Raw genomic sequence first — 92,911 nt, 5'->3', positions numbered from 1 at the left:
ACCCACCACACCCCGCACCCTTCATCACGTGATGCGTTGACCGTATGAATCCGCCCGCCTCATAATGGAGATTCGGCACGAATCGGGGCGTCAGCCCGCCGCCAGAGCCGCGTCGGTCTCGGCCGCCGTCGGCGCGGTGGCCGGTCCCTCCCTGGTCACCGCGATCGCCGCGGCGGCGGTCGCCCGGCGGGCGGCGGAGAGCGGGTCGGCGCCGCGGGTGAGGGCGGCGGCGAGCACACCGCCGAACGCGTCGCCGGCTCCCGTCGTGTCGACGGCGGTCACCGGGAACGCGGGCACGTGCGTCGGCGCGGGATCGCCGGTCGCCACCCAGCAGCCGGAGGCGCCGTCGCGGACCACGGCGACGCCGCCCTCGCGCAGCATCCCGCGCAGGGCGCCGGCGGCGGGCGCGGGGTGGGCGTGCGAGCGCAGGATGCGCGCCTCCCGGGAGCTGGCGCTGAGCACGTCGGTGCGGCGCAGCACGGTCTCGAGCAGCTCGCGGTCGAGCGTCCCGACCAGCGGCGACGGGTCGAAGACCACCCGCGTGTCCGGGCCGAGCGCCTCCACCCAGCCGGCCACCGCGGGTCCGGCGGCGGCGTGCGCGAGGCTGTAGCCGGAGACGTACACGACGTCGGCCGGCCGTGGCTGCACGGCGTCAAGGTCGGCGCGGCTCAGCATCCCCTCGGCTCCCGCCGCCGTGACGAAGGTGCGCTCGGCGCCCGCGTCGACCAGGACGACCGAGTACCCGTTGTCGGCGGACTCCAGCGGAGGGTTCGCGACCGAGATACCCTCCCGCCACAGCGCCTCGGCGACCACCTCGCCGAACGGGCCGGTGCCGGAGCGGCCGGCGAAGATCACCTCGACGCCGTCGCGGGCTGCGGCGGCCATGACATTGAAGCCGCCGCCCGCCGCCATCCCGGCGGACGAGGCGAGCACGTCGCCGCCGCGCTCGGGCAGCGCGTCCACGCGCATCAGCAGGTCGACCACCACGGTCCCGGTGAAGATCAGCCGTCCCTCAGCCACGTCGCCTCCTCAGCTCCAGCAGTCCGTCGACCAGGGGCTCCAGGTCGAGCGCGTTCACGCGGCGCACCGTGTCGAGGGCGGTGCGCGGCCAGTCGGCGGCGCCCGTCGCGCCGAGGACGGCGCCCGCCATCGAGGCGATCGTGTCCGTGTCGCCGCCGAGGGAGGCCGCGCGGCAGAGCGTCTCCCACGCAGCGTCCCGGTCCGGTTGCGCCGGATCGCCGGCCGCGACCGCCACGCCGACGAGGGCGAGCGCGGCCACCACCGACTCCTGCGCGGCGACCGACGTGCCGATCACCTCCGCGAGCGCGTCGTCCTGGGCGTCCACGTCGAGCTCCAGCAGGTACGGGACGGCCCACTCCAGCCGGGCCGCGATGTCGCCGCCCGCGACCCAGTGGCCGCGGTGGGCGCCCTCGCGCGCGGCGGCGACCGCCACATCCAGAGCCTCGGGCGTCTCCGCTCCGTCGATCCCCGCGCTGACCGCCGCGCCGACCGCGGCTGCGCCGGCGATGCCGAGACCGGTGTTGTGCGTGAGCGCGCTCACGGAGGCGACGGCGTCGACGAAGAGCCCGAGCGGCTCGACGGGCACGGCGATGCCGACCGGAGCGATGCGCATCGCCGCGCCGTTGGTCGCCCCGAACCGGCCGGCCTCCTCCGGCGGCATGCCGTCCTGCAGCCGCTGGAGCGCGGCGCGCGTGCTCGGGCCGAGCAGGTCGAGCGAGCCGCGCGCCTCCATCCCGCGCTCCCAGGCGAGCAGTTCCCCGGCGAGCACGCCCGGGCGCACCGTCCCTCCTCCGTCGATCAGCAGCCGCGCCAGGAGCACGGCCTGCTCGGTGTCGTCCGTCACGGAGCCCGCCGGCATCCCCGCGGCGATCTGCTGGCGCGGACCGGCGGCGACGAGCCCCGAGATGCGGCCGTGGTCGGCAAGGATGCGCTCGCGCGACAGCGACTGGGTCGGCATCCCGAGGGCGTCGCCGAGCGCAAGGCCCTGCAGTGCGGCCAGGGCCCTGGCGCGTGCGGAGTCCCTCACAGCGGCGCCAGCAGCGCCCCGCGCAGGCGATCGCTCAGGCCGGGCGGCACCTGCACGGCCGCGCCCAGGGCCTGGATGGCGCGACTGTAGTAGTTGCGCGCGGCCGCCGCGAGCGTGATGTCGACGATCTCGCGGTCGGTGAAGCCGAGGTCGCGCAGCCGTTCCGCGTCCGCGTCCGTCATGGCGTAGGAGGCGCGGCTGATCTTCTCGGCGTAGTCCATCATGGCGACCTCCGCCTCGCTCAGGCCGGCGTTCCGGTAGTCGCGGGCGATGCGCTCCAGCTCGTCCTCGTCGATCAGGGAGAGGGTCTTGCGGCCGTGCGCGAGCCGGCAGTGGGCGGAGTGGAGCGCCTGCGCGGCCGCGAGCGTGACGAGCTCGTACCGGCGCTTGCCGAGCTGGGCGACGATCGAGCGGATCAGCGCCTCGAAGGCCCGGACCGCCTCCGGATTCATGCTCATCACCCGCGTGTAGTCGGCGACGTAGCCCAGCTCGTCCAGGTCCTCCTGGTAGAGGGCGGCGACCTCGCCGGTCGCCTCGGACGGTTCCGGCGTGCGGATGATGCTCACGGCTGCCTCCTCGCGTAGGTCTCCCCATTCTCACGCGCGTTCGCGGCCGGATGCTAGTGCGGCCGAACGATTGACAGGGGCCTGTCAATTAGGCAGGGTGATCGCATGACCAGCGCCCCTGTCCTGCACCGCCTCGTCCTGTCCGCGTCGTCGCTCCCCGCAGCCCTCGATCTCTACGCCGGCGTGCTCGGGCTCGCCGTGGAGCGGACCGCCGACGGGTTCGCCTGGCTGCGCACGGCCGACGGGGTCGAGCTGATGGTGCACGAGCGTCCGGCCGTCGCCTCCGACGCGGCCGTTGCGGTGACCTTCGCCCTCCCGGAGCTCGACGCCGCGATCGGCCGCTGGGTGGCCGCAGGGGGCACGGTGGTGGATGCGCCCGCCGCTCAGCCCTGGGGCGAACGCATGGCGGTGGTGCGGGACACAGACGCGCATATCGTCTGCCTGGTGGAGCAGCCGTGAACGAGGCCGGCCGGCGGCTGACCGAGCTGGTCGACGAGGTGTTCCGGCTCGCGGACGCGTTCGCCCGGGCGGGCGACGAGCTCGTGGCCGCGGAGGGATTGACCTCGGCGCGCTGGCTGACGCTCGGGGCGGTCGCGCACGGTCCGCTGAGCGTCGCGGCGATCGCGCGTCGCCGAGGGCTGCGCCGTCAGTCCGCCGCCGAAGGGGTCGCCGCGCTGGAGCGGGCGGGGCTCGTGGAGCGCATCCCGGACCCGGCGGACGCTCGCGCCCCGCTCGTGCGGCTGACCGGTGCCGGCCGCGCCGCGCTGGAGCGCATCCGACCCCTGCGCGCGGAGTGGGCCGAGCGCACCGCCGCGGTCGCCGCTCCGTCCGAGCTCGCGGCCGCCGCGACCCTCGCGCGCCGCCTCCGCGCACGCCTCAGCGAGCCCCCCGAGCGGTCGAGTGGTGACTAATCGCGGGTATCCGTGTCGAGTGGTGACAGGTTGTCACCACTCGGCTCGGGTCAGTGCGCGAAGGCGGGTTCGGAGGGGGAGTCGGCGGGCTTGCGGATGAAGAGCGAGCCGGCGACGCCGAACAGCGAGATGATCGCGCCGGCCAGGAACGCGGTCCGGATCCCGCCCGCCTGCGCCGCGTCGGCGCCCGCGCCGCCCGCGGCCAGCGCGGTCGACTGCAGCGTGAGCACGGCGATCAGCAGGGCCGTCCCCGCCGCGCCGCCCACCTGCTGAATGGTGCCCAGGATCGCGCTGCCGTGCGAGTACAGGTGCGGCGGGAGCGCCCCGAGCCCGGCGGTGAACAGCGGCGTGAACATCATCGCGAGCCCCAGGCTCAGGACGACGTGGGCCGCGACGACCATGGCGATCGGCGTGTGCTCGGTCACCATCGTCAGCGCCCACAGCACCAGGCTGACCAGGATCGACCCCGGCACCACCAGCACCCGCGGGTCGAAGCGGTCGTAGATGCGCCCGACGAAGGGCGCGGCGAGGCCCATGATCAGGCCGCCCGGCAGCAGGATGAGCCCGGTCGCCAGCGTATCGAGGTGCAGCACGTGCTGCAGGTACAGCGGGAGCACGATGATCACGCCGAACATCGACGCCGTCGTGATCGCCATCAGGACGATCGCCACGGTGAAGATCGGGAAGCGGAACGTCCGCAGGTCGAGCAGCGCCCTGTCCTTGCGCTGCAGCAGCAGCTGGCGCGCGACGAACGCCGCGAGCCCGAGCACGCCGACGGCGAGCGAGCCCCAGAGCATGAACGGGCTCGCGGCCGCGCCGCCGGACTCGCCCGACAGCGTGAGCCCGTAGACCAGCCCGCCGAAGCCGAGGGCCGACAGGATGACCGAGAGCACGTCGATCCGCACCTTCTCGGTCTCGGTGACGTTCTCGACGAAGCGCATGCCGATGAACAGCATGATCAGCGCGATCGGCAGCACGATCAGGAAGATCCACCGCCAGGCCAGGAAGTTGAGGATGAGGCCCGAGATGGTCGGGCCGATCGCGGGCGCGACCGAGATCACGATGGAGACGTTGCCCATCGTGCGTCCCCGCAGGGCCGGCGGCACCAGCGTCATCAGCGTCGTCATCAGCAGCGGCAGCATGATCGCCGTGCCGGAGGCCTGCACCACGCGTGCGGCGACCAGCACGAGGAAGCCGGGCGCGAGGGCCGCCGAGAGCGTGCCGAGCGAGAACAGCGACATCGCGGCGATGAACATCTGCCGTGTCGTGAACCGCTGCAGCAGGATGCCCGTGATCGGGATGACGACCGCCATCGTCAGCATGAACGCGGTGGAGAGCCACTGCGCGGCGAGGGCGTCGATGTGGAGGTCGTCCATCAGCTTCGGGATGGCGACCGTCATGATCGTCTCGTTGAGGATCACGACGAACGTGGCGGCGAGCAGCAGCCAGATCACACGCTGGTCGCGCGGCGCGATACGCGGCGCGGCCGCAGCCGGCGCGGGGAGGGCGCCGGCGTCGACCGAAGGCACTGGTGAGGTCTTCTCAGTCACTGGTCAACCGTAGCGAGGACGACCGACATCGCGGGTGTCCGGGAGGGGAACGATTCCGCCGTTTCGCTCTCCGCAGAACGCGGGAATAAACCGGCCGCGATCAGCGCCCCAGCGCCGCCACCGTCCGCACCGCCTCGCCGACCGCGGGGACGACCGCGAGCAGGGCCTGCGCATCCACGTCGCCGTCCCAGGAGAACCGCACGGCGGTGCGCGCGAGGTCCTCGTCGTAGCCGAGCGCGAGCAGCACGTGAGAGGCCTCCTCGCTGCCCGCCGCGCAGGCCGAACCGCTGGACGACACGACGCCGCGGCGCTCCAGCTCCAGCAGCACCGCCTCCCCGTTGGTTCCCGGGAAGACGAAGGACGCCGTGCCCGGCAGGCGCGATGTCGGGTGTCCGGTCAGCTCCGCACCGGGCGCCTCGGCCAGCACGGCCGCGACGAACGCGTCCCGCGCCGCTGCCGCCGCCTCCGCCCGCTCCTCGCGTCCGTCCGCGGCGAGCCGCGCGGCCGTCGCGAGGGCCACCGCGCCGGCGACGTTCTCGGTGCCCGAGCGCCGGCCGCGCTCCTGGCCGCCGCCGTGGATGACCGGCTCGACCGGGATGCGCCCGCGCACGTACAGCGCGCCGACGCCCTTGGGCGCTCCGATCTTGTGGCCGGACACGCTCAGCGCATCAACGCCGAGGGCGCCGACGTCGAGCGGCAGCCAGCCGGCCGCCTGCACCGCATCCGTATGAAGAGGAACGCCCTTCTCGTGGGCGAGCGCCGCCAGTTCGGCGATCGGCTGCACCGTGCCGACCTCGTTGTTCGCGAGCATCACCGACGCGAGCGTCGTGTCCGGCCGAAGGGCCGCGGCGAAGTCCGACGGCGCGACCAGCCCGTCGCGCCCGACCGGCACGAAGGTGGCTTCGAACCCGTGCAGCCGCACCAGGTGATCGACCGACTCCAGCACCGCCTCGTGCTCGATCCTGGTCGTGACCAGGTGGCGGCCGCGCGGGTTCGCCAGGGCGATGCCCTTGATCGCGAGATTGTCGGCCTCCGTCCCGCCCGAGGTGAAGGTGACCTCCGATGCGCGGCAGCCCAGCCAGGCGGCGACGCCCGCGCGCGCGTCGGCGAGCCCGCGGGCGGCCGACTCGCCGACCGCGTGGTGGCTCGACGGGTTGCCGAAGTCGCCCGTCAGGTACGGCCACATCGCCTCCAGCACCTCCCGGCGGACCGGGGAGGTGGCGGCGGCGTCGAGGTAGATCACTCGACCACCACGTCCAGTCCCAGGTCGAGCGAGCGGACGCTGTGCGTCAGAGAGCCCGAGGAGATCACATCCACGCCGGTCTCGGCGATGGCGCGCACCGTCGCGAGGCTGACGTTGCCGCTCGCCTCGACCAGCGCGCGACCGCCGACGAGGGCGACGCCCTCGCGCAGTTGGTCGACGGTGAAGTTGTCGAGCATGATCGTGTCGACGCCGGCCGCGAGCACCGGCTCGATCTGGTCGATCCTGTCCACCTCGACCTCCAGGTGCGTGGTGTGGCCCAGCTGCTCGCGCACGCGGAGCAGAGCATCGGTGACCGAGAGCCCGCTCTGCGCGGTCAGGACCGCGAGGTGGTTGTCCTTCGCCATCACGGCGTCCGAGAGCGAGTACCGGTGGTTGTGGCCGCCGCCGGCCCGGACCGCGTGGCGCTCGAACGCCCGCAGCCCCGGGGTGGTCTTGCGGGTGTCGACGATGCGGGCCGAGGTGTGCGCCACCTCGGCGACGAACGCGGCGGTCTGGGTCGCGATCCCGGACATGCGCTGGGCGAAGTTGAGGGCGACGCGCTCGGCCTGCAGCACCGAGCGGGCCGGTCCCGTGACGGTCGCCAGCACCTCGCCGGACTCGAACGCCGTGCCGTCGGCGACGTGCAGCGTGACCTCGATCGCCGGGTCGGTCAGGGTCATCGCCGCGGCGAACACCTCGCCGCCCGCGAACGTGCCGGGCTCGCGCGCGACCAGCCGGGCGGTCGCGGTCGCGGTCGCCGGAATCAGCAGCTCGCTGGTCACGTCGCCCCACGGCGCGTCCTCGACCAGGGCGGCCTGGACGACGGTCTGGATGATGTGGCGGGTCAGCATGCTGCGGGCACCTCGATGCGGGTCGACGACGGAAGTGGGACGGGACGGGGGAGCAGCACGGTGTGCGCCGGGGCGCCCTCGGCGGGGAGCGGCGCATCCGAACGGAAGTGCGCGCCGCGGGACTCCGCGCGGGCAAGCGCCGCGCGCACCACGAGCCGCGCGAGCGTCAGCAGGTCGGCGTCCTCTCCCGGTTCGGGATCGCGCACGGCGGCGAGCTCCTCGGCCGCGGCGGCGAGGCGGGCGCCGTCGCGGTGCAGCCCGGCGGCCTCCCACATCAGCGCGCCGAGCCGGGCCCGACTGAACGGGAGGGACGGCGTGACCGAGGTCGCGGGATCCGCGTCCACCCCGACCGCCGCCTCCATCACCCACGCCGGCGGCGCAGGCCAGGGTTCGTCGACGACCCCGGCGGCCCGGTGTGCGAACACGAGCCCCTCCAGCAGCGAGTTCGAGGCGAGGCGGTTCGCCCCGTGCGCTCCGGTGCAGGCGACCTCGCCGACCGCGAACAGCCCGGGGACGGTGGTCCGGCCCTCGGTGTCGGTGGCGACGCCGCCCATGGCGTAGTGCGCGGCGGGCGTGACGGGCGCGGGATGACGCCCCCAGTCGTACCCGGCCGCGCGGCAGGCCGCGTCGATCGTCGGGAAGCGGCGGGCCAGCAGGTCGGACCCGAGCGCCGTGGCATCCAGCAGCACGGGTTCCCCACCCTGCGCCGCCATCTCGATCGCGATGCCGCGCGCCACGACGTCCCGGGGCGCGAGCTCGGCGTCCGGGTGGAGGTCGAGCATGAACCGCTCGCCCGCGCGGTTGCGCAGCACCGCCCCCTCGCCGCGGACCGCCTCCGAGATCAGGAACGCCGTCCCGCCGTGATCGCCGGCGAGGGCCGTCGGGTGGAACTGGGTGAACTCGAGATCGGCCAGCGCCGCGCCCGCCCCCCAGGCCGCGGCGACGCCGTCGCCGGTCGCCACGGCCGGGTTCGTCGTGTGGGCGTACAGGCGGCCCCAGCCTCCCGTGGCCAGCACGACGGCGTCGGCCTCGACCGTCGCCGTTCCGTCGGCCGTGCGCAGCACCACCCCGGCGGCACGCCCCTCGCGGACGACGACATCGCGCAGGAAGGCGCCCTCGAGCACGGGGATGCGGGCCTCCTGCAGCGCCGCCACCAGCGTGCGCTCCAGTTCGGCGCCGGTCGCATCGCCCCCGGCGTGCAGCACGCGCGAGGTGGAGTGCGCCGCCTCCCGGCCGCGGGCGAGCACGTCGCCGTCGCGGTCGAAGGCGGCGCCGCGGGCGATGAGCTCGCGAACGCGCTCCGGGCCGTCCGCGCAGAGCACCTCGACGGCCTCCCGCACGTTCAGCCCGGCGCCGGCGCGCAGGGTGTCGGCGACGTGCGCCTCGACGCTGTCGTCGGGGAACACCGCGGCGGCGACGCCGCCCTGCGCGTAGCGGGTGCTGCCGTCCGTCAGCGCGGCCTTGGTCACGACCGTCACGTCGTGACCGAGGTCGTGCGCGCGCAGCGCCGCGGTGAGCCCCGCGATCCCGCTGCCGACCACGACCACGCGGCTCATGTCAGGCCGCCATCGTCGTGTCGGGCCGCGCGGCGAGCATCCGCTCGAGCGCCACCCGGGCGGGCTCGGCCACGTCGGCCGGGACGGTCACCTGGTTGAGCACCTCGCCGCGCACCAGCCCCTCCAGCACCCAGGCCAGGTAGCCGGGGTGGATGCGGTACATCGTCGAGCAGGGGCACACGACCGCATCGAGGCAGAAGATGGTGTGCTGCGGGAATTGGGCGGCGAGCCGCTGCACCAGGTTGATCTCGGTGCCGATCGCGAACGTCGAGCCGGCGGGCGCCGCCTGGATCGCCTTCACGATGTAGTCGGTCGAGCCGTACTCGTCGGCCGCATCCACCACGTCCATCGGGCACTCGGGGTGAACGATGACGCGAACGCCCGGGAACTCGGCCCGCGCGTGCTCGATCTGCCCGACCGTGAAGCGCTTATGCACCGAGCAGAAGCCATGCCAGAGGATGACCTGCGCGTCCTGCAGGGTTGCGGCATCCGTCCCGCCCCACGCCTTGCGCGGGTTCCACAGCGGCATCCGCTCGAGCGGCACGCCCATCGCCTTGGCGGTGTTGCGGCCGAGGTGCTGGTCGGGGAAGAAGAGGACGCGCTGCCCGCGCTCGAACGCCCACTCCAGCACGGTCGCGGCGTTGGAGGAGGTGCAGACGATCCCGCCGTGCTCGCCGCAGAACGCCTTGAGCGCGGCAGACGAGTTCATGTACGTCACCGGGATGACGGGCACGCGGCCGTCGGCGTCCGGCTCGGTGCCGTACAGCTCCTCCAGCTGCTCCCAGCACTCCTGCACGGAGTCGAGGTCGGCCATGTCGGCCATCGAGCAGCCCGCGGCGAGGTTCGGGAGGATGACCCGCTGCTCCGGGCGGGACACGATGTCCGCGGTCTCCGCCATGAAGTGGACGCCGCAGAACACGATCGCCTCCGCCTCCGGCCGTGCCTTGGCGGCGTTGGCGAGCTGGAACGAGTCGCCCACGAAGTCCGCGTACTGCACGACCTCGTCGCGCTGGTAGAAGTGGCCCATCACGGCGACGCGGTCGCCGAGCTGCGCCTTGGCCGCGCGGATGCGGTCGCCCAGCTCCTGCGCGGAGGCGGTGCGGTACTCCTCGGGCAGCTCGCCCTGGCGCGGCGCGTTCGCCGGGATCGGGTCGCCGAGCGAGGCGCCGGGGCCGTAGGAGGGCGCGAGCGCGTCGAACTCCCAGGGCGCCTCCACGAGGTCGGGCGTGCAGGTCTCGCCCTCCAGCTGCCCCGACGCGATGAGCCGGATGGTGGTGTCGACAGATGCGATGGTCATGCGCTTCTTCCTTCGAACGGATGCTGCTGGCGGGGGAGCGGCCCCGCGTCGGCGAGGTCGATCGAGTCGTTGTAGCGGTACAGCCGCGGCGGCCGGTGCGGCGTCCCGGTGAGGTACTCGTCCGTCGCGACGACGGTGCCGGAGGCCTCGATGGTGCGGCGGAAGTTGGCCGGGTCGAGCGCCTTGCCGAGCACGGCCTCGTGCACGGCGCGCAGCTGCGCCAGGGTGAAGCGCTCGCCGAGGAAGGCGTGGGCGATGCGGGAGTACTCCATCTTCGTGCGCAGCCGCCAGAGCGCGTACTCGACGATGACGTTGTGGTCGAAGGCGAGCTCGGGCAGGTCGTCGGCGGGGAACCACGCGACGTTCTCGCCGACGCTCGCGCGCTCCGCCTCCTCGCTGCGCACCAGCGCCCAGTAGACGACGGAGACGACGCGGTCGGCGCCGGGGGAGCGGTCGGCGTCGCCGAACGCGTACAGCTGCTCGAGGTAGCTGGGGGTGAGGCCGGTGGTGTCGTTGAGCGTGCGGGCGGCCGCGTACGGGAGGTCCTCGCCGACGCGCAGCGGTCCGCCGGGCAGCGCCCAGCGTCCCTCGAAGGGCTCGCGGATGCGGCGCACCAGCGGCAGCCACACCTGCGGGACGCCCGCGGTCTCCTCGTCGGTGCGCAGCGCGAAGATGACCGTGGACACGGCGAGGATCGCACTCGCGCGTTCGTGCCGTGCCGTCATGCTCCTCCAACCCCCTAAAGGTCACCGTGACTCTAACGTGCTGACCATCTTAGTGTCACCTCGACCAAAACACCAACCTCCTCGTCCCGCTTCGTCGATTCGTCACGAATAGGCGCGGTTCGTCACGAACGGGCACCGCTCGTCACGAACGGGCACCGCTCGTCACGAACGGGCACCGCTCGTCACGAAGGGGCGCCGCTCGTGACGAACGGCAGGCGTCGGGAGGCGGGGCGCGCGGGAGTCGGGCGGAGCGGATATGCTGGCCCGACAAGCGAATATCGGGCCGACATGGTCGATGCGGGAGAGTCGCGCGAAACGGGCGCGGCACCGAAGGAGCAATCCTCCCCGACAATCTCTCAGGTACGCGTACCGCATCGAACGGGCCACTCTGAAAAGCAGGACGGCATCCCGCCGCCCTCGCCGACGGTGAAAGCCACGACCTCGTCCGAGGCGCGGTGAAACTCTCAGGCCGGATGACAGAGGGGGAGTTCTTCCCGGAAGCGGCGACGCTTCCGCCGCCCCCGGCCGCTCGGCCGGCGAAACGGAGAACTCATGTCCTCGCCCCACAGCGACACCCCCAGCACCGAAGGCACACCGCAGGAGCGTCACTCGCCGCTGCACGACGTCCACACCGCCGCCGGTGCGTCGTTCACCGACTTCGCCGGCTGGCAGATGCCGGTCCGCTACTCGTCCGACCTCGCCGAGCACCACGCCGTGCGCACCGCGGCAGGTCTGTTCGACCTCTCCCACATGGCCGAGATCGTCCTCATCGGCCCGGAGGCCGGCGCCGCTCTCGACTACGCCCTCGCCGGCAACCTGTCGGCGCTCGCCGTCGACCAGGCGAAGTACAGCCTCCTGCTCTCCCGGTCGGGCGGCATCGTGGACGACCTGGTCGTCTACCGCACCGGGGACGACCGCTACATGGTGGTGGCGAACGCCTCCAACCGCGAGGTCGTGGCCGAGGAGCTGCGCGACCGCACCGCACCGTTCGACGTCGAGGTGTTCGACGAGTCCGACGACATCGCGCTCATCGCCGTCCAGGGCCCCGCCGCCCTGTCGATCCTGCTCGCCACCGACGGTCTCGCCGCCGACGAGGGCGCGCTCGACGGCGAGGACTTCGGCGAGCGGCTGTCGGCACTCAAGTACTACTGGTCGCTGCCCGCGCTCTTCCAGACCCATCCCGTGCTCATCGCCCGCACCGGCTACACCGGCGAGGACGGCTTCGAGCTGTACATCGCCCCGGACAACGCCAAGGCGCTCTGGGAGGCCCTCACCGAGGCGGGCACCGAGCAGGGCCTCGGCCTCGTGCCCGCCGGCCTCGCCAGCCGCGACACCCTGCGCCTGGAGGCCGGGATGCCGCTCTACGGCCACGAGCTCGGCCGCGACACCAAGCCGGCGCAGGCCGGACTGGGCCGGGTCGTCAACCTCGCGAAGGACACCGACTTCATCGGGCGCGCCGCGAGCGAGGAGGGGCCGCATCCCGAGGCCCGCGTGCTCGTCGGCCTGATCGGCGAGGGCAAGCGCGCCGCCCGCGCCGGCTACCCGGTCTTCGCGCACGACGACGTCACCGGCGACGACGCCGAGGTCGGCGTCGTCACCTCCGGCGCCCTCTCGCCGACGCTCGGCGTTCCGATCGCGATGGCCTACGTCGCGCCGCCTTTCGCCCGCGTCAACACCGTGCTCCACGTGGACGTCCGGGGCACCCGCCTCCCGTTCACCGTCACCGCCCTCCCCTTCTACAGCAGAAAGAAGCGCTAGCCATGGCCGCAGAACGAGACCTGAAGTACACCGCAGAGCACGAGTGGCTCCTCGTGGAGGGCGATGTCGCAACCGTGGGCATCACAGCCTACGCGGCTGAGAAGCTCGGCGACGTCGTGTTCGTCGAGCTGCCGGAGGAGGGCAGCGACGTCGCCGCGGGCCGCGTCGTCGGCGAGATCGAGTCGACCAAGTCCGTGGGCGAGCTGTTCGCGCCGGTCGACGGCACGGTGACGGAGGCCAACTCCGCTGTGGTGGATGCTCCGGAGCTCGTCAACTCCGACCCCTTCGGCGACGGCTGGCTGGTGAAGGTCCGCTTCGCCGAGCTGCCCGACAACCTCCTCAGCTACGACGAGTACGCCGCCCTGACCGGCGAGTAAGGTTCCGAACCCGCACATGACCGACCTCTTCCCTCCGCGTCACATCGGCACCGACGGCGACGCGCAGAGCACCATGCTGTCCGCGATCGGTGCCGCCGCCTCCCGGGACTGGTCCTCCGTCGAGGACCTCGTCTCCGCCGCCGTGCCCGACTCCATCCGCGTCGACCGCGACCGCACCTCGGTGCTGCCGGCACCGCTGGGGGAGCGCGCCGCCCTGCGCGAGCTGCGCGCCATCGCCGCGCGCAACACCGTGAACCGCAGCCTGATCGGCCTCGGCTACTACGGCACCATCACCCCCGCGGTGATCAAGCGCAACGTGCTCGAGAACCCGGGCTGGTACACGGCGTACACGCCGTACCAGCCGGAGATCTCCCAGGGGCGGCTGGAGGCGTTGATCAACTTCCAGACGATGGTCTCCGACCTCACCGGGCTCGACACCGCCAACGCGTCGATGCTCGACGAGGGCACGGCCGTGGTCGAGGGGATGCTGCTCGCCCGCCGTGCGTCGAAGGCGAAGTCGTCGCGGTTCGTGGTGGATGCGGACACCTTCCCGCAGACCATCGCCCTGCTCCGCAACCGGGCGGAGGCGGTCGGCATCGAGCTGGTCGTGCTCGACCTCGCGAGCCTGGCGGCGGACGCTCCGGAGCTGAGCGACGCCTTCGGCCTGTTCGTGCAGTACCCGGGCGCCTCCGGCCGGGTCTGGGACCCGAGCGCGGTCGTCGCGACGGCGAAGCAGGCCGGCGCGGTCATCGTCGTCGCCGCCGACCTGCTCGCGCTCACCCAGCTGCGGGCGCCGGGCGAGTTCGGCGCCGACGTCGCGGTCGGCACCAGCCAGCGCTTCGGCGTGCCGATGGGCTTCGGCGGTCCGCACGCCGGCTACATGGCGGTGCGGAAGGGCCTGGAGCGCCAGCTCCCGGGCCGCCTGGTCGGCGTCTCGCAGGACGCGGTCGGCAAGCCCGCGTACCGGCTGACGCTGCAGACGCGCGAGCAGCACATCCGGCGCGAGAAGGCCACGTCGAACATCTGCACCGCCCAGGTCCTGCTGGCTGTCATGGCGGCGATGTACGCGGTGTACCACGGTCCCGCCGGGCTGCGCGCCATCGGCCGCCAGGTCCACCTGTCGGCGGCGGGCGTCGCCGAGGTGCTGCGCGCATCCGGCGTCGAGGTCGTCTCCCGGTCGTTCTTCGACACGCTCCAGGTGGAGGTGGACGACGCCGCCACCGTCGTCTCGCGCGCCCACGACCGCGGACTGCTGCTTCACGCCACCGACGCGGGCCTCGTCTCGCTCAGCCTGGACGAGGAGTCGGCCGCCGACCTGCGCGACGGCACGTTCCCGCTCGTCGACCTCATCGAGGTGCTCGGCGGGACCGCCGACGGCGAGCCGGCCGTGGAGCTCGCGGGGGAGACCTCGTTCGACCCCGCGCTCGCCCGGGAGTCGGAGTACCTGACGCATCCGGTGTTCAACACGCACCACTCGGAGACCTCGATGATGCGGTACCTGCGCCTGCTGCAGGACCGCGACTACGCGCTCGACCGGGGCATGATCCCGCTCGGCTCCTGCACGATGAAGCTCAACGCGGCGACCGAGATGGAGGCCGTGACCTGGCCGGAGTTCGCGGCGCTGCATCCGTTCGCACCCGCGGCAGACGTGGCGGGCTCGCTCGAGCTGATCGACCAGCTCGAGGGCTGGCTCGCGGAGGTCACCGGGTACGACACCGTCTCCCTGCAGCCCAACGCGGGAAGCCAGGGCGAGCTCGCCGGACTGCTCGCGATCCGCGGCTACCACCGCTCGCGCGGCGACCTGCAGCGCACGGTGTGCCTCATCCCGCAGTCCGCCCACGGCACGAACGCCGCGTCCGCGGTGCTCGCCGGCATGAGCGTCGTGGTGGTGGCGACGGACGAGCTGGGCAACGTCGATCTGGACGACCTGCGCGCCAAGATCGCCGAGCACGCGGACACCCTCGCGGCCCTGATGATCACCTACCCGTCGACGCACGGCGTCTACGAGCACGAGGTCGTCACGATCACGCAGGCCGTGCACGACGCCGGCGGTCAGGTGTACGTCGACGGCGCCAACCTGAACGCCCTGCTCGGCTACGCCCGGTTCGGCGACTTCGGCGGCGACGTCAGCCACCTGAACCTGCACAAGACCTTCTGCATCCCGCACGGCGGTGGCGGTCCCGGTGTGGGCCCGGTGGCGGCGAAGGCGCACCTCGCGCCCTTCCTGCCCGGGCACCCGCTCGCGCAGGACGCGACCCACCCGCTCGCGGGCGGCGGCCGCGTCGAGCACGGCGGAGCGCCGGTGTCGGCCGCGCCGTACGGCAGCCCGAGCATCCTCCCGATCAGCTGGGCGTACGTCCGGATGATGGGCGCGGAGGGTCTGAAGGATGCGACCGGTGCCGCCGTGCTCGCGGCCAACTACGTCGCCGCGCGGCTGCGCGAGCACTTCCCGGTGCTCTACGCGGGCGAGGACGGCCTGGTCGCGCACGAGTGCATCCTCGACCTGCGTCCGCTCACCGAGCGCACCGGTGTCACGGTCGACGACGTCGCGAAACGGCTCATCGACTACGGCTTCCACGCCCCGACGATGTCGTTCCCGGTCGCGGGCACGCTCATGGTGGAGCCGACCGAGAGCGAAGACCTGGCCGAGCTCGACCGCTTCGTCGCTGCGATGATCGCGATCCGCGAAGAGGCCGACGCCGTGGCGGCGGGGGACTGGCCCTCCGACGACAACCCGCTGCGCAACGCGCCGCACACAGCCGAGTCGGTCGTCTCGTCCACGTGGGACCACCCCTACTCCCGCGAGCAGGCCGTGTACCCCACTCCGTCGCTCGTCCGCAACAAGTACTGGCCCCCGGTGCGCCGCATCGACCAGGCCTACGGCGACCGCAACCTCTTCTGCGCCTGCCCGCCGCCCGAGGCTTTCGCCTGACCCCATCCGTCGGCTCCTGAGTTCTTCGACTTCCGCGCGGCGTGTCGCTCGAAGAACTCAGGAGCTGTTGGCCAGGGGATCAGGCGAAGATCGACGGGAACCAGGCGACGGCGAGGGGGTAGCCGACGAAGGAGACGATGTCGATGACGGTGTGGGCGACCACCAACGGGGCGACGCGACCCCAGCGGGTGTAGCACCAGCCGAAGACGACGCCCATGACGGCGTTTCCGAGGAACGGGCCGAAGCCCTGGTAGAGGTGGTAGCTGCCGCGGAGCACGGCGGCGGCCAGGATGATCGTCCACGTCCCCCAGTTCAACTGGCGCAGCCGGGTGAACAGGTAGCCGACGACGATCACCTCCTCCTGCAGCGCCGCCCGCAGCGCTGCCAGGACGAGCACGGGAACGGTCCACCAGTGCGCGTTCAGCGTCGACGCCTCCACCGTCACCGTGATCCCGAGCAGCCGCGTGACCGCGTAGAACAGGATGCCGGGCACCCCGATGGCGAGGAAGAGCAGCATCCCGCCGCCCAGGTCGCGCGCGGGTCGTGTCAGGTCGAGCCCGATCCTCCGGAACCCGCTCCGCTGCGGCTGCCACAGCAGGTAGATCACGAGCGCGACGGCGAACAGCGGGAACAGGTTGCCGAGCACCTGGTAGAGGAAGTCGAACACCTCGCGGCTCGACTGGACGGGGTTCACCTGCGTCTTCTGGTCCGCGAGCGGCGTACTCTGCGTGGAGCGGTCGACGATGGTGACGATCGAGTACACGGCGGACTGACCGAGGGAGAGCCCGAGCACGATCGCGATCTCCCACCACAGGCGCGGGCGCTGCGCCCGCTCGACGGGGGTCTCCGCGGCGTAGGTCGACGAGTTCGGCATAGGGGCATCCTGCCAGGCCGGACATGGAACCGTCAGATCGTTGCATGATGCGAACGAATCCATCGTTTTTGTGCGCTTCGCGCAGGAATCCGCCGACTGAGTTACCAGTCTGTAACGTTTTCTTTCCCTGTTTTGCAATCGCTGGCGGCGATACCTAGGGTCATTCTTATCCCGCGCGGACCAGGCTTCTCGCATGCCTGTGCCGTCGCACACTTCGCACAGGAGGAACATTGCACATCAACGGAAGAAGGGGCAGGTTCGCTGTCGGTGCGGTCGCCGTCGCCGGCGTCGCCGCGCTCGCCCTGTCTGCCTGCACCACGTCCGGGAGCACCAGCACGTCGTCGGCTGCCAAGGGCGGCACCGTCACGGTCGCGGTCGTCAACGACCTGACCTCGCTGAACTCGCAGACCCCGCAGGGCAACCTGGACACCAACGGCCAGGTCGGTTACCTCGACGGCTCGTACGGCTCGGGGTTCCAGTACATCGACAACAACTACAAGATCGTCCACGACAAGAGCTTCGGGACCTTCGAGAAGACGTCGGACAACCCGCTCACGGTCAAGTACACCCTCCCCTCCAACGCCAAGTGGTCCGACGGTGAGCCCGTCACGGCCGACGACATGGTCCTCGGCTGGGCGATGCAGTCCGGCTACTACGACTCGGCGACCCTCGACCCGAACTCGGGCGACGTCACCTCGGGCACGCAGTACTTCACCCCGGCCGCGGGCACCGCGGGCATCGACCAGACGTCGTACCCCACGGTCAGCAACGACAACCGCACCATCACGCTGAAGTACGCCAAGCCCTTCGTGGACTGGGAGCTCTTCAACCCGCTCGCGCAGCCGGCTCACATCGTGGCCAAGAAGGCGGGCCTCTCGTCGGCCGCCGACCTGACCAAGCTGCTGAAGAGCCTGCCCAAGGGCGACCCGAAGAACCCGGCGCCGGCCGACCCGACCCTCAAGAAGGCGGCCGACTTCGTCAACACGGGCTACGACATCACGGCGTTCCCGACCGACAAGGACCTCCTCGTCGCGTCCGGCCCGTTCGTGGTCTCGTCCTGGACCCCCGGCCAGTCGATCACCATGGTGAAGAACAAGTACTACTGGGGCGACAACAAGGGCAACGTCGACAAGATCGTCTTCCGCATCATCCCGGACGCGAACGCCCAGGTCACCGCTCTCCAGAACGGTGAGGTCGACATCATCAACCCGCAGGCCTCGGCCGACACCCTGACCGCTCTGAAGAACACGAGCGCCAAGGTGCTGACGGGCGACCAGGCGTCGTACGACCACCTCGACCTGAACTTCGGTTCGCAGGTCTTCTCCGACCCGAAGGTGCGCGAGGCGTTCCTCAAGACGATCCCGCGCCAGCAGATCCTGGACTCCATCGTCACGCCGGTGAACCCCAAGGCCAAGGTGCTCGACTCGCAGATCTGGCTGCCGAACCAGGACGAGTACGCGAACGCGATCAAGAGCAACGGCTCCGACGCCTACGGCAAGGTCGACATCGACGGCGCCAAGAAGCTGCTCAACGGTGCCACCCCGACCGTGCGCATCCTGTACAACACCAACAACCCGAACCGTGTCGACGAGTTCCAGGCCATCTCCGCCTCGGCGGCCAAGGCCGGCTTCAAGATCGTCAACGCCGGTTCGCCCGACTGGAGCAAGCTCCTCCCGGGTGGTGACTACGACGCGTCGCTCTTCGGCTGGATCAGCCCGGGTGCCGGAACGTCGCAGATCCCGCAGCTGTTCACCACCGGTGGCGGCGGCAACTACAACCGCTACAACAACATGAACGACGTCGCGGTTCAGACCCAGACGACGCTGGACAAGGACGAGCTGACCAAGCTCGAGCTGCAGATCGACACGGCCACCTTCAAGGACGGCTACGGTCTGCCCCTCTTCCAGCTGCCCGGTGTCTTCGGTGTCAATGCTCGCGTCGACGGCGTGAAGTACATGGGCAACCAGACCGGTCCGTTCTGGAACTTCTGGGAGTGGTCGGTCAAGTCCTCCAAGAAGTAAGAGCTCCATAAACGAGAGTGCCCGGGTGAACCCCGGGCACTCTCGTGCGGGGGCGTCGGTTCTCGGCCGGCGCCCCGTATCATGAAGTCGGTGGACGTGATCCGTCCGCCCCGTGAGATACGCGCCTGGCGGCAACCCCCCTTCCGCCGCACCCCGTTCCGGCGCGTCCTGTCAGTGAAGGTTTTGAACCTATGGCGAGTTTCATCCTGAGACGACTCCTGGTCTCAGTGCTCATCATCATCGCCGCTTCGTTCCTGATGTACATGCTGGTGGCCTACAGCGCCGACCCGCTCCAGGACCTGCGAAGCAGCAATTCCCCCAACAAGACGCAGCTCATCAATGCGCGCGTCCAGCTCCTCCAGCTGGATGTCCCGCCGCCGCTGCGCTGGCTGCTCTGGCTCGGGGGTGCGGCGAAGTGCCTCATCCCGTTCGCCAACGCCTGCGACCTGGGGTCGACCGTCTCGAACGCGAAGGTCGTCGACATCCTCCCGCAGGCCCTCGGCTCGACCGTGCAGCTGGTCACCCTCGCCCTGATCCTCGCGATCCTCCTCGGTGTCACCATCGGCATCGTCACCGCCCTCCGGCAGTACAGCGGACTCGACAACGTCGTCACGTTCCTCAGCTTCTTCCTGTACTCCCTTCCGGCGTTCCTCGTCGCCGTGCTCCTCAAGGAGTTCGTCGCGATCGGGTTCAACAACTTCCTCGCTCACCCCACCATCCCGTGGTGGGCGGCCGTCATCATCGGCGTGGTCGCCGGCCTCATCTGGCAGTCGCTGATCGGCGGCGACCGGCGACGGCGGCTGATCACGTTCGGGATCGCGACGGTCGCGACCGCGGGTGTGCTGCTGCTGATGTCGGTGACGAACTGGTTCCTGACGCCCGGTCTCGGCCCGGTGGTCATGATCATCCTGATCGCGGCGACCGTGATCGGCGCGACCGCGCTGATCGCCGGTCTGCAGAACCGTCGGGCTCTCCTCTCCGCGGCCATCGCGGGCGCGGTCAGCCTGGTCTGCTACTTCGCGCTGCAGCCGCTGTTCAACGTCTCGACCGTCGGCACCATCGTGATCCTCGCGGTCGTCGCGATCATCGTGAGCCTCGCCATCGGCTGGTTCGTCGGCGGCTACGACCGCGGCCAGAACATGCGCATCGCGGTCATCGTCACGATCGTCTCGGGATTCCTGATCGTCGTCGACCGCTTCATGCAGGCCTGGCCGCAGTACTTCCAGGACACCAACGGCCGCCCGATCGCGACCGTCGGCTCCTCGACACCGGGCCTCGAGGGCGACATGTGGGTCACCGGTCTCGACACGTTCACCCACCTGGTGCTGCCGACCATCGCGCTGCTCCTGATCTCGTTCGCGTCGTACACCCGCTACTCGCGGGCCGGCATGCTCGAGGTGCTCAACCAGGACTTCATCCGCACCGCGCGGGCGAAGGGCCTGCCGGAGCGCACCGTGATCGTGCGGCACGCCTTCCGCAACATGCTCATCCCGATCACCACGCTCGTCGCGTTCGACGTCGGCGCGCTGCTCGGTGGAGCGATCATCACGGAGCGCGTCTTCGCGATCCCCGGCATGGGCTTCCTGTTCGCCAGCGGTCTCGACCGCGGTGACCTGAACCCCGTCATGGGCTACTTCCTGGTGATCGCGGTCATGGCGATCCTGTTCAACTTCCTCGCGGACCTCTCCTACGCCGCGCTCGACCCGAGAGTGAGGGTCCGCTGATGGCCGACGACACTCGCATCGCCGATGAGCTCGAAGCACCGAGCTCGCCGCCCGTCAGCCAGGGAAAGCTGGTCTGGAAGCGGTTCCTCTCGAACCGGCTGGCCGTGGCCAGCGCGATCCTGTTCATCCTCATCCTGATCTTCTCGATCTCGGCGATCGGGCTCGGCCCGATCCCCGGATGGTGGCGCTTCAACTACAAGGAGCTGAACCCGCAGTACCAGCAGGGCGCGCCCACCTGGCTGCACCCGTTCGGCCAGGACCGCATCGGCAAGGACTACTTCGCGCTGACGATGCGCGGCATCCAGAACTCGATCCTCGTCATGGTGGTGCTCGGCCTCATCGCCAGCGTCGTCGGCGTGGTGGTCGGCGCGGTCGCGGGCTACTTCCGCGGCGTGGTCGACGCGATCCTGATGCGCATCACCGACGTCTTCATCGTCATCCCGGCGCTGGTCATCGGCTCGGTCGTCGGTCACATCTTCGGCGGCCTCGGCGCGTTCTTCCTGGCCCTGATGCTCGGGTTCTTCTCGTGGATGGGCATCGCCCGACTGGTGCGCGGCGAGTTCCTGTCGCTGCGCGAGCGGGAGTTCGTGGAGGCGGCGCGCGTCGCCGGTGCGTCGGACACCCGCATCATCTTCAAGCACATCCTGCCGAACGCGATCGGCGTCGTGATCGTCGCCTCCACGCTCATCATGGCCTCGGCCATCCTGCTGGAGACCGCGCTCTCGTACCTCGGTTACGGCATCCAGCCGCCGGACGTCTCGCTCGGTCTCCTGATCAGCTCGAACCAGTCGGCGTTCCAGACGCGGCCGTGGCTGTTCTGGTGGCCCGGTGCGTTCATCGTGACGCTCGCGCTGCTCGTCAACTTCGTCGGCGACGGCCTGCGCGACGCGTTCGACCCGCGTCACCGCCGGTTCAACCTGCGCAAGATGCGCGAGCAGGAGCCGGAGGAGGGCGAAGGCGACGGCCGCACGCCGAAGACCGGAGCGGCCCTCGCGGAGGACGTGCTGTGATCAGCGCACCCGCCGCGCTGCTCCCGGCCTCAGGCCACGAGCAGCGCGGCGACGGTGCCGCCGAGGAGCAGCACCAGCACCGCGAGCGACGCGACGTGCCAGCGCACGGCGACCGGCGTCTCGTCGGCGCGGCCGGCCTCGATCGTGCCGGACTCCTGCAGCGCCGCCCAGCGGCGGCGCACCACCTCGGCGGCAGCGCCCGACTCGGTGGAGAGCAGGTCGCCCGGACGGCGCAGGCTGTCCTCGACGCTCGGCCGGCCGACGCGACCGCGCGTCTCGTTGCGGGTGGCGCGGAGCGTGCGGGTCGTCCCGGGGGCGGGCGCCGCCCAGACCGGGAACTTGCGGCCCGGCGTGTACAGCGTCAGCGCGTACTTGGTGTCGACCGCGATGAGCGCCTCCCACGGGATGCGCACGGTCTGCGTCACATTGACGACGAGCAGTCCGTCGTCGCCCACCGCGAGTTCGGGTCGCCAGAGCATCGCCCAGGCGACGAAGGCGAACAGCACGACCGGCACGATGTACAGCAGCCGGGCGTCGTGGACGCTCAGCAGCAGGCCGACGGTCAGCGCGGCGGCGGCCGCCCAGATCAGCACGGCAAGGACCCGGTTGAACCGGGACACGAAAACCTCGCGTCCGGCGGGGGAGACGTAGGGCATGGACCCATGCTCTCATCCCCGCTGAACGCCCCCGAAAGGAACCTCTGAACATGACCGAGACCAACGCGACAGGAACGGCGACCGTGACCGGCGGCCCCGTCCTCGAGGTGACCGGCCTCTCCGTCGACTTCGGTGTGGACAACACGTGGGTGCCCGCGGCGAAGAACCTGAACTACCAGATCCGTCCGGGCGAGGTGCTCGCCATCGTGGGCGAGTCCGGTTCGGGCAAGAGTGCCAGCTCGATGGCGATCCTCGACCTTCTGCCGAAGAACTCCCGCGTCCAGGGCTCGATCAAGCTCGACGGGCGTGAGCTCACCGGGCTGACCCAGCCGCAGATGCGCCGCGTGCGCGGACGCCAGGTGGCCGTGATCTTCCAGGAGCCGATGACGGCGCTGAACCCCGTCTACACGGTCGGCTTCCAGATCGTCGAGACGCTGCGCATCCACTTCGGGATGTCGCCGCACGAGGCGAAGGAGCGTGCGCTCGAACTGCTCGCGATGGTGGAGCTGCCCGACCCGCAGAAGGCGTTCAACTCCTACCCGCACCAGCTCTCCGGCGGCCAGCGCCAGCGCGCCATGATCGCCCAGTCGATCTCGTGCGACCCGAAGCTGCTCATCGCCGACGAGCCCACCACGGCGCTCGACGTGACGGTGCAGGCCGAGATCCTGGAGCTGCTGCGCAGCCTCCGCGACCGGCTCGACAGCGCCATCCTGCTGATCACCCACGACATGGGCGTCGTCGCCGACCTGGCCGACAACATCGTGGTGATGCGCAAGGGCGACATCGTCGAGTCCGGAACCGTCAAGGACGTGTTCGCGAACCCGCAGCACCCCTACACCATCGCCCTGCTCGACGCCGTCCCGCACCTGGGTCAGCGCGAGGACGAGGAGATCGACACCACTGCGGCGCTCGCCGCGGGCTCTGAGAATCCCGACGCCGCGTTCGCTGAGCGCATCCGCGCCAACGAGCGCGCCGCGCAGGCGGAGCACGAGAAGGCCGAGATGGACAAGCGTCCGGTCGTCGTCGAGTTCGAGAAGGTGGCGATCGAGTACCCGAAGCACGGCCGCGTCCCGGCGTTCCGTGCTGCGACGGACATCGACCTGAAGATCCACGAAGGCGAGGTCGTGGGCCTGGTGGGCGAGTCGGGCTCCGGCAAGACGACGCTCGGCCGGGCCGCGATCGGCCTGCTGCCCATCCACTCCGGCAAGCTCGTCGTCGCCGGCCAGGACATCAGCAACGCCGGGCGCGACGAGATCCGCAAGCTGCACCGCAACGTCGGCATCGTGTTCCAGGACCCGTCGTCGTCGCTCAACCCGCGCCTCCAGATCTCGGACTCGATCGGCGAGCCGCTGCGGCTGGCGAAGGGACTGAAGGGAGCGGAGCTCTCCAAGGAGGTCGACCGCCTGCTCGACAGCGTCGAGCTGCCGCGGGCGTACCGCAGCCGGTTCCCGCACGAGCTCTCCGGCGGCCAGAAGCAGCGCGTCGGCATCGCCCGCGCCCTGTCGCTGAAGCCCCAGGTGCTCATCGCCGACGAGCCGACCAGCGCGCTCGACGTGTCGGTGCAGGCGCGCGTCCTGGAGCTGATGCAGCAGCTGCAGCGCGAGATGAACTTCGCCTGCCTCTTCATCACGCACGACCTCGCGGTCATCGACGTGCTCGCCGACCGCATCGCGGTGATGCACCACGGCCGCCTGGTCGAGGTCGGGACGCGCGACGAGATCCTGCGCTACCCGAAGGAGGCGTACACACAGCGCCTGCTCGCCGCGGTGCCGCTGCCCGACCCGGAGCAGCAGCGTGCGCGCCGCGCCCTGCGGCTCGAACTGCTCGCCGCCGGCGCCGACGAGACCGGCGCCGTTCCGGCCGTCACGCCCGAGGTGCAGCAGCCGGAGCCCCCGGTCGCGCAGGGGCTCTAGGCACCGTCAGGCGCTCGCTCACAGCGGACACGGCGGAAGGGGAGCGGATCCACGATAGAATGGACCGTTCCCCTTCTTCCTTCTGACGAGAGTCGAGTCTGTACGCATGTCCGAGAACGCCGTCGCCCGCCGCGACGATCTGCGCAATGTCGCGATCGTCGCCCACGTCGACCACGGCAAGACCACGCTGGTCGACGCCATGCTCAAGCAGACGAACTCCTTCGACGCGCACGCGCACGTCGAGGAGCGCGCGATGGACTCCAACGAGCTGGAGCGTGAGAAGGGCATCACGATCCTCGCCAAGAACACGGCGATCTCGTACAACGGCAAGTACGCCACCGACGGGCCGATCACCATCAACGTGATCGACACCCCGGGCCACGCCGACTTCGGCGGCGAGGTCGAGCGCGGTCTCTCCATGGTCGACGGCGTCGTGCTGCTGGTGGATGCGTCCGAGGGCCCGCTGCCCCAGACCCGCTTCGTGCTGCGCAAGGCGCTCGAGGCCAAGCTGCCCGTCATCCTCGCGGTCAACAAGACCGACCGCGGCGACGCCCGCATCGAGGAGGTCGTCGGCGAGAGCCAGGACCTGCTCCTCGGTCTCGCGAGCGATCTCTCCGACGACGTCCCGGACCTCGACCTCGACGCCATCCTCGACGTGCCCGTCGTGTACGCGTCCGGCCGCGCCGGAGCCGCCAGCCGCAACCGGCCCGCGAACGGCGAGCTGCCGGACAACGACGACCTCGAGCCGCTGTTCCAGGCGATCCTGGAGCACATCCCGGCACCCAGCTACGACCCCGAGGCGCCGCTGCAGGCGCACGTCACCAACCTCGACGCGTCGCCGTTCCTCGGCCGCCTCGCGCTGCTCCGCATCTTCAACGGCACCCTGAAGAAGGGCCAGACCGTCGCCTGGGTGCGCCACGACGGCGACGTGCACAGCGTCCGCGTGACCGAGCTGCTGATGACGAAGGCGCTCGACCGCTACCCGGCCGAGTCCGCCGGCCCCGGCGACATCGTCGCCGTCGCCGGGTTCGCCGACATCATGATCGGCGACACCCTGGCCGACCCGGAGGACGTGCGTCCGCTCCCGGCCATCCACGTCGACGAGCCCGCGATCTCGATGACGATCGGCACCAACACCTCGCCGCTGGTCGGCAAGGTCAAGGGCCACAAGCTGACCGCGCGCATGGTGAAGGACCGCCTCGACCGCGAGCTCATCGGCAACGTGTCGCTGCGCGTCCTGGACATCGGCCGCCCCGACGCGTGGGAGGTGCAGGGCCGCGGCGAGCTGGCGCTGGCCATCCTGGTCGAGCAGATGCGCCGCGAGGGCTATGAGCTCACCGTCGGCAAGCCGCAGGTGGTCACCAAGAAGATCGACGGCAAGACCCACGAGCCCTACGAGCACCTGACCATCGACGCTCCGGAGGAGTACCTGGGCGCGATCACGCAGCTGCTCGCCGCCCGCAAGGGCCGCATGGAGAACATGGCGAACCACGGCACCGGCTGGGTCCGCATGGAGTTCATCGTGCCGTCGCGCGGTCTGATCGGCTTCCGCACCGAGTTCCTCACCACGACCCGCGGCACCGGCATCGCGAACGCGATCTCGCACGGCTACGACGAGTGGGCCGGCCAGATCATCACCCGCAGCAACGGCTCCATCGTGGCCGACCGCGCCGGCGTCGTGACGCCGTTCGCGATCATCGCGCTGCAGGAGCGCATGACCTTCTTCGTGAACCCCACCGAGGAGGTCTACGAGGGCATGGTGATCGGCGAGAACTCGCGCGCCGACGACATGGACGTGAACATCACCAAGGAGAAGAAGCTCACCAACATGCGCTCCTCCACGGCCGACACGTTCGAGTCGATGACCCCCTCGCGCCAGCTCACGCTGGAGGAGTCCCTGGAGTTCGCCCGCGACGACGAATGCGTCGAGGTCACCCCGGAGGCTGTGCGCATCCGCAAGGTGGAGCTCGACGCCACCGCGCGCGGCCGCGCCGCTGCGCGCCTCAAGCGCCAGGACGCCGCCGCCGTCTGACCCCGCCCACCCCGTGCGTCGCGAGACGCCGCTCTGGGTCACCCAGGGCGGCGTTCTGCGTCCCACGGATGCTGCTGCGCGGGATGCTGCGTTCCCTGGCGCGCGTCCGTCGGCGAGAATGGGAGCATGAACCGCCGAACCCGGCTCCTGGCCGTCCCGCTCGCCGCCGCCCTGTTGCTGGGCACCGCGCCCGCCCTGGCCGGCTGCAGCTTCCAGAGCGTGGTGAAGGACGTCTCCGGCGGCAACGTCGACATCGGCGGCACCTCGGTGCCCAGCGACTTCCCCAGCGAGGTGCCGCTCGCGAGCGGAGACGTGGTGTTCGGCGCCGCGCTCGGCTCGGGCGAGAGCAAGGTGTGGAACGTCACGGTGAAGGTGTCCGGCAGCGACGCGTACACCGGCATCCAGAAGCAGCTCACCGACGCCGGCTTCAGCGGCGACTTCGGTGCGCAGGGGCCGAACGGCGGCGGCACCGGCACGTTCTCGAACGGCACGTACGGGGTGCTCGTCGTGGTGACGGACGCCGGCGACAACGGCTGGGTCGCCAACTACTCCGTGTCGAAGGGTGCGGTGCCCACCCCGACCCCGAGCGCCGGGTCCTGAGCACATGTCTGCATTGACTGCATAGCGTTCTTCGGCGACGACAAGAGCGTCATCGCCCTCTCCCGTCCCCGTCTTATAGAGCGAGGGGTGGAGGATCCCCGCGGAGGAGTGGGGATGAAGTCGCATCGCGCCGGCGCGCAGACACCGAGGCGGCGCCGCGGCGGGAAGGCACTGACGCTGGTGGTCTGCGTCGCGCTCGGGGCGTTGCTCGCGATCGGAACACTTCCGAACCACTTCTCGAATGCCGCAGCCATCCCCACGGTCTCGTGCGACACGGACCCGAACATCTTCAACACCGGATACTCCGAGAGCCGCCGAGGCATCGCGGCCGATCGGTCCGTCGACGAACGGTGGCAGGCCCTCGGCGGCGACATGGGAGTCAATCGGGGGTACGGGGCCGTACCTCCGGGGCCCTTGAATCCCACCAGCCTGGCGGGCTTCGTGAACTTCGGCGACGCGTACGTGGGAAAGGTCCACAACGCGTGGCTGTCCAGTCCGTTCGGAAAAGCGCAGTGGATCTCGGCCTACTACGTCTCCCCGACATCGGGAGCGCGCAATCAGAACAGCGAGTGGGCGGACTTCTACTACAGCTTCACCTTCCAGCTCGATGCGAAGGTCGACCGGAGCACGTTCCGGTTGGCGATGGACTACTACGCCGATAACACGGTCCGGGGAGTGTGGGTCAACGGGGTCCTCAAGACCTCGAACAGGGTCGCCCCCTACACCGGGTCGGGATTCACCGACGGCGGTCAGCTGAGCACCGTGCTCAACGGCTTCTCCAGCGGGAGGAACACCATCGTCGTCCAAGTGGGGAGCGCCCCGTCGGCCGAGGGCTTTCTCGCGCAGGTGACGTCGACCAGGCTGTGCTCCTCGCTCACCGTCACCAAGTCGGTGAGCGGCGCCCGGCTGTTCGCCTCCGACCAGTTCACCGTCGCGGCGGCGGACAGTTCCGGTACGGTCGCCAGCGCGACCACCGCCGGCACGGGCACCAGTGCGACCGCGACCGCGGTGGTGGCTCCCGGCGTGTACACGATCACCGACACCCTTGCGCAGGGTTCGCAGGCGACGAGCGGCCAATACAACGGGACGCTCACCTGCACGAACCGGACAGCGCCCGCGACGCCGGTAGCAACGAGTGGAGGCTACCCGCGCTGGCAGGTGACGCTGCCGGAGACGCCCCACGACTACCTCTGCACGGTGACGAACAGGTCGAAATCGTTCGAGGTGAGAAAGACGGTGAATCCACCGCCGCCCGCCGCGGTCCAACCGAATCAGAAGGTCACCTATACGGTCGTGGTGAAGAACACCGGCGGCACCGCCTTCAGCGGGATCGGCACTGATGTGGCGTCGTTCACCGATGACCTGTCGCGCGTCCTCGATGACGCCAAGTACAACGGGGATGCGACCAACGGCGCGGTGGTGACGGGCTCCGTCCTCTCCTGGAAGGGAGCGCTCGCCGTCGGCGGCAGTGCGACCATCACCTACTCGGTCACGGTGAACCCGCTGGGCGCGGGCGACGGCACCCTGGTCAACACGGTCACCGGGGGAAGCCCGTGCTCCAAGCAATGCACGGCGACGACGTCGACGCCCGTGCAGTCGTACATCGTCGAGAAGTCGGCATCCTCCGATCATGCGCTTCCGGGAGACACGGTCCGCTATACCGTGAAGGTGACGAACACCGGCAAGGTCGCCTACACCAGCGCCTCCCCGGCCACGTTCAACGATGACCTGTCCGACGTGCTCAAGGACGCGACGTACAACAACGACGCGAGCGGAGGCGCCACCGTCTCACGAAACGTTCTCTCGTGGTCGGGCGCCCTTCCGATCGGCGGGACGGCGACGATCACCTACACGGTCACCGTCCGGGATCCCGCGCGGGGAGACCGGTCGATGGTGAACACGGTCGTCTCGGCGCCGTCCGGCAGCAACTGCTTCGCGGGGTCCTCCGATTCCCGGTGCACGGTGACGGTTCCCATCCGCGCAGGCGACATCACGTGGCAGAAGGTGGACGCGACGCCGGGGCGCAACCTGCTGTCGGGTTCTGCCTGGAGGCTCACGCCGAAGGGGGGCGGCGGGACACCGATAGAGATCCAGGACTGCGCAGCGACCCCCTGCGCAGGGAGGGATGAAGAGCCCTTGAGCGGCGGGTTCCGACTCACCGGGCTGCGGCCCGGGGCGTACGAGCTCGTGGAGACCCGGGCGCCGTCGGGCTTCCTCCTCTCCACTGACCCGATCTCCGTCACCGTGACGGCGAATGGCGTGGCGAAGTTGAATCCGATCGTGAACAAGCAGGTTCCGGTTCCGGTGCTGCCGTTGACGGGCGGTTTGGGCGCGGACGCGTTGTCGCTGATCGGCGGCGGGCTGCTCGCGCTGACGGCCGTGCTTGCGGGGATACGCCCGCTCGGCGGGTTGCTGCGATCGAGGCGACGCGCGTCCTAGGCGAACAGGCCCGCCCCGACGTACGAGCCCTCGGCGGCGCCGGGCGGCACGGCGAACACGCCGGAGCCGACGTGCCGGACGTACTCGTTCATCAGGTCGTTCGTCGCGAGACGCCGCTGGATCGGGATGAACTGCGTGCGCGGGTCGCGCTGGAACGCGATGAAGAAGAGGCCCGCGTTCAGGCGCCCCAGCTCGTCGTTGCCGTCGACGAAGTTGTAGCCGCGGCGGAGCAGCTGGGCGCCGCCGTTCACACTGGGATGCGCCAGGCGCACGTGCGAATCCGGGTCGATCTTCGTGCCGCCGTCCTTCGCGACCGCGAGGAAGTTCGGCTCGCTGAACTCGGTCCCTCCGGAGAGCGGCGCACCCTCTCCCTTGTCGCGCCCGATGATCCGCTCCTGCTCGCCGAGCTGCTGGCGATCCCAGGTCTCGATGACCATGCGGATCTTGCGGGCGACGAGGTACGAGCCGCCGGCCATCCACCCCGCGCCGTCTCCGGCGGACGCCCACACCTGGTCCTCGACGACCGACTGGTCCTCCGACTTGATGTTGGCCGTGCCGTCTTTGAAGCCGAACAGGTTGCGCGGCGTGGTCTGGCTGCGGGAGGTGGAGGAGGTGCGCCCGAAGCCGAGCTGCGACCAGCGGATCGAGGCGCGCCCGAAGGCGATGCGGGAGAGGTTGCGGATGGCGTGCACGGCGACCTGCGGGTCGTCGCTGCACGCCTGCACGCACAGGTCGCCGCCGCTGATCGCCGGGAGCAGAGCGTCGCCGGCGAACCGCGGGAGGTCGACCAGCGCCTCCGGGCGGCGGGAGGCGATGCCGAACCGGTCCGTCCCGTCCGCCGCGCGGAACAGCGTCGGCCCGAACCCGAACGTCAGCGTCAGGCCGCCCGGCGGCAGGTCGAGCGCCTCGCCGGTGTCGTCCGGGGGAGCATCGCTCGGGCCGGACGCCGGGCCGTACTTCCCGGCCGGTCGGCCCTGCGTCATCCGGGCGGCGGCGACCGTCCAGTCGTTCAGCAGCTCGATCAGGCCGTCGCGGTCGAGTCCGGGCGCGGTGTCGAACGCGGCGAAGTGGAGGCGGTCCTGCGCGGGGGTCGTGATGCCGGCCTGGTGGGCGCCGTAGAAGGGGTAGGTGGCCGACGCTGTCGAGCCGCCGGCGACCGCGCGATCCACCGCCATGCCCGCGCCGAAGCCGACGAGTCCCGCGCCGACCGTCGCCCCGGCGAGGCCGAGGACGCCGCGGCGGGAGAGACCGCGGCCGCGCTCGGCCGGCGCGCCGGAGCGCCCGGCGGCCTCGTCGGCCTCCGGGCGCTCGGCGTCGGGCTGGTGCTGCGTCACGCGATCCCTACTTGACGACGATGGAGGTCAGCCGGCTGAGCGGCTCGCTGAGCGCGTTGACCTGGTCGGACAGCTCCTTGACCTGCTCGGTCGTGAGCTCGGTGTACGGGACGAACCCGTTCCCGCTCTTGTAGGTCGCCAGCGTCGCCGCGATGGTCGTGAACTCGGCGTCGAGCTTCGTGACGACGCTCTTGCCTGCGCTGCCCTTGTTCTCCGCGATGTCGCGGACGACCCCGTACGCCACCTGCGCGCCCTCCAGGTTGGCCTGGAAGTCGTCGAGGTCGGTGTGCGAGAACGCCTCCTCCTCGCCGGTGATCTTGGATCCGGCGACCTCTTCCATCAGGCCGATCGCGCCGTTGGAGATCTGGTCGATCGTCAGGCTGAAGTCCTTCGCCCGGACCAGGTCGTACAGCTTCTGGGTGTCGGAGACGAGCTTGTCCGCGATCGGGCCGCGGGCCGCCCGGTCGGTGGCCGTGTAGCCCGCCGGCGGCCAGAGGTCCTTTTCGATGCGGTGCCAGCCGGTCCACTCCTGGCCCTGCTCCAGGTCGGCCTCGCGCAGGTCGAGGGCCGGGTCGAGGTCGCCGAACTGCTCCGCGGTCGGCTCGATGCGCTCGTAGAAGGAGCGGGCGGAGGCATACTGCGAGCGCGCCGCGGCGTCGTCGCCCGAGGAGTAGGCGGCGGCGAAGGTCTTCGTCGCGGTCAGCAGTGCACCGGCCTGGTCGCGCACGTAGCCGGTGTAGTTGGCGACGGCCTGGGCGACCTGCTTGCTCTCGCTCTCCGTCACCTCCTTGGCGTCCCCCGGGGTCACGGTGAACTTCGCGACGTTGGTTGGCTGCCCGACCATGCCCTTGCGGCAGGCGGAGAAGTAGTCGCCCTCCGCGAGCTGCACGACGTAGTTGACCGTCGTCCCCGGCCCGATGTTCTCCTTCTCGCCGACGATGCGCAGCTTGTCGGTCGCGAGCAGCTCGAACTCGTTCACGTCCTGGCCCGTGTTGGTCACCTGGAAGGTGATCGGTCCGGCCTTCGCCGTGTCGGTGGAGACACTGCACTTCGCGTCGTCGAGCGTGACGGCGATGGCCTCGTCGGTGGCGGAGGCCTTGTTGGGGACGCAGCCGCTCAGCGCTGCGGCGAGCGCGGCGGCGCCGGCGAGGGAGCCGGCGACGGCGACCAGGCGACGGCGGACCGGGCGGTTGTGGGGGACCGGACGGGGTCGGGGCATGGGTGTGCTGTGCTTTCTTTCTCGGGTGCGGTGAGGTGCTGCGGTCAGGACGCAATCGGCGCGTGCGGGGCCGGGGCCGCGCTCGCCGCCGGCTTCGCGGGCCGGGCGGAGGCGCGGTGCTGGCGCACGTAGAAGAAGCCGACGACCGCCAGGTAGCCGACCCATCCTGCGACCTGCAGCAGGGTCGGGCTGGGGTTGAAGTTGAGGATGCCCGCGGCGATCGTGCCGTACCAGCTGGAGGAGGGGATCGCGCGGCTGATGTCGTAGGCGTGGGCTGCGCCGCCGGGGAGGAGCCCGGCCTCCTGCAGGTCGCCGAGCCCGTAGGCGAACACGCCGGCGGCGACGAGGATGAGGAACGCACCCGTCCAGGTGAAGAAGGTGCCGAGGTTGATCTCGACCATGCCGCGGTAGAGCAGGAAGCCCAGGACTGCCGCGCTGGCGAGGCCGAGGAGCGCGCCGACGGCCGGCTCCCAGCTGCCGCCCGTGCTCGCGACCGTCGCCCAGACGAACAGCGACGTCTCGATGCCCTCGCGCCCCACGCTCAGCATGGCGAGGAGCACCACGCCCCAGCCGGCGCCGACCAGGGCCGAGTCGAGGCGGTTGTGGAGGGTGGACTTCATGGTGCGGGCGGTCTTGCCCATCCAGAACACCATCCAGGTGACGAACCCGACCGCGACCAGCGACAGGGTGCCGCCGAGGATCTCCTGCGCCTGGAAGCTCATGCCGTAGGGGCCCCAGGTGAGCACAGCGCCGATGCCGAGCGGCACGACCAGGGCGATGCCGATGCCGATCCACAGCTTGGAGAGCACATCCGTGCGGCCGACCTTCACCACGTAGGCGATGAGGATGGTGACGATGAGGGCCATCTCGAGGCCTTCGCGGAGGCCGATGAGGTAGTTCGCGAGCACGGGGGACCTTCGACGGATCGGTGGGTGGGGTTGGTAAGGCTAACCTTACTCGATCGAGCCTAAGGCACCACCCCGAGTGTGTCCAGATAGGATGCGGAGATGCTCAGCCGGATCGTCAGCGCCGTCCTGCTCGTCCTCGCGGGGGCGGTCTTCGGGGCGATCGGAACCGTCGCCCACCAGCTGACCGTGACGTGGGGAGTGCCTCTGCCGCTCGGGCTGATCGGTGCCCTGCTCGCCTTCACGGCCCTGCTCGTCGGGCTGCGCCTCCTCGGGCACAGCCGTCTGCCCGCCCTGCTGGCGGCGCTCGGCGCGATCGCGGTGATCCTGCTGTTCACCCAGCAGAGCGCCGGGGGCTCCGTGCTGATCCCGAACGATCTGCTCGGCCAGATCTGGCTCGTCGCGCCCATCCTCATCGCGGCCGTGGTGGTCGCCTGGCCGGATGTGCGCGGCCGGCGGGCGAGCGCGCCCGCGAGCGGCGTCTAAGCTAGGAGGACAGCTCCTTCGTGAAGGGATCGGATCCACTGTGACCTACGTCATCGCTCTCCCGTGTGTCGATGTGAAGGACAGGGCGTGTATCGACGAATGCCCTGTCGACTGCATCTACGAGGGCGAACGGTCGCTGTACATCCACCCGGACGAGTGCGTGGACTGCGGCGCCTGCGAGCCGGTCTGCCCGGTCGAGGCGATCTACTACGAGGACGACCTGCCCGAGGAGTGGAAGGACTACTACCGCGCGAACGTGGAGTTCTTCGACGACATCGGCTCGCCCGGCGGCGCCTCGAAGGTCGGAGTGATCCAGAAGGACCACCCGGTCATCGCCGCGCTCCCGCCTCAGGCTCACTGACGTGGCACTGCAGGAGCTGCCCGATTACCCGTGGGACCTGATGGCCCCGTACGCGGAGCGGGCGCGGTCTGCGGTGCCGTTCGGCGACACGACCGGGATCGTCGACCTGTCGATCGGCTCACCGGTCGACCCGACCCCGGGTCTCATCCGTGACGCCCTGGCGGCGGCGACGGATGCGCACGCCTATCCGCTCACGGTCGGCACGCCGGCCCTGCGCGAGGCGATCGCCGCCTGGTTCGAGCGCAGGCGGGGCGTGCCCGGCCTGACGGTGGAGAACGTCCTCCCCACGATCGGCTCGAAGGAGCTCGTGGCGCTGCTGCCGTTCCTGCTCGGCCTGGGGGAGGGCGACGTGGTCGTGCATCCCCGTGCCGCCTACCCGACGTACGCCATCGGCGCAGCAATCGCCGGCGCGACCGCCCTGGCGAGCGACGACCCGGCCGAGTGGCCGGAGCGCACCCGCCTGATCTGGCTGAACTCGCCGGGCAACCCCGACGGGCGCATCCTGTCGGTCGATGAGCTCCGGGCGGCCGTCGCCCGCGCCCGCGAGCTGGGCGCCTACCTTGCGAGCGACGAGTGCTACGCCGAGCTGGGCTGGGACGAGCCGTGGGATGCGGAGCGCGTCCCGAGCGTCCTCGACCCGCGCGTGATCGGCGACGACCGGCGCAACATCCTCGCCGTCTACTCCCTGAGCAAGCAGTCGAACCTCGCGGGGTACCGCGCCGCGTTCGTCGCCGGATGCCGCACGGTGATCGCCCGGCTGGTGAACGTCCGCAAGCACGCGGGCCTCATGCTCCCCGCTCCGCTGCAGGCCGCGATGGTGGCGGCGCTCGCCGACGACCACCACGTCGCCGAGCAGAAGGAGCGCTACCGCGCCAGGCGCGAGCTGCTGAAGCCGGCGCTGGAGTCGGCCGGGTTCCGGATCGACCGGAGCGAAGGCGGGCTCTACCTGTGGGCGACGGAGGGCCGGGACGCCTGGGAGAGCATCGGGCGGCTGGCCGATCTCGGCATCCTCGCCGGTCCGGGTCACTTCTACGGCGTCCACTATCCGGAGCACGTCCGGCTGTCTCTGACGGCCACCGACGAGCGCGTGGCCGCGGCGGCGTCCCGGCTGCGCGCGTTTGGAGACTCCCTCTAACGGGATGGCGGGGCCTTTGCGCGATGCGACAGTTGTCGTCGGCGTTCGTTAGGCTGTACCGGCACGGATTCTTCCGCAGCGTCGCCACGAGCGCCGCTGCATCCTGATCACCAGCAGGACTATCCCACCAGGAGGCGTTGTGAGCGGACTCGGCACCGAGAGCACTGGGACCGAGAAGGCCCCGGCGGAGACGGAGCTCGCCACCGCCGAGCTCAGGTTCCCCGGCGGCGTCGCCGAGTTCCCGATCCGGCCGAGTGTCGACGGGGCGTCGAGCATCGACTTCTCGACGCTGACCAAGCAGACCGGGCTCACCAGCCTCGACTACGGCTTCGTCAACACCGCCGCCACGCGCTCCTCGATCACCTACATCGACGGCGAGCAGGGCATCCTGCGCTACCGCGGGTACCCGATCGAGCAGCTGGCCGAGAACTCCACGTTCCTCGAGGTGGCCTGGCTGCTCATCCACGGCGAGCTTCCCACCCCGTCGGAGCTGTCCGACTTCGACGAGCGCATCCGCCGGCACACCCTGCTGCACGAGGACCTGCGCCGCTTCTTCGACGCCCTCCCGCACGACGCGCACCCGATGTCGGTGCTCTCGAGCGCGGTCTCGGCGCTCTCCACCTTCTACCAGGACTCCCTGAGCGTCTCGGACCCGGAGCAGGTGGAGCTCTCCACCATTCGGCTGCTCGCGAAGCTCCCGGTGATCGCGGCATACGCGCACAAGAAGAGCCTCGGCCAGGCGTTCCTGTACCCGGACAACTCGCTGAGCTTCGTGGACAACTTCCTGCGCCTCAACTTCGGCACCCTGGCGGAGCCGTACGAGGTGAACCCGGTGCTGTCCCGGGCGCTGGAGCGGCTGCTCATCCTGCACGAGGACCACGAGCAGAACGCCTCCACCTCGACCGTGCGCCTCGTCGGCTCGACGCAGGCGAACCTCTTCGCATCCGTCTCCGCCGGCATCAACGCGCTGTACGGGCCGCTCCACGGAGGCGCGAACGAGGCCGTGCTCCAGATGCTCGCCGGCATCCGCGATTCGGGTGAGAGCGTCGCCACCTTCGTCGAGCGGGTGAAGAACAAGGAGGCCGGCGTCAAGCTCATGGGCTTCGGTCACCGGGTCTACAAGAACTTCGACCCGCGGGCCAAGCTCGTGAAGCAGTCCGCCGACGAGGTGCTCGAGGCCCTCGGCGTGCACGACCCGCTGCTCGACATCGCCAAGGAGCTGGAGGAGGTCGCGCTCGCCGACCAGTACTTCATCGACCGCAAGCTGTACCCGAACGTGGACTTCTACACGGGTGTCATCTACAAGGCGATGGGCTTCCCGACGCGGATGTTCACCGTGCTGTTCGCGATCGGCCGGCTTCCCGGCTGGATCGCCCACTGGCGCGAGATGAACCTCGACCCGCAGACCAAGATCGGCCGGCCGCAGCAGCTGTACGTCGGCTCGCCGGAGCGCGACCTCGGCCGCTGACCGTCCGCGAGTGCACAGCGCCATCGGGTACAGTCCTGATGACGGTGACCCCCGGCCGGACGGAGGAGCGACGTGGGCGACGACACTCCGCGGCTGAGGCGGCACCACCGGGTGCTCCGCGCGATCGGCGGGGTGCTGGCCGTGATGCTGGTCCTCGTCGTCGTCGCCGGCGGCGTGGGGGTGTGGACCGTCACGCGGTCGTTCCCGCAGACCTCCGGCTCCGTGACGGTGCCGGGGCTGACGAAGCCCGTCACGGTGTACCGGGACGACGCGGGCATCCCGCAGCTGTCCGCCTCCACCGCGGACGATCTCTTCCGCGCCCAGGGCTACGTGCACGCTCAGGACCGGTTCTGGGAGATGGACTTCCGCCGGCACGTGACCGCCGGCAGGCTGTCGGAGATGTTCGGCGCGAGCCAGGTTCCCACCGACACCTTCATCCGGACCCTCGGCTGGCGGCGCATCGCCGAGCAGGAGGTGAAACTGCTCGACCCGACCGCGTTGCGGTACTACCAGGACTACGCGGACGGTGTGAACGCCTATCTGAAGCAGCGCTCCGGCGCGGAGCTGTCGCTCGAATACGCCGTGCTCGGGTTGCAGAACCCGTCGTACCGCCCGGAGCCGTGGACGCCCGCTGACTCCGTCGCGTGGCTGAAGGCCATGGCCTGGGATCTGCGCTCCAATCTCGAGGACGAGATCGACCGCGCCCTGCTCTCCACCAAGCTCAAGCCCGAGCAGGTCGCGGAGCTGCATCCCGGCTACCCGTACACGCAGCACCCGACGATCACCGACCAGGGCGGCGGCGACCCGCGGACGGTCACCGCCGACGCCGCCCCGCAGGAGAAGCCCGCGTCGGCCGGTGCGGACGCGGACGGCAGCGCCGAAGCGACGGCCGCCGCCGATCCGTCGACCTACGCAGACCGGCTGCAGCAGGTCGCCGCGAGCGTCGACCGTCTGCCACAGTTGATGGGGCCTGCGGGCGACGACATTGGCTCGAACTCGTGGGTGGTCGCCGGAGCGCACACCGCGAGCGGCAAGCCGCTGCTCGCCAACGACCCGCACCTCGGCGCCGCGCTGCCGTCGGTCTGGTACCAGATGGGACTGCACTGCACGACGGTCGGACCCGAGTGCCCGTTCGACGTCTCCGGTTTCAGCTTCTCGGGCTTCCCCGGCATCATCATCGGCCACAACGACCGCATCTCGTGGGGCTTCACCAACCTCGGGCCGGACGTCGCCGACCTCTTCGTCGAGAAGGTGGCGGGCGACTCCTACGAGTACGACGGCGCGCAGGTGCCGCTGCAGAAGCGCACCGAGCGAATCCGCGTCGCCGGCGGCAAGGACGTCACGATCACGGTCCGCTCCACCGTGCACGGGCCGATCGTCACCGACATCGGGGACGCCTACGCCGTCATCGCCAAGGATCAGGCCGGAAAGCTGGGCGTCCCCGCCCAGCAGTTCCAGCTGTCCCTCGCCTGGACGGCGCTCACCCCCGGGCGCACCGCGAACGCCATCTTCGCGTTCGACACCGCTCGAGACTGGGCGAGCTTCCGCGCCGCTGCCGAGGACTTCCAGGTGCCGTCGCAGAACCTCGTCTACGCGGACGTAGACGGTCACATCGGCTATCAAGCCCCCGGTCTTGTCCCGATCCGTGCCGCCGGCGACGGTACCCTGCCGGTGCCCGGATGGACGAGCCAGCACGCGTGGACGGGCACGATCCCGTTCGAGCGGCTGCCGTCGGTCTTCGATCCGCCCTCCGGCTACATCGTCACGGCGAACAATGCGGCGGTGGGGCCGGGCTTCCCCGACCTGATCACCGCGGACTGGGACCAGGGCTACCGGGCGAACCAGATCGAGGTGCGGCTCGCCGCGCTGCTCGGTGCGGGCACCAAGGTCACCGCCAAGGACATGTCGGCGATCCAGGCGGACACCTACGATGCCAGCGCGGCAGCCCTCGTGCCGGTGCTGCGTTCCGTCGCCGCGAAACCCGGCGCCGACGGCGATCTCGTGCGGGCCGCCCGCCTGCTCTCGGGCTGGGACTACCGCGATGACGGCGACAGCGCCCCGGCGGCGTACTTCGCCGTGTTCTGGAAGACGCTGCTGCACGACATGTTCGCGCGGAAGCTGCCCGCGGCGACGGCTCCGACCGGAGGCGACCGCTGGTTCACCGTCGTCGGCTCGCTGCTGACGCAGCAGGACTCCTCGTGGTGGGCGGACTCCGACCTCGGCGTCGCCGACCGCGACGAGATGATCGCGCATGCGGCCGCCGCCGCCTGGGCCGAGACTCGCCGGCTGCTCGGCGGCGACGCGGCGTCGTGGCGGTGGGACAGCCTCCACACGCTCACGCTGAAGAACGCCAGCCTGGGCGAGTCGGGCGTCGCGCCCGTCGAATGGCTGCTGAACCGCGGCCCGTGGCACGTGGGCGGCGGCTCCAGCATCGTGGACGCGACGGGATGGGACGCCTCCGAGGACTTCACCGTGAACCGTGTGCCGTCGATGCGGATGGTGGTCGACCTCTCCGACTTCGACCGCAGCACCTGGATCAACCTGACGGGCGCCTCCGGTCACGCTTTCGACCCGCATTACACGGACCAGGCGGACCTCTGGGCCGCCGGGAAGACGAGAGCGTGGCCGTTCAGCTCCGCCGCGGTGAAGAAGGCGGCCACGCAGACGCTGACGCTCCGCCCGGCGGGCTGAGAGTGTTTCGAGGGGACTAGCGGCTTCGTTCATGCCCCGAGCCTCGCTGAGCATGGCCGAGGCCGCCGCGCGTCCACACGATCTGTGGAGAACGTGACTCGGCGGACGCCTGTGGGCACCGCCGAACGGCAGGCGGCTCCAGCGCGGGCACGTCATCATCCGTGCAGGTGACCCGTCTCAATGGATGAGGCTCTTCAGGCCTCGGCCGGGGGAGGACCATGTGAGCTGGATGCCGAGCAGTCGCGCGCACCGAAGAGACCGCCTCGGTGCCGACCATCTGCGGTCGCGCCGCCGCGTCGGCCCGCTGCGAGTCCTGGGTTTGGGTCTGGCCGTGCTCCTGGCGCTGGTCGTTGCTGTGGGCGGGCTGGGGGTCTGGACGGTGGCGCGTTCTCTTCCCCAGACGTCGGGGCGGCTTGATCTCCCGAGCCTGTCGAACCCGGTCACGGTGCACCGGGACGATGCAGGCGTTCCGCAGCTGTCGGGATCCACTCCCGACGACGTGTTTCGTGCGCAAGGCTTCGTCCATGCACAGGACCGCTTCTGGGAGATGGACTTCCGGCGTCATCTGACCGCCGGCCGTCTGTCCGAGATGTTCGGTGAACGGTTGGTGGACACCGACGTGTTCATCCGGACGCTGGGTTGGCGGAAGGTCGCCGAAGAGGAGGTGAAGCTCCTCGATCCGACTTCGCTGCGCTACTACCGGGCCTACGCCGACGGAGTGAACGCGTACCTGAAGCAGCGCACCGGACTGGGACTCTCCCTGGAGTACGCGGTTCTGGGTCTCCAGAATCCCTCGTACCAGCCGAAGCCGTGGACGCCGGCCGATTCGATCGCGTGGCTCAAAGCCATGGCGTGGGATCTCCTCTCCAGCCTGGGCGCCGAGACGAATCGTGCTCTGCTGGCCACGAAACTGACTCCGGACCTCGTCGACGAGTTGTACCCGGAGTATCCGTACGACGACCATCCGACCGTCACCGATCAGGGGGAGGGCGATTCGGCTGCACCGGCAGACCCGTTGCGTCCGTCGGCTGCCGTCGACCGAGCCGCACCGAAGGACGTGGGCGACGTTCTCCCTGTGCTCGCGGAGTTGCTGACCCCGCGGGAGGGCGAGATCGGCTCGAACTCATGGGTCGTCTCGGGAGCGCACACGACGAGCGGCAAGCCGTTGCTCGCCAACGATCCGCACCTCGGCGCGGCGATGCCGTCCGTCTGGTACCAGATGGGACTCCGATGCACGCAGGTGAACGACTCGTGTCCGTTCGACGTTTCGGGTTTCACGTTCGCCGGCCTGCCGGGCGTGGTGATCGGGCACAACGACCGGATCTCGTGGGGTTTCACCAACCTCGCACCGGACGTGTCCGACCTGTTCCTGGAGAAGGTAACCGGAGGCGCCTACGAATACGCGGGCGAGCAGGTGTCGCTCACCAGCCGCACCGAACGCATCCGGGTGGCCGGTGGGGAGGACGTCACGATAACGGTTCGTTCCACCCGACACGGCCCGATCATCTCAGACCACGGCGGCCCCTACGCAACGATCGCCGAAGACAGCGCGGAGAAGCTCGGACTGCCTGCTGACGGGGTCGCGGTCTCGCTCGCTTGGACGGGTTCCACGCCGGGCACAGGTGCATCCGCGACGTTCGCACTGAATGTCGCCCGCGACTGGGAGAGCTTCCGCGACGCCGCGAAGCTCTTCGACGTCCCGTCCCAGAATCTGATCTATGCGGATGTGGAAGGGCACATTGGATACCAGGCGCCGGGCCGGATTCCCGTCCGCGCCGAGGGAGACGGCCGGGCGCCCGTTCCCGGCTGGACCGGTCGGTATGACTGGACCGGGGCGATCCCGTTCGAGCAGCTGCCTGCTGTGTACGATCCTCCCTCCGGCTTCGTCGTGACGGCCAACAACCCTGTCGTGGGTCCTGAGCACCCGCAGCTCATCGCCCGGGACTGGGACTACGGCTATCGCGCCGACCAGATCGACGCGCGACTGACGGAGTTCATCGTGAGCGGCAGGAAGATCGACTCAGCAGACATGTCATCCATTCAGCTGGATACGTATGACGCGAACGCCGCGACCCTGGTGCCTGTGCTCAGCCGGATCGCGGACGGCCCGGATGCGGCGAGCGGTGTTCGCAACGCGGCGCGGCTACTCGAGGACTGGGACTTCCATGACGATGCCGACAGTGCGGAGGCCGCGTACTTCGCCGTCTTCTGGTCCGAACTGCTCAAGCAGTCATTCGGCCGAAAGCTGCCCGACGACGCACAGCCGAGCGGCGGAAGTCGTTGGTTCTCCGTCGTCGAGAGGCTGCTCGACCAGCCTGACTCGGCGTGGTGGGACGACGCCGAACTGGGCATCCATGGCCGTGACCGGATGATCTCTCACGCGGCTGAACGTGCATGGGACACGTCGAAGCGTCTGATGGGAGACGACCCGGAGGACTGGCAGTGGGGACGCCTCCACACGCTCACACTGGTGCACCCCGCCCTGGGTCGATCGGGGATATCGGCCGCCGAGTGGCTGTTCAACCGCGGCGCATGGCCCGTGAGCGGAGGAACGAGCGTGGTCAACGCCACCGCATGGGACGCCGCAGCGGGCTTCGGCGCGGATCTGGTGCCATCGATGCGGATGGTCGTCGACTTGGACGACTTCGACCGAAGCACCTGGATCAACCTCACGGGTGCCTCTGGGCACGCGTTCGATCCTCACTACGCCGACCAGACCGAGCTCTGGGCGCTGGGGGAGTCCCGGCCGTGGCCGTTCAGCCCCACCGCAGTGAAGAGGGCCGCCGACCGGACGCTGACACTGCGGCCGAGCGGCTGATCCCGGACGACGAACCGGCGGCAGCGTCAGCCCTCCGCGGTGAGCGCCGCCCAGGCCATCCGCTCCAGCACGGGACGCACCGCGGCCGCCGCGACCGGCGCTCCGCCGACCCGCGCCGTGTGCGGCGTCGAGTTGAGGAGCCCGAAGGTGCCCTGCACCCGCACGCGCAGCTCGTCTTCGGTGAGCGCGGGCTGGAGCCCGGCGAGGACGCGCATCCACACTTCGATGTAGCGTCGCTGCAGCCGGCGCACCTGCCGGCGTGCGGCCTCCGTCAGCGCGTCGAGGTCGCGGTCCTGCACGCGGATGGTGTCGGGCTCGCCGAGAGCGAAGTCGATGTGGAAGCCGATCAGCGAGCGGAGGCCGGAGCCGGCGTCGGCGGCGGCCGCCTCGACGGCCTCGCCCCCGGCGAGCAGCCGCTCGCTCACCCCGACCAGCAGCGCCTCGAGCACGGCCTGCTTGGAGGCGAAGTGCCGGTACACCGCGGGGCCGCTCACTCCGACCGCCGCACCGAGGTCCTCGATCGACACGCCGTTGAAGCCGCGCTCGGCGAAGAGCCCGGCGGCCGCCTCCAGCAGGGCCGCGCGGCGGTCGGCCTTCGCCTGGCTGCGCTGCGTGGGGCGCTCCAGGGGTGCGGTGGGGCCGGGGTGGGTCATCGTCCTCGATGCGGTCGGGCCGGTCGTCGGCGAAGGCTGGACTTTTCGGTTAATGAACACTAACCTAAAACCGAGTTAGTGACCACTAACCGAATGTCGACGACGACACACGGAGCAGCATGCCGACCCTGACCAGCGAGGCGTCCGCCACGGACGCCCGGTTCGAGCAGAACGACGCCGCCCAGCGGGAGCTCGTCGCCGACCTGCGCCGGCGGCTCGCCACCGCCGCCGAGGGCGGGCCGGAGCGCGCCCGCGAACGGCACGTCGCCCGCGGCAAGCTCCTCCCGCGCGACCGCATCGACGCCCTGCTCGACGAGGGGAGCCCGTTCCTGGAGCTCGCGACCCTCGCGGCGACCGGGATGTACGGCGACGAGAGCCCGGCCGCGGGCGTGATCGCCGGCATCGGCCTGGTCGCCGGGCGGCACGTCATGATCGTCTGCAACGACGCCACGGTCAAAGGCGGCACCTACTACCCGATGACGGTCAAGAAGCACCTGCGCGCCCAGGAGGTCGCGCTGGAGAACCGCCTGCCCTGCATCTACCTGGTCGACTCCGGCGGCGCCTTCCTGCCCATGCAGGACGAGGTGTTCCCCGACCGCGACCACTTCGGCCGCATCTTCTACAACCAGGCCCGGCTGTCGGCGGCGAAGATCCCGCAGATCGCGGCCGTCCTCGGCTCGTGCACCGCGGGTGGCGCGTACGTGCCCGCGATGAGCGACGAGACCGTCATCGTGCGCAACCAGGGGACGATCTTCCTCGGCGGCCCTCCGTTGGTGAAAGCGGCGATCGGCGAGGTCGTCACCGCGGAGGAGCTCGGCGGCGGCGACCTGCACGCCCGCACCTCCGGCGTGGTCGACCACCTGGCCGAGGACGACGAGCACGCGCTCGCCATCGTCCGCGACATCGTCGTGACCCTCCCGCCGCCGGCATCGCCCGCGTGGCCCGTCGCAGACGCCGTCGCACCCGCGGCCGACCCGGAGGAGCTGTACGGCGTCGTCCCGGTCGACGTGCAGGCGCCGTACGACGTGCACGAGGTGATCGCGCGGATCGTCGACGGCAGCGGCTTCGAGGAGTTCAAGCCCGAGTACGGCACGACACTCGTCACCGGCTTCGCGCGCATCCACGGCCACCCGGTCGGCATCGTCGCCAACAACGGCGTGCTGTTCAGCGAGTCGGCGCTGAAGGGCGCCCACTTCATCGAGCTGTGCGACCAGCGCGGGATCCCGTTGCTCTTCCTGCAGAACATCTCCGGCTTCATGGTCGGCCGCGACTACGAGGCGGGCGGCATCGCCAAGAACGGCGCCAAGATGGTCACGGCCGTCGCGACCACACGCGTCCCGAAACTCACCGTGGTCATCGGCGGGTCGTTCGGCGCGGGCAACTACTCGATGTGCGGCCGGGCCTACTCGCCGCGCTTCCTCTGGATGTGGCCGGCGGCCCGCATCTCGGTGATGGGCGGCCAGCAGGCGTCCAGCGTGCTCGCCACGGTCAAGCGCGACCAGCTGGAAGCCCGGGGTGAGGACTGGCCGGCAGAGGAGGAGGCGGCCTTCCGCGCCCCCATCGCCGCGCAGTACGAGGAGCAGGGCAACCCGTACTACTCGACCGCCCGGCTGTGGGACGACGGCGTGATCGACCCGGCCGAGACCCGCACCGTGCTCGGGCTCGCGCTCGACGTGATCTCGCGCTCCCCGCTCCCCGACACGGCCTTCGGGCTCTTCCGGATGTGATCGCCGTGACCTCGCGCCTCTTCGATACCGTGCTCGTCGCCAACCGCGGCGAGATCGCCTGCCGTGTCATCCGTACCCTCCGCCGTCTCGGCATCCGGTCGGTCGCCGTCTACAGCGACGCCGACGTGGAGGCACCGCATGTCGCGCTGGCCGACGTCGCCGTCCGGCTGGGGCCCGCGGCGGCCCGGGAGAGCTACCTGGATGTGGACGCGATCCTCGATGCCGCCAGCCGTACGGGCGCCCAGGCGGTGCATCCCGGGTACGGCTTCCTCTCCGAGAACCCCGCGCTCGCCGAGGCGTGCGCTGCCGCCGGGGTCGCTTTCGTGGGCCCCGGCGTCCACGCGCTGCAGGTGATGGGCGACAAGATCACGGCGAAGCACGCGGTCGCTGAGTACGACGTCCCGACCATCCCGGGCATCGCCGAGCCGGGGCTCGACGACGACGCGCTCATCGCGGCGGCGGAGCGGATCGGCTTCCCGGTGCTGGTCAAGCCGTCCGCCGGCGGCGGAGGCAAGGGCATGCAGGCCGTGCATGCGCCGGCCGAACTGCCGGAGGCGCTGCGGGCGGCCCGCCGGGTCGCGGCGGCCGCGTTCGGCGACGACACCCTCTTCCTGGAGCGCCTGGTCGCGTCCCCGCGGCACATCGAGGTGCAGGTGCTCGCCGACCGTCACGGCGGGATCGTGCACCTGGGGGAGCGCGAGTGCTCGCTGCAGCGCCGCCACCAGAAGGTGGTGGAGGAGGCGCCGTCGCCGCTCCTGGACGAGGCGACGCGGGAGCGCATCGGCGCGGCCGCGTGCCGGGTCGCCGCGAGCGTCGGCTACGAGGGCGCGGGGACCGTCGAGTTCCTGGTGTCGGCGGACGCACCGGACGAGTTCTTCTTCATGGAGATGAACACCCGGCTGCAGGTGGAGCATCCTGTCACCGAGCTGGTGACCGGGCTCGATCTCGTCGAGCAGCAGCTGCGGATCGCTGCGGGCGAGCCGCTCGCGTTCGAGCAGGCCGACGTGACGCTGACCGGCCACGCGGTGGAGGCGCGGGTGTACGCCGAGGATCCGGAGCGCGGCTTCCTGCCGGCCGGCGGCCGGGTGATCGCGCTGCGCGAACCCGAGGGCGAGGGGATCCGGGTGGACAGCGGGCTCGCGGCGGGCATCCCGATCGTCACCGACTACGACCCGATGCTGGCCAAGGTGATCGCCTGGGGCGCCGACCGCGGCGAGGCGCTCGCCCGGCTGCGCGGCGCGCTGGCGGGCACGAGCATCCTCGGCTCGGTGACGAACGTCTCCTGGCTGCGCGACCTGGTCTCCGACGCGGACGTGGTGGACGGCCGGATGGACACGATGCTGATCGACCGCCGGTTCGCCGACGCGCAGCCCGTTCCCGCCTCCGACGAGGAGCTGATCGCGGCAGCGCTGATCGCCCACGCCGACCGCCGGCGGACGCCGCCGGAGGCCGTCGGAGCGCTGTGGGGCACCGCGTCGGGCTGGCGCCTCGGCCGCCCGCGTCCCGTCCGCTACGACATCGACGGAACCGTGGTCGCCGTCAGCGGGGAACCGGAGGACGCCGCGGTGACGGTCGGCGCCGCCGCACCCCGCCGGGCGTCCGTGCGGCTCCGGGACGCCGCCGCCCCGGGCGGGCCGGCCGTCGCGCTCCTCTCCCTCGACGGGATCACGGAGCGCTTCGACCTCGCCCGCGACGGCGACACCCTGTGGCTGGCCCGCGACGGACGCGCCCGCGCGCTGCGGCTCCGCGACCGCGCCGCCCGCCTGGCCGAGCGGCTCGCGGCCGTCGAGCGCGGGGAGTCGGCCGCGCATCCCGAGCTCCGGTCGCCGATGCCGGGCACCGTGGTCGCCGTCCCCGTCGCGGACGGCGCCCGGGTGGAGACCGGCGACACGGTCGTCGTCGTGGAGGCGATGAAGATGGAGCACCGCCTCGTCGCCCCCGCTGCAGGCACGGTCTCGGTGCAGGTCGCGCCCGGCGACCTGGTCCGCCTCGACCAGGTGGTCGCGCGCGTCGACGCCGAGGAGCCGGCCACCGCATCCACCTCCCCCTTCACCGATGTGCCGCCCGAGGAGGCGGACGCGACGCCGGCACCTCCGGCCGCCGCCCAGCGATAGGCCCCACGAGAGCCGAGCAACGAGAGACAGGAAACGCATGACCATGCAGATGGATCGCCCGGCGGACACCGATGTCGCCGGATTCGAGCTCACCGACGAGCAGCGCCGCCTCCGCGACCAGGTGCGCGACTTCGCCGACACCGTCGTCGCCCCGGCCGCCTACGAGTACGACACCAAGCGCAGCCTCCCGTACGACATCATCGCCGAGATGGGGCGGATGGGCCTGTTCGGGCTGCCGTTCCCCGTCGAGTACGGCGGCCAGGGCAAGGACTACCTGTCCCTGTGCCTCGCGGTGGAGCAGCTGGGCCGGGTCGACCAGTCGATCGGCGTCACCCTGGAGGCCGGCGTCGGCCTCGGCGCCATGCCCATCTACCGCAGCGGCACCGAGGAGCAGAAGCAGGAGTGGCTGCCGATGCTCGCGCGCGGCGAGGCGCTCGCCGGGTTCGGGCTGACGGAGGCGGAGGCCGGATCGGATGCGTCGGGCACCAAGACCACGGCCGAGCTGCGCGACGGGGAGTGGGTGATCAACGGCACCAAGCAATTCATCACCAACTCGGGGTCGGACATCACCCGGCTCGTGACCATCACCGCCGTGACCGGCGAGTCCCGCCGCGACGACGGCACGGTGAAGAAGGAGCTGTCGGCGATCCTCGTGCCGAGTGGCACGCCGGGATTCGTCGCCGAACCGGTGTACGACAAAGTCGGCTGGCACACCTCCGACACGCACCCGCTCACGCTGACCGACGTCCACGTGCCCGAGGCGAACCTTCTGGGGGAGCGCGGCCGCGGCTACTCCAACTTCCTCGCGACCCTCGACGAGGGCCGGGTGGCGTTCGCGGCGCTCTGCACCGGTGCCGCGCAGGGCTGCCTGGAGGAGGCGCTCCGCTACGCGAAGAGCCGCAACGTGTTCGGCCGGCCGATCGGCTCCAACCAGCACATCGCCTTCAAACTCGCCCGGATGCAGGCCCGCGTGCACGCCGCGCGCCTCGCCTACTACGACGCCTGCTTCAAGCTGATGGCCGGGCAGCCGTTCAAGCTGGAGGCCTCGATCGCGAAGCTGGTCGGCAGCGAGGCCGCGATGGACAACGCCCGCGACGCGACGCAGATCTTCGGCGGCTACGGCTTCCTCAACGAGAACCCGGTCGCCCGGCACTACCGCGACTCGAAGATCCTGGAGATCGGCGAGGGCACAAGCGAGGTGCAGCTCATGATCATCTCCCGCGCGCTGGGCTTCGACGCCTAACCTGATCCACAAGCCATCTGCTCCTGAGTTCTTCGAGTTCTCGACGGCGTGTCGGTCGAAGAACTCAGGAGCGGATGGTGGGGGACCCTCGAGGAGGAGGACGGATGATCGACAAGACGGTGGCGACGGCGGCGGAGGCGGTCGCCGACATCCCGGACGGCAGCACGCTCGCGGTCGGCGGGTTCGGGCTGTGCGGCATCCCGAGCGCGCTCATCCGGGCGCTGCTGTACGCCGGCACGACCGACCTCGAGGTGGTGAGCAACAACTGCGGCGTCGACGACTGGGGGCTCGGCCTGCTGCTGGCCGAGCACCGCATCCGCAAGATGATCAGCTCGTACGTCGGCGAGAACAAGGAGTTCGCCCGCCAGTTCCTCTCGGGCGAACTGGAGGTCGAGCTCACCCCGCAGGGCACCCTCGCCGAGAAGCTGCGCGCGGGCGGCGCGGGCATCCCCGCCTTCTTCACCCCGGCGGGCGTCGGCACGCAGATCGCGACCGGCGGCCTGCCGCGGCGCTACGCCCCGGACGGGTCGGTCGCCGTGGCCAGCGAGCCGAAGGAGGTGCGCACCTTCGACGGCGCCGAGTACGTGCTGGAGGAGTCGCTGCGCCCCGGGTTCGCGCTCGTGCACGCGGCGAAGGGCGACCGCCACGGCAACCTGGTGTTCCACGCGGCGGCGATGAACTTCAACCCGCTCGCCGCGATGGCAGGCCGCATCACTATCGCGGAGGTGGAGGAGCTGGTCGAGCCGGGCGAGCTCGACCCCGGACAGGTGCACTGCCCGGGCATCTTCGTGCAGCGGGTCGTGGCCGCGCCGGGGGTCGAGAAGCGGATCGAGCGGCGCACGGTCGCGGAAGGGAGCGCGCGATGAGCCTCACGCGCACGGAGCTCGCCGCCCGGGTGGCGCGCGAGCTGGAGAACGGCCAGTACGTGAACCTGGGGATCGGGATGCCGACCCTCATCCCGAACTACATCCCGGAGGGGGTCGAGGTCATCCTGCATTCCGAGAACGGCGTGCTCGGCGTCGGGCCGTACCCGACGGAGGCGGCGGTCGACCCCGACCTCATCAACGCGGGCAAGGAGACGGTGACCGTGAACCGCGGGGCCGCCTTCTTCGACTCGTCGCTGTCGTTCGGGATGGTGCGCGGCGGCCACGTCGACCTCGCCGTCCTGGGCGCGATGGAGGTCTCCGAGACCGGCGACCTGGCCAACTGGATGATCCCCGGAAAGATGGTGAAGGGCATGGGCGGCGCGATGGACCTCGTCTTCGGCGCCAAGCGGCTGATCGTGATGATGGAGCACGTCGACAAGGAGGGCCGCCCGAAGATTCTCCGCGAGTGCACCCTCCCGCTGACCGGCACGGGATGCGTCGACCGCATCATCACCGACCTCGCCGTCATCGACGTGACCGGCGACGGGCTGGTGCTGCGCGAGGTCGCCCCCGGGGTCACCGTGGACGAGGTGGTCGCGGCCACCGGCGCGCCGCTGCGCGTCGAGGTGGAGGAGGCGGCATGAGGGAGATCGAGCAGCGCGGCCTCTACTACGAGGAGTTCGAGCCGGAGACGCGCTACCTGCACCGGCCGGGACGGACGGTGACGGAGGCCGACAACGTCCTCTTCACCACGCTCACGATGAACACGCAGGCGCTGCACCTGGATGCGGCGTGGTCGGCTCGGCAGCCGTTCGGCGAGCGGCTGGTGAACTCCATGTTCACGCTCGCGACCATCGTCGGCGCCTCGGTCGCCCAGCTCACGCAGGGGACCATCGTCGCGAACCTCGGCTTCAGCGAGGTGTCGTTCCCGCATCCGCTGCACCACGGCGACACCCTCTACTCGGAGACGGTCGTGATCGGCAAACGCCTGTCCGCGTCCCGCCCGGGACAGGGCATCGTGACGCTGGAGCACACCGGCCGCAACCAGGACGGCGTCGTCGTGGCGACGGCCACCCGCCAGGTGATGGTGTGGTGCCGGGACGCCGTGCCGACCGGCTCGGTGGCGGGCGACGATCCCGAGGCGCTGGACCCGGGCGCGGGCGAGCCGGACGGGATGCTGTGACCTCGGCCGACGGACGCCGGCCGTTCCCCTGGGGCCCGGCGCTGCTGTTCTGCCCGGCGGACCGGCCGGAGCGCTACGCGAAGGCGCTCGACCGCGCCGACGCGGTCATCCTCGACCTGGAGGACGCCGTCGACCCGCAGGCGCGCCCGGCCGCCCGCGAGGCGCTCGTGGCCGCCGACCTCGACCCGGCGCGCGTGATCGTCCGCGTCAATCCGGCCGGCTCCGACGACCACGACGCCGACCTGTCGGCGCTCGCCGCCACCCTGTTCCGCGCGGTCATGCTTCCGAAGGCCGAGCGCGCGACCGACCTCGCGGGGCTCGCGGGATACGACGTGATCGCCCTCTGCGAGACCGCGGCCGGCGTGCTCGCCGCCCCGGAGCTCGCACGGGCGCCGGGGGCGATCGCCCTGATGTGGGGTGCGGAGGATCTGGTGGCGTCGCTCGGCGGCACGTCGAGCAGACACGCGGACGGCCGCTACCGCGACGTCGCCCGGCACGCCCGGTCGTCGGTGCTGCTCGCCGCCGGCGCCGCCGGGGTGGATGCGGTGGACACGGTGCACCTGGACATCGCCGACCTCGACGGTCTGGCCGCGGAGGCGGAGGATGCGGTGGCGGTCGGATTCGCGGCGACGGCCTGCATCCATCCCGGTCAGGTGGAGACGATCCGGGCCGCCTACCGGCCCGATCCGGCCGAGGTCGAGGCCGCCCGGGAGCTGCTCGACGCGGCGGAACGGGCGGGCGGCGGCGTCTTCCGTCACGCCGGCCGGATGGTCGACGGACCGGTGCTGGCGCACGCGCGCGCCGTGCTCCGCCGGTCGTGATGAAACTGTGACCTAGCTTTCCACAGGGGTTCACCCGTTTCGTCCTTCGCACGTCGGTGGCATGTCGTAACCTGCAAGTGTTCGATCGGAGATCGAAGGTTCTCGAATCGATTCGAGGGCCGCGATTCCGGGGGAGGGGAAGAGATGCCGCAGCTGCTTCCCCTGCGCCTGCTAGAGACCGTGGGTCTGCGCACCGTCGACCGCCCGGCGAACCCGCGCGAACTCGCGCGCGCGGGCTCCGCGACGCCGCCCACCGGCATCGTCGACATCGACCCGGCGATCGAGAGCACCGGCCCGCTGCCGATCATCGCCCCGCGCCGCATCGGCGAGAGCGACCTCGCGGTGTACCCGCTGTCGCTGGGCGCCAGCGTGTTCGGCTGGACGGCCGACGGCGACACGTCCCTCGCCATCCTCGACCGCTTCGCCCAGCTCGGTGGCGATTTCATCGACACGGCCGACAGCTACGTCGGCGGCCGCAGCGAGGTGCTCATCGGCACGTGGATGCGACAGCGCCGCAACCGCGATCACATGGTCGTCGCCACCAAGGTGGGCCGGCACCAGGAGAACCCCGGGCTCGGCTCCGTCAGCATCGTGCGCGCCGTCGAGGCGTCGCTGGAGCGGCTGCAGACCGACCACATCGACCTGCTGTACTTCCACGACGACGACCCCGAGACGCCGCTGGAGGACAGCCTCGCGACCGCGGAGTGGCTGATCGAGAGCGGCAAGGTGCGGTACCTCGCCGCGTCCAACTTCAGTGCGGACCGGCTGATCGAGGCGCGCATCCTGTCGTCCTCCGGGCTGCCGAAGTTCGTCGCCATCCAGAACCAGTACAACCTGATGCACCGCACCGAGTTCGAGAGCGCGCCCAGGATCGTCGCGGCCGCGCAGGGGCTCGGCGTCATGCCGTACTACGCGCTGGCGAACGGATTCCTGACCGGGAAGTACCGCACGAAGGCCGACCTGACGGCCGGAGCGCGCAGCGTCCGGGCGTCGGCGTACGTGAACCGCCGCGGGCAGCGCGTGCTCGCGGTGCTCGATCGCATCGCCGCAGAGCACGGCGCGGCGCCCGCGAGCATCGCGCTCGCGTGGCTGCTCGCCAAGCGGACGATCGTCGCTCCGGTCGCGAGCGCCAGCCGGCCGGACCAGGTCGACGCGCTCATGGTCGCCGCGGGCATCCGCCTGACGCGGTCGCAGATGCTCGACCTCGACCGCGTCTCCGAGTAGCCGCCTGGGTCGACCAGGGGCGGGTCAGACCTCGGCGAGGATGCGGTCGAGCGCGCGGTGCAGCGCCGCGCCGGCGGCGATCGGGTCGCCGACGTAGCCGCCGGCCAGGGCCCCGTCGCGCGCCAGGATGAGGTCGTCGGCCGCATCGCCCGGCCGCGGGTGGCCGATCTGGCGGAACAGCTCCTCGATGCGGTCGGCGTACCAGTCGCGGTGCGCCGTGACTGCGACGCGCACGGGATCCGTCTCGTCGGAGAACTGGGCGGCGGCGTTGATGAACGGGTCGCCGTGGAAGCCCGGCCGCACCGCCTCCTCGTTGATCGAGTCGACGAGGGCGCGGGCGATGTCGCGCGGGTCGCTGTGCTTCGCCTCCTGCTCTGCGAACCACTCGCGCACCTGCCGGTCGCGGCCCTCCACGTAGGCGATGATCAGGAGGTCCTTCGAGCGGTAGTGCTTGTAGAACGTCGCCTTGGTGACGCGCGCTCCCGCGATGATCCGGTCGACGCCGACGGTGTGGATGCCCTCCTGGTAGAAGAGCTGGTCCGCGGTCGCGAGGATCTTGACCTTCGACGGGGCGGGCGGCCGGATGGTCGCTCGGGCACTTACGGCCATCCGGCACGACTCCTTAGTTCGGGGGAGGCGGGCTGCCTCCGGCTTCGACTCCCACAGTATATGCGTAGACAGACCAGTTTGTCTGTCCTCGTATTCCCAGACACAGGGCGCCGTGCGGTCTGGCGTAGGGTGGAGGGGATGAACAGCGCAGTCGACCTTCCGCTCGGTGTGGCCGACCTCACCTTCGCCGCCTCCGGCGATGCGCTGGTCCGGCGCACGGTCCTCCCCAGCGGCGTGCGCATCCTGAGCGAGCAGGTGCCGGGTGCCCGGAGCGCCACCCTTGGCTACTGGGTCGCGGTGGGGTCGCGCGACGAGAGCGAGGCCGGAGCGGGTCTCCCCGGCACCCTCGGTTCGACGCACTTCCTCGAGCATCTGCTGTTCAAGGGCACGCGCGCGCGGACCGCCCTCGACATCGCGGTGTCCTTCGACTCGGTCGGCGGAGAGCACAACGCCATGACGGCCAAGGAGTACACCTGCTACTACGCCAAGGTGCAGGACCGCGACCTCGCGATGGCCGTCGAGGTGATCGGCGACATGCTCACGTCCTCGGTGATCGACCCGGCCGAGTTCGAGAACGAGCGCGGCGTCATCCTCGAAGAGCTGTCGATGGCGGAGGACGACCCGGGCGACGTGGCCAACGAACGGATGTTCCAGGCCGTCCTCGGCGCACATCCCCTCGGGCGTCCGATCGGCGGTCGGCCCGACACGATCCGTGCGGCGACCCGCGACGGCGTCTGGGAGCACTACCGCGCCAATTACCGGCCGCAGGACCTCGTGGTGACCGCCGCGGGCGCCGTCGACCACGACCTCCTCGTGGCGGGCGTGGAGAGCGCGCTCGTCGCCGCGGGGTGGGACCTCGACCTGGCCGCCGAGCCTGTGGACCGGCGGGCGACCGACCCGGCACCGATCGAGCGCGGCAGCGCGGTCGTCACGGTCGCGCGCCCCACCGAACAGGCGAACGTCTTCGTCGGGATGCCCGGCATCGTCGCCACCGATCCGCGTCGCACCACCATGAGCGTGCTGAACTCGGTGCTGGGCGGCGGGATGTCGAGCCGCCTGTTCCAAGAGGTGCGCGAGCGCCGCGGCCTCGCCTACTCGGTGTACTCGTTCTCCGGCTCGTACTCCGACGCCGGGGTGTTCGGCCTGTACGCCGGCTGTGCGCCGGCGAAGGCACGGCAGGTGACGGAGCTCATGCTCGACGAGCTGCGCCGCCTCGGCGCGGACGGCGTCACCGCCGACGAGCTGCGGCGCGCCGTCGGCCAGCTCTCCGGCGGCGCGGCGCTCGCGCTGGAGGACTCCGACACCCGCATGTCCCGGCTCGGCCGGGCCGAGATCTCCCTCGGCGAGTTCGCCGACCTCGATGAGAGCCTCCGTCGTCTGCACCTCGTCACCGCCGACGATGTGCGCGACCTCGCCGCCGAACTGGCGGGACGGCAGGTCTCCATCGCTGCGGTGGGGAGCGTGACCGACGACCTGTTCGCCGGACTCGCTCCCTGAGCCGCCTCCCTCCCGTTCCCCTCCGAAAGGTCCACCTCGTGCCCCATTACCTCTACCTCGTGCGCCACGGCGAGCAGCAGGATGCCGAGCACGGTCTCCCCGACGGCCCGCTCTCCCCGCGCGGCAAGCGGCAGGCGCAGCTCATCGCCGAGCGGCTGAGCGGCATCCCGTTCACCTCGATGTACCACTCGCCGCTCAACCGCGCGGCCGAGACGGCGGCGATCATGGCCGAACGCATGCCCGCGCTCGACCCGCAGCCGTCGAGCCTGCTGTTCGACTGCATCCCCTCGGGGCCGACGCCGGACATGCCGAAGGCGTTCGAGTCGTTCTTCGGCCCGGTGACCGAAGCGGAGATCGAGGCGGGACGCGCGCAGATGGAGGACGCGGTCCACGAGTTCCTGACTCCGGCGATGGGAGACCGGCACGACCTCCTGGTGACCCACAACTTCGTCATCGGCTGGTTCGTCCGCCACGTCTTCGACGCGCCTGCCTGGCGCTGGCTCGGGCTGAACCAGGCCAACTGCGGTCTCACGATCATCCGGGTGCGCTCGGCGAAGCCGCCGGTGCTGGTCGTGCACAACGACCTCGGGCACCTGCCCGTCGAGCTGCGCACCGGCCTCCCCGAGCTGCAGCCCGTCTAGCCCACCTCCCTCGCCGACAGCTCCTGAGTTCTTCGACCGCTCCGCCGCGATTCGCTCGAAGAACTCAGGAGCTGTCGGCTAGGGGAGGGGCGTGAGCGGCTTGCGGAACCAGTCGGTCGCGTTCGGGTTGTCGTTGTAGGGCTGGATGGGCTCGTAGCCGTGCGAACGGTAGAGGGCGCCGGCGGCCTCCAGGCTCGCGTTGGTGTCGAGCACCAGCTCGGTGGCGCCGAAGCCGCGGGCGCGGTGCTCGAGCTCGGCGAGGATGGCCCGCCCGAAACCGCCGCCGCGCCGCGCCGGCGGCACCCACAGATGCTTGATCTCGTAGCGCACGACCGGCGTCCCGTCCTCCGTCTCCGACAGCGGGACCGGCAGCTCGCGGATGCCGCCGCAGCCGGCCTCCAGCCCCTCGTCGTACGCCAGCAGGAATACGCCCTTCGGCGGCACGAACTGCCCGGGGTCCGGGAACGCCGTGCGATACGCGCCCTGGATCGTCGGGAAGGTCGCGGCGCGCTCGGCGAAGTAGTCGGACAGCATGCGGTGGGCGGTCGCGTCGGTGACGGCGACGTCTGCGAAAGACACCATCGACCCAGGGTAGTCCGGCGGGGCTCTCCGGAGGCGCAGGTAGGCTGTCCGGGTGAGCATTCGCGTGGCCGTCGCCGGGGCGACCGGAAAACTGGGAGGCGTCGCCGTGCGCCTGATCGAGCAGGCCGACGACCTGGAGCTGGTGGCCGCACTGGACTCGCGCTCGCCGCTGGAGGACATGCTCGGCGCGGACGTGCTCGTCGACATGACGCTGCCGCAGGTGAGCCCCGGGATCGTCGCGTTCGCCGTCGACCACGGCCTCAACGTGCTGGTCGGCACCTCGGGTTGGTCGGCCGACCGCATCCTCGACCTGGAGCGCCGGGTGGCGCAGCAGGAGGGCCGAGGAGCGGTCGTCATCCCGAACTTCTCGCTCGGGTCGGCTCTCGGCACCGCCTTCGCGACGGTCGCGGCGCGCTTCTTCGACTCGATCGAGATCCTGGAGGCGCACGGCACTGGCAAGATCGACTCGCCGTCGGGCACGGCGGTCCGCACCGCCGAGCTTATCGGGGCCGCGCGGGCGGCGAAGGGTCCGGTCGAGGCGCCGCACTCCGACCAGCGCGCCCGCGGCCAGCAGGTCGCCAGCGTCCCCATCCACAGCCTCCGGATGCGCGGGGTCGTCGCGCAGCAGCAGGTGATCTTCGGCGGGGCGGGGGAGCAGCTCACGATCCGCCACGACACAGTCGGGTCGGAGGCGTACGAGGCCGGCATCCTGCTCGCCGTGCGTGCCGCCGCGTCCGCGACCGGGGTGACCGTCGGTCTCGACAAGCTGATCGACCTCGGGATCGCCGAGCCGAGCGGCGAGCCGCCGCGCCCGACCGTGCGCGACGCCGGTGACGACGGCACCGACCCGACGCGATGAGGAACCGTCTCGCCGCCATCCTGATGGCGGTCCTCCTGCTCGTCTACCTCGTGCTCGTCACGCAGCGTGCGGTCATGCTGATCGCGACCGGCGAAGGTATCGCGATCGCCATGGGCGTCGCGCTGCTGGTGCTGCCGTTCATCGCCGCCTGGGCCATCGGCCGGGAACTGCTGTTCGGCGCGCGCACCGAGCGTCTCGTCCGGCAGCTGGAGGCCGAGGGCAACCTGCCGGTGGAGGACCTGCCGACGCGCGCCAGCGGCCGGCCGTTCCGGGAGGCGGCGGACGAGCAGTTCCCGCAGTACCGGGCCGAAGTCGAGGCCTCCCCGGAGAGCTGGCGCGCCTGGTTCCGGCTGGGGCTCGCGTACGACGCCTCGGGCGACCGACGCCGGGCACGGGAGGCGCTGCGCCAGGCCATCCGCCTGGAGCGCGCGGAGACGAAGGGCGCCCGCCCGGCGAACTGACGCCGTCGGGCCGCTGCGCCCGGCTCAGGCGGCGCGCACCTCCACGAGGCGGTCCATCGCATCCTGCACCGTCGGGTCGCGGAACACGAACCCGTCGTCGAGGAGCTTCCGCGGCACCACCCGCTGGTCGGCGAGCAGCAGCTCCTGCGCGGCGTCCTGCAGGGCCAGCCGCAGCGCGAACGCAGGGACGGGGAACCCGTACGGCCGGCGGACCGCCTGCGCCAGGGCCTTCACGACCTCGCCCGTGGTGGCCGGGGTGGGCCCGGCGATGTTCACCGGGCCCTCCAACCCGGAGCCGAGCAGGTGGACGAGCGCAGCCGCCTCGTCGTGCAGGCTCACCCACGGCCAGTGCTGCCGTCCCGACCCGAGCGGTCCGCCCAGGCCCGCCTTGGCGATCGGGAGCAGCGGCTTCAGTGCGCCTCCGCGGCCGATCACCACGCCGGTGCGCGCGAGGGCCACTCGCGTCGCCTCCGGGGCGAGCCGCGCCGCGGCCTCCCACGCGTCGACCACGTCGGCGAGGAAGCCGTCGCCCTTGGCCGACGCTTCCGTCAGCTCCTCGCCGGGCCGGTCGCCGTAGTAGCCCACGGCCGACCCGCTCACGAAGACCGCCGGCGGCTCGTCGGCCCGGCGCATCCCGTCGGTCAGGGTGGCGGTGGCCTGCAGCCGCGACGACAGGATGCGGCGCTTGGTCGCACGCGTCCACGGCAGCCGCTGCAGCGATGACCCGGAGAGGTTCACGACCCCGTCGGCCCACTCGAACAGGGCGATGTCGACGGAGCGCTCCGCCGGATCCCAGAGGAACTCGTCGGGCGCCGACGGTTCGCGCCGCACCAGCCGCCGCACCTCGTGGCCCGCAGCGGCGAGCTGGGCGCGGAGCTCCCCACCGATCATGCCGGACGAGCCGGCGAGCAGCACCCGCATCAGTGGTCCGCGCCCCTCAGCCGAGGACGGCCTCGAGCGTGATCGGGATGCCGACCAGCGCTCGCGACACCGGGCACGTGCGCTTGGCCTCCTCGGCCAGGCGCTCGAAGTCCTCCTCGGACAGCCCGGGCACGGTCGCCGTCACGCGGAGGTGGCTGCCGGTGATGCCCTGCGCCGGGTCGAAGGTGACCGCAGCGGTCGTGCGGATGGTCTCCGGGGCGGTGCCGAACTGCGCGAGCGTGTTCGAGAACGCCATCGAGAAGCAGGCCGCGTGTGCGGCGCCGAGCAGCTCCTCCGGGGTCGTGACCTCGGCGCCGCCTTCGGAGCGCGCCTTCCAGTTCACCGACAGCTCCGCCGCCTTCGACGAGTCGAGCGTGACGGTGCCCGCTCCGCTCTTCAGATCGCCGTTCCAGACGGTGGTGGATTCGCTGGTGACTGCCATGGGACCTCCTCGCCGAGCGCCCGTCGCCGTGTGCGGCGGGCCCGACCAACACTACTGAGGGCCGCCGACGCCGTCATCCGTCCTGGGCGGATTCCCGGCTCGGGCGGCTCGCTCAGGCCGCGGGCCGGCGGATCAGGCGGGCGCGGACGAGCAGGAGGTACAGCTGGCAGCCGAGGCAGTATCCGAACACCGAGTTCAGGAACGCCGCGACGAATGACAGCGCCGCGGCGATCGGCAGCGCGAGCGGCACGCCCAGCACGAAGAGCACGAGTCCGACGCCGGTGACGAACAGGCCGACCCCCTGCGCGAACGTCGGGGGCGCCGGGTCCTCCAGCTCGGCCGGGGGAGCGAGGCGCGGCCGGAGGAGGGAGCGGTACAAGGCGCCGTACGGGTGCCGGCGGATGCCCGCGAACGCGCCCCAGGCGAACAGCAGCGCGATCACGAGCAGCAGCACGGTCGCTGCGGTCGTGGCCCCCACCAGCGAGAGGAAGAGGTCGATGAGGAGGAGGACCGCCGTGATGCCGGCGCCGAAGCGCGGCGACCGCGGGTCGATGCCCGCGGCGGCGGGACGGGCGGACGTGGTGGAGTCAGGCTGAGACATGATCGCTCCCGAGGATGCGGTGGAGGGTGGTCCGGACGTCGTCGGATCGTGCCGCGCCGCCGATGCGGGCGCGGACGGCGCCGGAGCCGTCCAGCACGAGGGTCGTCGGCGTCTGGAGGATGTGGAAGCGGTCGGCGAGCTCCGGGCGGTGCGTGAGGTCGACCTCCACGTGCCGCACCCCGTCGAGGTCGTCCGCCACCCCGTCGAGCACCCGCGCCGTCGAGCGGCAGGGTGCGCAGAACGCGGTCGAGAACTGCAGCAGCGTGGCCCGGCCGCCGAACGGCTCGACCCCGACCTCGGCCGCCTGGACGACCTCCGTGCGGCGCACCTCCCGCGCCCGGCCGGTCGTCGCGCGCCAGATCAGACCGGCCGCCGTGGCGACGGCGACGAGTCCTACGAGCACCCCGACTGCCGCTAATCCGTTCACAGGATGGGACGCTAGCCCCGAGTTGTCCACAGCGCACCGAATGTGTCGTCGCGTGACGGCGACCCGATAGCCTTGTGCCATGGCTGCTTCCACGAACCCGTTCGGCCAGGTGCTCGTCGCCCTGGTCACCCCGTTCACCGCCGATGGCGAAGTGGACTGGGCGGGCGTCGAGAAGCACATCGACGACGTCATCCAGGCGGGCGCCGACGGCATCGTCGTCACCGGCACCACCGGCGAGACGTCGACGCTGACCGACGCGGAGAAGCTGCGGCTGGTCGAGGTCGGCAAGTCGGTGGCGGCCGGCCGGGCCAAGATCATCACCGGCGGCGGGTCGAACGAGACGGCGCACGCCATCCAGCTCTACCAGCAGAGCGAGAAGGCCGGCGCCGACGGCGTCATGGTCGTCACGCCGTACTACAACAAGCCGACCCAGGCCGGCATCCTGACGCACTTCCGCATGATCGCCGACTCCACCGATCTGCCGGTGATCCTGTACGACATCCCGGGCCGCACCGGCGTCCCGATCAAGTACGAGACCATCCTGCGCATCGCCAAGCACCCCAATGTCCTCGCCATCAAGGACGCCAAGGGCGACTTCAGCGAGGTGAGCCGGGTACTCAACCAGACCGACCTGCTCTACTTCTCCGGCGACGACGCCAACGTGCTCCCGCACCTCTCGATCGGGGCGAGCGGGCTGATCGGCGTCACGGCGAACATCGCCCCGACGCCCTACCGGCAGATCGTCGACGCGGTCAACGCGGGCGATCTCGCCACCGCGACGGCGGCGCACATGAAGCTGGAGCCGCTGGTGCGCGCGGTGATGACCCACGTGCCCGGCACGGTCGCCGCCAAGTACATCCTTCACGGCCTCGGCCGCATCTCCAGCCCGCGCGTGCGCCTGCCGCTCGTCGGTCCGGAGGAGTGGGAGGCCGCCCAGATCGAGGACGAGCTCGACCTGGTCAAGAACATCCCCGGCGTCGACTTCTCGAACTTCCGCCCCGACCGCAATGCGGCCGCGGGCGGTGCGCTCCCGAAGATCGCCGGGACCACACGCTGACGGCCGCAGAGGCGGCCGACGACATCGCGGGCGCGTGACGCCCCGCACACGGAAAGACAGAACGAGGAGGGCATATGCCCAACGACATCGTCGAGCCACCCGCGCTCGCACCAGGAACACTCCGCATCATCCCCACCGGCGGTCTCGGGGAGATCGGCCGCAACATGACCGTCTTCGAGTACGAGGGCAAGCTCCTCATCGTCGACTGCGGCGTGCTCTTCCCCGAGCAGGACCAGCCGGGAGTCGACCTGATCCTGCCCGACTTCGCCCCGGTCCGCGACCGGCTCGACGACGTGGTGGGCGTCGTGCTCACGCACGGGCACGAGGACCACATCGGAGCCGTCCCCTACCTGCTCAAGCTGCGCAAGGACATCCCGCTCATCGGCTCGGGGCTGACCCTTGCGCTGGTCGAGGCGAAGCTCAAGGAGCACCGCATCCAGCCCTACTCGCTGACGGTGAAGGAGGGGCAGGTCGAGCAGCTCGGACCGTTCTCGCTCGAGTTCGTCGCGGTCAACCACTCCATCCCGGATGCGCTGGCCGTCGCGATCACGACCCCGGCGGGCGTCGTCCTGCACACGGGCGACTTCAAGATGGACCAGCTGCCGCTCGACGACCGGATCACCGACCTGCGCGCGTTCGCGCGGCTCGGCGAGAAGGGCGTCGACCTGTTCCTCGCCGACTCGACGAACGCCGACGTCCCCGGTTTCACGCCACTGGAGCGGTCGATCGGGCCCGTGCTCGACGCCGTGATCGCCCGAGCGCCCCGGCGCGTCATCGTCGCGAGCTTCTCCAGCCACGTCCACCGCGTCCAGCAGGTGCTCGACGCCGCAGCCGCCAACGGCCGTCGGGTCGCCCTGCTCGGCCGCTCGATGGTCCGCAATATGACCATCGCCGCCGAGCTCGGCTACCTCAAGGTGCCCGAGGGCGTGCTCATCGACTACAAGAAGGCCGCCGACCTCCCCGACGACGAGATCGTCTACATGTCGACCGGTTCGCAGGGCGAGCCGATGGCGGTCCTGGCGCGCATGGCCAACCTCGACCACCAGATCGAGGTCGGGCACGGCGACACCGTGATCCTCGCGTCCAGCCTCATCCCGGGCAACGAGAACGCGGTCTACCGGGTCATCGACGGGCTGACCAAGCTCGGCGCCAACGTCGTGCACAAGGGCAACGCGAAGGTGCACGTCTCGGGCCACGCGGCGGCGGGCGAGCTGCTCTACTGCTACAACATCCTGAAGCCGAAGAACGTCATGCCGGTGCACGGCGAGTACCGTCACCTCGTCGCCAACGCGCGGCTGGCGATGGACACCGGCGTGCCGGAGCGGAACACGATCCTCGCGGAGGACGGCTCGGTCGTCGACCTGCGCGACGGCGTCGCCCGGATCGTCGGCCAGCTCGACCTCGGCTTCGTCTACGTCGACGGCTCCAGCGTCGGCGAGATCACCGACGCCGACCTGAAGGACCGCCGCATCCTCGGCGAAGAGGGCTTCATCTCCATCATCGTGGTGGTCGAGGCGGCGACCGGCCGGATCGTCACCGGCCCGGAGGTGCACGCGCGCGGCTTCGCGGAGGACGACGCGGTGTTCGACGACGTCAAGCCGAAGATCGCCGCCGCGCTCGCGGAGGCGGCGCACAACGGCGTCCGCGACTCGCACGCTCTGTCGCAGGTGGTGCGCCGCACGGTCGGCCGCTGGGTCAACACCAGCTACCGCCGCCGGCCGATGATCGTTCCGCTGGTGATCGAGGCCTGACCCGGGTCTCCGGGGGATCGTAACCTGCCCGAAACATCGCGGCGGGTAGCGTTCCCCCATGAACGCGTTCCGCATCCGGCCCGCCACGGGTGAGGATGCGCGCGTGCTCTCCGACATGCTCGTCGAGGCGGCCAATTGGGATCCGGCGCGCGCCCGCTCCCGCGTCACCGTGCTGGAGGACCCGGCCGTGCGGCACTATGTCGCCGGCTGGCAGCGTCCTGGCGACTTCGGGTGCGTGGCCGAGGACGCGCGCGGAGTGGCGGTGGGCGCCTGCTGGGCCCGGCTCTTTCCGGCGAACGCCCCGGGGTACGGGTTCGTCGCGCCCGGCGTGCCCGAGCTGACGCTCGGCGTCTATCCGCAGTGGCGCGCGCAGGGGGCCGGGCGGGCACTCCTCCGGGAGATCGCCCGGGAGGCGGCGGCGCGGGGGTTCGCGCGGCTCAGCCTCAGCGTCCAGCGTGCGAACTTCGCCCAGCGACTCTACGTCAGCGAGGGCTATGTGACCGTCGCGACGTCGGGGACGGCCGACACGATGGTGCGTACCGTCCGCTGAATGCGGGGCTTCGTCCACATCCCGGCGGCGTTCCGGATTTTCCACAATCCAGGCGCGGTGACCGCCGGATCCCGGGGGTACGACGTACCGTTTACCTCATGGCCACGAGCACCAAGTCGAATTCCCGCGCCCGGAACTCCGGCCGCGGCGGGTCGACCGCGCGCAAGCCGGCATCGAAGACCGCCCAGCAGAAGACGGTCGCCTATCCGGCCGCCGACGCGGGGCCCAGTCCGCTGATCCGCGCCTGGATGGGGCTCGCCCATCTCACCGGTGCCGCCTTCCGCGCCCTCGGGCCCGAGAAGCTCAGCAAAGAGGAGCGGCGCGACGGCTTCCCGTTCTTCCTCGTGCTGCTCGCCGTCGCCGGGGCCGTCGTCGAGTGGTTCCTGATCAACGACCAGGTTGCGCGCATGCTCGACTCCTGGACCTTCGGGCTGCTCGTCGGCCGGGTGGCCTTCGCGCTCCCCATCGTCATGGTGCTGTTCGCGGCCTGGCTGTTCCGTCATCCCAGCTCCGTGCACGACAACACCCGGATCGGGATCGGTCTCGGGCTGCTCCTGCTGATGGTCGCCGGGCTGTGCCACCTGTTCAGCCCGCACCCGTCGCCCAGCGACGGCACGGCGGCTCTCGCCCAGGCGGGCGGCGTGCTCGGCTGGCTGATCGCGGCCCCGCTGTCGTTCGTCATCACCCCGTACGGCGCCGGTGCCGTCATCGTGCTGCTGCTCGTCCTCAGCCTGTTCATCATCACCAAGACGCCGCCCAACAAGCTCCCCGCCCGTATCCGCGAGCTCTACGCCTACCTGTTCGGCGCGCAGCTGCCGACCGAGGAGGAGCGCCAGGAGGCGAAGGAGGCGCGCACCAAGCAGGTCGAGCTCGATGGCGTCGACGATGAGCCGGAGCCCGAGGCGAACCTGCCCTGGTGGCGCCGCAACAAGTCCCAGCGCGAGGAGGATCCCGAGTTCGACGAGGCCGCGGACGGGCTCACCGAGGTCTTCGGCGGCGCCCAGCGCGGCAAGGGCGAGTTCGCCAGCCCGCTCGAGCCCGACCCGGCCAGCGACCACTACGGCACCGAGGTGCTGAGCGAGCTCGCGCACGCCGAAGACGCGCTGCAGCGATTCACGGGCGAACAGCCGCCGACCGCCGCGGCGCCGATGCCGGCACCGGGCGCGCCGGCGGTGCTGCCCGGCTTCCAGGCGGGAGCCGACGACTTCGACGAAGATGCCGCGGCGGCGCCCGCGCTTCCGCAGCCGGTGATGCCCTACCACCTCCCCTCGGCGTCGATGCTGTCGGCCGGGACGCCAGCGAAGGTCCGCTCCGGCGCCAACGACGAGATCGTCGCTGCCATCACCGAGGTGCTGACGCAGTTCGGCGTCGACGCGAAGGTGACCGGGTACTCCCGCGGCCCGACGGTGACGCAATACGAGATCGAGCTCGGCCCGGGGGTCAAGGTGGAGCGCGTCACGGCGCTCAGCAAGAACCTGTCGTACGCGGTCGCGAGCAACGAGGTCCGCATCCTGTCGCCGATCCCGGGGAAGAGCGCGATCGGCGTCGAGATCCCCAACACCGACCGGGAGATCGTGTCGCTCGGCGACGTGCTGCGGTCGCCCGCCGCCGCCAAGAGCACCCACCCGATGACGATCGGCGTCGGCAAGGACGTCGGCGGCGGCTACGTCGTCGCCAACCTCGCCAAGATGCCCCACCTCCTCGTCGCCGGCTCGACCGGCTCGGGCAAGTCGAGCTTCGTGAACTCGATGATCACCAGCCTGCTGATGCGGGCCAAGCCGTCCGAAGTGCGCATGGTGCTCATCGACCCGAAGCGCGTCGAGCTCACCATCTACGGCGGGGTGCCCCACCTGATCACGCCCATCATCACGAGCCCGAAGAAGGCCGCGGAGGCTTTGCAGTGGGTCGTGAAAGAGATGGACATGCGGTACGACGACCTGGCGAGTTTCGGGTTCCGGCACATCGACGACTTCAACCGCGCGGTGATCAACGACGAGATCGTGCTGCCGGCGGGCAGTGAGCGCAAGCTCAAGCCGTACCCGTACCTGCTCGTCGTCGTCGACGAGCTGGCCGACCTAATGATGGTCGCGCCGCGCGACGTGGAGGACTCCATCGTCCGCATCACTCAGCTCGCCCGCGCCTCCGGCATCCACCTGGTGCTGGCGACGCAGCGTCCGTCCGTCGACGTGGTGACCGGCCTGATCAAGGCGAACGTGCCGTCCCGCCTCGCGTTCGCGGTGACCAGCGTCACCGACTCCCGCGTCATCCTGGACCAGCCCGGCGCGGACAAGCTGATCGGTCAGGGCGACGGCCTGTTCCTGCCCATGGGCGCCTCGAAGGCGCTGCGGGTGCAGGGCGCCTGGGTGAACGAGGACGAGATCCAGAAGGTCGTCGACCACGTCACGCGGCAGGCCCGTCCCGAATACCGGCAGGATGTCACGGCGGGCGCCGAGAAGAAGCAGATCGACTCCGACATCGGGGACGACCTCGAGCTGCTGCTCGCCGCCGCGGAGCTGGTGGTGTCGTCGCAGTTCGGGTCCACCTCGATGCTGCAGCGCAAGCTGCGCGTCGGGTTCGCCAAGGCCGGCCGTCTGATGGACCTGCTGGAGTCGCGCGAGATCGTCGGCCCCTCGGAGGGCTCGAAGGCTCGTGATGTGCTCGTCACCGCGGAGCAGCTGCCCCAGGTGATCGCACGGCTCCGCGGCGAGGAGCCGCCCGCGGGCGCTGCGACGGCCGCTCCGGCGGGTGCGGCCGCTCAGCCGGCCATGCCCGACGGAAGTGCCGCGATGCCGGCCGCCGGCGCCGCGTCTGCCGCCGACGGCTACGGCGACACCGACCGCTACGGAGCCGACCCTGTCGCCGAGATGACCGCGGGCTATCCTGATGTCGAGGGCGACTCGGACGAGGACGCCTGGCAGCTGACCGGCAGGGAGTAGAGACCGCGATGTCGGTGTCCGACACGCCTCCGTCCGCCGCGTCGGGCGGGGGTCCAGCACGGGTGAGCAACTGGAATCTGCCCAACGCCATCACGGTGGTGCGCATCCTGCTCGCCCCCCTGTTCGTCTGGATGCTGCTCGCCGACGGCGGAGACGACGGCTGGCTGCGCTGGGCGGCCGCCGCCCTGTTCATCCTCGCCATCGCCACCGACGGGGTGGACGGCGCCCTGGCCAGACGCAAGGGGCTGGTCACCGACCTCGGCAAGCTGCTCGACCCCATCGCCGACAAGGTCCTCACGGGCGGTGCGCTCATCGCGCTGTCTATCCTCGGCGAGCTGCCCTGGTGGGTCACCATCGTGATCCTGGCGCGCGAGATCGGGATCACGTTGTACCGGTTCGTCGTCATCCGGCAGGGCGTCATCGCCGCCTCGCGCGGCGGGAAGATCAAGACCATCGTTCAGTCCGTCGCGATCTCTTTCGCGCTCGTGCCGCTCTGGACGATCTTCGGGAGCTGGATCGACTGGGTGAACACCATCCTGATGACCGCCGCCGTGATCCTCACGGTCTGGACCGGCATCGACTACCTCTGGCAGGCCTGGAAGGGGCGGAGGGCGAAGCGTGCCGCCGGCTGAGGCCGACGAGACGGCCGCTGTCATCCGCGCCCTGATCGACCGTGGTCTGACCATCGCCGTCGCCGAGTCGCTCACGGGTGGCCTGCTGACCGCCGAGCTCACCCGCGTCCCCGGGGCGTCCGCGACCGTGCTCGGGGGAGCGGTGGTATACGCGACCGAGTTGAAGCACACCCTGGTGGGCGTGGACGCAGCACTGCTCGCGGCGGAGGGCCCGGTCCATCCCGAGGTCGCGCGACAGCTCGCCAGCGGCGTCCGGGAGCGTCTGGCGGTCGGCGGGCGGCCGGCCGACCTCGGCGTCGCCACCACCGGGGTGGCAGGTCCGGACCCGCAGGGCGGCCGTCCGGTCGGCACGGTCTTCGTCGGGATCTCGTCCTCCGCGGCCACCCGGTCGGTCGCGCTGGAGCTCACCGGCGACCGCGATGCCATCCGGCGGGCGACGGTTGCGCAGGCGGTGCGCGCTCTCGCCGCGGAGCTGGAAATAACAGCCGTGTGAGATTCCCGGATGTCCGCGGGAATACGGGATGTTTCGGTCTCGTTACACCTGCTGCATTCACAAGAAAAGCCCAGTGCTCGTCGATATCGTGGAGCCATTGGATGCGATACATTCGTATCCCATCGATACGTCGGCAGGGTAAGAGAGGGAGGCTCCGAATGATTCTTGTACGTCAGGAAATCGGCGACGTGCTCAGGGACTTCCGCCTGCAAAAGGGTCGTACGCTCCGCCAGGTGGCGAGCAAGGCCAGTGTCGCGCTCGGGTACCTCAGCGAGGTCGAGCGCGGGCAGAAGGAGGCGTCGAGCGAGATCCTCGCCTCCGTCGCCGACGCGCTGGAGACGCCGGTCTCGGTCATCATGCGCGAGGTCGGGGACCGCATCGCGGTGCTCGAAGGACTCGAGCCGGTCATTCCGGACACGATTCCGGACGAGTTCGTCCAGGCGATGGACTCCGATCTGGTCGCCCGCTGATCCACACGCTGTCGAGGACGCCCCGCCGCGCGCGGGGCGTCCTTCGTTTTCCCCGCGATGCCCCCACGAGAAGGGACCCATGAAGCTCAGCGAGTTCCAGCGCGCCGTATCGGACGAGTTCGGCGCCGGCTACGGCCAGGCCCTGATGACCGACCTCGTCCTCCCCGACCTCGGCAACCGCACGCCGAAGGAGGCGATCGCTGACGGCCTGCCGCCGCGGGACGTCTGGATCGCGCTGTGCAAGGAGACCGGCGTCCCGCCGTCGCACTGGTACGGCGCGGGAAAGCCCGCGCCCCAGCGCTGAGAAGTGCGACACGCCGGGTTCGCGTTCTCGAAGATATGTTCGGAACTGGCTAGAATTTCTTCACAGCGGCAGTCGAAAACCGGTTGTCCACAGATTGGCCGTCCTTCGCTTCGAGTGTCGGACGTCACTCCTAGAGTCGAACCGTAGCGAAGCCACGAAGGAGAACCGCACATGCCATCACCCGCAGACCGCGAGAAGGCCCTTGAGACCGCCCTTGCGCAGATCGACCGCCAGTTCGGCAAAGGCTCTGTCATGCGACTGGGCAGCGACGAGCGCGCCCCCGTCGAGGTCGTCCCGACCGGTTCCATCGCGCTCGACGTGGCGCTCGGGATCGGCGGCATCCCGCGTGGCCGCATCGTCGAGATCTACGGTCCGGAGTCGTCGGGTAAGACCACTCTGACCCTGCACGCCATCGCCAACGCCCAGCGCGCCGGCGGCATCGCTGCCTTCGTCGACGCGGAGCACGCACTCGACCCCGAGTACGCCCGCAAGCTCGGCGTCGATATCGACGCGCTGCTCGTGTCGCAGCCCGACACGGGTGAGCAGGCGCTCGAGATCGCCGACATGCTGGTGCGCTCCGGCTCCATCGACCTCATCGTCATCGACTCCGTCGCGGCGCTCGTCCCGCGTGCCGAGATCGAGGGCGAGATGGGTGACGCGCACGTCGGTCTGCAGGCCCGCCTCATGTCGCAGGCACTCCGCAAGCTGACCGGCGCGCTGAGCCAGACCAACACCACGATGATCTTCATCAACCAGCTGCGTGAGAAGGTCGGCGTCTTCTTCGGAAGCCCGGAGACCACCGCCGGTGGTAAGGCGCTCAAGTTCTACGCGTCGGTCCGTCTCGACATCCGTCGTATCGAGACCCTGAAGGACGGCACCGACGCGGTCGGCAACCGTACCCGCGTCAAGGTCGTCAAGAACAAGATGGCGCCGCCCTTCAAGCAGGCGGAGTTCGACATCCTGTACGGCGTCGGCATCTCGCGCGAAGGCAGCCTGCTCGACTTCGGCGTGGAGCACGCGATCGTCAAGAAGTCCGGTGCCTGGTACACGTACGAGGGCGACCAGCTCGGTCAGGGCAAGGAGAACTCGCGCAACTTCCTGATCGCCAACCCCGACATCGCGGCGGAGATCGAGCAGAAGATCAAGGTCAAGCTCGGTATCGTCGCCGACCCGAACGCGGTGGCCGAGGCGCCGTCGAACGTCGGATCGATCGAAGACAAGCTGCAGGCCCGTAAGGGCGCGTGAGCGTGCCCGTCGCCTCGCGGAGGAGTTCCTCGTGGTGGTGAGATTCCCGTCGTCGGACGACCGCGACCGAAACCGAGACCGCACGGACGACGCGTCGCGCGGGGCGGTGGAGGGGGAGCGGCTCGCTCCCGTGACACCGCTCCGGCGCGCGGCTTCCGGGGACGGGCAGGCGCGTGACGAGCATCCGTCCCGCCGGGCGGTCGCTCGCCCGGTCGTCGGGCTGAGCGACGGCGGCTGGAACAACACCTGGGGTTCCGAGCCGTCCGCGTCGAGGAACGCTCGATCGTCCGGCACAGGTCGCAGCGGCGGAGAAGGTGAGCTGCCCGGCGACGGAGGGTCGTCTTCGGTCGTCGATGAGCCGGACGACGAGACCGCTCGGCAGGCACGCAAAACCTCGGGGCTCGCCATCCGGCAGCTCGCGCGTCGCGGAATGTCGCGGTGGGAGCTGGAGCAGCTGCTGACCAAGCGCGAGATCGATCCCGAGGTGTTCGGGCCGGAGCTCGATCGCCTCGAGGCGCTCGGCGTGGTCGACGATGCGTCGCTCGCCGCGAGCCTCGCCTTCACTCAGCACAGCCGGAAGGGTCTCGGGCGCACGGCGATCGAGCAGGAGCTCAAGCGTCGTCATATCGACCCGGAACTGATCGAGATCGCGCTGGCCGACATCGGGGCGGACGATGAGCTCGAACGTGCCACCGAACTCGCCGTGAAGCGCATCGGACAGCTGTCGACCTACGACGACGAGACCGTGCGCCGACGGCTGCACGGGTTCCTCGCGCGCAAGGGATATGGCTCCGACATCATCCGGCAGGCGATGGATGCGGCCTTCGCCGGGCGCAGGTCCCGCGGTGGGTCGGGCGTCCGTTTCCAATAGCCTGCAGTCTCGGGCTGCGGTCCGAGGCTGTGGTCGCCTCGCTGCGTCATGACACGACCGTCTTCGTCGTCTCTCTGGGCAAAGGGACTTTGTGGGCGAGCGCTTCTGCCTCGCTCCGAGGGAGGGGATCGTCCATGGGCATCGGTGCAGTCATCGTGATCGTTGTCGGCGCGCTCGCGATGGCGGGAGGAACGGCGACGGTGATTCTTCGTGAACGCGCTATGGATCGAGCGAACTTCTCGGCGAGCACCCCGCAAGCGCTGCGGCACTTCTTCAACCCGTACGCCCACGACTGGACGATCCTGGCGGGGATCGCCACCTTCCTGATCGGAGTCGTGCTGATCGCGATCGCCCTGCCGTAGCGTCGCTCGCTCCATCCGGAGTCGAATCGTCGCGGCGCGGCAGAGAAACGTAGACTTGTCGCCATCATGAGCATCGTCGAGCAGCGCAGTGTCCTCGAGCAGCGCAGTGTGATCGAGCCGTCCGACGCGGCGGTCCGTCCAGACGGCCGCGCGCGCACGTACGAGGTGCGTACGTTCGGCTGCCAGATGAACGTCCACGACTCCGAGCGTTTGAGCGGTTCGCTTGAGGCGGCCGGCTACGTCCCCGCCGCCGGCGAAGAGGCCGACATCGTCGTGATCAACACCTGCGCGGTGCGCGAGAACGCCGACAACAAGCTCTACGGCAACCTCGGCCACCTCGCCGGCGTGAAGCGACGCCACGAGGGCATGCAGATCGCCGTCGGCGGCTGCCTCGCCCAGAAGGACAAGAACGTCATCCTCGAGAAGGCTCCGTGGGTCGACGTCGTGTTCGGCACGCACAACATGGGCTCGCTCCCGAGCTTGCTGGAGCGCGCCCGCCACAACGACGCCGCCGAGATCGAGATCCTCGAGGCGCTCGAGACGTTCCCGTCCACACTCCCCACCAAGCGCGACTCCTCGTACTCCGGCTGGGTCTCCATCTCGGTCGGCTGCAACAACACGTGCACGTTCTGCATCGTCCCGTCGCTGCGCGGCAAGGAGAAGGACCGCCGCCCGGGCGACATCCTCGCCGAGATCCAGGCACTCGTCGACGACGGCGCGATCGAGGTCACGCTGCTCGGCCAGAACGTCAACTCCTACGGCGTCGAGTTCGGCGACCGCCAGGCGTTCAGCAAGCTGCTCCGCGCGGCCGGCCAGATCCAGGGACTGGAGCGCATCCGCTTCACGAGCCCCCACCCGGCGGCCTTCACCGACGATGTCATCGACGCCATGGCGGAGACGCCGGCCGTCATGCCCCAGCTGCACATGCCGCTGCAGTCCGGTTCCGACCGCATCCTCCGCTCCATGCGGCGGTCCTACCGGTCGGAGAAGTTCCTCGGCATCCTCGACCGTGTGCGCGCCAAGCTGCCCGACGCGGCCATCAGCACTGACATCATCGTCGGCTTCCCCGGCGAAACCGAGGAGGACTTCCAGGAGACCCTCCGCGTCGTCGAGGCCGCACGCTTCGCGTCGGCGTTCACGTTCCAGTACTCGATCCGCCCCGGCACGCCCGCGGCCGCGATGGAGGACCAGGTCCCGAAGGAGGTCGTGCAGGATCGCTACGACCGCCTCATCGCACTGCAGGAGCGGATCTCCCTCGAAGAGAACGAGAAGCTGATCGGCCGTGAGGTCGAGCTCCTCGTCGCCAACGGCGAAGGCCGGAAGGACGCCGACACCCGCCGCCTGAGCGGACGCGCCCGGGACAGCCGCCTCGTCCACTTCGAGCTGCCCGCCGGCTCTGAGACTCCGCGGCCCGGCGACGTCGTCGCCGTCACCGTCACGCAGGCGGCCCCGCACCACCTCATCGCCGACGCCGTCGACGGAGCGCCGCTCCGCGTCCGCCGCACCACCGCGGGCGACGCCTGGGACCGCGCCGAGGCCGAGTCCTGCGCCGTCCCCGCCCACGGCACCGGCGCCTCCGCCGACGCCGGTGGCCGCGTCTCGCTCGGGCTTCCCACCCTCCGCACGCGCGAGCCGCTCACTTCTCCTGGCGTCGGGACCATGCCGATCTACGACCCGACGGACGGGCAGCGCTGAGCACCCCGGCCGCCCGCACCGCGCCAGCAGCGCCGCCGCTCGTCGCGATCGTCGGACCGACGGGCACCGGAAAGACCGACCTCTCCCTGGCCCTCGCCGACGTGTTGCGCGCCCGGGGAACCGCGGCCGAGGTCGTGAACGCCGACGCGATGCAGCTCTACCGCGGCATGGACATCGGCACGGCCAAGATCTCGCCCGACGAGTGGCGCGGCATCCCGCACCACCTCTTCGACGTGCTCGAGGTCACCGATGAGGCCACGGTCGCGCGCTACCAGCCGGAGGCCCGCGCGCAGATCGGCGACATCCTGGCCCGCGGAGCCGTCCCCATCCTGGTCGGCGGGTCGGGCCTGTACGTGTCCAGCGTGCTCTTCGACCTGCAGTTCCCGGGAACCGACCCGGAGCTGAGGGCACGCCTTGAAGCCGAACTCGCCGAGCACGGGCCCGGGATGCTCTTCCAGCGCCTCGCCGAACGTGACCCCGAGGCAGCCCGGCGGATCGGGTCCCGCAACGGCCGGCGCATCGTGCGCGCGCTCGAAGTGGCCGAACTCACGGGCACCTCGGTCAGCGGAACCCTCCCCGACGAGCCGCAGCCGTGGCACCGGCCGACCGCGATCATCGGGCTGTCCGCTCCCCGCGAGGAGCTCGTGCAGCGTCTCGACGCGCGAGTCGACCGCATGTGGGCCGCCGGTCTGCTCGCCGAGGTGTCCGCCCTCATTCCGCAGGGGATCGACCGCGGGGTGACCGCTCGCCGGGCGATCGGCTACGCGCAGGCGCTGGCCGAGCTGCGCGGCGAGCTCACCCAGGAGGAGGCGATCGCGCAGACGCAGCAGCTCACCCGCCGCTACGCCCGCCGCCAGGTCAGCTGGTTCAAGCGCTACCCCGGCATCCACTGGCTGGAGTACGACGCTGCCGACCTCGTCGAGCGTGCGCTGGCCGTCGTCGACGCCGCCTGAGCCCGGCGCAGGCAGCCGGCGCAGCGCACCCGCCGTGGGTGGCTAGGCTGGGACGCATGGCGACCATCCACTTCACCAAGGGTCAGGGCACCGGCAACGACTTCGTGCTCTACTCCGACCCCGAGGGCCGCCTGCCGCTGACCGCCGCTCAGATCGCCGGGATCTGCGACCGTCACTTCGGCGTCGGAGCAGACGGCGTCATCCGCGCGGTCCGCTCCGCCCACCTGCCGGAGGGCGAAGCCGCGCTGGCGGAGGACGACGGCGCCACCTGGTTCATGGACTATTACAACGCCGACGGCTCGCCCGCCGAGATGTGCGGCAACGGCATCCGCGTGTACGTCCGCTACCTGCTGGAGACCGGGCTCGCCGAGCTGCCCGAGGGCGGCACGCTCGCCATCGGCACCCGCTCCGGCGTGCGCGACGTGCAGCGCAGCACCACCGGCTTCCAGGTCGACCTCGGCCGCTGGGACCTCGACGGCGGCGAGCCGCTGGTGAGGGCGAAGGAGCTGCCGATCGCACGGCCGGGACTCGGCATCGACATGGGCAACCCGCACGTGGTCGTGGCGGTGGCCGACGAGTCGGAGCTCGATGCGGCGGACCTGTCGTACATCCCGCACATCGAGCCCGCGCCCGAGCACGGCGCGAACGTCGAGTTCGTCGTTCCGCACGAGCCGCTCGTGAAGGACGGCGTCGGCCGCATCCGGATGCGCGTGCACGAGCGGGGGAGCGGCGAGACGCTGTCTTGCGGGACGGGCGCCGCCGCTGCGGCGCTCGCCGTCCGCTACTGGGCGGGCGCGGCCGCTCCGAACCAGTGGCGGGTGGACGTCCCGGGCGGCACGGTCGGCGTGCGCATGTTCCCGACCGAGGACGGCGAGCACGTCGCCCTCTCCGGCCCCGCCGAGCTCGTCTTCACCGGCACGCTCGACCTCGCCTAGCCAGCCCCTCCATCGAGTCCGCGAAGACTGTACGCGACACGCCGGGAAGGCGTGAAGTCTTCGTGTACTCGACGGTGGGGGTTACGCGTGGGAGCGGGCGCGGAGGACGCGGTAGCCCTTGGCGGTGGCGGCGCGGGTCGTGGTGAGGTCGGGGAAAGTGGCCTGCATCCACCGGTGCAGCGAGTCGCTGCCGAGGTTGCGCTGCACGACCAGCCACGCGTCCGACCCGGGCTCCAGGCGCGGCAGCCACTGCTCCAGGATGTTGTGCAGCTCGTTCTTGCCCACCCGGATCGGCGGATTGGACCAGATCGTGGTGAACCGCACGTCGTCGGGAACATTCTCCGGCGTCACGGGGTTTACATTGATGAGACCGAGCTTCTGCGCGTTCCTGCGCACGATGTCCAGCGCTCGCGTGTTGACGTCGACGGCCCAGACCGTCGCATGAGGGGATTCAAGAGCAAGTGTGAGAGCCACCGGCCCCCAGCCGCAGCCCAGGTCGAGGAGCTGACCTCCGGGCGGAGCTGCGGGGACATGGTCCAGCAGCACCCGCGTACCCGCATCGACGCGCTCGGGGCTGAAGATCCCGTTGGCCGTCACCAGCTCGTAGGTCGTCCCGGCCAGGCGTACGGTGAACGGCCTCAGGTTCAGCTCGCTCTCGGGCGCCGGGGAAAAGTAGTGATCTCCGCTGGCCATAAGCAGACGGTACAGGACAGACAAGAACAAGACGAACTAGGGTTGACCCGGATCAGGGGAACTGAATGACCGATAAGACAGATATCCGCGAACACGACGCAGACGACGTGGTCGCGCGCGTGCTCGCGACCGAGCAGAACCGCGCCAGCGTGACGCTGTTCGGAGACTCCGCTCGCGCGCAGGCGCTGCAGAGCGACGCCCTCGACGGCGGCGCGCACGACGGCGAGCAGTTCGACCGGGAGGAGCGCGCGGCGCTGCGCCGCGTGTCCGGTCTCTCGACCGAGCTGCAGGACGTCACCGAGGTGGAGTACCGGCAGCTGCGGCTGGAGAACGTGGTGCTGATCGGCGTGTACTCGCAGGGCTCCCTGCAGGACGCCGAGAACTCGATGCGCGAGCTCGCGGCACTGGCGGAGACCGCGGGCGCCGCCGTCCTCGACGGGCTGCTGCAGCGGCGGCCGCATCCGGACCCGAGCACGTACCTCGGGCGAGGGAAGGCGGGGGAGCTGGCCGGAATCGTGGCCGCTCTCGGCGCCGACACCGTGATCGCCGACACCGAGCTGGCGCCGAGCCAGCGCCGTGCGCTGGAGGACGTGGTGAAGGTGAAGGTGATCGACCGCACGGCCGTGATCCTCGACATCTTCAGCCAGCACGCCAAGAGCCGTGAGGGCAAGGCGCAGGTGGAGCTGGCACAGCTCGAGTACCTGCTCCCGCGCCTCCGCGGCTGGGGCGAGTCGATGTCCCGCCAGGCCGGTGGCCAGGTGGGCGGCGCGGGTGCCGGTATGGGCTCGCGCGGTCCCGGTGAGACGAAGATCGAGCTGGACCGGCGTCGCATCCACACCCGCATGGCCCGGCTGCGCAAGCAGATCGCCGGCTTCAAGCCGGCCCGGGAGGCGAAGCGGGCGAACCGCAACCGCAACTCGGTCCCGTCCGTGGCGATCGCGGGCTACACCAACGCGGGCAAGTCCAGCCTGCTGAACCGCATCACGAAGGCCGGCGTGCTCGTCGAGAACGCGCTGTTCGCGACGCTGGATGCGACGGTCCGCCGCAGTGTGACCGCCGACGGCCGGCTGTACACGCTGGCCGACACGGTCGGTTTCGTCCGGAACCTGCCGCACCAGCTGGTGGAGGCGTTCCGCTCGACCCTGGAGGAGGTCGCCGACTCCGACGTCATCCTGCACGTGGTCGACGGCTCGCACCCCGACCCGGCGTCGCAGCTGGCGACGGTGCGCGACGTGATCGGCGAGGTCGGCGCGCGCGACATCCCGGAGATCGTGGTCTTCAACAAGGCCGACCGGATCTCCGCGGACGACCGCCTCGTGCTGCGGGGTCTCGAGCCCGGCGCCATCTTCGTCTCCGCCCGCACGGGCGAGGGCGTGGACGAGGTGCTGGCGGCCATCGCGCGGCTGCTGCCGGACCCGTCGCTCGAGGTGGAGCTGGTGGTGCCGTACGACCGCGGCGACCTCATCTCGGCGCTGCACGAGCGCGGCCGGGTGCTCTCGACCGAGTACGTGGAGGAGGGCACGCGCGTCACGGCGCGCATCATGCCGGAATACCACGCGGCGTTCGAGCCGTTCGAGGTGACCGCCACCGCGTAACCGCCGGACCGGACCGGACGAAGGGCCGGACGGAACCGACTGTGTCGAAGGATGACACGGCCGATTCCGTCCGGCCCTTCGCGTTGCTAGATTGCTCGTCAAGCGCAGCGGGCGACCGCTGCCGTGGTGCGACAGCCGAGCCCGGCACCCGCCCGTGAGACCCGCCCTCGCCAGCCGAGCGGCGGGGACATCCCGTGCCGCTGTCCGACCATCCGAGGTTCCACCATGAGCTGTACCGACGCCCGGTACTCGTTCGAGCTGTACCCGCCGCGCACCGAGCGGGCCGCCGCCGCGCTGCCGGCGACCATCGACCGGCTCGCGGCCGTGCACCCGGACTTCATCTCGGTGACCTATGGCGCCGGCGGCTCCTCGCGCACGGCCTCCCTCGACGTGCTGCGCTACATCATCGAGCGCACCGACGTGAGCGCGATGGCGCACCTCACCTGCGTCGGCTCGTCGCACGAGGAGGCGCATCGGCTGATCCGAGAGTTCCTGGACGCCGGGATCCGCCGCTTCCTCGCCGTGCGCGGCGACCCTCCCGCGGACCTGCCCGCGGGGGAGGACGGCATCGGCGACATCCGCACGACCGCCGAGCTGGTGCAGCTCATCCACCGGGTGCAGGCCGAGCGCGCGCCGTACGGCGAACTGTCCGTCCCGGGCCTCCCGGCGCAGGCGGTGCTGCAGCATCGCGAGCACGTGCAGATCGCGGTCGCCGCGTTCCCGAACGGCCACCCGTCGTCCCATTCGATCTCGCAGGACATCGACGCCCTGCTCGCCAAGCAGGCGGCCGGCGCCAATCTGGGCATCACGCAGCTGTTCTTCCACGCCGAGGACTACCTGCACTTCGCGCAGCGCGCGGCGGAGGCCGGGGTGACGTTCCCGATCCTGCCCGGCATCATGCCGGTGACGAGCCCCGCCCGCCTGAAGCGGATGCTGGAGCTGAGCGGCGAGGACCTGCCGAGCGACCTCGCGATCGAGCTGGAGGTCGAGCCGACCGACGAGGGTCGGCGCGAGATCGGCATCGACTGGGCGGCGCGTCTCGGCCGGCGCCTGCTCGACGGCGGCGCCCCGGGCCTCCATCTCTACACGTTCAACCAGCATGAGGCCGTCCTCTCCATGCTGGACCGCATCGGCGTCCTCCCCGAGGGCGGCGCCGAGCACACCCACACCCCGAAGAAACCGGCCACCGAAAAGGAAACAGCATGACCGACACCACCGCACGTCCCGCCTTCCCGGCCGGCACGATCATCGGCTACCCGCGCATCGGCCGCCGCCGCGAGCTCAAGAAGGCCGTCGAGGCGTTCTGGGCCGGCAGCATCACCGCCGACGAGGTGGAGTCCACCGCGGCCGGGCTCCGCGCCGCGACCCGGGAGCGGCTCGCCGCGCTCGGGCTGGGGCGCACCGACGCCGCCATCCCGGAGAGCTTCAGCTTCTACGACCAGGTGCTGGATGCGGCGGTCACGGTCGGCGCCATCCCGTCGCGCTTCGCCGCGCTGAGTGCCGCCGACGGCTCGATCGACCTGGCCGGCTACTTCACGATCGCCCGCGGCGAGGGGGAGAACCCGCCTCTGGAGATGACCAAGTGGTTCGATTCCAACTACCACTATCTCGTGCCCGAGATCGGCCCGGAGACCGCGTTCCGGCTGGCGTCGGACCGCATCGTCCGCGAGTTCGAGGAGGCGCGCGCCGCCGGCTTCGTGACCCGCCCGGTCGTCGTCGGCCCGGTGACGTTCCTGCTGCTCAGCAAGCCGAGCGACGAGGCGCCCGAGGGCTTCCGTCCGCTGTCCCGGCTCGGAGACCTGCTGCCGGTGTACCGGGAGCTGCTCGCCCGCCTGGCCGCGGCGGGCGCGCCGTGGGTCCAGCTCGACGAGCCGGCCCTCGTGAGCGAGAGCATCGACGAGGAGCGGGAGGCAGTGCTCGCCGCCACGCGCACGGCGTACGCCGAGCTCGGCGGCGCCGCCGACCGTCCCGCCCTCTTCGTGGCCGCCCCGTACGGCAGCCTCGACGACGCCCTGCCGGCGCTCGCCTCCACCCCGGTCGAGGCGCTCTCGCTCGACCTGGTGCGCGGCTCCCTTCCGACCGGGCTGGACCCGGCGACCGCGTCCGCGCTCGCCGGGAAGACCCTCGTCGGCGGCGTGATCGACGGCCACAACATCTGGCGCGGCGACCTCGAGGCGGCGTTCGGGACGCTGACCGAGCTCCTGTCGCTCAGCCCGGATGTGGCGGTGTCCACCTCCACGTCGCTGCTGCACGTGCCGCACGACGTCGACGACGAGCCGGAGCTCGACGCGCGCCTGAAAACCTGGCTGGCGTTCGCCGATCAGAAGGTCGCGCAGGTGGCCGTGCTCGCGCGCGGCCTGGTCGACGGCCACGAGGCGATCCAGCAGGAGCTGACCGCGGCGACCGCGGCGCTCGCCGACCGCGCATCGGCGCCCGGGGTCCGCGTGCCCGCGGTGCGCGAGCGCGAGGCCGCGCTGACCGAGGCCGACTTCCGCCGCGGCGACTACGCCACCCGGCTCGCCGCCCAGGACGAGGCCCTGGGGCTGCCGTTCCTGCCGACGACGACGATCGGGTCGTTCCCGCAGACCGCCGACATCCGCCGCTCGCGCGCCCAGCTCGCGAAGGGGCTCATCACCGAGGCCGAGTACCTGGGCCGGATGCGCGACGAGATCAAGCGCGTCGTCGACCTGCAGGAGGAGATCGGCATCGACGTGATCGTGCACGGCGAGCCGGAGCGCAACGACATGGTGCAGTACTTCGCGGAGAACCTCGACGGCTTCGCGGTCACCGTCAACGGCTGGGTGCAGTCGTACGGCTCCCGCTGTACCCGCCCGTCGATCCTCTGGGGCGACGTGTCCCGCCCGGCCCCGATCACGGTCGACTGGTCGGCGTACACGCAGAGCCTCACCGACAAGCCGGTCAAGGGCATGCTCACCGGCCCGGTCACCATCCTCGCCTGGTCGTTCGTGCGCGACGACCAGCCGCTCGGCGAGACCGCGCGGCAGGTGGCCCTCGCCCTGCGCGACGAGATCGCCGACCTGGAGGAGGCCGGCATCCGCGTCGTGCAGGTCGACGAGCCCGCGCTGCGCGAGCTGCTGCCGCTGAAGAAGGCCGCGCAGGCCGACTACCTCGAGTGGTCGGTCGGGTCGTTCCGGCTCGCGACCTCGGGAGCAGGCGACCGCACGCAGATCCACACCCACCTCTGCTACTCGGAGTTCGGCGTGGTCATCGACGCGATCCGGAACCTGGATGCGGACGTGACCAGCATCGAGGCCGCGCGCAGCCGGATGGAGGTCGTGCACGACATCCAGCGCTCCGGGTTCGAGCACGGCATCGGGCCGGGCGTGTACGACATCCACTCGCCGCGCGTCCCGTCGGTCGCCGAGGTGACCGAGCTGCTGGAGACGGCGCTCGACGCCATCCCCGGGCGCCAGCTCTGGGTGAACCCGGACTGCGGTCTGAAGACCCGCGGCTACGACGAGACGGTGGCGTCGCTGCGGAACATCATCGAGGCCACGCGCGCGGTGCGCGAGCGATCGTCGGTCTCCGCCTGACACCCGCGACGCCCCGGGGGGCCGCTCGTCCGCTCTCCGCGGACAGGCTCCCGGGGCGTCGTCGTGTGCGTCAGGATGAGCGCATGGTGCGGATGGCGGACGACGAGTTCGAGCGGATGGTCGGCGACATCTTCGACGCCCTCCCGGACGACATGGTGGGTCCGCTGGAGAACGTCGCCATCCTGATCGAGGACCAGCCGCCCGGCGCGCGGCCGCGGCTCTTCGGGCTGTACAGCGGACGGCCGCTGACCCGGCGGTCGGTGTACGGCTTCGGGGAGCTGCCGGACCGGATCACGCTGTTCCGCAACAACCTGGAGGCGTCGGCCTCGACCGAGGACGAGCTGCGCGCCCGGGTGCGGGTGACCCTCGTGCACGAGATCGGCCACTACTTCGGCCTCTCCGACGCCCGCCTCCAGGAGCTCGGCTGGGCCTGACCCGTCCCGTCCCGCCGTCCCGTCCCGTCCCGTCCCGTCCCGTCCCGTCTCGTCTCGTCCCGTCCCGTCCCGTCCCGTCCCGTCTCGTCCCGTCCCGTCTCGTCTCGTCTCGTCCCGTCTCGTCGAGGCGTGAGTCGTCGCGCTTATCCGGCGCGAGTGGTGACGTCTTGTCACCACTCGGCGGGATGCGGCGGGGTCAGACGGCGCGGAGGACCGCGACGACCTTGCCGAGCACCTGGGCGAAGTCGCCGAGGATCGGCTCGAAGTTCGAATTTCGCGGCAGCAGCCAGGTGTGGCCGTCGCGCTGCCGGAAGACCTTGACGGTCGCCTCCTCGTCGAGCATCGCCGCGACGATGTCGCCGTTCTCCGCCGTGTTCTGCGCGCGGATGACCACCCAGTCGCCGTCGCAGATGGCCGCGTCGATCATGGACTCGCCGACGACCTTCAGCATGAAGAGCTCGCCGTTGCCGACCAGCTGCCGAGGGAGCGGGAAGACCTCGTCGACCTGCTGCTCCGCCGTGATCGGGATGCCGGCCGCGATGCGGCCGACCAGCGGCACCATGGCGGCGTCGCCGACCGGCGTCTGGTTCTCGTAGTCGGGAGTCTCACCGGAGCTTGTGGGCAGGTCGATCAGGATCTCCAGCGCGCGCGGCCGGTTCGGGTCGCGGCGCAGGTAGCCGCTCAGCTCGAGCTGATTGAGCTGGTGGGTGACGGAGGAGAGGGAGGAGAGCCCCACCGCGTCGCCGATCTCGCGCATGCTCGGCGGATAGCCGCGCTGGTTGACCGATCGCTGGATGACGTCGAGGATCGCCAGCTGCTTGTCGCTCAGGTTCTTGCGGCGGCGGGTGCCTCCGCGGGCCTGGTTCTCGTTCGACACGGTCGTCCTCTCCTGGCGTCGGCGTCCTTCGGGGATGCTCCCCGGCAGGAATGTCGGTGGTACCTGATCTGATGTCCTCAGACAGTCGAAACTGTATCCGCGTCCGAAGGGGAAGACAAACATGTGTTCGAGTGTGTCGCGAACTTCGTCGCAGAATTCCGTGCACGACAGCACCTTGCGGTTTTCGACATTCGAAGATACATTCGGAACACAGTTTCGCACCCGCGAGTCTGAGGAGGTCACGGCCATGAGTGCAGCACTGATGAGCGAGTCGGTTCCCACCACGCTTCGCGCGGTCCCGCCGCTGCCCGAGGGCGCGCGCGTCCGGCTCCGCCTCACGCGCCGCGGGCGCGCGGTGCTCTCCGCGATCGTCGCCCTGCCCCTGGTGATCGGCGCGCTGGTCGTCGCATTGAACGGCGGAGGCGCTCTGGCCTCGGGCGAGCAGTCGCACGTGAGCTTCCAGTACGTGACCGTCGAATCCGGCGACTCGCTGTGGTCGGTGGCCGAGCGCGTGGCGCCCAACGCCGATCCGCGCGACGTGATCGCCGACATCGTGTCGCTGAACGGGCTCGAGTCCGCGGTGGTGTCGCCCGGCCAGCAGCTCGCGGTGCCGTCGAAGTACGCACACTGACGGAGGCGGGTCGGCGGTCACCGCCGGGCAGGCCGCGCCGAGCCGGAAGGGCCCATGCGGGGCATGTCACGCAGGGAAACCCCGTGCGGGCGGCTGACTACGATTGGAGGGTGACCTCCCTTTCCGAACTGCCGATCCGTGACGACCTTCGCGGTCGTTCCCCGTACGGTGCGCCGCAGCGCCCCGTGCCCGTCGCGCTGAACGTGAACGAGAACACGCATCCCGTGCCGGAGGACGTGGCGGCCGACATCGTCGCGCGCGTCGCGGCGGCGGTCGGCGGGGTCAACCGCTACCCGGACCGGGAGTTCACCGAGCTGCGCGAGGCGTTCGCTCGCTACCTCGGGCACGGGCTCACGGCCGACCAGATCTGGGCGGCGAACGGCTCCAACGAGGTGCTGCAGCACATCCTGCAGGCGTTCGGCGGACCGGGGCGCACGCTCCTCGGGTTCGCGCCCACCTACTCCATGTACCCGCTGCTGGCGTCCGGCACCGGCACCGCGTACATCGCCGGGACGCGCGACGCCGACTACGAGCTGACGCCCGAGACCGCGGCGGAGCAGATCCGGCGCCACGACCCGGACATCGTCATCCTCTGCTCGCCCAACAACCCCACCGGCACTCCGCTCCCGATCGCGACGGTCGAGGCGGCCTACGAGGCGGCGCGCGGGATCGTCGTCGTCGACGAGGCGTACGCGGAGTTCATGCCGGACGGAGAGCCGTCCGCCCTCACCCTGCTGTCCGGCCGCCCACGGCTGCTCATCTCACGCACCATGAGCAAGGCGTTCGCCTTCGCCGGCGCACGCGTCGGCTACCTGGCCGCCGACCCGGCCGTCAACGACGCTCTGCGGCTCGTGCGCCTGCCGTACCACCTGTCGGCGCTCACGCAGGCGGCGGCGCTCGGAGCCCTCGCGCACTCCGACGAGATGCTCGCCACGGTGGGTCAGATCCGCGGACAGCGCGACCGGCTCGTCTCCGAGCTCGGCCGGCTCGGCTACACACCGCACCGCAGCGGCAGCAACTTCGTGCTCTTCGGCGGGGTGGAAGACCCGCACGCGACGTTCGAGGCGCTCGCCGAGCGCGGCATCCTGATCCGGGATGTCGGCATCCCGCACCACCTGCGCGTCACCGCGGGGACCGAGGCCGAGACGACGGCGTTCCTCGAGGCCCTGGCCGCCCTCGGCCGGCCCGGGCGGGCGGCGGACGACGAGCAGGCGCCCGGGCGCGACCAGGACGCCCCGGTAGACTCGGACGCATGACGAATCGCGCCGCCACGGTCACGCGGGAGACGAGCGAGTCGAGCATCGAGCTGAGCCTCGATCTCGACGGCACCGGCACGTCCGACATCCGGACGAGCGTTCCCTTCTACGACCATCTGCTCACCGCGTTCGCCAAGCACTCGCTCACCGATCTGGTGATCCGCGCGACCGGCGACACCGACATCGACGTGCACCACACGGTGGAAGACGTCGGGATCGTCCTCGGCCAGGCCATCCGCAAAGCACTCGGCGACAAGGCGGGCATCTCGCGGTACGGCGACGCCCTCGTGCCGCTCGACGAGGCGCTCGTGCAGGCGGTCGTCGACATCTCGGGCCGCCCGTACCTCGTGCACACCGGCGAGCCCGCCGGCTTCGAGCTGCACCTCATCGGCGGTCACTTCACCGGGTCGATGGTGCGCCACGTCTTCGAGGCGATCACATTCAACGCGCGCATCACGACGCACATCACCGTCGTCGGCGGCCGCGACCCGCACCACATCGCCGAGGCCGAGTTCAAGGCGTTCGCCCGCGCGTTCCGCCAGGCCAAGGCGCTCGATCCGCTGATCACCGGCATCCCCTCCACCAAGGGAGCGCTGTGACCGGCGGGCGCACGCCCGACGTCGTCGTCTTCGACTACGGCACCGGCAACGTCCACTCGGCCGTCAAGGCGCTGGAGGCCGCGGGCGCGAACGTCGAGCTGACCGGCAACCGGGCGCGCGCGCTCGAGGCCGACGGCCTGCTCGTGCCCGGAGTCGGCGCCTTCACCGCGGTGGTGGACGCGCTCCGCGCCTCGCACGGCGACGAGGTCGTCGACCGGCGCCTGGCGGGCGCACGTCCGGTGCTCGGCATCTGCGTCGGCATGCAGGTCATGTTCGAGCGCGGCGTCGAGCACGGTGTGGAGACCGAGGGCCTCGGCGAGTGGCCGGGCACGGTCGACCTGATCCGGGCCGACGTCGTGCCGCACATGGGCTGGAACACGGTCCGCGCGCCGGAGGACTCGACGCTCTTCGCCGGCCTGCAGGACGAGCGCTTCTACTTCGTCCACTCGTACGCGGCCCAGGAGTGGATGCTGGAGCCCGAGGGCCCCTTCCCGAAGCCGAAGGTCACCTGGGCCGACCACGGCGGTCCGTTCGTGGCCGCCGTCGAGAACGGCCCGCTCAGCGCCACCCAGTTCCACCCGGAGAAGTCCGGCCGCGCCGGCATCCAGCTGCTCCGCAACTGGGTCCGCTCGCTCTAGCGGACTCCGCGCCACCCGTCCGCCCGAGCGGACCGACACGAGGAAACACATGACCGACTTCATCAGCACGCCCCGGCTCGTCCTCCTCCCCGCGGTGGATGTGGCCGACGGCAAGGCGGTGCGCCTCACCCAGGGCGAGGCCGGCAGTGAGACGAGCTACGGCGACCCGGTGGACGCCGCGGCCGAGTGGGCGGAGTCGGGCGCCGAGTGGATCCACCTGGTCGACCTCGACGCCGCGTTCGGCCGGGGCGAGAACCGGTCGCTGCTGAAGCGCGTCATCCGCGAGGTGCACGGTGTCAGCATCGAGCTGTCCGGCGGCATCCGCGACGACGCGTCGCTGAAGCAGGCGCTCGACGCCGGCGCGACCCGCGTGAACCTCGGCACGGCGGCGCTGGAGAACCCGGAGTGGGCGGCCAGCGCGATCAGCGCCTTCGGCGAAGCGGTCGCGGTCGGCCTGGATGTGCGCGGCACCACGCTCGCGGCCCGCGGCTGGACCCGCGAGGGCGGCGACCTGTGGGAGGTGCTCGACCGTCTCGAGGACGCGGGCTGCGCACGCTACGTCGTCACCGACGTCACCAAGGACGGCACCCTGAAGGGCCCGAACCTCGACCTGCTGCGCCAGGTGCTGGAGCGCACCGAGCGTCCCGTCGTCGCCTCCGGCGGCATCTCGAACCTCGACGACATCGCCGCCCTCCGCGAGTTGGTGCCGCTGGGGCTCGAGGGTGCGATCGTCGGCAAGGCGCTCTACGCCGGAGCGTTCACCCTGCCCGAGGCGCTGGATGTCGCGGGACGCTGACGCCGGCGATCCTGCCGAGGGACGCTCAGACGCCGCTTCCCGGCCCACCGACGAGGGCGCGGCCCGGCTGGCGGGCTTCGCCGCCTCCCTCGCCGCGGGCGCCCCGGCCGACTCGGCCGGCCAGCCGTGGGAGGGACGGCACTTCGACGACAACCCGTTCGGCGACGACGACGGCTCGGCCTCGCCCGCGCTGCTCGGTGCCCTCGCCGCATTCCGCGCGGGCGAGGCCGGTCCGGAGGCCGTGGTGGATGCGCTGCGCGAGGCGCGCCTGCTCGTCCCGCTCGTCGCGGAGCTCGGGGAGGAGGGCGAGAACGCGGCCGGGATGCTCGTCGACAAGACGCAGGAGCTGTCGATCGTGACGGTCGCCGGTCCCGACGGCCGCGCCGTGCAGCCGGTGTTCTCCTCGGTCACGGCGCTGCAGGCCTGGAACCCGCAGGCGAGGCCGGTGCCCGTCGACGGACGGCGTGCAGCGCTCGCGGCGGCCTCCGAGGGCACCGAGCTGATCGTGCTCGACCCGACCTCGGAGACGGAGTTCGTGGTGCGCCGGCCCACGGTGTGGGCGATCGCGCAGGGCACGCCCTGGCTCCCCAGCGACCGCGACCCCGACGTCCTCGCCGCGTTCCGCGCCTCCATCGGTCCGGAGCTCGGCGTGCACGACGTGACGCTCGTGGCGGGCGATCCGGCGAGCCGCCTGGCGGGGGAGGAGCTCGTCGTCAGGCTGGCGCTCGCGGCCGGACTCACCCGCGAGGAGCTCGACGCCATCCTGTCGCGCCTCGCCCAGCGCTGGGCGGCGGACGACGTGATCGCGACGCGCGTCGACTCGCTCCGCGTGCAGCTCGTCTCCTCGGGCGATTGACGCCCGCCTAGGCTGGAGGGACCATGACCGTCTTCGTCGCCATCGTGCTGTTCCTGAACGCCCTCTTCAACGTCTTCGCCTGGCCGCGGTTCTTCACCCGGGTCCGGAAGGACGCGCGGGCGCGGGATGCCGCCGGCCGCGCGACCCCGTTCCTCGTCGTGCACGCGGTGCTGCTCGGGGTGGCGCTGCTGCTCGCCCTGGTGTCGGCGGTGGCGGGCGTGCTCCTGCTGGTGGCAGGCTGAACGCATGGCTCTCAACATCACCGGCGACGCCGAGGCGGACGCCCTGCTCGACCAGTCGCCGTTCGCCCTGCTGACCGGGATGCTGCTCGACCAGCAGGTGCCGATGGAGACGGCGTTCGCGGGGCCGGCCAAGCTGCGCGACCGGCTCGGGGCACTGGACCCTGCGAGCATCGCGGCGGTCGACCCGGAGAAGCTCGTCGAGGCGATGAAGCAGACGCCGGCCGTCCATCGCTACCCGGGCTCGATGGCGACGCGCGTCCAGGCGCTGGCGGCGGCGATCGTGTCGGACTGGGGCGGCGAAACGGCGGCGATCTGGACCGAGGGCGACCCGGACGGCGCCGAGGTGCTGCGCCGGCTGAAGGCGCTGCCGGGGTTCGGCGAGCAGAAGGCGAAGATCTTCCTGGCGCTGCTCGGCAAGCGCAAGGGTCTGCAGGCGGCCGGATGGCAGCAGGCCGCGGGGGACTACGGCACCGACGGGTACCGCTCGGTCGCGGACATCGTGGACGCCGACTCGCTGGCCAAGGTGCGGGAGCACAAGCGCGCGATGAAAGCGGCCGCGAAGGCGAAATGACTTCACAGGCGGGCCGATTCCTGGTCCGCCGACGGGTTTCTGTGGACAACGGTTCCGTGTCGGAGGTCGCCGATAGTCTGCTGGAGCAGGTGGTCGCCGGGGCCGCCTGACGGCCCGGGCATCCGCGCCGGAAGGGAGGTCGCCGTGTTCCTGCTCGACGGTGTCATCGTCACGAGCGCCAGCGACCTCACCGAGGCGTCGAAGTGCGAGTTCGCCTTTCTGCGAACGCTGGATGTGAAGCTGGGCCGCCTCGAGAAGACCGAGGAGATCGAGGACCCGATGTACGTGCGGTCGTCCCGCATGGGCGACGAGCACGAGCATCGCATCCTGGAGCGCTACCGGGAGCGCTTCGGTGCCGGTGTCGCCGAGATCGAGCGGCCGCCGCAGCTCACCGCCGAGAGTCTCGCCGAGGCCGTGCGCCGCACGTCGGAGGCCTTCGAGCGCGGCGCGGAGGTCGTCTTCCAGGCGACATTCTTCGACGGGTCGTTCGTCGGCTTCGCCGACTTCGTGGTCCGGCTGCCGGACGGGCGCTATCGGGTGCAAGACTCCAAGCTCGCCCGCAGCGCGCGCGTGACCGCCCTCCTGCAGCTGGCGGCCTACGCCGAGCAGCTGCGGCGGATGGGGGTCGACGTCGACGACACGGTCGAGCTCCTGCTGGGCGACGGGTCGGTGAGCGAGCACCACCTCTCCGACATCGAGCCGGTGTATCGCAAGCGGCGCGCGCGCCTGCTGTCCATCATCCACGAGCACGTCGCCGACGACGGGCCGGTCGCGTGGGGCGACCTCCGTTTCACGGTCGACGGCCGGTGCGACACGTGCGACGCCGAGGTGCAGGCTTCGCGCGACGTGCTGCTCGTCGCCGGGATGCGGGTCACCCAGCGGGAGCACCTGATCGCGGCGGGGCTCGGCACGATCGACGCGCTCGCCGCGTCGACCGGGCCGGTCGACGGCATCCCCGAGGGCACGCTGGAAAGCCTGCGCGAGCAGGCGCGGCTGCAGCTGGAGGCCGTCCCCGGCAGCCCACCGCCCGTGCGCGTGTTCAATGCGCCGGTGCTCGCCGTGCTGCCGCAGCCCGATCCCGGCGACATCTTCTTCGACTTCGAGGGCGACCCGCTCTACACGGAAGGCGCTGGGGAGCGCTGGAATCTCGACTACCTGTTCGGCCTGGTCGATCAAGAGGAGAACTTCACCGCGTTCTGGGCGCACGACTTCGCGGCGGAGCGGGTGGCGCTGGAGGCGTTCCTCGCCTTCGTGCGCGACCGGCGTGCCGCGTATCCCGGCATGCACATCTATCACTACGCGGCCTACGAGCAGACGCACCTGCTCTCGCTCGCCGCCCGCCACGGCGTGGGCGAGGAGGAGGTCGACGGCCTGCTGCGCGACAGCGTCATGGTCGACCTCTACCCGCTGGTGCGCAAGGCTGTGCGGGTCGGCTCGCGGTCGTACTCGATCAAGAAGCTCGAGCCGCTGTACATGGGCGACCAGCTGCGGGAGAGCGAGGTCACGAACGGCGCCGACTCGATCACCGAGTACGCGAACGCGCGCGACCTGATCGCGCTCGGCCGCGACGATGAGGCTCAGCCGCTGCTCGACGACATCGGCGACTACAACCGCTACGACTGCGTATCGACGCTCCGGCTGCGCGACTGGCTTCTGGCGCGGGCGGCCGAGAACGGCATCCCGATCGGCGCGAGCCCGGTGGAGGAGAGCGACGTCGCTCCCGACGAGTCTCCGCTCCGGGCAGGGCTTCTGGCGTTCGCGGGGGACCCGCTCGATCCGCACCGCAGCAGCGACCGGGAGGCCATGGCGCTGGCGGCCGCGGCCATCGACTTCCACCGGCGCGAGCAGAAGAGCTTCTGGCAGTCGCACTTCGCTCGTCTCATCCAGCCGATCGAGGAGTGGGGCGAGAGCCGCGATGTCCTGGTGGTGGAGCAGGCCGTCGTGCTCCGCGACTGGTACCTCGACGAGGGTCAGCGGGTGGAGCGGCGCGAGTTGCTGCTGACGGGCGCGTGGGGTGCGGGGAGCTCGGTGCGGGTGAGTGAGCGAAGCGGTCCATACCTGCTCTACGAGTACCCGGGGCCGTTCCGGCAGCCGCGCGCCCAGCCGGGTGCCCGGGCCGCGCGCACCGTGTCGATCATCGAAGCGCTCGACGAGGGGTCCATCGTCGTGCGCGAGACGCTTCCGCCCGAGGTGCCGCCGTACCGCGACCTGCCGAGCGCGCTCACACCGGCCGCACCGCCCGACTCGCGGCGCCTCGGCGAGGCGATCCGCGAGTGGGGAACGGCGCTGCTCATTGCGCGTCACCACGACACGTGGCCCACGGATGCCACGGTCGATCTGCTGCGCCGGACGCCGCCGCGCACACGCTCCGGGGCGCTGGCGCCGGTGGCCGGTGACGACCGGACCGCGGCCGTCGTGAGCAGCCTCCTCGACCTCGACCGCTCCTACCTCGCAGTGCAGGGCCCTCCCGGCACGGGCAAGTCGTACCTGGGCGCCCACGTCATCGAGCGCCTCGTCGCCGAGCACGGCTGGAAGGTCGGCGTCGTCGCGCAGTCGCACGCCGTCGTCGAGAACCTGCTCGACCGCGTCGTCTCGGCGGGAGTCGCACCCGAGCAGGTCGGCAAGGTGCCGAGCGGCGGAGCACGCGCCGACGATCCGGAGTCGGCGGACGCCGTCGGGCACCGGTTCACCCCGCTGCCCGCCAATGGGCACCTGGAGTTCGCGGGCGTCAACGAAGGCCGTGGATTCGTGCTCGGCGGAACGGCGTGGGACTTCGCCAACCCCGCACGTGTTCCGCGCGGCAGCCTCGATCTGCTCGTCGTCGACGAGGCGGGCCAGTTCTCCCTCGCGTCGACCATCGCGGTCGGCGTCGCGGCGAAGAACCTGCTGCTGCTCGGGGACCCGCAGCAGTTGCCGCAGGTCAGCCAGGGGCGTCATCCCGAACCCGTCGACGGCTCGGCGCTGGGCTGGATCAGCGATGGGCACGACGTTCTCCCGCCCGAGTTCGGGTACTTCCTGGCGGAGACGCGCCGCATGCACCCGGCGCTCGCCTCCGCGGTCTCTCAGCTGTCGTACGAGGGCAAGCTGCGCGCACACGCCGGCGCTTCGGAACGGGAGCTCGGCGGCGTCGAGCCCGGAGTGCATCCCGTGCCCGTCCTGCACGTCGGCAACGCGACCGCGTCGCCCGAGGAGGCGGAGGCGGTGGTCGCTCTGGTGCGCGACCTGCTCGGGCGCTCCTGGACCGACCCGGCCTCGCACCGCGACGACGACCCCCTCGGCGAAGACGACGTGATCGTCGTCACGCCGTACAACGCCCAACTGGCCGAGGTGCGCGCGCTGCTCGACGCGGAGGGCTACCGCGGCGTCCGGGTCGGCACCGTGGACAAGTTCCAAGGGCAGGAGGCCGTCATCGCGATCGTCAGCCTCGCCGCCTCGTCGGCGGCGGACGTGCCGCGCGGCATGTCCTTCCTGCTGATGAAGAACCGTCTCAACGTCGCCATCTCCCGCGCCAAGTGGGCCGCCTACCTGGTCCACTCGCCGGAGCTGACCGAGTTCCTCCCGACCACGCCGGCCGGGGTGAGCGAGCTGAGCGGCTTCATCCGGCTGGTCGAGCCCGCGGGCCGGCTCGCCGGGGTTCCGGTCGGGTGAGCGTCGGGCGCGACGCTCGGTCTGGACGCTCGTGGCGCCGCGACGCCGGGGCTGACGCTCGCGACGGCCACGATGTTACGCTCGTGCCGTGTCACCGGAGGAGCTGCAGACGCTCGCGCACCTGCGCCGGGCCCGGGACCTGATCGACCGCGACTACGCGAAGCCGCTCGACGTCCCGACCATGGCCTCGCGCGCCTTCATGTCGCCCGCCCACTTCTCCCGGCAGTTCCGCGCCGCGTACGGCGAGACGCCGTACAGCTACCTGATGACGCGGCGGATCGAACGTGCGATGGCGCTCCTTCGCGGCGGGATGAGCGTGACCGACGCCTGCATGGCGGTCGGCTGTACCTCGCTCGGCTCGTTCAGTTCGAAGTTCAGCGAGATCGTCGGAATGACACCGACCGAATACCGGGCACGCGAGCACGAGGCGGTGCGTGCCATGCCGGACTGCATCGCCAAACAGCGCACCCGTCCGGTCCGGAGCCGGGCGTCCTAGCGGCCCGACCGTCCACAGCCGGCGCATCCCCCCGGCTCTCCACAGAAAGCAGTTTTGGAGAAGCGCCCCCGGTCCCGGCTTCCTAGAGTCGACTCATGACCGTTTCACTCCAGTACTCGCAGATCACCGTCCTCGACCCGGAGGAGTCGCTCGCGTTCTACCGCGACGCCCTCGGCCTCGACGTCCTCCAGGACGTCACCTCCGGCGACCACCGCTGGGTCACGCTGGGCGTCGCCGGCGCGGATGACGCGGCCGTCGTCCTCAGCGACGCCTACGCGGGCCGGTCGCAGGCCGACGGCGACGCGCTGCAGCAGCTCGTCGTGAAGGGCGCGATGAGCCCGATCGTCTTCCGCAGCGACGACATCGACGCCGCCTTCGAACGCGTGCGCGCCGCCGGTGCGGAGGTGCTCCAGGAGCCGATCGACCAGCCGTGGGGCCCGCGGGACTGCGCCTTCCGCGATCCGTCCGGCAACATGGTCCGCATCCTGCAGTCCACGCGCGCGGAGCAGAACGCCTGAGCCCGGGTCAGTGCAAGGCCGGGTCAGCGCGATGCCGGGTCAGCGCCCGGCGCGCGTGACCGAGACCGGGACGAACTCGCGCACGGGGTGAGCGATGGTGGCCGCGCACGTGCTCAGCAGCGGCTCGGAGAGACGTTCTCCGACCTCCACCGTCAGCCGTTCGTCGCCGTGCTCGAGCTCGACGGTCCAGCCGTGCGGGTGCGGGTGCTCCGACAACACCCGGAAGGCGTCGATCCTGTCGTCGCCGGTGGAGGTCCGCGCGGAGGCCTCGGCGGCCTGGGCGGCCGTGCTCAGCGACGTCCGTCCGCGGAGGAGGTCGGGCAGGACCCGGCGCTCCGCATAGCGGGCGACGACGGTCTCGGCCCGCTCGGCGTCCACGCGACCGTAGAGCAGTCCGTGGGGGAAGAGGATCATCGTCGCGGCGAACCGGTCCCCACCGAGGTGCGAGCACTCCCAGGTGAGCTCGGGATGCCGCGCGGCCAGCGCCTCGACCACCGGGCGCCCGCGCACGGCACAGCACTGGTCGTGCCGGGCATGCGCGCAGACGGCGACGATCGGAGCGTCGCTCCGCTCGCCCGCCGACCCGTCCAGCGGCAGGGTCAGCAGCTCGGCCGGGTCGGAGACCCGCCCCCAGCGGACCTCCTCGCGGCCCGGGCGTGAGTCGACCAGCGCCCAGCGCCAGGACGACTGGTCGCGCCGCTCCGGAGCGCGCAACCGCGTGCGCCGGATGGCGAGGGGGCGGAGGCCGGCCGCCTCGGCGCGGGCGACGATCCGGGCGCCGAGCGCGGGATCGAGGTCCGAGTCGAAGAACGCGTGGCGCCCCCACCCCGACTCCAGCTCGACCAGGAGCCAGCGCTCGCCGAAACCGGCGGTCCCGGCCAGCGGGTCGCCGCGCTCCAGGGCCCGGTCGCTGCACGGCAGCCACCCGGGCACCACACCCGCGCCGCTCGCCGGGCTGGACGGTGCGCCCGACGGTGGGCCAGACGGTGCTCCGGTCACGTCGCCGACGCGGTTCCGAAGTCCGCGGTGGCGCTGCGCTCGCCGTCCGACAAGACGCCGGCCTCGTCCGCGAGGTCGAACTCGCCCGCACCCGCGTCGGCCGGGCCGACCGCGCCTGCGTCGCCCTCCGTGCCGACCGCACCCGGGCCGGTTCTGCCGTCCGCCGACACGACGATCCCCTCGCGGAGCAGCCGTCGTGCGACCACCACGGCGGACCGCTCGTCCAGCGGCAAGGCGCCGACGGCGACCGGCCGTCCCGACAGCAGCGTCTCGACGGCCGCGCGCGCGGCGATCGGCAGCGCGACCTTCTTGGTCGGGAGCCGCACGGTCACCGTCTCCACCTCCACCGTCACGTCGGCGCCGAGCCCCGGCCGCACGACCACCACCGTGTCCGGACCCATGCCGTCGGCGGCGGCGATCGTCGCGAGCGGGCGCACGGGTGCAGCCGGCGAGTCCGAACGCCGCCGGCGGCGCAGCCGCTCGGATACAGCGGCCGCGACCGCCTCCCGCGCCGACGGGTCGGCGAGGGCCGCGATGAGCGCCTCCACCGTCTGTTCGACGACGGGTGCGACCGCGGACGGGTCCGCCGGGTCGAAGCCCAGGGGGAGCGACGCGCGGAGCTCGGCCGTGTCCGCGGCCCGCGCCACGGCCTCCTGCACCACGTCGTGCCGCGTGTAGGCGGCCACGCCGATCGTGAGGTGCACGGACACCCCGCCCAGCGCCTCCGCCGAGTGGATCCAGCCACGCGGCAGGTACAGCGCGTCGCCGGGGCGGAACGTCTCGTCGATGGTCGGCTGCTCCTGCACCCGCGCGGCCACCTCGGCGCGGTGGTCGCTCCACGGCTGGTCGCGGAGCGGGTCCACGTGCACCGGCTCGTGGATGCGCCAGTGCTTCTCGCCCGCGATCTGCAGCACGAACACGTCGTGCACGTCGTAGTGCGGGTCGAAACCGCGGGACGACGCCGGGGTGATGTACGCGTTCACCTGGGCCGGATGCCCCAGCTCCTCCGCCAGCCGGCGCGAGAACTCCGCGATCGGCGGCCAGGTGCGGTGCAGGCCCTGCAGCACGAGCGTCGCGCCGTCGGCGAACTCGGCCAGCACCTTCGCGGCGTCGAGCTGGTCGGCCACCTCGGCGCCGAAGCCGCCCGGGCCGGTGAAGCGGGCGGCCGGCAGCACCGTGCCCTCCTTCGCCATGCGGACGAACGGGGTGCGCAGTGCGCGCGACGACACGAGCTCATCGACCGCGTCGAGGCTGAACAGGTCGGAGAAGTCCTCACCGAGATCCGCTGCTCGCGTGAACAGCGGGCGGCGCCCCCAGTGGCCGGCGGCGAATTCCGCTCGGCCGACAGGCACGCAACGCGAAAGCGCGGGCCGGTCGCCCGGCCCGCGCCCGTCCGTCGCCATCAAGCGGACCCGTCGGCTCCGCCGTCGTGGCCGCCCGGGTTGGCGCCGCCGTCGGCCGGGCCTTCGCCCGCGGCCGATCCGTCGGCTCCGCCGTCGTGGCCGCCGGGGTTGGCGCCGCCGTCGGCCGGGCCTTCGCCCGCGGCCGATCCGTCGGCTCCGCCGTCGTGGCCGCCGGGGTTGGCGCCGCCGTCCGCCGGGCCCTCGCCGCCGCCGGTCGCTTCGGTGCTGATGTCGTCGTCGTCGATGTCGCTCATTCCGTCTCCCGTCCTGACCGCGCTGGTCGCGCTGTGACGCTCACACTACGCGCGGCCCAGCGCGGTCGTAAGAGCCGCCGGGTGAACGTCGGCCGTCACATTTCGCAAGACGTTTTGGCCGCTTCCGGCGACCCGGGGGAGGCTGTTCCTGCCGCCACACCGTCCGCCGGCACCATCCCCCTTCACAAGAGAGAGGCACCGCCATGTCCGACGCCACCCCGCCCGCC

85 protein-coding genes and 2 riboswitches are annotated in these 92,911 nt (G+C 71.1%); of the genes, 59 read left to right on the top strand and 26 right to left on the bottom strand.

All coding sequences use genetic code 11. The annotated features are described in order from the left end of the window. Window positions 1-90: 90 nt before the first annotated feature. From HNO83_RS17295 to HNO83_RS17285, 3 genes are read right to left on the bottom strand one after another with little or no spacing between them, the layout of a single operon-like run. Window positions 91-1,020, bottom strand: a complete 930-nt coding sequence (locus tag HNO83_RS17295; protein WP_175338773.1) for a PfkB family carbohydrate kinase — start codon at window positions 1,018-1,020, stop codon at window positions 91-93. After that, window positions 1,013-2,047 carry an ADP-ribosylglycohydrolase family protein gene (locus HNO83_RS17290; RefSeq protein ID WP_175338772.1) on the bottom strand — a complete coding sequence of 345 codons (1,035 nt, stop codon included), beginning with the start codon at window positions 2,045-2,047 and terminating at the stop codon, window positions 1,013-1,015. Before HNO83_RS17290 ends, HNO83_RS17295 begins: the two co-directional genes overlap by 8 nt. Then, the gene (locus HNO83_RS17285) at window positions 2,044-2,613 is read right to left on the bottom strand and encodes a carboxymuconolactone decarboxylase family protein (protein WP_175338771.1); all 570 of its coding nucleotides are present in this window, start codon (window positions 2,611-2,613) and stop codon (window positions 2,044-2,046) included. The genes HNO83_RS17290 and HNO83_RS17285 overlap by 4 nt, the downstream gene beginning before the upstream one ends. Window positions 2,614-2,718: 105 nt before the next feature. Here HNO83_RS17285 and HNO83_RS17280 point away from each other — a divergent pair, with 105 nt between their 5' ends. Then, window positions 2,719-3,072: a VOC family protein gene (locus tag HNO83_RS17280; protein ID WP_175338770.1), complete on the top strand. Its 354-nt coding sequence runs from the start codon at window positions 2,719-2,721 to the stop codon at window positions 3,070-3,072. Beyond that, entirely contained in the window at window positions 3,069-3,524 is a 456-nt protein-coding gene (locus HNO83_RS17275; RefSeq protein WP_175338769.1) for a MarR family winged helix-turn-helix transcriptional regulator, read from the top strand. The genes HNO83_RS17280 and HNO83_RS17275 overlap by 4 nt, the downstream gene beginning before the upstream one ends. A gap of 50 nt (window positions 3,525-3,574) precedes the next feature. Here the strand turns inward: HNO83_RS17275 and HNO83_RS17270 are convergent, their stop codons facing one another. From HNO83_RS17270 to HNO83_RS17245, 6 genes are all read right to left on the bottom strand, one after another. Further along, the gene (locus HNO83_RS17270; RefSeq protein WP_175338782.1) at window positions 3,575-5,053 is read right to left on the bottom strand and encodes an MDR family MFS transporter; all 1,479 of its coding nucleotides are present in this window, start codon (window positions 5,051-5,053) and stop codon (window positions 3,575-3,577) included. Between the two features lie 121 nt (window positions 5,054-5,174). Further along, window positions 5,175-6,317, bottom strand: a complete 1,143-nt coding sequence (locus tag HNO83_RS17265; protein WP_175338768.1) for a cysteine desulfurase family protein — start codon at window positions 6,315-6,317, stop codon at window positions 5,175-5,177. Beyond that, a complete protein-coding gene (gene nadC / locus HNO83_RS17260) occupies window positions 6,314-7,168 on the bottom strand; it encodes a carboxylating nicotinate-nucleotide diphosphorylase (protein WP_175338767.1) in 855 nt (284 codons plus the stop codon). Before nadC ends, HNO83_RS17265 begins: the two co-directional genes overlap by 4 nt. After that, the gene (gene nadB, locus HNO83_RS17255; RefSeq protein ID WP_175338766.1) at window positions 7,162-8,724 is read right to left on the bottom strand and encodes an L-aspartate oxidase; all 1,563 of its coding nucleotides are present in this window, start codon (window positions 8,722-8,724) and stop codon (window positions 7,162-7,164) included. Before nadB ends, nadC begins: the two co-directional genes overlap by 7 nt. A 1-nt stretch (window position 8,725) precedes the next feature. After that, window positions 8,726-10,021: a quinolinate synthase NadA gene (nadA, locus tag HNO83_RS17250; protein ID WP_175338765.1), complete on the bottom strand. Its 1,296-nt coding sequence runs from the start codon at window positions 10,019-10,021 to the stop codon at window positions 8,726-8,728. Further along, window positions 10,018-10,746, bottom strand: a complete 729-nt coding sequence (locus HNO83_RS17245) for an NUDIX hydrolase (protein ID WP_175338764.1) — start codon at window positions 10,744-10,746, stop codon at window positions 10,018-10,020. Before HNO83_RS17245 ends, nadA begins: the two co-directional genes overlap by 4 nt. A 288-nt stretch (window positions 10,747-11,034) precedes the next feature. Next, window positions 11,035-11,128: riboswitch (glycine riboswitch) on the top strand. A gap of 1 nt (window position 11,129) precedes the next feature. Then, a riboswitch (glycine riboswitch) is annotated at window positions 11,130-11,233 on the top strand. Between the two features lie 65 nt (window positions 11,234-11,298). Here HNO83_RS17245 and gcvT point away from each other — a divergent pair. The 3 genes from gcvT to gcvP are packed head-to-tail and all read left to right on the top strand — an operon-like array spanning window position 11,299 to window position 15,813. After that, window positions 11,299-12,504, top strand: coding sequence for a glycine cleavage system aminomethyltransferase GcvT (gene gcvT, locus HNO83_RS17240; RefSeq protein WP_175338763.1), 1,206 nt, complete (start codon window positions 11,299-11,301; stop codon window positions 12,502-12,504). A 2-nt stretch (window positions 12,505-12,506) separates the two neighbouring features. Beyond that, on the top strand, window positions 12,507-12,881 hold the full coding sequence (gcvH, locus tag HNO83_RS17235; RefSeq protein ID WP_175338762.1) for a glycine cleavage system protein GcvH: 375 nt from the start codon (window positions 12,507-12,509) through the stop codon (window positions 12,879-12,881). Window positions 12,882-12,897: 16 nt separating this feature from the next. Further along, a complete protein-coding gene (gene gcvP / locus HNO83_RS17230) occupies window positions 12,898-15,813 on the top strand; it encodes an aminomethyl-transferring glycine dehydrogenase (protein ID WP_175338761.1) in 2,916 nt (971 codons plus the stop codon). 79 nt (window positions 15,814-15,892) lie between these two features. On the opposite strand, the gene HNO83_RS17225 is transcribed toward gcvP, so the two are convergent. Further along, window positions 15,893-16,687 carry a CPBP family intramembrane glutamic endopeptidase gene (locus HNO83_RS17225; protein WP_175338760.1) on the bottom strand — a complete coding sequence of 265 codons (795 nt, stop codon included), beginning with the start codon at window positions 16,685-16,687 and terminating at the stop codon, window positions 15,893-15,895. Window positions 16,688-16,917: 230 nt separating this feature from the next. Here HNO83_RS17225 and HNO83_RS17220 point away from each other — a divergent pair, with 230 nt between their 5' ends. The 3 genes from HNO83_RS17220 (at window position 16,918) to HNO83_RS17210 (ending at window position 21,442) form a co-directional block, all read left to right on the top strand. Then, window positions 16,918-18,708 carry an ABC transporter family substrate-binding protein gene (locus tag HNO83_RS17220; RefSeq protein WP_175338759.1) on the top strand — a complete coding sequence of 597 codons (1,791 nt, stop codon included), beginning with the start codon at window positions 16,918-16,920 and terminating at the stop codon, window positions 18,706-18,708. Between the two features lie 191 nt (window positions 18,709-18,899). Further along, complete coding sequence (locus HNO83_RS17215; RefSeq protein ID WP_175338758.1) at window positions 18,900-20,432, top strand: ABC transporter permease; 1,533 nt, start codon at window positions 18,900-18,902, stop codon at window positions 20,430-20,432. Further along, window positions 20,432-21,442: an ABC transporter permease gene (locus tag HNO83_RS17210; RefSeq protein WP_249776815.1), complete on the top strand. Its 1,011-nt coding sequence runs from the start codon at window positions 20,432-20,434 to the stop codon at window positions 21,440-21,442. Before HNO83_RS17215 ends, HNO83_RS17210 begins: the two co-directional genes overlap by 1 nt. Before the next feature lie 29 nt (window positions 21,443-21,471). Here HNO83_RS17210 and HNO83_RS17205 read toward each other — a convergent pair whose 3' ends face one another. Beyond that, the gene (locus HNO83_RS17205; RefSeq protein WP_175338757.1) at window positions 21,472-22,098 is read right to left on the bottom strand and encodes a PH domain-containing protein; all 627 of its coding nucleotides are present in this window, start codon (window positions 22,096-22,098) and stop codon (window positions 21,472-21,474) included. A gap of 50 nt (window positions 22,099-22,148) precedes the next feature. Here HNO83_RS17205 and HNO83_RS17200 point away from each other — a divergent pair, with 50 nt between their 5' ends. From HNO83_RS17200 to HNO83_RS17185, 4 genes are all read left to right on the top strand, one after another. Beyond that, window positions 22,149-24,011 carry an ABC transporter ATP-binding protein gene (locus HNO83_RS17200; RefSeq protein WP_175338756.1) on the top strand — a complete coding sequence of 621 codons (1,863 nt, stop codon included), beginning with the start codon at window positions 22,149-22,151 and terminating at the stop codon, window positions 24,009-24,011. 106 nt (window positions 24,012-24,117) lie between these two features. Continuing rightward, window positions 24,118-26,043, top strand: coding sequence for a translational GTPase TypA (gene typA, locus HNO83_RS17195; protein ID WP_175338755.1), 1,926 nt, complete (start codon window positions 24,118-24,120; stop codon window positions 26,041-26,043). A gap of 126 nt (window positions 26,044-26,169) precedes the next feature. Continuing rightward, complete coding sequence (locus HNO83_RS17190; protein ID WP_175338754.1) at window positions 26,170-26,643, top strand: hypothetical protein; 474 nt, start codon at window positions 26,170-26,172, stop codon at window positions 26,641-26,643. A gap of 114 nt (window positions 26,644-26,757) precedes the next feature. Then, a complete protein-coding gene (locus tag HNO83_RS17185; RefSeq protein WP_175338753.1) occupies window positions 26,758-29,082 on the top strand; it encodes an MSCRAMM family protein in 2,325 nt (774 codons plus the stop codon). Here the strand turns inward: HNO83_RS17185 and efeB are convergent. The 3 genes from efeB to efeU are packed head-to-tail and all read right to left on the bottom strand — an operon-like array spanning window position 29,079 to window position 32,543. Then, complete coding sequence (gene efeB, locus HNO83_RS17180) at window positions 29,079-30,416, bottom strand: iron uptake transporter deferrochelatase/peroxidase subunit (RefSeq protein WP_175338752.1); 1,338 nt, start codon at window positions 30,414-30,416, stop codon at window positions 29,079-29,081. The genes HNO83_RS17185 and efeB overlap by 4 nt on opposite strands. Before the next feature lie 7 nt (window positions 30,417-30,423). After that, entirely contained in the window at window positions 30,424-31,635 is a 1,212-nt protein-coding gene (gene efeO / locus HNO83_RS17175) for an iron uptake system protein EfeO (protein ID WP_175338751.1), read from the bottom strand. 44 nt (window positions 31,636-31,679) lie between these two features. Then, a complete protein-coding gene (gene efeU, locus HNO83_RS17170; RefSeq protein WP_175338750.1) occupies window positions 31,680-32,543 on the bottom strand; it encodes an iron uptake transporter permease EfeU in 864 nt (287 codons plus the stop codon). Between the two features lie 99 nt (window positions 32,544-32,642). Between efeU and HNO83_RS17165 the strand changes: the two genes are divergently transcribed. The 6 genes from HNO83_RS17165 (at window position 32,643) to HNO83_RS17140 (ending at window position 41,499) form a co-directional block, all read left to right on the top strand. After that, window positions 32,643-33,026 carry a hypothetical protein gene (locus tag HNO83_RS17165; protein ID WP_175338749.1) on the top strand — a complete coding sequence of 128 codons (384 nt, stop codon included), beginning with the start codon at window positions 32,643-32,645 and terminating at the stop codon, window positions 33,024-33,026. Between the two features lie 40 nt (window positions 33,027-33,066). Next, the gene (fdxA, locus tag HNO83_RS17160; protein ID WP_121261659.1) at window positions 33,067-33,387 is read left to right on the top strand and encodes a ferredoxin; all 321 of its coding nucleotides are present in this window, start codon (window positions 33,067-33,069) and stop codon (window positions 33,385-33,387) included. Window position 33,388: 1 nt separating this feature from the next. After that, the gene (gene dapC / locus HNO83_RS17155; protein WP_349627274.1) at window positions 33,389-34,522 is read left to right on the top strand and encodes a succinyldiaminopimelate transaminase; all 1,134 of its coding nucleotides are present in this window, start codon (window positions 33,389-33,391) and stop codon (window positions 34,520-34,522) included. Window positions 34,523-34,661: 139 nt separating this feature from the next. Continuing rightward, entirely contained in the window at window positions 34,662-35,990 is a 1,329-nt protein-coding gene (locus tag HNO83_RS17150) for a citrate synthase (RefSeq protein WP_175338748.1), read from the top strand. Between the two features lie 72 nt (window positions 35,991-36,062). Further along, window positions 36,063-38,681 carry a penicillin acylase family protein gene (locus HNO83_RS17145; RefSeq protein WP_175338747.1) on the top strand — a complete coding sequence of 873 codons (2,619 nt, stop codon included), beginning with the start codon at window positions 36,063-36,065 and terminating at the stop codon, window positions 38,679-38,681. A gap of 331 nt (window positions 38,682-39,012) precedes the next feature. After that, a complete protein-coding gene (locus tag HNO83_RS17140) occupies window positions 39,013-41,499 on the top strand; it encodes a penicillin acylase family protein (RefSeq protein ID WP_349627273.1) in 2,487 nt (828 codons plus the stop codon). A 26-nt stretch (window positions 41,500-41,525) separates the two neighbouring features. Here the strand turns inward: HNO83_RS17140 and HNO83_RS17135 are convergent, their stop codons facing one another. Continuing rightward, entirely contained in the window at window positions 41,526-42,152 is a 627-nt protein-coding gene (locus HNO83_RS17135; protein ID WP_283810123.1) for an SACE_7040 family transcriptional regulator, read from the bottom strand. A 119-nt stretch (window positions 42,153-42,271) separates the two neighbouring features. Here HNO83_RS17135 and HNO83_RS17130 point away from each other — a divergent pair, with 119 nt between their 5' ends. The 8 genes from HNO83_RS17130 (at window position 42,272) to HNO83_RS17095 (ending at window position 51,330) form a co-directional block, all read left to right on the top strand. Beyond that, the gene (locus tag HNO83_RS17130) at window positions 42,272-43,879 is read left to right on the top strand and encodes a carboxyl transferase domain-containing protein (protein ID WP_175338746.1); all 1,608 of its coding nucleotides are present in this window, start codon (window positions 42,272-42,274) and stop codon (window positions 43,877-43,879) included. 5 nt (window positions 43,880-43,884) lie between these two features. Next, window positions 43,885-45,993, top strand: a complete 2,109-nt coding sequence (locus tag HNO83_RS17125) for an acetyl/propionyl/methylcrotonyl-CoA carboxylase subunit alpha (RefSeq protein WP_175338745.1) — start codon at window positions 43,885-43,887, stop codon at window positions 45,991-45,993. Between the two features lie 37 nt (window positions 45,994-46,030). After that, the gene (locus HNO83_RS17120; RefSeq protein WP_175338744.1) at window positions 46,031-47,236 is read left to right on the top strand and encodes an acyl-CoA dehydrogenase family protein; all 1,206 of its coding nucleotides are present in this window, start codon (window positions 46,031-46,033) and stop codon (window positions 47,234-47,236) included. Window positions 47,237-47,340: 104 nt separating this feature from the next. Then, entirely contained in the window at window positions 47,341-48,102 is a 762-nt protein-coding gene (locus HNO83_RS17115) for a CoA transferase subunit A (protein WP_175338743.1), read from the top strand. Then, window positions 48,099-48,746 carry a CoA transferase subunit B gene (locus HNO83_RS17110; RefSeq protein ID WP_175338742.1) on the top strand — a complete coding sequence of 216 codons (648 nt, stop codon included), beginning with the start codon at window positions 48,099-48,101 and terminating at the stop codon, window positions 48,744-48,746. The genes HNO83_RS17115 and HNO83_RS17110 overlap by 4 nt, the downstream gene beginning before the upstream one ends. Beyond that, entirely contained in the window at window positions 48,743-49,285 is a 543-nt protein-coding gene (locus HNO83_RS17105) for a MaoC family dehydratase (protein ID WP_175338741.1), read from the top strand. The genes HNO83_RS17110 and HNO83_RS17105 overlap by 4 nt, the downstream gene beginning before the upstream one ends. Beyond that, entirely contained in the window at window positions 49,282-50,106 is an 825-nt protein-coding gene (locus tag HNO83_RS17100; protein WP_175338740.1) for an HpcH/HpaI aldolase/citrate lyase family protein, read from the top strand. The genes HNO83_RS17105 and HNO83_RS17100 overlap by 4 nt, the downstream gene beginning before the upstream one ends. A 144-nt stretch (window positions 50,107-50,250) precedes the next feature. Continuing rightward, window positions 50,251-51,330 carry an aldo/keto reductase gene (locus HNO83_RS17095; protein WP_175338739.1) on the top strand — a complete coding sequence of 360 codons (1,080 nt, stop codon included), beginning with the start codon at window positions 50,251-50,253 and terminating at the stop codon, window positions 51,328-51,330. Between the two features lie 24 nt (window positions 51,331-51,354). Here HNO83_RS17095 and HNO83_RS17090 read toward each other — a convergent pair whose 3' ends face one another. Continuing rightward, entirely contained in the window at window positions 51,355-51,939 is a 585-nt protein-coding gene (locus HNO83_RS17090) for a TetR/AcrR family transcriptional regulator (protein WP_175338738.1), read from the bottom strand. A gap of 138 nt (window positions 51,940-52,077) precedes the next feature. Here HNO83_RS17090 and HNO83_RS17085 point away from each other — a divergent pair, with 138 nt between their 5' ends. Next, window positions 52,078-53,436 carry a M16 family metallopeptidase gene (locus HNO83_RS17085; RefSeq protein ID WP_175338737.1) on the top strand — a complete coding sequence of 453 codons (1,359 nt, stop codon included), beginning with the start codon at window positions 52,078-52,080 and terminating at the stop codon, window positions 53,434-53,436. A gap of 38 nt (window positions 53,437-53,474) precedes the next feature. Next, window positions 53,475-54,077 (top strand): histidine phosphatase family protein, encoded by a 603-nt coding sequence (locus HNO83_RS17080; RefSeq protein ID WP_175338736.1) that lies wholly within the window; start codon window positions 53,475-53,477, stop codon window positions 54,075-54,077. Between the two features lie 78 nt (window positions 54,078-54,155). On the opposite strand, the gene HNO83_RS17075 is transcribed toward HNO83_RS17080, so the two are convergent. After that, window positions 54,156-54,659: a GNAT family N-acetyltransferase gene (locus HNO83_RS17075; protein WP_175338735.1), complete on the bottom strand. Its 504-nt coding sequence runs from the start codon at window positions 54,657-54,659 to the stop codon at window positions 54,156-54,158. A gap of 52 nt (window positions 54,660-54,711) precedes the next feature. Here HNO83_RS17075 and dapB point away from each other — a divergent pair, with 52 nt between their 5' ends. Then, complete coding sequence (gene dapB, locus HNO83_RS17070; RefSeq protein ID WP_175338734.1) at window positions 54,712-55,518, top strand: 4-hydroxy-tetrahydrodipicolinate reductase; 807 nt, start codon at window positions 54,712-54,714, stop codon at window positions 55,516-55,518. Continuing rightward, complete coding sequence (locus tag HNO83_RS17065) at window positions 55,515-55,979, top strand: tetratricopeptide repeat protein (RefSeq protein WP_175338733.1); 465 nt, start codon at window positions 55,515-55,517, stop codon at window positions 55,977-55,979. The genes dapB and HNO83_RS17065 overlap by 4 nt, the downstream gene beginning before the upstream one ends. 24 nt (window positions 55,980-56,003) lie before the next feature. Here the strand turns inward: HNO83_RS17065 and HNO83_RS17060 are convergent, their stop codons facing one another. The 4 genes from HNO83_RS17060 to HNO83_RS17045 all read right to left on the bottom strand — a co-directional run bounded on the left by HNO83_RS17060 (window position 56,004) and on the right by HNO83_RS17045 (window position 58,346). After that, a complete protein-coding gene (locus HNO83_RS17060; protein WP_175338732.1) occupies window positions 56,004-56,900 on the bottom strand; it encodes a TIGR01777 family oxidoreductase in 897 nt (298 codons plus the stop codon). A 16-nt stretch (window positions 56,901-56,916) separates the two neighbouring features. Next, window positions 56,917-57,342, bottom strand: a complete 426-nt coding sequence (locus HNO83_RS17055; RefSeq protein ID WP_175338731.1) for an OsmC family peroxiredoxin — start codon at window positions 57,340-57,342, stop codon at window positions 56,917-56,919. Between the two features lie 112 nt (window positions 57,343-57,454). Beyond that, window positions 57,455-57,943, bottom strand: a complete 489-nt coding sequence (locus tag HNO83_RS17050; RefSeq protein WP_175338730.1) for a DUF4395 domain-containing protein — start codon at window positions 57,941-57,943, stop codon at window positions 57,455-57,457. Then, window positions 57,930-58,346 (bottom strand): TlpA family protein disulfide reductase, encoded by a 417-nt coding sequence (locus HNO83_RS17045; protein ID WP_349627272.1) that lies wholly within the window; start codon window positions 58,344-58,346, stop codon window positions 57,930-57,932. Before HNO83_RS17045 ends, HNO83_RS17050 begins: the two co-directional genes overlap by 14 nt. A 103-nt stretch (window positions 58,347-58,449) precedes the next feature. On the opposite strand from HNO83_RS17045, the gene dapA reads away from it, so the two are divergent. The 14 genes from dapA (at window position 58,450) to dapF (ending at window position 72,624) form a co-directional block, all read left to right on the top strand. Beyond that, the gene (dapA, locus tag HNO83_RS17040; RefSeq protein WP_175338728.1) at window positions 58,450-59,427 is read left to right on the top strand and encodes a 4-hydroxy-tetrahydrodipicolinate synthase; all 978 of its coding nucleotides are present in this window, start codon (window positions 58,450-58,452) and stop codon (window positions 59,425-59,427) included. 74 nt (window positions 59,428-59,501) lie between these two features. Further along, window positions 59,502-61,178 (top strand): ribonuclease J, encoded by a 1,677-nt coding sequence (locus HNO83_RS17035; protein WP_175338727.1) that lies wholly within the window; start codon window positions 59,502-59,504, stop codon window positions 61,176-61,178. Window positions 61,179-61,236: 58 nt separating this feature from the next. Then, window positions 61,237-61,728 (top strand): GNAT family N-acetyltransferase, encoded by a 492-nt coding sequence (locus HNO83_RS17030; RefSeq protein WP_175338726.1) that lies wholly within the window; start codon window positions 61,237-61,239, stop codon window positions 61,726-61,728. Window positions 61,729-61,826: 98 nt separating this feature from the next. Beyond that, window positions 61,827-64,664, top strand: a complete 2,838-nt coding sequence (locus HNO83_RS17025) for a DNA translocase FtsK (RefSeq protein ID WP_175338725.1) — start codon at window positions 61,827-61,829, stop codon at window positions 64,662-64,664. Between the two features lie 8 nt (window positions 64,665-64,672). Continuing rightward, window positions 64,673-65,296: a CDP-diacylglycerol--glycerol-3-phosphate 3-phosphatidyltransferase gene (gene pgsA / locus HNO83_RS17020; protein ID WP_175338724.1), complete on the top strand. Its 624-nt coding sequence runs from the start codon at window positions 64,673-64,675 to the stop codon at window positions 65,294-65,296. Continuing rightward, entirely contained in the window at window positions 65,283-65,789 is a 507-nt protein-coding gene (locus HNO83_RS17015) for a CinA family protein (protein WP_175338723.1), read from the top strand. The genes pgsA and HNO83_RS17015 overlap by 14 nt, the downstream gene beginning before the upstream one ends. Window positions 65,790-65,947: 158 nt before the next feature. Continuing rightward, window positions 65,948-66,259 carry a helix-turn-helix domain-containing protein gene (locus HNO83_RS17010; RefSeq protein ID WP_175338722.1) on the top strand — a complete coding sequence of 104 codons (312 nt, stop codon included), beginning with the start codon at window positions 65,948-65,950 and terminating at the stop codon, window positions 66,257-66,259. Window positions 66,260-66,338: 79 nt separating this feature from the next. Further along, entirely contained in the window at window positions 66,339-66,563 is a 225-nt protein-coding gene (locus HNO83_RS17005; protein ID WP_175338721.1) for a DUF3046 domain-containing protein, read from the top strand. A gap of 171 nt (window positions 66,564-66,734) precedes the next feature. Beyond that, window positions 66,735-67,808: a recombinase RecA gene (recA, locus tag HNO83_RS17000; RefSeq protein WP_175338720.1), complete on the top strand. Its 1,074-nt coding sequence runs from the start codon at window positions 66,735-66,737 to the stop codon at window positions 67,806-67,808. Window positions 67,809-67,839: 31 nt separating this feature from the next. Further along, complete coding sequence (locus HNO83_RS20820) at window positions 67,840-68,679, top strand: regulatory protein RecX (RefSeq protein WP_349627270.1); 840 nt, start codon at window positions 67,840-67,842, stop codon at window positions 68,677-68,679. A 134-nt stretch (window positions 68,680-68,813) separates the two neighbouring features. Beyond that, window positions 68,814-69,041 carry a hypothetical protein gene (locus tag HNO83_RS16990; protein ID WP_175338719.1) on the top strand — a complete coding sequence of 76 codons (228 nt, stop codon included), beginning with the start codon at window positions 68,814-68,816 and terminating at the stop codon, window positions 69,039-69,041. A gap of 66 nt (window positions 69,042-69,107) precedes the next feature. Continuing rightward, the gene (gene miaB / locus HNO83_RS16985) at window positions 69,108-70,736 is read left to right on the top strand and encodes a tRNA (N6-isopentenyl adenosine(37)-C2)-methylthiotransferase MiaB (RefSeq protein WP_175338718.1); all 1,629 of its coding nucleotides are present in this window, start codon (window positions 69,108-69,110) and stop codon (window positions 70,734-70,736) included. Then, a complete protein-coding gene (gene miaA / locus HNO83_RS16980) occupies window positions 70,733-71,689 on the top strand; it encodes a tRNA (adenosine(37)-N6)-dimethylallyltransferase MiaA (protein WP_175338776.1) in 957 nt (318 codons plus the stop codon). The genes miaB and miaA overlap by 4 nt, the downstream gene beginning before the upstream one ends. A 56-nt stretch (window positions 71,690-71,745) precedes the next feature. Continuing rightward, the gene (gene dapF, locus HNO83_RS16975) at window positions 71,746-72,624 is read left to right on the top strand and encodes a diaminopimelate epimerase (RefSeq protein ID WP_175338717.1); all 879 of its coding nucleotides are present in this window, start codon (window positions 71,746-71,748) and stop codon (window positions 72,622-72,624) included. Window positions 72,625-72,705: 81 nt separating this feature from the next. Here dapF and HNO83_RS16970 read toward each other — a convergent pair whose 3' ends face one another. Beyond that, window positions 72,706-73,317, bottom strand: coding sequence for a class I SAM-dependent methyltransferase (locus HNO83_RS16970; protein ID WP_175338716.1), 612 nt, complete (start codon window positions 73,315-73,317; stop codon window positions 72,706-72,708). Between the two features lie 65 nt (window positions 73,318-73,382). On the opposite strand from HNO83_RS16970, the gene hflX reads away from it, so the two are divergent. The 4 genes from hflX to HNO83_RS16950 all read left to right on the top strand — a co-directional run bounded on the left by hflX (window position 73,383) and on the right by HNO83_RS16950 (window position 78,900). Beyond that, the gene (hflX, locus tag HNO83_RS16965) at window positions 73,383-74,912 is read left to right on the top strand and encodes a GTPase HflX (RefSeq protein WP_175338715.1); all 1,530 of its coding nucleotides are present in this window, start codon (window positions 73,383-73,385) and stop codon (window positions 74,910-74,912) included. 225 nt (window positions 74,913-75,137) lie between these two features. After that, window positions 75,138-76,118, top strand: a complete 981-nt coding sequence (locus HNO83_RS16960; RefSeq protein ID WP_175338714.1) for a methylenetetrahydrofolate reductase — start codon at window positions 75,138-75,140, stop codon at window positions 76,116-76,118. Continuing rightward, on the top strand, window positions 76,115-78,466 hold the full coding sequence (gene metE / locus HNO83_RS16955; protein WP_175338713.1) for a 5-methyltetrahydropteroyltriglutamate--homocysteine S-methyltransferase: 2,352 nt from the start codon (window positions 76,115-76,117) through the stop codon (window positions 78,464-78,466). Before HNO83_RS16960 ends, metE begins: the two co-directional genes overlap by 4 nt. Before the next feature lie 83 nt (window positions 78,467-78,549). Then, window positions 78,550-78,900: a metallopeptidase family protein gene (locus HNO83_RS16950; RefSeq protein ID WP_175338712.1), complete on the top strand. Its 351-nt coding sequence runs from the start codon at window positions 78,550-78,552 to the stop codon at window positions 78,898-78,900. A 196-nt stretch (window positions 78,901-79,096) separates the two neighbouring features. On the opposite strand, the gene lexA is transcribed toward HNO83_RS16950, so the two are convergent. Beyond that, the gene (gene lexA, locus HNO83_RS16945; protein WP_175338711.1) at window positions 79,097-79,777 is read right to left on the bottom strand and encodes a transcriptional repressor LexA; all 681 of its coding nucleotides are present in this window, start codon (window positions 79,775-79,777) and stop codon (window positions 79,097-79,099) included. A gap of 247 nt (window positions 79,778-80,024) precedes the next feature. Here lexA and HNO83_RS16940 point away from each other — a divergent pair, with 247 nt between their 5' ends. The 11 genes from HNO83_RS16940 (at window position 80,025) to HNO83_RS16890 (ending at window position 90,028) form a co-directional block, all read left to right on the top strand. Then, window positions 80,025-80,408, top strand: a complete 384-nt coding sequence (locus tag HNO83_RS16940; RefSeq protein WP_502708439.1) for a LysM peptidoglycan-binding domain-containing protein — start codon at window positions 80,025-80,027, stop codon at window positions 80,406-80,408. A gap of 110 nt (window positions 80,409-80,518) precedes the next feature. After that, entirely contained in the window at window positions 80,519-81,664 is a 1,146-nt protein-coding gene (locus HNO83_RS16935) for a histidinol-phosphate transaminase (RefSeq protein ID WP_175338710.1), read from the top strand. After that, window positions 81,661-82,263 carry an imidazoleglycerol-phosphate dehydratase HisB gene (gene hisB / locus HNO83_RS16930; protein ID WP_175338709.1) on the top strand — a complete coding sequence of 201 codons (603 nt, stop codon included), beginning with the start codon at window positions 81,661-81,663 and terminating at the stop codon, window positions 82,261-82,263. The genes HNO83_RS16935 and hisB overlap by 4 nt, the downstream gene beginning before the upstream one ends. Continuing rightward, window positions 82,260-82,901, top strand: coding sequence for an imidazole glycerol phosphate synthase subunit HisH (gene hisH / locus HNO83_RS16925; protein WP_175338708.1), 642 nt, complete (start codon window positions 82,260-82,262; stop codon window positions 82,899-82,901). The genes hisB and hisH overlap by 4 nt, the downstream gene beginning before the upstream one ends. Window positions 82,902-82,950: 49 nt before the next feature. Continuing rightward, window positions 82,951-83,697: a bifunctional 1-(5-phosphoribosyl)-5-((5-phosphoribosylamino)methylideneamino)imidazole-4-carboxamide isomerase/phosphoribosylanthranilate isomerase PriA gene (gene priA / locus HNO83_RS16920; protein WP_175338707.1), complete on the top strand. Its 747-nt coding sequence runs from the start codon at window positions 82,951-82,953 to the stop codon at window positions 83,695-83,697. Next, window positions 83,681-84,553, top strand: a complete 873-nt coding sequence (locus HNO83_RS16915; RefSeq protein ID WP_175338706.1) for an SseB family protein — start codon at window positions 83,681-83,683, stop codon at window positions 84,551-84,553. The genes priA and HNO83_RS16915 overlap by 17 nt, the downstream gene beginning before the upstream one ends. A 23-nt stretch (window positions 84,554-84,576) precedes the next feature. After that, window positions 84,577-84,795 (top strand): SCO4848 family membrane protein, encoded by a 219-nt coding sequence (locus tag HNO83_RS16910; protein ID WP_175338705.1) that lies wholly within the window; start codon window positions 84,577-84,579, stop codon window positions 84,793-84,795. A gap of 4 nt (window positions 84,796-84,799) precedes the next feature. Next, window positions 84,800-85,366, top strand: a complete 567-nt coding sequence (locus HNO83_RS16905; protein ID WP_175338704.1) for an HhH-GPD-type base excision DNA repair protein — start codon at window positions 84,800-84,802, stop codon at window positions 85,364-85,366. A gap of 144 nt (window positions 85,367-85,510) precedes the next feature. Then, window positions 85,511-89,014, top strand: a complete 3,504-nt coding sequence (locus HNO83_RS16900; RefSeq protein WP_175338703.1) for a TM0106 family RecB-like putative nuclease — start codon at window positions 85,511-85,513, stop codon at window positions 89,012-89,014. An 88-nt stretch (window positions 89,015-89,102) separates the two neighbouring features. Next, on the top strand, window positions 89,103-89,510 hold the full coding sequence (locus HNO83_RS16895; RefSeq protein WP_175338702.1) for a helix-turn-helix transcriptional regulator: 408 nt from the start codon (window positions 89,103-89,105) through the stop codon (window positions 89,508-89,510). Between the two features lie 95 nt (window positions 89,511-89,605). After that, window positions 89,606-90,028, top strand: coding sequence for a VOC family protein (locus HNO83_RS16890; RefSeq protein WP_175338701.1), 423 nt, complete (start codon window positions 89,606-89,608; stop codon window positions 90,026-90,028). Window positions 90,029-90,067: 39 nt separating this feature from the next. Here HNO83_RS16890 and HNO83_RS16885 read toward each other — a convergent pair whose 3' ends face one another. Genes HNO83_RS16885 through HNO83_RS16875 form a run of 3 tightly spaced genes read right to left on the bottom strand, consistent with a single transcriptional unit; the run spans window position 90,068 to window position 92,684 of the window. After that, window positions 90,068-90,964 (bottom strand): ferredoxin family protein, encoded by an 897-nt coding sequence (locus HNO83_RS16885; protein WP_349627269.1) that lies wholly within the window; start codon window positions 90,962-90,964, stop codon window positions 90,068-90,070. A 59-nt stretch (window positions 90,965-91,023) separates the two neighbouring features. Next, window positions 91,024-92,430: a cupin domain-containing protein gene (locus HNO83_RS16880; protein ID WP_175338700.1), complete on the bottom strand. Its 1,407-nt coding sequence runs from the start codon at window positions 92,428-92,430 to the stop codon at window positions 91,024-91,026. Further along, complete coding sequence (locus tag HNO83_RS16875; RefSeq protein ID WP_175338699.1) at window positions 92,430-92,684, bottom strand: BatC protein; 255 nt, start codon at window positions 92,682-92,684, stop codon at window positions 92,430-92,432. Before HNO83_RS16875 ends, HNO83_RS16880 begins: the two co-directional genes overlap by 1 nt. Window positions 92,685-92,911: the final 227 nt, after the last annotated feature.

This window comes from Leifsonia sp. C5G2 (genome assembly GCF_013359685.1).
Lineage (GTDB): Bacteria > Actinomycetota > Actinomycetes > Actinomycetales > Microbacteriaceae > Leifsonia.
This window is presented reverse-complemented; position numbering and strand designations above follow the sequence as displayed.

Coding starts and splice junctions, on each gene's coding strand:
- HNO83_RS17165 (WP_175338749.1), top strand. CDS start 32,643: ATGCTCAGCCGGATCGTCAGCGCCGTCCTGCTCGTCCTCGCGGGGGCG.
- HNO83_RS17095 (WP_175338739.1), top strand. CDS start 50,251: ATGCCGCAGCTGCTTCCCCTGCGCCTGCTAGAGACCGTGGGTCTGCGC.
- priA (WP_175338707.1), top strand. CDS start 82,951: ATGACCGACTTCATCAGCACGCCCCGGCTCGTCCTCCTCCCCGCGGTG.
- hisB (WP_175338709.1), top strand. CDS start 81,661: ATGACGAATCGCGCCGCCACGGTCACGCGGGAGACGAGCGAGTCGAGC.
- HNO83_RS17035 (WP_175338727.1), top strand. CDS start 59,502: ATGCCCAACGACATCGTCGAGCCACCCGCGCTCGCACCAGGAACACTC.
- recA (WP_175338720.1), top strand. CDS start 66,735: ATGCCATCACCCGCAGACCGCGAGAAGGCCCTTGAGACCGCCCTTGCG.
- metE (WP_175338713.1), top strand. CDS start 76,115: ATGACCGACACCACCGCACGTCCCGCCTTCCCGGCCGGCACGATCATC.
- HNO83_RS16970 (WP_175338716.1), bottom strand. CDS start 73,317: ATGGCCAGCGGAGATCACTACTTTTCCCCGGCGCCCGAGAGCGAGCTG.
- miaB (WP_175338718.1), top strand. CDS start 69,108: ATGAGCATCGTCGAGCAGCGCAGTGTCCTCGAGCAGCGCAGTGTGATC.
- HNO83_RS16960 (WP_175338714.1), top strand. CDS start 75,138: ATGAGCTGTACCGACGCCCGGTACTCGTTCGAGCTGTACCCGCCGCGC.
- nadB (WP_175338766.1), bottom strand. CDS start 8,724: ATGAGCCGCGTGGTCGTGGTCGGCAGCGGGATCGCGGGGCTCACCGCG.
- HNO83_RS17075 (WP_175338735.1), bottom strand. CDS start 54,659: ATGGTGTCTTTCGCAGACGTCGCCGTCACCGACGCGACCGCCCACCGC.
- hflX (WP_175338715.1), top strand. CDS start 73,383: ATGACCGATAAGACAGATATCCGCGAACACGACGCAGACGACGTGGTC.
- HNO83_RS16990 (WP_175338719.1), top strand. CDS start 68,814: ATGGGCATCGGTGCAGTCATCGTGATCGTTGTCGGCGCGCTCGCGATG.
- HNO83_RS17215 (WP_175338758.1), top strand. CDS start 18,900: ATGGCGAGTTTCATCCTGAGACGACTCCTGGTCTCAGTGCTCATCATC.
- nadC (WP_175338767.1), bottom strand. CDS start 7,168: ATGCTGACCCGCCACATCATCCAGACCGTCGTCCAGGCCGCCCTGGTC.
- HNO83_RS16940 (WP_502708439.1), top strand. CDS start 80,025: ATGAGTGCAGCACTGATGAGCGAGTCGGTTCCCACCACGCTTCGCGCG.
- HNO83_RS17085 (WP_175338737.1), top strand. CDS start 52,078: ATGAACAGCGCAGTCGACCTTCCGCTCGGTGTGGCCGACCTCACCTTC.
- gcvH (WP_175338762.1), top strand. CDS start 12,507: ATGGCCGCAGAACGAGACCTGAAGTACACCGCAGAGCACGAGTGGCTC.
- efeO (WP_175338751.1), bottom strand. CDS start 31,635: ATGCCCCGACCCCGTCCGGTCCCCCACAACCGCCCGGTCCGCCGTCGC.
- HNO83_RS17025 (WP_175338725.1), top strand. CDS start 61,827: ATGGCCACGAGCACCAAGTCGAATTCCCGCGCCCGGAACTCCGGCCGC.
- HNO83_RS16950 (WP_175338712.1), top strand. CDS start 78,550: ATGGTGCGGATGGCGGACGACGAGTTCGAGCGGATGGTCGGCGACATC.
- HNO83_RS17135 (WP_283810123.1), bottom strand. CDS start 42,152: ATGACCCACCCCGGCCCCACCGCACCCCTGGAGCGCCCCACGCAGCGC.
- gcvP (WP_175338761.1), top strand. CDS start 12,898: ATGACCGACCTCTTCCCTCCGCGTCACATCGGCACCGACGGCGACGCG.
- HNO83_RS17225 (WP_175338760.1), bottom strand. CDS start 16,687: ATGCCGAACTCGTCGACCTACGCCGCGGAGACCCCCGTCGAGCGGGCG.
- HNO83_RS16915 (WP_175338706.1), top strand. CDS start 83,681: ATGTCGCGGGACGCTGACGCCGGCGATCCTGCCGAGGGACGCTCAGAC.
- HNO83_RS17280 (WP_175338770.1), top strand. CDS start 2,719: ATGACCAGCGCCCCTGTCCTGCACCGCCTCGTCCTGTCCGCGTCGTCG.
- HNO83_RS17050 (WP_175338730.1), bottom strand. CDS start 57,943: ATGTCTCAGCCTGACTCCACCACGTCCGCCCGTCCCGCCGCCGCGGGC.
- HNO83_RS16880 (WP_175338700.1), bottom strand. CDS start 92,430: ATGGCGACGGACGGGCGCGGGCCGGGCGACCGGCCCGCGCTTTCGCGT.
- HNO83_RS16875 (WP_175338699.1), bottom strand. CDS start 92,684: ATGAGCGACATCGACGACGACGACATCAGCACCGAAGCGACCGGCGGC.
- HNO83_RS17030 (WP_175338726.1), top strand. CDS start 61,237: ATGAACGCGTTCCGCATCCGGCCCGCCACGGGTGAGGATGCGCGCGTG.
- HNO83_RS17190 (WP_175338754.1), top strand. CDS start 26,170: ATGAACCGCCGAACCCGGCTCCTGGCCGTCCCGCTCGCCGCCGCCCTG.
- dapF (WP_175338717.1), top strand. CDS start 71,746: ATGGCGACCATCCACTTCACCAAGGGTCAGGGCACCGGCAACGACTTC.
- dapA (WP_175338728.1), top strand. CDS start 58,450: ATGGCTGCTTCCACGAACCCGTTCGGCCAGGTGCTCGTCGCCCTGGTC.
- HNO83_RS17060 (WP_175338732.1), bottom strand. CDS start 56,900: ATGCGGGTGCTGCTCGCCGGCTCGTCCGGCATGATCGGTGGGGAGCTC.
- HNO83_RS17130 (WP_175338746.1), top strand. CDS start 42,272: ATGCCGACCCTGACCAGCGAGGCGTCCGCCACGGACGCCCGGTTCGAG.
- HNO83_RS17245 (WP_175338764.1), bottom strand. CDS start 10,746: ATGACGGCACGGCACGAACGCGCGAGTGCGATCCTCGCCGTGTCCACG.
- HNO83_RS17205 (WP_175338757.1), bottom strand. CDS start 22,098: ATGCCCTACGTCTCCCCCGCCGGACGCGAGGTTTTCGTGTCCCGGTTC.
- HNO83_RS17120 (WP_175338744.1), top strand. CDS start 46,031: ATGACCATGCAGATGGATCGCCCGGCGGACACCGATGTCGCCGGATTC.
- HNO83_RS17010 (WP_175338722.1), top strand. CDS start 65,948: ATGATTCTTGTACGTCAGGAAATCGGCGACGTGCTCAGGGACTTCCGC.
- typA (WP_175338755.1), top strand. CDS start 24,118: ATGTCCGAGAACGCCGTCGCCCGCCGCGACGATCTGCGCAATGTCGCG.
- HNO83_RS17200 (WP_175338756.1), top strand. CDS start 22,149: ATGACCGAGACCAACGCGACAGGAACGGCGACCGTGACCGGCGGCCCC.
- HNO83_RS17005 (WP_175338721.1), top strand. CDS start 66,339: ATGAAGCTCAGCGAGTTCCAGCGCGCCGTATCGGACGAGTTCGGCGCC.
- HNO83_RS17065 (WP_175338733.1), top strand. CDS start 55,515: ATGAGGAACCGTCTCGCCGCCATCCTGATGGCGGTCCTCCTGCTCGTC.
- gcvT (WP_175338763.1), top strand. CDS start 11,299: ATGTCCTCGCCCCACAGCGACACCCCCAGCACCGAAGGCACACCGCAG.
- HNO83_RS17090 (WP_175338738.1), bottom strand. CDS start 51,939: ATGGCCGTAAGTGCCCGAGCGACCATCCGGCCGCCCGCCCCGTCGAAG.
- HNO83_RS16910 (WP_175338705.1), top strand. CDS start 84,577: ATGACCGTCTTCGTCGCCATCGTGCTGTTCCTGAACGCCCTCTTCAAC.
- HNO83_RS17185 (WP_175338753.1), top strand. CDS start 26,758: ATGAAGTCGCATCGCGCCGGCGCGCAGACACCGAGGCGGCGCCGCGGC.
- HNO83_RS17115 (WP_175338743.1), top strand. CDS start 47,341: ATGATCGACAAGACGGTGGCGACGGCGGCGGAGGCGGTCGCCGACATC.
- HNO83_RS16890 (WP_175338701.1), top strand. CDS start 89,606: ATGACCGTTTCACTCCAGTACTCGCAGATCACCGTCCTCGACCCGGAG.
- nadA (WP_175338765.1), bottom strand. CDS start 10,021: ATGACCATCGCATCTGTCGACACCACCATCCGGCTCATCGCGTCGGGG.
- HNO83_RS17105 (WP_175338741.1), top strand. CDS start 48,743: ATGAGGGAGATCGAGCAGCGCGGCCTCTACTACGAGGAGTTCGAGCCG.
- HNO83_RS17055 (WP_175338731.1), bottom strand. CDS start 57,342: ATGGCAGTCACCAGCGAATCCACCACCGTCTGGAACGGCGATCTGAAG.
- HNO83_RS17110 (WP_175338742.1), top strand. CDS start 48,099: ATGAGCCTCACGCGCACGGAGCTCGCCGCCCGGGTGGCGCGCGAGCTG.
- HNO83_RS17210 (WP_249776815.1), top strand. CDS start 20,432: ATGGCCGACGACACTCGCATCGCCGATGAGCTCGAAGCACCGAGCTCG.
- HNO83_RS16905 (WP_175338704.1), top strand. CDS start 84,800: ATGGCTCTCAACATCACCGGCGACGCCGAGGCGGACGCCCTGCTCGAC.
- pgsA (WP_175338724.1), top strand. CDS start 64,673: ATGTCGGTGTCCGACACGCCTCCGTCCGCCGCGTCGGGCGGGGGTCCA.